This window comes from Paenibacillus oralis, from assembly GCF_003863965.1.
GTDB classification, from domain to species: Bacteria; Bacillota; Bacilli; order Paenibacillales; family Paenibacillaceae; genus Fontibacillus; species Fontibacillus oralis.
This window is the reverse complement of sequence record NZ_RRCN01000001.1, coordinates 3,515,348-3,628,968: the sequence shown is the minus strand read 5'-3', so window position 1 is coordinate 3,628,968 and position 113,621 is coordinate 3,515,348. Positions and strand designations below refer to the sequence as shown.

Below are 113,621 nucleotides of genomic sequence, written 5' to 3'. Positions count from 1 at the left end.
GATAAATCCAGTACCGTCCAGCGAAAATTCTTGCCTCCGGGTCGGCATACCAGCCCGGGAACAGCGGGTTTTCGGATGTTTTCGCCATACGCTGACACCATCCTTTCATAATTACGCCCAGTATAACATAAGCGAAAACGCAAAAAGAGATGTCCCGCAAGTTTGCACTTACGGGACATCTCCGTCATTTTTCATATGATGCGGTCGAGAGGACTCGAACCTCCACGGGCGTACGCCCACTACCCCCTCAAGATAGCGTGTCTGCCATTCCACCACGACCGCGAATGATTTAGAAACGAACATTACTATTATATCTTCGCGGCGCTTAAAAGTAAAGTGAGATTATTTCCCAGGTTGCTTTCCCCGTTGTTTCCTAAAGCGGACAAATTCGATATATTCCCGGACGAAAGCCCGTTCCGATTCCGACAGCGTTGCTGCAAAGGCTCCCCAGTCCCCGTCCCGAACCGTATATTTGACTGGGCCTTCGTTTACGGCGGAAGCCGGCTTTTCCCGTCCGGTCATGAGCCAATCCAAACTTACGTCAAAAAAATCCGCAATTTCGATCAGCTTATTCGAACTCGGCGTTGACTTCCCGCGTTTCCAGTCTCCCAAATTCCCCGTGCTGATGCCAAGCTTCAAGCAAAACGCCTTTTTGGTCAAACCCGCATTTTTAATCTGCAGTTCGATACGTTCGTAGATTGACAACTTCTTCTCCAACCTTCCTGTAACACCATAATCATCTCGCATTTAAATGGGATAAAATAAAAGCTGTTGTTCCTGCATGTGTCGTGTAAAGAAGGGGTTTTTGAAGCTCAAGGGGCTGCTTATATCTTAACACAGCGCCTTTAAGGACTTAATAGGTCTCGATGACTGCCCTCAATCTATCGCTCGAAGCATATTTGCAAAAGCATACCTGCCGAATTGATCCATGCCATTTGTCCCGATTTTGCATCTGGGTGCCCTATCCGCATACTCATATTTGGGACAGGCTGGATGAAACGCAGCGGCCCAATCGTACTTACATCATAACCCAAAGCGCGGTTACCACATTTGCTCCAGATGCAAAAGTGCAGGCGATTTTTGTCAAATTCTTCCGAAACAGTCCATCGAAATGCAAAAGTACATTTGAATCGAGGCTTTTCGATAAAAAAGCGTCTTTTGGCTAGAAATGAAGTGCACTTTTACATCTGGCGAAGCATTATCGGGGGATTTGGGCGAGAACGGACTGCACTTTTACATTTCGTGGAATTTGACGTAGATCCTAGCCGTTACCTCATTCCATTCTCCGGGCCAGTTGACCTGAAATGCATTTCATAAACTATACTTTTATACGGAGATCAAAAACAAGAACCAATAGACCCGAAAAAGGGATACACCTGGGGTTAGGAGGAAACCATTCATGAAACTAATCGCCGTAGATTTGGACGGTACGCTGTTGACATCCGAAAGCAAACCGAGCGCCGAGGGGCTGGACGCGATTCGCCAAGCGGCCGCCAAAGGCCACACCGTAACCCTGTGCACCGGCCGCGCCAGCTTTGATGCCAAAGGTTTGACAGGCGATCTGGCTATCCCGATCATCGGTTTTAACGGAGCCGCCGTTTATGACGAACGCGGGCTGCTGTTGCGGGAAACGCCGATCGCAGAAGCCACGGCCCTGGACGCGGTTCGATATTTGCTGGAGCAGCAGGTTTATTTTGAGATATTCTGCCCTGAGGCGATTTATTCCCCTTGCGGCGGGGAGCGGAAGCTGCAGGCGGAAATGGATGTGCTGGTAAGCGCCAATCCGGCGGCCAGCCGCGAGCGGTTGTGGAAAAGCGTCCAAATCCAATTTATCCAATTTGGTTTTCAACAGATCGAAGACCCATTGCAGCTGCTGGAGCGCGGGGCGACGGTCTATAAACTGTTGATATTTACCTTTGACGAAGCCAAGCTAAACCGTATCCGCAAGCACTTCGGCGAGCAGGACCATCTTCACACGACGTCTTCCGCCGACCACACGCTGGAAATCATCTCCACCGAAACCGATAAAGGGAGCGCCTTGCGTTTTATGGCCGAACACCTGGGAGTCCCTATGGCCGATACCGTCGTGCTCGGTGACAGCTATAACGATATTTCCATGTTTCACGTAGCCGGGACAAGCATTGCGATGGGCAACGCGGTCGATGAAATCAAGCAACTAAGCACCATGGTCACACGCGACAACAATCACCATGGCGTGGCTTACGCTTTAAATCATCTGCTGGAGCTGTAGTTGGCGGTTCCACTTGTGGAACGAGGTATAAAACTGCCAAAGTTAGCCTGTTGAAACTCAGGATGAGAACATAGGAGAACATAACGGAAAAAAATGTCGCTATTTCGGCGTTATCCCCCATGTTGAGTGAAATAGAGGAAATTTATGTCGTTAGTTTCTCGAATCTCAGGGAAACGGCGCGTTTTCGTATCGTTCATTGGAAAATAAGGACAAAAAATTCCGTTAATGGTCATCAACATGCTCACAGCCCGAAAATAAGACCATAAAGTTCCGCTATTTTCCCCCCCAGAGATGAGTCACGGTATTTCCAGCTCTATTCCGGAGCGTGCTGCTAGTCCTAACCAGAAGCCCGCCTTGCTAGAGACCCAGATCACCTCTGGTTATGCAGAAAGAACCTTGCGTTCAGCAAGGTTCTTTCTGCAATTCAGATGCGGTCGAGAGGACTCGAACCTCCACGGGCGTACGCCCACTACCCCCTCAAGATAGCGTGTCTGCCATTCCACCACGACCGCATATTCATATGTTAAGAAAATGGTGACCCGTAGGGGATTCGAACCCCTGTTACCTCCGTGAAAGGGAGGTGTCTTAACCCCTTGACCAACGGGCCACAGCCTCATGTCGCTCGGAAGCAGCGACAAAATTGAGTATAGCAAAAACACTAGAGCCTTGCAACCCCTAATTTTAAGTAATTTTAAGTTTCCATTCAAAATTCTTTTTGAGAGAAACTGCGGTAATTTGACAAGTGCAATAGCCTAAAAGAGCGCGAAAAAAATCTAACGGTTGTGAGCGACGCTATTTGGGAAAAAACGAGCGGATACAAAATGTAACGGTTGCCAGCGAGCCTATTTCCCACTTTTTCATCGGTAATGGGGCGATTTCGCCTAAATAAGCGCGGGTGGCAACCGTTAGCATCGGAGAGAGAGGGATACTCTCACTTCGTTCGTTGAGACTGCGAAGCAATCCTCCCGAAGCCTATGCTCCGACGAACTCTCCAAAGAGGTTTCCCACCCCTCTGCATGAAAAGAACCTCCCGAATTAACGGGAGGTTCTTTAAACGATGTATCTTGAAACGGAGAGAGAGGGATTCGAACCCTCGCACCGCTTACGCAGTCTAACCCCTTAGCAGAGGGTCCCCTTATAGCCACTTGGGTATCTCTCCAAGAATATGGCTCCCCGAACAGGACTCGAACCTGTGACAACTCGATTAACAGTCGAGTGCTCTACCAACTGAGCTATCAGGGAACATTATAAAATGCGAGAACATCAATAATTTATCACGAATAGGCGGCAAAGTCAAGATTTAGTGATCATTCCCCATAGGACAAGCAACGGAAAATAAATATTGCAATCCACTGGAAAATCAATAAAATAAACTTAACGTTAAAATTATTTTGACGATAAATTTATTTTTCAGGGGTGGGCGCCATGAGCGAGAAAGTCCTGGTCAAAAGAAAAGGGGGAGGTGGTTTAAAGGCCGATCTGACGGTAAGCAAACCGTTTACGTATCTCCTCCTTGCACGTGTCATTTCCCGGTTTGGAGACTCGATCGATTCCATTGCCTACAGCTGGATGGTTTATATGCTAACGGGGTCTAAGGTTTTAATGGGCACCCTATTCGCTTTGAATTATGTGCCCAACTTGCTATTCAGCTTTTTTGCGGGAACCCTGGTGGACCGGTGGCCCAAAAAGAATGTTATTGTTGCAACCTACTTGGGCCGGGGAATCCTCGTCAGCCTCACCGCTTTAATGTATTGGAAAGGGTTTCTGGCTCCGTGGCATCTGTACATTTTTACCTTGCTGATTTCAACGCTTGAATGCTTCACCTCTCCCGCCGAAATGGCCTTGGTCCCGCAGCTTCTTTCCAAGGAGAAACTGCTCCGCGGCAACTCCATCAGCACCTCCGCCTCAAGAATCGCCGAACTGGCGGGCATGGCGGCAGCCGGCGGCATCATCGCCTATTGGGGAATATCGAATGCGATTTTAATCGACGGACTTACCTTCACGGCCGCAGCGGCGCTTCTAGCATTCATTCGAGTCCCCACGGACCCCCTTCCTCCGACAAACCAAACAAGCAGCTCCTTTTTTCATGAAATCAAGCAAGGCCTGCACTACATTGGGGCGAACAAACTTATCCTAACCATTATTTTCACGGCTGCTTATGTGAACTTTTGCCTATCGCCGTACAATGTGCTGAATGCGGTATATGTTAATGAAATTTTACGGTCCGGTCCTGAGGGTCTCAGTCTGTTGGGCATTAGCTTGATCCTCGGGATGATCGCGAGCGGGTTATGGATCGGCAAACAGGGCGGCAACTTTAAAAAAAGCCGGCTCATCATCACCGGTTACTGCCTGCTTGGAATCAACTACGCTTTGTTGTATGTACCTGCTATTTTGCCTATACATCCGCTTTACCCGGCTGCTGCTTTCTGTTTTGGCATGGGCTTGGCCATCTCTTTAATCAATACCCCGGCCACGACATATTTCATGGAGTCGGTACCTAAAGAACTGCTTGGAAGAGTAAGTGCTCTTAACAATATGGTCTGTACCTGTGCGATTCCGGTGGGCAGCGCCTTGGCGGGCGTGATGGGTGAATGGATGCAGGTCCACCTGCTTTATCTCGTTTTTGGAATTTTCACGCTTCTGCCTGTTTTCTACCTGTTGAAACAACGAAAGTTTATGAACATTTGACGGTCCGATAGCGGCTTTGCTTGCGCATTCCCATGGATGAGCTATACTAAATTGAAAGGAAAAATATAGCTGGCTCTAGTCTTAACGTGGGGTGCGTGCACATGGAAATCAAGGAACTGAAAACGCTGGAGGAAATCCGGATTTATTCGGATCCTTATCGCATGCAGATCATGAACGAATTTCAGCGGTTGAATCGTCCGGCGACGATCAAGGAAGTGGCGGATGCGATGCGGGAGGTGCCCGCCAAAGTATACTATCACGCCAAAAAACTGGAAAGCATCGGTCTGCTGCAGCTGGTGGACACCAAATTGATCAACGGCATTACGGCCAAATATTACAAACCTTTTAAAGGACAAATCAATATTAAAAAAAGCGAACTGGATGAAACGATCGTGCAGGTTTTTCAATCCGAGACGGAAAAACTGCTAAGTCATCTTTATGATGAAAGCAAGCAGCATTTCTTGAAGGCCTCCAGGCTCGCCCCGCCTTCCGCGCATTTGACGAGTCCGAGCGTGTTTTTGACGAAGGAAAAAGCAGAGGAATTATTCCAATGGGTCAACGAATTCTGCGAACAGCACCAGGACGATAAGAAATCTCCGGAAGCGGAGCGTTATGAAATTTTTTTCACCATTGCCAAAAACAGCGATTCTTCGAAAAAATAATAAGAACCATCGTCTCCATAAGCGGAAGCGTGGTTCTTATATTTTTGCTTGTTCATTTGTTCCAGCTTCGTTTTCGTTTTGCGGGTTCTCATATCCGTGAAAGCAAACGGGCTTCGGCTGAGTTCAGGACTTCTTTTCCCTTCGCGGATTTGCTTGTTGCGCAACTTTTTGGCTTTAGACTCAGCCATCTTCGATCACTCCTCTTTCGCTTTATGATCAAAGTATACCACAGGTTCCGCTTATTTGCCTGGGAGCGTGATCAGGCGCAGCCGGCCGGCGCATTTTCCGCAGCGGTACCGGTCCGGATCCACGCGGCGTTTGCGGAGATACTCCATGCCGCACTGGGCGCAGACCAGCTTGAAGCGGTGGGGTAAAGTTTTTCTTTGTTTATTTCCGGGCAAAGCGTTGCAGAACCGGCTGCCTCCGACTTTTTTTAACAGGGCCTTAAATTCCGGGTCTCGGTGCTGGTAACCTTGTCCCGACAAATGCAAATGATAGTGGCAAAGCTCGTGCTTGATGATCTTCTCGACTTCCTCCTGCCCATGAACGGCGAGCTGCGACGGATTGATTTCGATGTCATGGGTTTTCGTAAAATAACGCCCTCCGGTCGTACGCAGCCGGCTGTTAAACCGGGCCTGGTGGCGAAAAGGAACGCCGAAATCACGGAGTGAGATTTGCTCTATCCAGGCTTGCAATTGGTCGTTGTTCATCGGGTTCTCCTTTCTTGTTGCTCGCGTCCCGGCGGGTTGCCGTCACCGGAAAACCGGCTTGGACTTCTACTTGAATTTTAACTTCCTATTACGCTACACTGTCAAGTAGGTTAATAGAAAAGGAGATCATGAGCGATGTCCATGATGAGATACGTGATTTTAAAGCAAGGCCAGGAACTGAAATTCGTGGAAATGCCGGCTGACTATGCTTATCAGCTCAGCGCATTGAATTTGCGGTTAAATAAGGAGATCGACAAATTAACGGCTGAGGAGGTTCCGGCGCTGCCGTGTGCGATTGCCGAATGCGACCGGTTGGATCTATTGCAGGAATCGCTGCGGATTACGAGCGGACTGGATTATATCAATGAACTGGAGGCTTCCTTTTCTTCCATCCGGGAAGAAAATTATCCGCTGATTTCACTGCTGACCGAAATCCGCGCCCTCCAGGCCCAACTCGAGCAATGGTACGAGGAAGAAGGCGCAAACTGAAATCGAGGTTTGATGCCGAGTACGCTTCCTTGCATTCCGCTTCGTGATCAAAAGCCGTGATTTTCGCTTCCTCTTCCGGAGGGACGTGCACATCTTGGGGATTCGCCCCATAGTCTAAACATACCAAGGTGATTGCCGGAGGAGGAGATACGCTTGCCTAACTGGCTCAGCAATCAGATCATGCGTGCCTTTAACAAAAGAGACCGCCGTCAAATTCGGCTGCTGAACGATTGTTGGTTTTTTTACTACAGCCGCCGGAACAGCCAAGGCGAAACGAGCAGTATGCAGTAATCGCTGGAAAAAAGCCGTCCCTCCGCTTATGACGGATTGGGGACGGCTGCTTCATTTAAGCGTTCACTTGCCATACGCCTGAGCTCCGACCTATCCGTCCTCCACCTCTCATTGGAAAAAATCCAATAGATTGGCAGACATCGAACGTAATTGGGAGCTCTCATTGCAATTATCCAACAGATTTCAATCAAATCACCTGTTTTGCCCCTGCCGAGACTAATCTATTGGAAAATATCCAATCAAGCTAATGAATTTTCCACTAAATTTCCAATTCTATTGGATATTTTCAATCAGAACGTTATTTCGGCCCATGGGTAATCTGCTACCTGCCTTGAACCTAGGCAACCCTTCCCGCTCACAACAACGGCACCAGCTTTCCATCGCTATACCGCGCCTGCCGAAGCGCCTCGCCCGGCTGCGCCCGCAGCACCAGCCCTTCCTCCTGCATCACGATTTGCCGCGGGTAAGCGGCGTAACTGGTGATAAGCCAGCCATCCCCATCCTCATCCCCGTCCCGCGTCAAACAGCCGTTCGCGCAGCGGAGCCGCCCCTGACCATCGCGGTACAAATAAGCGGTCGTACCGAATCCGAGCAGATACGCCACCAGCTCCTCGCCCATGTCCCAATCGTCGCCCGCGGCATTCGCAAACAGGCGCGCGAACAACGGGTCGCTTGCGCCCCGGAACACCGATTGGCCGAACCGGTTGCGCGACAAGGACGGCATGTTCAGATTGGGGGCGGCGACGCTGTAGGTCGACGCGGCTTCGCCCGGCTGCAGGCGGCGCGGCGTCGACACCACGTTCCAGTCGTAGCAGTTGAAGACGGCCATGCTGGCCCGGTATGCCGCTTCCAGATACTGCGGGCCGCCCAAATGCTCGTAAGCTGTCCGCGCCGAAGCCGCGACCAAACCGCCCCACAGGGAGTGAATCATATAAGACAACGCTTCCCACCAGCGGTCCGGATTTTGCGCCCGGTAATCGTTGCTGAAGCCGATATTGGCCAAAATCAGCCGTGCATACTGCTCCCCCTCGCCGGTCAAGCCGACGCGCAGCAGCGTTTCGCAGGTCGGACCGAACCCCGCATTGTCGTAAAAATGCTCGGTGACGGCCCCGGCAAACTGGCGGACATTCCGCTTTAAGCGGCTTCCGAACGCTTCCCACAGCTCCCGCAAACGGCGATGCTCCCCGGTCAGGCCGCAAGCCGCCAAATCCGCCAGCAGGTCTTGAACGTACATAATGAACACGCCGTTTAAGCCCGTCTCGTTTTTTTCCCGCTGCCCCTCATGGCAGTCCGGATCCAGCCGTACGCACAAAACTTCGGCGGCCCACCGCAGGTACGTTTGCGGCGGATGGAGCTTCAGCAGCGCCGCGTCCATTCGGGAGAGCAAATAAAACACATGGGCGATATAATCCAGATCGAAAATCCGGTAAAACGTCCCGTACAAAACGCGCGGCCGGGAGAAATCGCCGCCCTCGAACCAATGGTTTTTCATGTCCAACACCGCCGAGGCTTCCGCCATCGCCACCTGCTCCGGGACCGGCGCCGCCAGGCTGTTTTTCATCAGCAAAAAAGCCAGCTTGCCCAACGATTCGCCCTGGTTGGACAAAGGCAAAAAAGCATGCGGCCGGCCCGCTGTCCCCGCGGGATCATAATTGTTCCGGCACAGCCATTCGGCCCGCTTCTCCAAAATGCGGTCGATCGGCTCCAGCACGTTCCACACCAGCACATCCTTGCGCCCGTCATCCAGCGTCAGCTCCAGCTTATGTTCACCGGCCTCCTCCCGCCGTAAAGCTAAGCGCAGCACCTCCCCGTGTACGCCGTCCGCGGCAAACCGCTCTCTCACCGCTTCCTCTGCAGCTAACCGGTCCGTCATCGCTTCCTCTCCGCCCGTAGCTAACCGCTCCGCCTCCGCTTCCTCTGCACCTAACCGCTCTATCACCGCTTCCTCGCGACGACGGAAGCTTCCAGCCGCTTCGGGAACCGCAGAAACCACGCGAATTTCCCGCACGCCCTCCCCCGCCGGAAGCTCCAGCTCCGCTTCAAATGTTCCTCCCCGGACCAGCACCGGCGTATAGTTCCAGCGCGGGTGGCCGTACGCCATCGCCTGCCGGTAGAAATCATCCCTTCCCTCGCAGGAAGCGATGGCATACTCCCAACTCATATTCTGACCGGCCTCCAACACGACCGGATGATATGCTTCCCCATAAATCCAGTCCGCCGCCGCCGACTCCGGCATCGAGCCGCCGTCCTCCACCAGCGACAGGCGGTGAAACAGCACCCCGTCCAGCGAGGGCGAAACCTGCTCCAAGAACTTATTCTCGTAACGGCAAAACGAACCAAACGCCGCCGTGCGCCCTTTCATCCCGTACACCGCCAGATGAGGCGCTTCATCGCTGCGCCGGATCGCCGCAAACTTGGCGAAATCGCCGCCCAAATGGGCGAAAACCGCGCATGATTGCTGCATATTGCGCAGCACGTTTTCGTCCCGGAACATCACGTAGGCGAGCGAGAACCAAATATGCAGCCCCTCGATCCGAACGCTTTTGTCCCCCCTGTTTCTGCACTCCACGATCCAGCGAATGCGCTCCTCCTCCAGCACATAGGTCAGGCCGACCTCCAACTTCTCCGCCTTGAACCGGACCTGCATTCGGCTATCGCTTCCCCGCGTAATTTCCGGCGTCAATTCCGCACTGTCCAGCGTCTGACCGTCCACCACCGCTGTCCATTCCCCAAACAGTTTATCCAGCGTATCCTCATACCCCGCTTCGGCCAGATACTCCGGATCCACCACCCAGTTCATGGCAATAGGATCTTCTTTCATCAACAGCGCCGTTACCGCGCCGCGTCCGTTAAAAGCCAGTTTAAACTTTGCATTGCTCAGTATGGTCATGTTTCTCCACCCTCCGTCATGACGGCTTGTTATTTTTTAACACCGCTAAGCGAAATGCCCCCCAGAATCAAATTTTGCGTAAAATAGAACAGTGTGGCCGGAAACAGCACCGACAGGCAGGAAATCGCCATCAGCTTCTCGTATTCGATGTTGAACGCATTTTTGAACAGGTTGATCCCCAGCGGCAGCGTATACATGCTCTGGTCGTTGATAAAGATCAGCGGCGTCAAAAACTCGTTCCAGCACCATACGAAATGGAATACGCCGATAACGACGACGATCGGCCGGCATAACGGAAGGATAATTTTCCAGTAGATCTGCCAGCGGTTGCAGCCGTCGATTTCCGCCGCTTCGTCCAGATCGCGCGGCACGCCCATAATAAACTGCCGGGCCAGGAAAATGAAAAACGCGGAACCAAACGCTCCCGGCAAAATCATCGGCCACAGCGTATTGATCATCCCCAGCTTGTTGTATTCAATATAAAGCGGAATCGCCGTAACGTCCCAGGGAATCACCATCGTGCCGATGACGAGCAGAAACAGGGCGTTCCGGCCCCAGAAATTAATCCGCGCGAACCCGAAAGCGACCATCGTCGCGGACAGCATGGCAAACGGCGTCGAAACGCCCACCACGATCAGCGTATTGAGCAAAAACCGCCCAAACGGCTGGGCGTTCCAGGCATCGGCAAAATTGCGGAACTGCCACGTATCGGGAATCAGCTCCGGCTTCGGCGTAAAAATATCCTCCGGCGCTTTCAGCGCGGTAGACAACATCCAGGCGATCGGAAACAGGAACGCCGCGGCAAGCAGCAGGATCAAAATTTGGAACAGCAGCGTCTGAATTCGTTTTTTTCGCGTCAGTATGTGCATCAGTGTCCACCTCCATCGGCTTCATAGTACACCCAATATTTCGACGATTTGAGAATAAGTCCGGTCAGCAGCACGATCAGAACAAACATCACCCACGCCATCGCGGAAGCGTACCCCATTTTGAAATGCGTAAAAGCGTTGCGGTACACGTGCAGGGAATAGAAATAGGTCGAGTTGGCCGGGCCGCCGCCGGTTAGAACGAACGCGAGCACGATCGTCTGGAAAGCCGAGATCAGACTGGTGAGAATGTTGAACAGAATCGTCGGTGTGATCAGCGGAAGCGTAATGTTGAAAAATTTGCGGATCGGACCGGCGCCGTCGATATCGGCGGCCTCGTAATATTCCGACGAAACGGAACGCAGGGCCGACAGGTACAGCACCATCGGCGACCCAACGCCCCACAGCGCGATAAAGATCAGAGCGTATAAGGCGACATTCGGATCGGTCAGCCAATGCACCCGCGGCAGGCCGACAAGCTCCAGCATGTAATTGACCGGTCCGAAATCATCGTTCAGCATCCAGCTGAAAATCAGCGCCAGAGTAACCCCTTGAATCAAGGACGGCAAGTAAAAAACGGCCCTGAACAGCTTGATGCCATACGAAGCCCGGTTCAGCAGCACGGCGATAAGGATCGCAAAAATCACCTGGAGCGGAACCATGATAAACACATACTTGAACGTGACGGTCATGGCATTCCAATAAAAAGGGTCGGCCGTAAACATCTGCACATAGTTTTGAATCCCGATAAATTCAGGACTGCCGACCATATTCCACTCGGTAAAACTAATAACCAGCGAAAACATCATCGGGAAAAACATCAACAGGAGGAATCCGATCAGCCACGGAGAGATAAAAAACAGACCTGCGAAATTTTCGCGCCGTCTTTTCCGTCTGGCCGCACGGCGCAACATGGCGGCATCCGAGCCGGCTGCTTGCATTTTGTCATCACCTCGTTTGGGGAAACGCGGGAAACGCCGGAAGCGCTCCCCGCAATTCCGTTACTGTAAAACCGCTTGCGCTTGCTTTGATGCGTCATCCAGCGTTTTCTGAATATCGGCGTTGCCGTAGAAAATGGCCTGTACCCCGGCGCGGATCATATCTTCCGCCTGGCTCCATTTCTCGCTGCGCATGCTGGCGATCAGCTTATCGGTGCCTTCCAATTCCTTGGTAAAGGACTCCAAATAAGGATCTTTGGCGTAACCGTTCTGTTCATCCACGGAAATGACCGGCGAAAAAGCGAATTTGTCGGCCGTAATGATTTTGATGCCCTCCTCGCCTGACATGAATTTGATCAGTTCCCAGGCGGCTTCCTTGTTTTTGCCGGATTTCGGCATGGAGTAGCCCGACGTATGGATGATGCCTTTCAGGCTTCCGCCTTCGGGAAGCGGATGCGTTACGGTCCCGATATCCAGCTTGCCTTCCTTCAGCATATCCCCCAGCGGCCACATGCCGTTGTCAAACATGGCGATCTGCCCGGTTTGGAAAGACTCCAGCCCGTTGTTGGTGCTGAATTTGCCGGCTGAATTGATTTTGGAGGAGGCGTCGTACAATTGCTTCAGGAATGTCATCGTCTTCACATTTTCCGGGCTGTTCAGCACACCTTCGACCGTTTTGCCGTCATCGCTGACCATATCCCCGCCGTTGCTCCAGAAATAAGGCTGCATCGTCATTACGTCGTCCGGCGTCATAATAAAGCCGTATTGGCCCGGTTTGGTCAATTTTTGCACCGTATCAACGAACTCGTCCCAGGTCCAGCCGTCCTGCGGATAAGGAACGCCCGCTTCGTCAAACAGCTTTTTGTTGTAGTAAATAGCCCGCGTCGAGTAGGTCGTCGGGAGCCCCCACAGTTTTCCGTCATATTTCATGTAATCCATAATGATCGGATAATATTTGTTCAGATCGTAGTTGTCTTTGTCCACCCAGGTTTGCATATCCTCCAGCGCCCCTCCCGGAACATAAAGCGGATAGTTCCAAGCCATAAACACATCGGGCGCCGTCTCGGAAGCAAGGGAAGTCAGCAGCTTCTGGTCGTAGTTGTCCGGCACGGATTCCACCTTGACCTTGATGTTCGGATGCTTTTCCATAAAAGCGTTGATCGCGTTTTGATAAGGCTGCAGCGTTTGTCCGGAGTCCCAGGTCATAAACCGCAGCGTCACTTGCTCTGCCCCGTTTTCACCGCCGTCTGCCGCCCCACCTGTATTGGCACCGCTTTCATTTTTACCCCCGCAAGCGGACAACAGACCGAGACATAACGCGCTGACCAAGGCAAGGACAAACCATTTTTTGCTCTTTTTCACACGAACCCCTCCTTAAGATTTATGGTTGATGTTATATGTGAACTTGCGGGGCAAGCCCTTGGCTCCCCATTCGCAAGGTATCACCGCGTCGGAATCTAAACGTTTAGATTTTATTGGATAAAGAAACTTTCATAGCGAAAGTTTCCCGTTAAGCATGTGTTCAAAAAAATCAGCTTTAAAGTTTACATGTCAAAGCTTTCCGCCTTTCGGAGGCGCCACGGAATCCCGTTCAATCAGCCGGCACACCGGCATCTCCGGACGCTCCACCTGCTTTCCTCGGATCACGTCATGCAGCGTTTCCATTGCGCGGTAGCCCATTTCATGCAGCGGCAGATCCATAGTCGTAATCCGCGGGCTTAAATAATCGCTAAACTCCCGGTTGTCGAACCCGATGACGGACAAATCCGCCGGGATGTTCACCCCTGCTTCGTTCGCAGCCTGCAGCACGCCAACCGCCATCACGTCGTTCATTGCAAGGATTGCCGTGGGCGGCTCGGGCAAGGACAGCAGCTCCCGGGTCAAGCGATAGCCGGATTCCCGCTCCCAGTCCCCCATTTTAATCAGCAGCGGGTCAAAAGGAAGCTCGAATTCGGTCACCGCCTTGTAGTAACCGTTAAGGCGCAGCCGGGATGGAATGGAATCCATCAGTCCGCTGATGATGGCGATTCTCCGGTGGCCCCTGCCAACCAGGTAGGACATCGCTTCGTAAGAAGCCTGTTCGTCATTGTATTGGATAGCCATGTCGTTTTGAGTATAGGCGTACGTATAAACGATCGGTTTGCCTTCGCTGTCGATCAATCCGGTTAAATCCCGGGGATGCACGCCGATGTAAATGATCCCGTCAACCTGCTTGCTGAGCAGCTCGGAAACCGCGCTTGTCGCATATTTCCGGTATTGGTCCGTATGCTCGAAATCCCGGCCGATCCGTTTGTCGAGCCGCAGGTTCGTCAGCAGGATATGCAAATCGTGGCGGTCGCCGTAATCGTTGATTCCGTCGATAATCTCCGGCGTGTTGAACACGGTGACGTCCTCGGCGATCACGCCGATTGTGTCGGTGCGCCGCCGCTTTAAGCTTTTGGCGATGTCGTTCGGCTTATAGTTCAGCTCTTCGATCACGGCCAGCACCCGCTCGCGGGTTTTGGGACGGACGTTCCGCGTTCCGTTCAGCACGTAAGAGACGGTCGCCGTGGATACATTGGCTTTGGCGGCAATATCTTTGATGCTCGGATTGGACATGTTCCCCTCCCCCGGATTTGATCCGTTAAACATTAATTTAATCGTTTAGATTTATATTCCTTTTATATCACAACCCGTTTTGGGTTGCAAGCGTTTTCTTGTGTGGTATTTTCAAATTTGAAGGAAATTGTCGATCATTCGCGAATTATTTCTCATTAATGTGATAGGTGGCGGGACTAAAGCATTTTTTGCATAGGAGGCGTTGCGATGAACGAATTGGAGTTAATACGGAGCTTTCCTTTTTTCGAGCATCTTACTTACGCCGATTTGGCCAAAATCGCCCCGTTATTCATCACGCGGGAATACGATAAAGGAACGATCGTTTTTCACGAGGCCGATGAAGGGGACGAACTGTATTTGATTCAATCCGGCATCATCCATATTTATCGCAATGACGAAAACCGGGAAATCATTCTTTCCGTGCTGAGCGAAGGGGACTTTTTCGGAGAAATGGCTTTGCTGGAAAGTGTACGGGATCGTGCCGCTTCCGCCCGGGCAATTGAGAAGCCAGTGCTCTATGTTCTCAAACGGCGGGACTTCATATGCATGCTGATGCATAATCCGCTCATCTGCCTGAAAATTTTGGAGACCGCCCTAAGCCGGCTGAGCAAAGCAAACGAAGTGATTATGGATTTAACGCTGTTTGATGCCCGGACGCGGATCGTCAGAACCTTGCTGAGGCTGATCGAGCAGCATGGAACGCGCAAACCCGAAGGTTTCCTCATCGCCTTCAAGCTCACTCACCAGCAGCTCGCCGATATGTCCGGAACCGTCAGAGAGACCGTAACCAAAGTGATGCAGGATTTGCAGTGCAGCGAATTGATCCAGGTGAATAAGAAGATAATTCTTGTCCGCGACCCGGACAAACTGAAGCAGTCCGTTGGCCTGTAGCGGTTTAATAGGCGCAGGATAAGCGATCAACATACTCTCCTGAAAGCCAGAAATATCGGAGTCGCATTCACGCCCTCATTGGAAATATCCAATAGATTGTCGGAAGTCGAACACCATTTGGAATCCTCATTGGAAAAAATCCAATAGATTTTGCTCAAACCGCCTGTTTTGCCTCCCACTGAGCACCGTCTATTGGAAAATATCCAATCAAGCGACTGTATTTACCAGCGTTCTTCCAATTCTATTGGATATATCCAATGACAACATTTCACCTATTAGATTTAGTTGTTGGCTCTGGGCGATTAGTTGCAAAACGTACAATTAGATAGCAATAAAAAAGCGGGTTAACACGTTTTAATTGCATCTCCTACAACTACATTCAAACTTCCGCGCTAGTCCTGCGAATTATGCAGATTTAATTGCACGATTTGCAATTAAGCAAGGGCCCGGCTCCACTTTCCGGTCAATAGCTGTATCTTCTACAACTATTCAAAGGCATCCCCAGAGGCCGACGTGCTTTCAAATATGACAAGCCGCGTCGAGCGGTCATTTTTCCTTTCAAAAAAAAGCGCCGGGCCGCTGGGGATCAGCGTCCGGCACTTTTAAACATTTATACATACGGAGGCTTAAGATTAAGCCTCTATACCGGCCGGCTTGCGCATCGTTAATCCGACCCGGCCCTTTTTGACATCCACATTCAGCACCCACACGGTGACATTGTCCCCGACGGAGACGACATCCATCGGATGCTTGACGTACCCGTTGCTCATCTGGGAGATGTGCACGAGTCCGTCGTTTTTGATGCCGATGTCGACGAAAGCGCCGAAATCGATCACATTGCGGACGGTGCCCTGCAATTCCATACCCGGCGTCAAATCCTCGATCTTCAGCACGTCGGTGCGGAAAATCGGCAGCGGGAGCTCTTCGCGCGGGTCCCGCCCCGGGCGCTGCAGGCTGTCCAAAATATCGCGCAGCGTCGGCACGCCAACGTCCAGCCGGGCGGCCAGCTCCTGCGGATCAAGGGAGGACAGCCGCTCCGCCAGCTCCTTGGAGCCAAGCTGATCGAGGCTGACGCCAAGCTCCGCGAACAGCCGGTTTACCACCTCGTAAGACTCGGGGTGAATCGGCGTCTGGTCGAGCGGATTTTTGCCTTCATTGATCCGCATAAAGCCGACGCACTGCTCGAACGTTTTGGCGCCGAGCCGCGGCACCTTCTGCAGCTGCTTGCGGTTTTGGAAGCGCCCGTTTTCCTCGCGGAACTTCACGATGTTTTTCGCCGTCGTGGCATTGACCCCGGAAACGTAGGACAGCAGCGCCGGCGAGGCCGTGTTGACGTCCACCCCGACATGGTTAACCGCCGATTCCACGACATTTTTGAGGCTTTCGTCCAGCAGCTTCTGGGAGACGTCATGCTGATATTGCCCGACGCCGATCGCCCTCGGCTCGATTTTGACCAGTTCGGCAAGCGGGTCCTGCAGCCGCCGCGCGATCGATGCCGCGCTTCGCTCGGCGACGTCCAGATCGGGAAACTCCTCCTGGGCGAGCTTGGAGGCGGAATACACGCTGGCCCCCGCCTCGTTGACGATCAAATACGCCAGCTCCCGGTCGCGCCGCTCGGCGATCACCTCGGCCACAAACTGCTCCGTTTCACGGGAAGCCGTACCGTTGCCGATCACGATCAGCTCCACGCCGTATTTGCCGATCAGCTCGTTGAACTTGGCGGCCGCTTCCCGCTTCTTGTTGTTCGGCGGCGTCGGATAAGTCACCGCGACCTCCAGCAGCTTGCCGGTATCGTCCACCACGGCCAGCTTGCAGCCGGTCCGGTACGCCGGGTCAACGCCAAGCACGATTTTGCCGCGAACCGGCGGCTGCAGCAGCAGGCTGCGCAAATTGGCGGCAAAGATGGAAATCGCCTGGCGTTCCGCCTTCTCCGTCAATTCTCCGCGGACCTCCCGCTCGATCGACGGGGCGATCAGACGCTTGTACGCATCTTCGATCGCCGTCTTCAGCACTTCTTCCGTAACCGAACGGCCTTTGATCACTTTACCGGCAATATGGCGAAGAATAGGTTCCGTTTCCACCTCAAGCGTTACTTTAAGCAAGTTTTCCCGCTCACCGCGGTTCATGGCCAAAATACGGTGGGACGGCATTTTTTTTGCCGGCTCCCGATAGTCGTAATACATCTCGTACACGGATTCCTCGTCCGGCGTTTTGGCTTCGGACACCATCAGGCCGCGATCCATCGTATGCGCGCGAACCCAGGCCCGGATCGCGGCGTCGTCCGCGATAATCTCGGCGATGATATCCATCGCCCCCTGCAGCGCCTCCTCCGCCGACTCCACGGGGTGCTCCGCTTCGGGCTTCACGTATTTGGCCGCTTCCGCCAGCGGCTCTCCCTGTTTCGGCTGGGACAACAGCCATTCGGCCAGCGATTCCAGCCCTTTCTCCTTGGCAACGCTGGCCCGCGTCTTGCGTTTCTGCCGGTACGGCCGATACAAATCCTCCACTTCCTGCAGTTTCACCGCCCGGGCGATCGCCGCTGCCAGTTCGTCCGTCAGTTTTCCCTGCTCGTCAATGATTCGGACGACTTCCTTTTTCCGTTCCTCCAAGTTGCGGAGATACTGCGTGCGTTCCTCGATATTGCGAAGCTGATTTTCATCCAGTTCCCCCGTCATTTCCTTGCGGTAGCGGGCGATAAACGGGATCGTGTTGCCTTCGTCAAGCAGCCCGATCGTCGTGCGCACCTGCTTCAAGGACAAGCTTAGCTCCTTGGCGATTTGGGCGACAATCCGTTCCTGTTCTTCCGTATCAACGACTTGCTGTCCGGCGGTTCCGTTCGATTCCGATTGCGACAATGTGGATCCCTCTTTCATTGAAAAATAGCGATTGTTTCTATTATAAGAAAAACAACTACCGGCGTAAAATCTAAGAAGACAGACCGCGATTAGCGGTAGTTTTTCCCCACGATTATACCGCGGCCCATTGACTTGTCATGGAGAAGGAATGGGAATGGATGGGGCAGCCTCGTTGCCGGAAATAGCGGTAATTTGTGTCGCTATATTTGAGATTTTCCCCCAGGTATGCAAAATAGCGGAACTTTTTGCCCCTATTTGATCACCCAGCCAGGAAAAAGCGCCTTTTGACCTCATTTTTCTAAAATAGCGGTAAAAAATTCCTCTATCTTTGCTTAGCTTCTTTTTTGATGAAAATAGGGCCCTTTTTTACCGTTAATCCCCCAACCTCCTCCAAATGCAGGCAGCGTGCCTGTAATAACGAAAAAACACCGGGCCCTAAGGCACCGATGCTCTCTCCCTCTCTTACAATCATCCTAAAAGTTCGTGTACAAGTCCGGCGTTGCTGCGAACGCAATGACAAAGATGACAATGAACAGCAGGATAATTCCGTATAATGCCGTCCCGATAATGCCGCAGACGAGCCCCGCTACGGTTAAGCCTTTCCCTTGTTCATTCGTCTTTTTAAGTTCCTTGAAGGCCAACGTGGAAAACACGATAGCGACAATTCCCAAAATAAAGCCGATATAAGGTATGACAATCGACAATATGCCAAGCACCAGCGAAGCGATCGATTTGCCGTTCGTTTTGGCCGGCATTGGCGGCTGGCCTGGCGGGTAATTGCTGTTGAATGATTCGTACGGATAAGATGTGTTAGACGGATGTTGATCCATGTAAAGCGGTCCTCCCTAGATTTTTCCTTATAATTATTGTACTTGATTCTCCGGAATGACGCCATGAATATTTTCCCGTTTTTCTGTTTGTGGAAATTCTTTTCAGAAAACTTTAAGCTCCGATTCAGGTTTGCTTCATTTTTATATTTTAAAATAATGAACAAGCAGCGCCATCTGCCAAAATGTTCAGCTAAGGAGGCTCGCAATGGGTTCATTTATACATATTTTTAATCTGTTGGGTTGGGCTGAAAAAAGCAAGCGTTCTAAAATATCCGGGAAAGTTGGAGTGATTTGATGAGAAAAAAATGGATATGGATCGGGAGCGGAATCATCGTTTTAAGCGCCATCGTCATCGTTCTCGTAATGATGTTGCCCAATAAGCAGCAAACGACCCAGGCGGCGGTCCAAAATACGACCAAGGTGGCGAAAGGCGACATTACCGTCAGCGTATCCGGGTCGGGTTCGGTGGTTTCGACGGACAGCGAAACGGTGCGGACCAAAGATGAAGGCAAAGTCAAGGAAGTTCTGATCAAGGAAGGGGACGTCGTCAAGAAAGGACAGGTCCTGCTTACCTTTGAAGCGCAAGATGTCGAAGACCAGTTGAAATCGCAAGAAACCTCGTTAAAAAGCCAACAGTTGGATCTCGCCGATTTGCAGGATCAGTACAAGCGGAAGGTTCAAGAAGGAGCTTCCGATGAAGAGCTGAGCGCCGCGAAAAAATCGATTACAAAGCAGGAATGGAACATCAGCAACACGGAAAGCGAAATCGCTGCGCTGAAGGAAGACATGGTCCCGCCGGATCCCCTAACCTCCCCGATCGACGGAACCGTGACCTCCGTCAACATCACGGCCGGGGAAAATGCCAAGGATGGCGGTGAACTTTTCGTCATCAACAACTATCAAAACTTAAGTATCAAGATTCAAGTGGATGAACTGGATATTCCAAACGTTAAGCTCGGCATGAAATCCGAAGTTTCGATCGATGCGCTCGAAGGCCAAACGATTGAAGGGGAAGTGACGGACATTGCGGACGAAGGCGTTACTTCCAACGGCGTTTCTTTGTTTGATGTCACGATCGGGCTCAAAAATTCGGAAAACGTTCGCGTCGGCATGTCCGCCGAAGCGACGATCATCATTGATGAAAAAACCGGCATCCTTACTCTTCCGATCGAAGCCGTGCAGCAAAGAGGAGATAAGTACATGGTTATTCTTCCGGGAGCCGCTGCCGATGCCGCCGGCGGGGCCAGTACGGAACAATCCCCTGGGGCTGCAGACGGCAAAGCAAGCGGCGGCAGCGCGGGCGCCGAGGCGCGGGCGCAAAGCGGCACTACCGGGCAACGCGGCGCTGCCGGCTCCCGTTCCGGCGCGGATCAAAGCGGCCAAACATCCGGGCAAGCCGCAGCTAGCGGAGAGCGAGGCTCCAGAAATCAGAGCGGAATAAACGGGCGGACGCAGGAAGTCGAAGTCGGCGTTCATAACGAATCTTTGATCGAAATCGTCAGCGGGCTGAATGAGGGAGATGAGGTCGTCGTCCCGACGGTGGTCGGTTCTTCCTCCAGCTCCAACCAACAACAGCGGGAGCAGCAAATGATGCCCGGCGGCATGGGCGGAGGCTTCAGCGTAGGCGGGCCCGGCGGCGGCATGCCTGGCGGCGGAGGCTTCGGCGGAGGTGGAAGATAATGTCCACCTCTGCGCATCCCTTAATTAAAGTGAAAAATTTAGGACACGGCTACTTTATGGCCGGCGAAATGATGCCGGTGCTGAGGGATATCTCGTTCCAAATCGATCACGGCGAGTTCGTCGCCATTATCGGACCGTCCGGTTCCGGGAAATCGACGCTGATGAACATGCTCGGCTGCCTGGATATAGCGAATGAAGGCGAGTATTGGCTGGACGGTCAGGACGTAAGAAAACTGTCCGACAATAAGCTGGCGCAAATCCGCAATGAAAAAATCGGGTTTATCTTTCAGCAGTACAATCTGCTGCCGAAATTATCCGCCTTCGAAAATGTGGAGCTCCCGCTGATCTACCGCAATGTTCCGCATCGCGAGCGTAAAAACTCCGCCGAGGAGTCCCTCAAACTCGTTGGCCTGGAGAACCGGATGCACAATCGCCCATCCGCCTTGTCCGGCGGTCAGCAGCAGCGAGTGGCGATCGCCCGGGCGATTGCCGGCAAGCCGCCCGTGCTGCTGGCGGACGAACCGACAGGCGCGCTCGACAGCAAAACAGGCGTGGAAGTCATGGAAATGATGAAGGAACTAAATAAGCTGGGCCATACGATCATCATCATTACGCATGACCTGTCGATCGCCGAACAGGCTAAGCGGGTCATCCGCATCAAAGACGGCGAAATTGTCGAGGATCGGGGGAATGCGGATTGAACATCTATCAAAGCATCAAGATGGCCTGGAAAAGCATCATCGGCAATAAAGTGAGATCATTCCTTACGATGCTCGGCATTATTATCGGCGTATCCTCCGTTATCACCCTTGTATCGGTCGGCCAAGGAACCACTTCCTCCATTACCGAACAGCTTGAAGGCCTTGGCACCGATTTGCTCACCGTCAATATTATGGGGCGCGGTGCCACCACTTCGCTGACCTATGACGAGGTGAAAAGCCTAACCGAGATTGCGGGCGTCAAAGCCGTTTCCCCGATAATCAACGGGTCGGCGACGGTGAAAAAAGGCACGATAAACGACTCGTACACAATCGAGGGGATCTCCCCTTCCTACGAGGACGTTAAAGACTTTCACGTTCAATCCGGACGGTATATTTTGGACATCGACAATGAATACCGGATGAAGGTGGCGTTGATCGGAAGCCAGGTCGCCAGCGATTTTTTCGGCACGGATAATCCGGTTGGCGAAACGCTCCAACTCAACGGTTCGAGCTTCAAGATCGTCGGGCTGCTGGAAGAGAAAGGCGACAGCGCCACCGAGTCCAACGACGACAAAATATTGATTCCGATCACGACGGCGGAACGGTTTTTGCAAAGCCGCGGCATCCGTTCGATCACCGTTCAGGTGGAAGCGACGGATCTCGTCGCCAGCACGCAAACGCGCCTGGAAAATTGGCTGGACGAGAAATTTATGAACGCGGACAATTCCTACAATATTTTCAACGCGCAGGACATGATGGATACGCTCAACTCCACCACACAAATGCTGTCGCTCGCTCTGGGCGGCATCGCCGGAATTTCCCTGCTCGTCGGCGGCATCGGCATCATGAACATCATGCTTGTGTCCGTCAGCGAAAGAACGCGGGAAATCGGCGTGCGCAAAGCGATTGGCGCGAAGAAGCGGGATATTTTGCTGCAGTTCATGGTCGAATCGACCGCGCTCAGCGGTTTTGGCGGCCTGATCGGGGTAGCGCTGGGCTACGGGGCAAGCGCCCTGGTCGCAAGCATGTCGACGCTGAACACCGAGGTTTCTTTTTCCATCGTGCTGATTTCCTTTGGGTTCTCCTTGTTCATCGGGATCGTCTTCGGCATGATTCCGGCCAACAAGGCAGCCAAACTTCGTCCCATCTACGCGCTGCGGACGGATTAAGCATAAATTTGACTTGCCAGAAAAAAAGGAGGTATCTCGCGGGGCGCCTTGTTCGGGCCCGGAGATATCTCCTTTTACATATCAGAAATCGATTAAACCGAGACTAATCAGCAGCGAATCGTTAACTTTTTTCATCGTCTCTTCGTCCAAATGAGTTATTTTATCGGTAAGTCGTTGTTTGTCGATCGTACGTATCTGTTCCAGCAAAATCACGGAATCTCTGTCAAATCCGTGCGTAGCCGCATCGATTTCCACATGGGTCGGCAGCTTTGCTTTTTGGATTTGTGCCGTGATAGCGGCAACAATGGCCGTAGGGCTAAATCGATTGCCGATATCATTCTGGATGATAAGCACAGGTCTTACCCCGCCCTGCTCAGATCCAACGACAGGAGAGAGGTCTGCGAAAAAAACGTCGCCGCGCTTTACGATCAATGTTTACACCCCGCTTACTAGGCGGTCCAGAGTGATGTCTGCATCTTCCTCCGCATGGAATGCTTCCGAGGCCATGGACAAATTGATTTTAGCCATCTCCATATACCCGCGCTGCATCGATTCGCGAATGAACCGTTTCTTGCGTTCGTTCAGATACAGCTTCATGGCCTGTCTGATCAACTCGCTGCGGTTGGAATTTTCCATCGCAACGATCCCATCCACTTCCTGCAAAAGATGATCCGGCAAACTGATCATGATTCTTTTGGTGTTGTGCATATTGGCCATCCTTAACTTCCACCCCCAAAACCTTGTCGACCCTGATTCCCTGTCATCAGTATAGCATTATTCAAGGGAATTTATACAAAAATATATGCCATAGGTATATCAAGTATGCTGCATTTCATTATAAACAAAAATGACAATGCCGTACATACCTGAACAGCTTCCATCTATTTGCTATTTCGATGGACCTGGCACAAAATCCTTCATGCAGGGGAAAAGTTTTGTTGAATTTTGTCTGCCGAAACGAATGTTTACAGCAGCGGATTGATCAATACGTCGGGCTGCCCCATCCGTTTGTATACCCGGGGTATACGGTGGGCCAGCATGCACACCACTTCGTAATGAATGGTTCCAAGAGCGGAGGCCAGCTCGCCGGCGCTAATTTCCTCGCCGGACTGCTGGCCGATGAGCACAACCTCCTCGCCGGCTTGAATTTCTTCGGCTTCATCAGCCAAAGCTTGAAGCGAAACCATACATTGGTCCATGCAAATCGTTCCGACCACAGGGACGCGGCGCCCGCGTATCAGTACTTGCGCCTTGCCGCTCAGCATCCGGGAATATCCGTCCGCGTAACCGATCGGAAGGGTGCCGATCAGCTCCTCCCGCCGGGTTACGTATCTCGCCCCATAGCTGACCGCGGAATGGGGAGGCAGCGTTTTCACCCAAACCAGCCGCGTTTTGAGCGACAGCACCGGGGTAAGCTTCACCTCATCCTTCCGCACTTCGCCGGACGGATAAAGACCGTATAAAGCGATGCCGATTCTTACCATCCGGAGCGACAATTCCGGCAAGTCAATGGAGATCGCGCTATTACCCGTATGTATGATCGGGATTTCAATTTCATGCTCCCGCAGCGCGTTTACCACTCCCTGAAACCGGCGGAACTGTTCCAATGTATAGGTTTTGTCCGCATCATCCGCCGTGGAGAAATGGGTGAACAATCCTTCCACTTCCACCTGCGGAATCTGCATGGCCTTGCGTACGAAGGCAACCGCCCCATCTCCCGGCAACAGGCCCAAACGCCCCATCCCGGAGTCGATTTTGATATGGACTTTCAGCTTACGCGGGAACGCCGCCGGTGCAAGCGAAGCGATTGCCTCCAGCACCTCATCGCTGAACACGTTCAGCGTGATGTCATGCTCCCAAGCGGTTCGAACGCCATGCGGCGGCGTATATCCCAATACGAGAATCGGAAGCTTGATTCCGGCGCGCCTTAGCTCAAGCGCCTCATCCAAAAACGCGACGCTAAGATAGTCCGCACCGATCCTTTCCAATTCTTTCGCCACAAGCACGGCACCGTGTCCATAAGCATTAGCTTTTACACAAGCAAGCAATTTCATGTCTGCGGGCAGTCTTCTCCGCAGCGCCGAGAAATTCGCTTCAAGCGCATCCAAATCAATTTCTGCATGGGTAGATCGATACTTCACTTGCACTTCTAGGTCACCTTCTCTAAAGATTGAAAGTCCAAAAACATCCTGAGCAATACACTAATCGTAATGGTCAGGGGGACGGCTGTCAATTCTGCGGAAGAACCCATTTTAAGGAAGTGAAGGTCGCTAAACAAAAGCAGGCGAAAAGACGGGCCCGGCCAAATCGGATATGATTGCCGGAACAGCCGTAATCCGCCTGTTCTTCATTATTTACCCGTTTGATCCTGCATAGAAGCGGCGACTTTAACCATTTCATGGACAGGCAGGTTTTCGCTTGTGATCCGGAACTCCAGACCGTCCACGGTCCAGGTCAAGGTTTGCAGCTCCTCTCCGCTCAAGAGGCCCCAGGTAAAGCCCATGTCGACCAATTCGCCGGACACCAAGGAAGCGGTGCGGTCCGGGGAACGCGTCTCCGACAGCGTGAATTGATATGTACCGTCATAACGCAAAAGCACGGTGCTGCGCTCACTGCCTTCCACAACTTTGTCGTCCTTGTACTCTACCCCATCCGGCAAATACGTGGGAATAATGACGCCGAACGGTTCCGAAAGGGCCGGGCTGGATGTTTTGTCCGCGCTTGCCCCGCTTGCCGATGCGGATTCGGTTCCGTCCGCTTGTTCCGAGGCCGGCTTCTCAACGAGCATGCCGTTCTCATCGACTTCAAGCAGCGTGCCTTGGGCGTCCTGTGCCGCCGTATCCAGGTTGTGCTGCATGTCGAACGAATTGTTATCGAACTTCGCGTCAAAATCAAATTTGTCGAATTTCACTTCGACGACAACCTTAGCCTCCGCATCGGAGACCTGAACTTGTTTCGGCGCATAGTTGTCTTTGGCCAGCCAAATTTTTTGCCGCACGAGAGCATGGGTATTATAGTTGGCGGCCACTTCAAAAATATAGCTCTCCTTGTCGGATTCGAACTGCCTCGAGCCATCGGTCAAAATGCTGCGGGCCAGCGTCTGATACAGATAAACCTGGCCTTGATTTTCCGGCCAATCGCTTTGGAAGCGGAAGCTTTTGTTCAGGCTGGGCGTAAGCACATAAACCCCCTGCTCGTTGCGGAGCACGATTTGCGTGACATCCTTCTGCGCATTCGTCAGCGCGATCCGGTAGAACGACGGGTTCTGGTACCATACCTCCACCTTATACTCCTGCGGCTTGTCGCCGGTATAAAGCGTCATCGTGCCTGAACCTTGATAACTCTTTAATCCGGAGACCACTTTGTCCAAATCCTTGACGACGCCGTCAGCGTCCTTTTTCCCGCATGCAGCCAACACAACGCTTAAAGCCAGCACGATGGTCAGCATCCCTATCCATGAGAAACGGCGCATGAGATCATCCCCTCTGCAGTTTGATTTCCTAAACTGATACATGTCTATGAGGGAACTTGGCCGATTATGCAGACTAGCTCCGGCCTATGCATCTTACCCCTTCGAACAGGCAGCTTGCCGGTTGCGGCATTGCGTCCGCAAAAATCGCCGTGATATGGTTAACTCACCTATATAGAGGATAACGGGGAGTGAATCCTTTGAAACTGATTATCGACCAATCGCTTGAGCATGAGGACGTGGAAATCACCATAAAATGCAGGCTGATCGACGCCGATTTGGAGAAGCTGATCGCGCAAATTCGTCTCTACGGCTTTTCCATCACGGGAAAAAAAGACGGCGCTAGCTATCCCCTGCGGCCCGAGGACATCTACTACTTCGAGTCCATCGACGATAAAACATTCGCTTATTGCGAAAAGGATGTTTATGAGTGCAGCCTGAGGCTTTACGAGCTGGAGCAGCAATTCGCCCAGGCCGATTTTGTGCGGATCAGCAAAAGCTGTATTTTGAACATCATGAAGCTGTCCAGCGTCCGGGCCCTGATCAACGGGAGGTTTGAGGCCAAGCTCGATAACGGGGAGAAGCTGATCATCAACCGCCACTATGTACAAGGCTTCAAGCAAAAATTCGATTTTTAGGAGGTGCCGATAATGACTAGATTAAAAGCCTATCTCACAAGAGACTGCATATCCTTTACGTTTGTCGTCCTGGCCTATTCGATCCTTTCTTTGCTGGAGGTGCTGCCGCCTTTTGAGACTGTGTTCATGTTTCAACTGTTTGCCATCACCTCCTGCTGCATCGTCATACTGATGCTTGTGACCGAGCGGATCGCCTGGAAGCGTCTCTGGACGTCGATAGCCGCCGATATCCTGGCCGTTTTGCTGTCCGTGTTTACAGTTGGCCCGTTGCTGGGCGTATTCTCTATTGACCTGAACAGTGCCACCGTCATCGGCGGGATGTCGATCCTGGCATATTTTGCGGTGTATGGCGTGATGATCATGAAAGACCGCGCCGACGCGAGCCGGATCAACCGGAAGCTGCGGATCATACGGAAGCGCGAATTGAACCAGTCGGGGGAAGATGCCCATGAACAAGATAATTGAAGTGCACGGCTTGAAAAAATCGTTCGGATCGCTTGAGGCCGTGAAGAACATCGGCTTTTACGTAGAGGAGGGCAGCTTGTTTGCCTTTCTGGGGCCCAACGGAGCGGGCAAATCAACGACGATCGATATGCTCACGACAAGGCTCAAGCCGGACGGCGGCGAAGTGATCCTCGGCGGATACCGTTTGGGCCGGGATGATGACCGGATTCGCGGTTCCATCGGCATTGTGTTTCAGGACAGCCTGCTTGATCCGCTGTTGACCGTTAAAGAAAATTTACAGGTGCGGGGCAGCTTTTACGGCTTGCCGCGCGCCGCGCTGGAGGCGGCGATCGCGGCAGCGGCGGAAGCGGCCTGCGTTGGTGAATTCCTAACGCGGCCTTACGGCAAGCTGTCCGGCGGCCAGCGCAGGCGGGCGGATATCGCCCGGGCCTTGATCCATACGCCGAGGGTGCTGTTCCTGGATGAACCGACGACCGGGTTGGATCCGCAAACGCGCAAAAACGTGTGGGAAATGATCCTGAAGCTGCAGCGGGAGCAGGGCATGACCGTGTTTCTCACCACGCATTATATGGAAGAAGCCGCGCAGGCCGACTACATCACCATCATCGACCATGGGGAGGTGCTGGCCCGGGGGACTCCGCTGGAGCTGAAAAACCGCTATGCCGCGGATATACTGAAAATCAAGCCGGTACTTGACGCTGAGTTGGCCGGCGTGCTGACGGACCTCGGCGCCGCCTTCGACCGGGACGCCGCCGGCGTATACCGGATCGCGCTGAGCCGCACCGTGGAAGCGCTCGGAATTATCGATCGCTGCCGGGATAATGTCGAGAACATCGAAATCATCAACGGAACGATGGACGACGTTTTTATCAACCTGACGGGAATGGAGGTAAGAAGCTGATGATCAGCATCGCGCAGCGAAATTTGAAGATCTTCTTCCGCGACCGGGCCGCCGTGATGTTTTCTTTGTTGGCGGTCTTTATCATACTGGGGTTATACGTCGTGTTCCTCGGCGATATGATCGCAAGCGGCCTGCCGGATATCGAAGGCGTGAGCTTCCTTATCGACAGCTGGGTGCTGGCCGGCATTCTCGCCGTCACCTCCGTCACTTCAACGATGGGCGCATTCGGCATTATGGTCGAAGACCGGTCGCGGAAAATTCTCAAGGACTTCACGGCCTCTCCAATCCGCAGAAGCCGGCTGACCGGCGGATACATCCTAAGCGCCTGTTCTATCGGCGTTATCATGAGCGCAGTCACTTTTATGCTAGGAGAGCTGTACATCCTGCTGGTTGGCGGCGAACTGCTGCCCGCCCTTGGCATGCTGGAAGTGCTTGGCCTAATCGTATTGTCCGTGCTGGCAAGCAGCTCAATCATATTCTTCATCACTACATTTGTGCGCAGCCAAAACGCCTTCTCGGCGGCCAGCACGGTGATCGGAACGCTGATCGGCTTCCTGACCGGCGTTTACGTGCCGGTGGGCAGCCTGCCGGAAGCGGTGCAGTGGGTCATCAAGCTGTTTCCCGTATCGCACGCCGGCGTACTGATCCGCAGCGTGATGCTGGAACGTCCGCTGGAAATATCCTTCGCCGGGACGCCGGGCACGATGGAGGCGGAGTTCATGCGAAGCATGGGCGTGGTGTGCCAATTCGGCAGCTACACGGTGGAGAACTGGCTAAGCATCGTCATTCTGCTGGGGACCACTGTGCTGTTTTACGGCTTGTCCCTGCTGAATCTGTCGCGCAAAAACAAATAAGCCGGCAGGGCTTTAGCCGCGCCGGCTCCCGCCCGGTCCGCCTAGTTCTCGGCCGCATCCATCATCGAATTCAGGTGATACTCCAGGATTCGGCTGATCTTGCCTGCACCAAGCCGCTGCGAATCGAGCAATGCATGGAGCGCGATGCCGTCGATCAAGGCATACAACCGCTCCGCCTCCAGCTCTTGATCCGCGCCCGTTTCCAGCAGCCCTTGCTGCTCCAAATAAGCGATAAGGTATTGCATCAATTGGTATATCCCGTCATGCTGGGCATCAAATCCCGTTTGCTTGTGCCGGAAATACGTCGTAAACGCCATCCAAACCTCCATTTCCGCCCTGGTTTCCTCGCGGGTCGGCACAATCTCCAGCAAGGTTCTTAATACTTTTTCCTTTGGCGGCAACTCTAGCGTCAGAATCGCTTTGATTCGGGCCGCCGCCTTCTCCTTCACCAGATTCATGGCGTAGCGAAGCAGTTCCTCCTGCGAGGAAAAATCATGGCGCAATGCGCCGGCCGACAACCCGGCCTCTTTGGCGATGTTGCGCACCGACGCTCCTTCCATCCCCTGCTGCAAAATGACCCGCCACGTCGCCTCGGCGATCGTTTGTTTTCTTTGATCATGGTCTACTTGTTTTGGCATATCTCCAGTTTATCAGCCATAGGCCAACAACACAATCTATATGATACAGTTGTATTAAATAAACAAGGATGTTACAATACTTCAAGACTTCAGAAATTACAGGAGGGGGAGAACACGCATGAATGCGGTGGCTTGGACAATTGTCGCCTGCGAAATCGCCTTTTGGGTGGTTATTGCCGCAGGATTAATCGTACGTTATTTATGGAAACGGCCTAAGCTGGGGCTGGCCTTGCTGGCCCTGACTCCGGTCATCGACCTGATCCTGTTCGTCATTACCGGCGTCGACCTGTACAATGGGGCAACAGCCACGACGGCCCATGCGCTTGCGGCCGTATATATCGGGGTATCGATCGCCTACGGAAAAAGCATGGTGGACTGGGCCGACGCAAGGTTCCGCTACTACGTGGCTAAAGAGGAGGCGGCCAAACCGGTAAAGCGTTACGGCACGGAACATGCCAAACACGAATTGAAGGGATTTATCCGCCATATTCTCGCGTTTTTGATCGGGGGGCTGCTGCTGGCCGGGATGATCTATTTCATCAACGATTCCGGCCGGACCGAAGCTTTGCTTGGAGTACTCCGAGTGTGGGGCATTGTGCTGTGTGTGGATTTGGTCATTACCGTCACGTATTTTATTTGGCCGAAGCAAGCAAAAAAATAATCAGGTGCATAAAATCCATCATGCCAACGCACCCTACTGTTGACTTATCGGGAGTTGAAGGAGGGTAGCAGTATGAAGAAAGAGTCTCAAGGTCCTAGCAAATATGAAGTGCAAAGAGACGAGTTCAACAAAATGCCGGTTCCGAGCAAGGAAAGGGAAGAGTTTGCCAAAGAAATGGCGGAGGATGCCAAAGCGGCATTCGGCCAGCAGCAATCGGGGCGTTAAAATATGCGTTTTACTTAAATCGCGTTATGAAAAGAAAAGCCAACCGCACCTGGTATGAAGGCGGTTGGCTTTTCTGCTTGCGCAAGTCTCGCCCAGATGTTCTCCAGCGGGGCGGTGCTGCCGTAAACCGGCGTGGGGCCTTGAACCGGAGCAACCCAATCCACCGCGTTAGAAATTATTTTAAACACTTCGGGATTGTGGTAAATCAGGAACGCGGCTCTAACGGACACCAGCGACCTTATCCGCCCATTTCCCGGGTATTTCCCAGCCTAACGGACACACATGACCCTATTTCGCTCTAAACGAGTTCATTCGGGCCGATTCAAGGTAAATAAGGTCTTCTGTGTCCGTTACATTTTGCAAATCTCCGTTTTTTCGCAAATAACGGCTCTGGTGTCCCTTAGCCCCCAGATTCCTTATCTCCTTCCCTCTCTTCCGGCGCATCGCCCTCATTGCAACTGTACAGACGCAAATACTTCAACCGGGGTTCGCGCCGGCTTAGCTTTGCGCCGCAGCCTCCGCAGCTTCGGCCGTTTTGGCCGGTTTGCCGTCCGCCAGATGGCGGTTGGCCAGCAGCAGAAACGGCACGCCGCAGGCCGTCGTCAGGGCAAGTATCGCGAAAATGGGCAGCGCCGCCCCGGCCCCCATAGAATCCAGCAAAAATCCGCCAAGCAGCGGGGCCAGCGTATTCCCCAGGTTGTTGAACCCGAAAACGCCGAAATAAGTGCCGCGCAGCTCCGGTTTCGCGATCCGGTCAACCAGCACATCAGTCATCGTAAACATCAGCACTTCCCCGATCGTAAAGATAACGACCCCGAGAATAAACGCCCAAATCGTATGGAACGATCCAAACAGAAGCAAACTGCAAGAAACGAACAAATTGCCGGTAATGAGCGGGACGATCGGCGAAAAACGGCTGGCCAACCGGACGAGCGGAAACTGTACGACCAACACGACGATCGCGTTCAGCGACAGCATGTAGCTGAACCACTTGGCGCCGTTTTCGATATCCGGGCTCATTTCCATATACTGCGCCAACGTGGAGTCGAAATGGCCGTAACCCAGCACGCAAAAGATCATGCCGATCAGCACGTACACGAAGGTGCGGTCCCGGCCGGTCACTTGCAGGGCTCCTTGCAAGGTCAGGCGCTCGCCGGCGCCCCGATCGGCGGTGCCGACATTTTTATGGGCCATGAACTGGATCAGGAGCACGATGCCGTACAGGAAATAAACGAGGCCGGCAAAATAAAAAGCTACCCCCGATTCCGAAGCGCCGAGCTGCATGCCGAGAATCGGCCCGATGACCACGCCCAGATTGATCGCCGCGTAACGAAGGTTAAATACGAGCATCTTGCTCTCCTGCGTCGTAATGTCGGCCAGCAGCGCCCGCGAGGTCGGCTCGAACATCGCCCGGCACAACCCGTTGAGCGCGTTCATGACGAAAAATATCCATACCTTGTCCGCCAAGGCAAAACCGACGAACACCAGCGTCCAGCCGAAAATAGATATATACAGCACTCTTTTTCGTCCGATGACGTCCGAGATGTATCCTCCGTAAAAGCTGGCGAATACGCCGATCAGCGAACTGACAGCAACGACAATCCCGGTTTCCGAGGCGGTCGCCCCCATCGATTTGATCAAATAAATGGATAAAAACGGAATGCTCATGGATGTGGCCATCCGGCCAAAAATCGTTCCTACAATTATAGTCCAGGATAAGGGATGAATGTTTTTGAGATGCGTATTCATGGAGTCCGCCTTCTTTGTTCACATTTTGTTAAAAAACTATTTTCCTATTAAACAAGGCTAAAAAATATTTGTCAAGGCAAAAAGAAGAGGTTTGTCATTTCCTATCTCTGCCGATTTGCAGTAAGATTAGTAAATATCCATTTATGACCAACATCGCGTTCAGGGGGCACTATCCATATGAAATCCAACAACCAAACCACTTTGCAAAAAAAATTGCTGCCGCGCCATATCAGTTTTATGGCGATGGGCGGCGTGATCGGCACCGGCATTTTCAAAGGCAGCGCGGAAACGGTAAGCCTGGCCGGTCCCGGCGTGATTTTTTCTTACGTTTTCGCCGGCTTGCTGCTGCTGGTCGTCATGGGAGCGATCGCCGAAATGGCCACCGTCTATCCGGGCAAAAATATGAAGGATTTTATCCGCCATGCGTTCGGGGAACGGGTCTCTTTTATCATCGGCTGGCTGTATTGCTTTATGTGGCTGGCCGTCTGCGTCATCGAGGTCATCGCCGCCGGCAGCTTCCTGCAGTTTTGGCTTCCGGACGTGCCGCTATGGGTGCTAAGCCTGGCCAGCGCGGCCTTCATCCTGGCCGTTAATACGATGAGCGTCGGAGGTTACGGCGAATTCGAATTTTGGCTCGCCGGCATCAAAATCGCCATGATCGTGGTGTTCATCGTGCTGGGCGCAGCCATCCTGTTCGGCTGGATTCCCGGGGCCGGGGCTCCGTTCCCGTACAATTACACCGCTTACGGCGGCTTCTTTCCCCATGGCTGGACCGCCATTTTCTCGGCCCTGCTGGTCGTCATGTTCTCTTACGGCGGCTCCGAGCTGATCGGGCTGACTTTATCGGAAGCGCAAGACGCCGAAAAGGTGCTGCCCCGGGTCGTCAAAAGCTTTATTTTGCGCGTCGTCTTGTTTTATACGCTGCCGATTCTCGTCATTTGCGGACTGATCCCGTGGAACAGCCTGAACGAACAGACCAGCCCGTTCGTCCAGGTACTGGCGTCCGCCGGCCTGCAGGGCTCGGCGCACCTGATGAACTTCATCCTGATTACGGCCGTTCTGTCGGCGGCCAATTCCGGCATCTACGGCGCCACCCGCATGCTCCACTCCATGGCGGCGGGCGGCGAAGCCCCGTCCTTGCTTGCCCATATTTCGGCCAAAGGGGTTCCGGTCAACAGCCTGAAGCTCTGCGGCAGCGTGCTGATCCTCGGTTCGTTGGTCGCCTATTTGAATCAGGCTGGTTTGTTTCGCTTGCTGATGGCGGTGCCGGGTTTCGTCGTGGTGCTCGTTTGGATTACGATCTGCCTGTCTCAGCTTAAGCTGCGCAAAACTTATCCGCTGGCGCCGGGCTTTAAAGTCTGGGGATATCCGTATATCACGAGCTTAACGGTCGTTTGCTTATCGGTCATCGCCCTGTTGTTTCTGTTTGACGCGCAAAACCGGATCAGCATCTCGGTTTGTCTCTTCGTACTGATCCTGCTGACCGTCTGGTCCTTCCTTCGTTTTCGATCCGGCGCCGGCGGCGGCCGCTAGAACGTTGTTAACCTTCGAACGCAAGCAAACTGTTTCTCCTCCCGTACCCGGCATGTTACAATAACGGCGGAAGTCTAAAGCGGGTTGGGGGGAATTATGGAACTTCAGATACTGACCGAACTTGTTCTGCAGAAACCGGCGCTGCGTTTCCGGCTGATTCGCCGGATTCAGGGCGCTTACCGATACGATACCGCCTATTGGCGTTTTGCGGCAGCCGGTCCTTGGGGGGCCGGCATGTTCGCTTTTATGTTGCTGGCTTTGGGCATGCCTACGGGCCTCGGAGCCGGCTTCGACATGCTGCTGTTTGTGCTGACGGGGACGATGGGGATGTTCGCCGCGGCTCACGCGGCCGCGGTCCTGCTGGCGCTGATCGGAGTGCCGGTCCCCCGCCTGTTTGCGGGAATTTTGTTGTATGATCTGATCGTCATTTTTTTCATCTTCTATTTTAATGAAGTGCCCTTCGCCGCTTCCGCGGTGATATCCGGCGTGGTGACGCTGGCTGGAACCATCGCCGGCATAATCGCCGCATGGGTTGCCCGCCTGCGCCTTCCCCTTCGCACCAAAGCCGGCCTGATTGCACTGCTTGCGTTGTTCGGGCTTACCGCCGCCGTCTGGCCGGATGTTTCGCAGCAAACCGGTTCGGTGCCGGCTTCTCTCTCTGATTCGGGTGTTTTCGAGCCGGCCGATAATCCGGGGAACCCGGGGACATATCAAATTTTTACATTATATTATGGGAGCGGTAAAGACCGCTGGCAGCCGGAATTCGGGAAAGAGACGGATTTGCGCTCCGAATCGGTGGACGCCTCCGCTTACATTAAAAGCTGGACGCGGCTCCGCACCTGGTTTTGGGGTTATGACCAGCACGCGCTACCCGTCAACGGCCGGGTATGGATGCCGGATGCGGGCGAAGGAAGTTCCGGGGACGCCGGGCCATATCCGCTTGTTCTGATCGTTCACGGCAATCATTTGATGGAGGACTTTTCCGAGGGGGGATACGCTTATTTGGGCGAGCTTTTGGCCAGCCGGGGATATGTGGCCGTTTCGGTGGACGAAAACTTTTTAAACTACTCGGCATGGTCGGGAATTCCCGACAACGACATGAAGGTGCGCGCTTGGATGCTGCTGAAGCATTTGCAGCAAATCGGGAAGTTTGCCGCCGAGCCGGGCAATCCGTTTTACGGGAAAATCGATTTCGGGCAAATCGCCCTGATCGGCCACTCGCGCGGAGGGCAAGCGGTGGCCATGGCCGCCGATTACCGGAATTGGTTCGGTTCCGACGCGTCGCTGCAAAACCTGGATTCGTTCCGGATTCAAGCCGCGGTAGCCATTGCCCCGACCGATAAAAAGGTGGACAACAAATACACCAGGCTGCGGGATGTCAGCTACTTAACGCTGCAGGGCGCCCGGGACGGCGATGTCAACGACTTCGACGGCGACCGCCAGTATTTAAGAACAACCTATTCCCGCAGTTCGGATAAATTCAAAGCTTCGATCTACATCGCCGATGCTAACCACAGCCAGTTTAACAGCAGTTGGGGCGCAAGCGACGTCAGTTACCCGAAAGGCATCCTGCTTAGCCGAAGCGGCATGATGGCTCCCGACGAACAGCGGGAAATCGCGAAAGTGTATATTTCCGCATTTTTGGAGGAAGCGCTGCAACGGCAGAAGCAAGATCAAGGGTCATATCTTGCCCTGTTCCAAGACTATCGCACCGGAATGTCCTGGCTGCCGGATACGGACTATTATAACCGGTTTGAGAGCGGATCATTTATCGCCTGGGCCCGGTATGACGAGGACACAAGCAAAACATCGATTCCCGGAGGCGGAAAAGCGGAGGCCAGCGGCCTCATCTGGTTGGAGCAAAACGCCAAAAACCGGCATAACGTTAGCAAGCCTACCCGCGGCATCGTGCTGGAGCGCAGCGAAAGCATGGTAAGCGGCGGGATCAGCTCGGTTTACACACTGCAATGGGAGCAAGGCGCCCCCCTTTCCGGATCGGGCGAGTCCGCTCCCGAATGGTTATCCTTCTCATTGGCGGACCTAAGCCATGAGCTTGAATTAAACGATTCGGCTGCGGCTGCTTCGGAAATCAGCGTGGAACTGACCGACGGCCATGGCATAGCCGCCCGCCTGCCTTTGTCTGCGTTTATGGACAGAGCGCCGCTTCCCGAGACCACTTTTACGATTCATCCGTGGCTGGAGCGGAACTTGTCGGAAGGCAAATACAAGCATCCTACCGAAGCGGTATTCCAAACTTACCGCCTGCCGTTATCGGCCTTCGCCGCGGCGAAGCCGGGCTTTGACCCGCCGGCCGGAATCACCCGCCTGGCCTTTCGTCTGGACGGCGGCCCGGCCAAAATTATGCTGGACAACATCGGGGTATATTAAAAAACGCTTATTCCCTTCAGCCAACCTTCAGGCCGGATTCGGGAATAAGCGTTTTTTTTACAATAAGGTGTGTATTATTCAGGTTTAGGTACGAGCTGGTAGATATCCCCGCTTTCCATCGTGTCGATCAAACGGTCCAGCCACTCGTAATATTTTACCGCTTCCCTCATTTTGCGAGCATCTTCCTCCAGCACTTTGCGGAGCGGTCCTTCCGGCTCACTCGCCAGGCAACGGTTCAATTCTTCCAGGGAACGGCGCAACACCAAAATGTTGCCTTCCACGGCTTTTCTCCATTTAATAGCGAAAAAGTCGGTAAACGTCTGATACCAGTCGTATTCGACTTCATATAAGTCTTTGCGCGAGCCTTTCTCCCATACTTTATTCACCATTTTGAGATCAAGCAGCGTTCGCACGCCTGTGCTCATACTGGTCTTGCTCATACTCATTTCGACGCCCATCTCATCCAGGGTCATCGGCTTATCCGCAAAAAAAAGCAGCCCGTACAAATGGCCCGTTGATAGAGAAATGCCATATAAGTCCATATTTCTGCCAATCGCTTCTATAACACGCTTGCGTACCTTCATTAATGACGCATGCTGTTCTTCCGTGAGCTGGTCCAAGCTCATGCTTGCAACCTCCTATTCATTGCGAACCATGATTCTATGGTGTTGGCGCCATCTAACACTGCGTAGTCTAACGCTTATTCTATCTTAAGGAAAGCCTGCCTAAATGTAAAGAAGCGACTTCGGTAGGATATGGGAGCATACGGGAGTTATCTGTAGATTCGTTACGTTCAGTTTTTTCTGTACGTTCCTTACGTACGGATTTGAGCTTTGATATATGTTCCTTTTACCTGTTAGACTGTTATACATAGGTTGATGCGATGCTGCCCGCTTCGCCTTGCTTTTTGTTGCAGCGAAGTCAGGCATCGGAGGGCAAAGTTGTTAAGAAGAGGAGTGAATACATGAGTAAGGAAATATTGCGTGTCCATGAAGTAAGCAAATTGTTTGGTCCTCACGCGGAGCAGGGCATACCTTTGCTGAAGCAAGGTTATACGAAAGAACGCCTGCTCAAGGAGAAAGGCATTACAATTGGCGTCGGCCAGGTGAGCCTGGATATCCGCGAAGGGGAAATTTTCGTCATCATGGGCCTGTCCGGCAGCGGCAAATCGACGCTTGTGCGGATGCTGAACCGGCTCATCGAACCTACGGCAGGTGAAATTCTGCTGCACGGACAGGACTTGCTGAAAATGAATAAATCGCAGCTTCGCGAAGTGCGGAGAAAATCGATCGGCATGGTGTTCCAGAAATTCGCCTTGTTCCCGCACCGCACGGTGCTGCAAAACGTGGAATACGGGCTTGAAGTCCAAAAAGTAAACAAAAGCGATCGGAAGGAAAAAGCAATGCAGGCGCTGGAACTCGTCGGACTGAAGGGCTGGGAAAATCAATATCCCGAGCAGCTTAGCGGCGGCATGCAGCAGCGGGTCGGTCTGGCCCGGGCGCTGGCCAACGATCCGGAGATTTTGCTGATGGACGAAGCGTTCAGCGCGCTGGATCCGCTGATTCGCCGCGACATGCAGGACGAACTGCTCGAGCTGCAGGAAAGAATGAAAAAAACGATCGTCTTCATTACGCATGATTTGGACGAAGCGCTGCGGATCGGCGACCGGATCGCGCTGATGAAAGATGGCGCGCTAGTGCAAATCGGAACGCCGGAGGAAATGCTGACGAACCCGGCCAACCGCTATGTCGAGCGGTTCATCGAGGACGTCGATCTGTCCAAAGTACTGACCGCCGCACGCGTGATGCGGCGTCCGGAGACGATCTACCCGGACCGCGGACCGCGGGTTGCCCTGGAACTGATGCGCGAACGGGGAATCTCCAACTTGTTTGTGATCGACCGCAGCAAGCGCCTGCTCGGCGTCATTACCGCCGAAGACGCCGCGGCCGCGGCGAAAACCGGAGCATCGCTCAGCGACATTCTGATCACGGACGGTCCGCGGGTTATGCCCGATACCGTGCTGAGCGATCTGTTTGAGGTCACAAGCTCGTCGAAAGTGCCGCTGGCGGTTGTCGACGAACAGGAACGCCTGCTGGGCGTCATCGTCCGCGGCGCCGTGCTCGGCGCGCTTGCCGGTGAAACTCATCATGAGACGAAGGAGGTGACCGCTCATGAACTCGATTCCGAAATTGCCGCTAGCCGACTGGATTGAGTCGATCGTTGATTGGATGAGCACGTATTTGGGAGGATTTTTCGACGGCTTGTCCGTGGTCATCGAATCGATCGTGCATTTTTTTGCCGGATTGTTTTTGCTGCCTCACCCGCTTCTGTTTATCGCGATCATCGGAGTTCTCGCTTATCTGATCGGCAAATGGCAGCTTACGTTGTTTACGGTGATCGGTTTTCTGCTGATCGATAACCTGGGTTATTGGCAGGAAACGATGAATACGCTCGGTCTTGTCATTACGTCGGGGCTGATTTCGATCCTGCTGGGGATTCCGATCGGGATCTGGAGCGCCTACAGCAAAATTACCCACCGGATCGTCGCTCCGCTGCTTGATTTCATGCAGACGATGCCGGCGTTCGTTTATTTGCTGCCGGCCGTTACCTTTTTCAGTCTGGGCGTAGTTCCGGGCGTCATCGCTTCGGTCATTTTCGCGATCCCGCCGACGATTCGGCTCACTTATCTGGGTATCAAACAGGTGTCCGGCGAATTAACCGAAGCGGCCAACGCTTTCGGCTCCACGTCCTGGCAGAAGCTGTTTAAAGTCGAGCTGCCTTTGGCGATGCCGACGCTGATGGCCGGGGTGAACCAAACGATCATGCTGTCGCTGTCCATGGTCGTCATCGCGTCCATGATCGGCGCGCAAGGGATCGGGGCCACCGTATACCGGGCTGTGACCCAGCTTAAAATCGGTCAAGGCTTCGAGGCCGGTCTGGCCGTCGTCGTACTCGCGATCGTGCTGGACCGCTTTACGCAAAATTTGTTGAAATCCAAAAAAAGGGGAGACTAAGATGAAAAAAACGAGGAACCTGATGATGCTGGTAGGATTGGCCGGAGCGCTGCTGCTCTCCGCCTGCGGTCAAACGGGCGGTACCGGCGCCGGAAGCAATGCCGGCGGAAACGCGGGGGCCGACTCCATCGGCAAACAAGTGAACTACGAAATCATCGGCATCGATCCCGGCGCGGGCATCATGAAAGCGACGGCCAGCGCAATCGAACAATACGGCCTTAGCGACTGGAAGCTGATCGAAGGCTCCGGCGCGGCGATGACCGCGATGCTGGATAAAGCGGTCAAAGCGCAAAAACCGATTATCATTACGGGCTGGACGCCCCACTGGATGTTTGCCAAATACGATCTGAAATATTTGGATGATCCGAAAAAAGTGTACGGGGAAGCCGAGGAAATTCACACCCTGGCGCGCAAAGGCTTGAAAGAAGATCAGCCGACAGCCTATGAGTTCCTGGACCGCTTCGAATGGACTTCGGACGAAATGGGCGAAATGATGACCGCCATCCAGGATGGGCAGGACCCGGCCGAAGCGGCTAAAGCTTGGGCGGACAGCCACGAGGACCGCGTGAACAGCTGGACCAACGGCTTGACGCCGGTGAACGGCGACAAGCTCAAACTGAGTTATGTCGCTTGGGACTCGGAAATCGCCAGCACGAATTTGCTGCAGTACATTCTCGAGAACAAGCTCGGCTATAAGGTAGAAGCGTTGCAGGTGGAAGCCGGCCCGATGTGGACCGGGGTTGCCGAAGGCGACGCGGATGCGACCGCGGCCGCTTGGCTGCCGCTGACCCATGCGGACTACTGGGATAAGTACGGTGATAAATTGGAGGACCTTGGTCCGAACATGACCGGCGTAAAAACAGGGCTTGTCGTTCCAAACTACGTCGATATCAATTCGATTGAAGATTTGAAATAAACATTAAGAGAACAGAAGAAGCCGCCCCTATTCGGGACGGCTTCTTCATATATATCAATTAAGAAGAGGGAGTATTTAAAATATAGCAGCCCTTGCTTAAAGGAACCTTACAGAAAGCTGAAAATTACCTTAATTTCTAACAAAACTAATCGATTTGCTTGCGGATGCCGATACAACCGGTAGGAGGTGAGAAAATGGATATCGCAGCAGCATCAAGCGCTATGAGCCAAGCCAAACTTTCCCAAGCCGTCGGCATCCAAGTACTGAGCATGGCCAAAAACCAGGCTGAAGTCCAAGGTCAAAACCTGGTGAAAATGTTGGAACAAAGTCAGTTGGATCCCAACCGGGGCAAACATTTGGATATTAGAGTATAGGCGAAAAAACCGTCCGACTTCATCATCGGACGGTTTTTTGTTTTTGCTGCGGTTATTCCGCTTAGGAAATAACGCCGTTCGCGGGGATTTGTTGCCACGAATAAAATTTGCCTTTTTTGTTGATTTTGCCGACCAGCGTGGCAGCTCCTTTTTTGGTGAACGTATATTCATTAGCTTTGATCGATACCGAGTAGCCTTTCAGATTGATCGAAAAGATCGATTGAACCGCCGGCTTGGCCACGGACAAGGCTTTGCTCTTGCTCAGCTTCGGTTTGGCAAACGATTTGGCAAAATCCTTCTCATCGGTCCAATCCTCCCCCATCATATTATAAACTTCCCAGACTTTACCGGTCTTCGCCCCGATCAGCACATGGTTAAAATCGTTTTCGTCCTGATAATTCCATACGAAATTTTTATCCCCTTCCTTCTCGCGAGTGACGAAGTCGAAAGGTTTGGTGGAGCTGATCCCCAGCGCTTTCAGGGCGCGGGAAGCTTTGTTGTTCAACTGCGGTTTGGCGCTGTTTAAAGAATAGGAGATGCTTGCTGTAATACTGTTGTTATTGTTCAAGTCGATGTACAGGTTTTGGGCATTGCCGAAAAATACCCAGTAATTGCGCAGCTGTTTATCCTCCTGGTACGGGGAATAGACTCTCCAGAGCGCTTCCGGTTTGAATTTTTGGTCGGTATCAAAAGTTTTCAGGAAGGACGCTACACGGGAACGCAAAGTACTGTCCATCACCTTATCCATATCAGCGGCCTCATAAATGACCGAGGTAGATTCTACCCGGTTTTTCTCCGGGTTGTAGAGTTGGTTGAAGCTCGCCTCGGCTTTCCCGCTCAGCGTCCCCTCAAAGATCCAAAGATTCTCGTCTACGCTGGTAAACGTAATTTTCGAATTCGGAGCCAGCTTGTTTAGTGCATCCGTAAGTTTATCCGAGACGGCCTGATCGATGTTCGGCGCGGTTTGCCCATTTTGCTCCACCGATTGGGACAATTGCTCCTCGGCGTGAATCGGGACTGCTGTAAACATAAGCGAAAGTGCTGCAACGGTTGCTGCGATGGATCTCCATTTTTTCATATCTCTTAAATTCCCTCCTGTGTTAAATGTGAGTCATCATTTTATATAACGAACAAAGTGAGGGAAATGTTGCCAATATGCTAAAAAAGCCTTTTGTTAATTCGTTATTGGTAATGACCAGGGCAGCGTTTTCCGGCTGTACGTATACTATCTACATATTAAAACGATCGGAGGTTAGCTAGATTTATATAACTAAAAATCTAATTTCTAAGTTGAGGAGGGAATCAAGATGATATTGCTTTCCGATCCGTCACGTCAATTTGAATTCATCAAGGATAAGTTGTTGGGGCAATTCGAAGCTTTTATCAGCAGCGGAAATTACATTATGGGCGAGAAATTAAAATTGCTGGAACAAACATTCGCCGAAAAGTTGGGAGTATCCCATGCGATCGGAGTTGGAAACGGCACGGACGCTTTAACCCTGGCACTCGACGCATTCGGAATTGGCGAAGGGGATGAAGTGATTACAACCCCCTTTACTTTCTTTGCCACGGCCGAAGCCATATCGCGCAAAGGAGCCAAGCCGGTATTTGCGGATGTCGATCCCCTCACTTTCAATCTCGATCCCGCGAAGATCGAAGCAGCCATCACCCCGCGAACGAAAGCGATGATCCCCGTTCATCTGTTCGGTCATCCGGCAGATATGGAAAGCATCGGCATGCTGGCCCAAAAGTACGGACTCATCGTCATTGAAGATGCTTGCCAGGCATTCGGCGCCCGATTTAAAGGCAAATACGCCGGCAGTTTTGGTCATGCGGCATGTTTTTCCTTCTTCCCCACCAAAAATTTGAGCACGATGGGGGACGGGGGAATGGTCGTCACCTCCGATCCGGATGCGGCGGCCCAAATTGCCCGGCTCCGGCATCATGGGAGCCCGAGGAAATATTATCACGATACGATCGGCTATAATTCCAGGCTCGATGAACTGCACGCCCTGATTCTCCTGGAGGCCATAAATTATGCCGAGCAATGGAACAATCAACGAAGACTCAAAGCGGACCGGTATCGCCAATCCCTTGAACCCCTTCCTTATCTTCAGCTCCCTTATGAGGCGGACGGCGCCCACAGCGTATATCATCTGTATTGCATCAGTTCGAAGGCAAGGGAACCGCTTCTCACGGCGCTGCGGCAAGCCGGTGTGCAAGCGGGAGTGTATTACCCTTGTCCGCTCCATTTGCAAAAAGCTTATGCAGGGCTAGGGTATCGGCCCGGAGATTTGCCTGTATCCGAACAGCTTTCCAGACAATTGTTTGCGATTCCGCTGCATCCGTTTTTGTTGGAATCCGAGCAGGATTACATTGTATCGATACTGCGAAACTACAGAGGAGCGGACTAAATGAACGACTTAGCGATCGGGTTGATTGGATGCGGTTCGATTGCCGCCAAGCATGTTTCATCCATAGCGAAATGCAACAACGCAAAATTGGCCGCATTATGCGATGTAAATATCGAACGAATGAAAGGAATGTCGGCCTTATGGCGTTCGGTAAGCGGAGATAAACAGCAAAACGAGCCGGTGCTTTTCACTGATTATCGCCAGTTGCTTGCCGAACCTTCGATTGCGGTGGTGGTCATTGCGGCGATCTCGGGGCTGCACGCGCAAATCGCTATCGAAGCTCTAACGGCGAACAAGCATGTTATCCTTGAAAAGCCCATCGCCCTATCCTTGCGGGATGCGGACGAAATCATCCGCCTCGCCAACGAGCGGAAATTAATAGTCCAAGTGTGCCACCAGCTTCGCTATCGTCCGTTGATGCGGAAAATTCACGAGCTTGTTAAGGAAGGAGCGTTGGGCAAGATTTTGGCCGCCTCCGTAAAGCTGCGAATCTACCGGCCTTTAAGCTACTATCAAACCTCCGCTTGGAGAGGAACGTGGGAGCATGACGGGGGGATGCTTCTCAATCAAGGAATTCATGCCATCGATTTGCTGCAATGGTACCTAGGCATGCCGACTCAAGTTTACGGTGAATTAGGCTACCGTTTTTCCTCCAAAGAAACCGAAGATGTTGCGTTCGGAATTTTATCGTTCCCCGGCGGAGCCAAGGCGATGATCGAGGCTAATTCGGTCACAATGCCGGAAAATCTGGAACAATCCCTGTTTGTCCTTGGGGAAAAAGGAGTGATTAGTATCGGCGGTCCAAAGATGGATCAAATACACCGCTGGTATATGGAAGATCAGCCTTTTTCCATAGAGGAAGCTATGCGCCTGCTGCCCGATCAAAATGAACATGTTGAAATGTACCGCACCCTTATCCAAGCTTGTCTGGAGAAAAAAGAAGCAGGACTGGTTGATTTGATGGAAGGAAGGCGCTCTCTTGAGCTTATTTTTGCCATATACCTGTCGGCCCAAATTGCACAAGTTGCACATCTCCCTATCCCCGAGTTTACGACGCTCCAAATGAAACCGGAATGAACAAGAAAAAGGCGCACCCTCGGGCAGCCTTAGGCACGCCAACCTCAGCATCCGGATGAATGCCGCTACTTGCTTTTATATTTAATGAGAAGTTTCGGAGTTCTGGTTAATTTTTTACTCGTATAGATCCCGAAATTTTTATCCGGTCTGCGATGCCATCTTCTAACCCATTTTGTACATTTCCAATGGGATTTTGGGCCTGACAGAAGGAAAAGACGTTTGGAATAAACGGACGGAATTGCTAAATTAGCGTTCCAATTTCCTATGATTCGCTGGATGGATACTCGCTCTTTCCTTTGCAGGCGAACGGGCAGCTTCATGATTGCTTTTTTAATCATCGCGGATTTCGGAAGTCCGGAAAGATCAAAATAAACATAAGAAGCCGATTTCGTGCCGGTTCTGTTCACCGACTTAAATTGTTTCGGATAGATGGTGCGTGTTTTCATTGTCCCGGACAACCGTTTAACTTTGCGAGCGGATTTCGGCAAACCTCGAGCCGAATCCTGGGACGTTCCGGGGTTTTTATTGCTGTTCATGTTCCCCTGATTCACAGCGGTCTCTTGTTGTTGCTGTTTCCCGCTAGGGTCATTCGAAATTGGCGGCTCGGGTACGTGAATCAAAGGGGCGGGATTCGAAGGGGGTATTGCCTCAGCAGCTTGCCTCAGCGGAATGGCATGTACTGGAGCAGCGTTCACTGGAGCGGCGATTCTCGGGACACTGGTTGGTCGTACATTGATAGGCGAAGGAGCCTTCTGTCTCCCGCCGGGATCAGCTGCTGCAGGAATCGGATCAGCCGCGATGGGCCGGACTTGCCTTTGTCCCAATTGCAGCTCCTGGCGATACACATCCAATATTTTCGGGATGACAGCATCTAAGTAATGATTTTTTGCGGCATAATCTTTCCCTGCTTGACCCAGTTTATTTCTTAGCTCCTGGCTTTCGATCAACGGAATTAATTTGCGGTATAGGGTGGCGGGGTTGGCCGAAACAACGGGAAGCTCCGGATCCATCGCCGGAATGAGATCTTCTCTAAGATGGGATAAAACCGGCTTTCGCAAAGCCATTGCCTCAACGGACGCCATGCCATACGAGCCGTGCAGCAGCTGGTCGATCACAATATCCGCCTCGCTCATGAGCCGGGCGGCATCGGAGCGGCTAAGATTTTGCGCATTTTCATAACGAATGCTGTAGCCTTGTTGATGCAAAAGCGACACTGCCTTCTCGACAAATTCGCCCCCCGAAGAAACATCCGCTCCAAGATGAACAATCAGCACGGGATCACTTGAAGATTCCTTGGAGGTGCCCGGCGCTCCGCTGAATTCCTCCGGATCTATGGCATAGGGGACAATATATACTCTTTCATGATATTTAGAGGCGTATTGGAATGCTTCTTCGTTTTCTACAATGCAGGCCGGAAAAAGTACGGACCATTGTTCGAGACGGTCTACAGCACCTTCGTCATAGGACTCATCCAAATGAGCGTAAAAGTTGGTGCGAACGGCTTCGTCCCGGGTACGAATCTCCTTGGTTTCATAGTGAATAAGGGGGACCACCTGGCTATTTTCCAGATACGTTGATAATTCCGGCAACGCGGCATATGCAGCTAAAGAACCATGAATATGAAGAATATCACTAGGGTTAAATTGTTGAAGAGATTGTTGGCCCCAATTATAGACATCCACCTGCAGCTCCCTGTCCCGAAGCCCGTTCGTTATCCATTCAGCTTGTCCCTGGCCCGTCTCATAGGCTCTTAAGACCTTCATTGCTTCATCTCCCCAAAGTCGATTATTTCCTTTCGTACACCAATATATGTGGGAGTTTCCCCATTGTAATTCAGCTATTACCTATTTGTGGTGTAGGATAGCGTACAGCCAACCGTCCTGCCGGATTCATACAATGAAAAATCGAAAGGAGTGATAAACAAATGGCATTCGGTCGCGTACTGATTACAGGTGGGGCCGGCTTTGTGGGCTCCCAATTATTAAAAAGGATCGAGCCGTTAGCCGATCACGTTTATGTTATTGATGATCTTTCCTCCGGAAGCCGCGATGCTGTTATTTCCTCCGACAAGGTCACTTTCATCCAAGGAAGCTACTACCAGGAAGACCTATTGGAAGAAGTCTTGCCGCGTGTGGAATGGGTATTTCATTTGGCTTGCAGCAGCTTGAGCGTGTCCGTCATCGACATGCGAAAAGATTTTGACACGAATTTGTACGGCGCTTTCGTTTTACTTGAGAAAACCCGGGCTCTATGCTCCTCGCTACGCAGAATCGTATATACTTCAACGGCTTCCGTTTATGGAAATGCCCCGGTTCGCCCTACACCCGAAACCTATTACCAAATCACGGCGCCCTATGCTGCGAGCAAATTTGCCGCCGAACATTATTTTGAAATGTACTTCCGGAATTTCCGGTTGCCCGTGACCACCGTAAGATTATCCAATGTGTTTGGTCCAGGACAGGTAACCTCAAACCCTTACTGCGGCGTCGTTGCCAAATTTTTCGAATGCCTTCACCATGGCGAACCTTTCCCGATTATCGGCGATGGGTTGCAAACCCGGGATTTCACTTACGTTGAGGACGCGATCGATGCCATCCTGCTGGCTGCCGTTTCCGGAAATAGCATCGGGAAACTTTACAACATTGGTACCGGTATCGAAACGAATATACGGCAGCTTGCCGAAACCATTGCTTCCATTAACGGATATCGCGATTATCCTCTCTCTTTTTTGCCCAAGCGTCCGATCGATCACATCGCAAACCGTTCGGTCGATTGCCGGTTGATTCGGCAGGATTTACATTGGGGGCCCAAGTATACGCTTGAACAAGGCTTAAGAGAAACGAATAGCTGGTTAAAACAACAACAATCTGAATAGGAGAATGTGTTCCATGAAAATACTTGCTTTGATGAAAGCCGAACACCATCGAATGAATGTAGGATGGGTCTTGGAGGAAATCGGCCATGAAGTGTTCCATATCAGCGAATTGGACGAGAAGCTGATCGATGAAGCTGTTCAATATTTCAAGCCCGATATCACCTTCGGAATGGGATGGGATGCGCTGCAAAATGAAACGGATCTGCTGCCTCAAATCCTACAAAAGTATAATTTGTTCCATTTATATTTTGCCGAGGAGGATTGGCTGCACTACGACGGTTGGTCTCGATTTTATGTCGAGACGGTTCCTACGCATTTTGTATTGACACGCAGCCAACATTGTGTGCCAAAATATGGAGAAAAGGGAATCCCCGCCACATATCTCGACGTGGGAAGCAACCCCTCCTTCCAACGGCCGTTACAAATCGTTCCCGAATATGTTTGCGATGTCTCGGTCGTAGCCAACGGACAATTCTTAAGAGATATTTTCCGCCGAAAAAGTCTGGCTGACCTGGTTTACCCGCTGTTTGACGCCCCTTTCGATACACGTATCCGCGGAAACGACTGGCATGACGAGCTTCCCAGGATGATTGGCATTACGGCCAATCCGCAAATGCTGTATGGAACTCTTCCCTATTACGAAACTCCAAAAGTTCACAGCTCCTCTAAGATCAATATCAGCATACAGACGGTAGAAGATCAACTGAGCAGCCGAACTTACGACATTTTGGCGTGTGGAGGATTTCTGCTTACGTCGGATTCTCCGGGGGTTCGCGAACGTTTGCAGCCGGGGATCAACTGTGAAGTATCCAGTTCGCCCGAGGAGACGATTGCGAAAATTCACTATTATTTGCAGCATGAGGACCAACGCTTGGAAATCGCCAGAAACGGCCTGGAATTCGCGCGGACGGAAGGCGCCTATCAGACGACCATTCCGCGGGTTTGGCCGCTTGTCGAACAAGAAGTGAAGCGTTACTATGGAAGCTAATGCAACGCTGAATATTTTGATTCCGTCCGCAGGGGGGTTGTCCGGCACCTTTTTGATTCGGCATTTAAGTCATCAAACCATAGAGAATTACCATTACCGCATTGTGGCGGCCGATAGCAATCGGCATACCGCCGCAAGGCACCTGGCTTCCGCTTTCTATCAAGTCCCTGCTTGCCATGATCCCGATTACGAGCAAGCCATCTACGAGATTGTCTTGAAGGAGAACATCGATATTATTTTCCCTGTCGCCTCTTATGACACGCCTTTTTTTGCCCAACGGAAAGCGCAGCTTGAACAGATGGGCGTTCAATTGCTCGTCTGTGATATGGGGACCCATGAGCGGCTCCATAACAAGAAGACATTATATGAGACGATGAGAACCATCGGCATTCCCGTTCCACGGTATTATGGAACCCATCCTCCCCTTTCTTATCCTGCGATTATTAAACCTGCCGCGAGCAGCGGAAGCAGAAATGTCTGCAAGCTGGAAAACGATGCTGATTACAGATATTGGTCGTCAAAGCTGGAAGAATACGTGGTCACCGATTTTATCGAGGGAACGGAATTTACGGTGGATTGTTTGTTCGATAAATCCAACCGGCTTGTCCTGTCCAATGCGCGCGAGCGCGTTAAAATGAACGGGGGCGCCGTCGTCATCACAAGGCAAGCGGAATCGGCGGCGGTGCTTACTTCGATCCTGCATAAAATAGAAGCCCATCTAAAAATCGAAGGGCCTGTTAATTTTCAATACATTGCGGACCGGGAGAATCGTCTGTTCCTGACCGATTTCAACACGCGATTTGCCTCCGGCGGTTTGCCTTTAACGGTTGCCGCAGGCTACGACATCCCCAATCTGATGATCCGGATCATGTTGAACCAGCCTGTCGACGTATCCAACATTGTCCCCCCCAAAGGGCTGACGATGTACCGGTATTATCAAGAGTGGTTCACCGGGGAGCCCTAAAATGCCCGTCATTTATATCGATCTTGACGGAACCTTGCTTGACGTTTGGCTCAGGTATTATACGGTCATGGATTCATTTTTCGAGCGCCAAAGCCTCCCCTTCCCAAGCTTTCAGAAATACAAAAAGCAAAAACGGGAGCTGGTTCGGGACGATGCGATCATACGCCACGCGGTTCGGGATAATCCGGCTGCTGCGGAAGAACTCATTTCCAATTACATGTTGTGGAAGAAAGACAAGCTGGAAAGCGAGTCCCTGCTGAAACTGGATCAACCTATCGGGCGGATTCGTGTTTTTGCCGCTCAGTTGAAGCCAAATTATCGGCTTCACTTAATCTCGGTCAGAAGGAATCATGAGCACGCTGTCCGGCAGTTGCAGCGGCTGAATATGGTTGCTCCTTTTGAACGAATCGACCTGGTACCGCCATCCTTGAGCATCAATCCGAAATGGGATTCGCTTCGACGCCTGGCCACCCCCGCCGACCTTCTCATCGGTGACAGCGAAATCGATTTGCAGTGCGGCTTCATGCTTGGATTGCGAACGTTTCACGTTGACACGGGACTAAGAAGCTTCGAATATGCGAACCGTAATGCGAACCTTAATTCGAACCGTCATAACAAAGCCGTTCCATTGCACCAATACAATGACGTATTGTCTTACTTGTAACTCCGTTACGAGCCGCCAGGGAATTTACTCTGGCGGTCGTTTGTTCTCAACCAGCGACGTTTGCACATCATACAGCAAAATGCCTTGCGAATTGACGTTGCTGCTTTGTTTAGCGAAGGAGTTGCCCGAGACCAGCACATCTGTAACCCCCATAATCATAGCCCCGGTGACATTATGTTCGCCCCGATTTCCCACGATTTTCGTTCCATCGATATACATGCAATGAATCCCGTAGCGTGATCCAAAAATCTGGTTGCCCGTAATATCCAAGTTTTTGCTGTCCTCCAGATATATGCCGTCCCTCATACTCCGCCAGTTCTTCCCCGCCTTGTTTCTGAAAAATGCGCAGTCCCTCAACCGTTACCCCGTCAGCTTGTATCGTCATCGCCGATTCGGGTTCTTCATTTAATAATGACGCCTTGCCCAAACCCTAAATGATTAATGGCTTATTAATAAGGACCGGCCCGGAATAATTGCCTTCCGGCAACACAATGCGGTCCCCCGGTTTTGCTTGATCCACTATATCCTGTAGAGAAGGGGCGACATTTAAGTGGGGCGATTGACGATCCGAACAGAAGTATCTATTCGTTCTGTTATCGGGTATAATTGATGTAAAGAAAACTGAGGTTCACTGAGATCAAACGATTCAGTCCTCATATTCTGATAAAGGAGAGATTCTCCATGTCAATGGTACGTAAACTCCACCCTCATATAGCAAAAGACTTAAGAGACTTTTTAGCCGAAAACAATATTTCCACCAAAAAACTTGTCATTGATCTTGAAACAGAAACCATTGAGGATTTCGATGATTACTCCGTCGATGATATTCTGAGCGTGGCTGGGATTCTGAAACCCGGAGAAGCACAAGAATTGTTAGATCACATTCAAGAGTCCCGGGAGGGCTGGGGAAAATGACCCACAACAACTCCGGGTACTTATTCGATTCCAACATTGTCATCGCCATTCTGGATAACGATCATTCGGCTGTAGATTTGGTACGGCAAGCCCAAAATGAAAAACGGCGAATATTCTTTTCGACGATTACGGAATGCGAAGTATTGAGCGGAATCAAACACAATCAGTTTTTAGTAGCGGAACGAATGTTTTCCTCCAAGCATATGATCCATGTTGATTCCGCTATTGCAAGAAAAGCTGCCTCTATACAAAGCGAGCAAAGAAGCAATGGGCGGAAAATAAAAACTCCTGATGCCCTCATCATCGCGACTGCCTTTACAGCAAATTTGATACTGGTCTCTCGAGATGCGGATATGAACTTTGTTACGAATGAATACGGAATGACACTATTGAAAATCTAAGAGACTGATGTTATGAGCACGCATTGCTCACCTATCTGAATAAACAAATTAACCCAATGGTAGTTCACCAATGAAAAACTGATCCATGATGACTGCAAAAAAGCTTCTCACGGGCATATGCCCGGAGAAGCTTTTTTAATAGTTTATGTGGTTATACGGCGTTTCCGCTCACGGAAACTTTGATGCATAAGGGCGGGTGGCCCTTATTACATCATGCCCATGCCGCCCATTCCGCCCATGTCCGGAGCGGCTGGTTTTTCCGGTTCCGGTTTGTCGGCGATCACCGCTTCGGTCGTCAGGAACAGACCGGCAACGGAAGCTGCGTGCTGCAGCGCGGAACGAGTTACTTTTGCAGGGTCCACGATACCGGCTTCGATCATGTTCACCCATTCGCCGGTAGCGGCGTTGTATCCGATGCCCACTTTTTCTTTCTTCAGACGGTCCACGATTACGGAGCCTTCTTCGCCGGCATTAGCGGCAATCGTACGAACCGGTTCTTCCAGAGCGCGAAGCACGATGTTTACACCGGTTTTTTCGTCGCCCTCAGCATTAACGGCTGCCACCGCGCCATATACGTTCACGAGCGCCACGCCGCCGCCGGATACGATACCTTCTTCAACGGCTGCGCGAGTTGCGTTCAGAGCGTCTTCGATGCGCAGTTTGCGTTCTTTCAGCTCGGTTTCCGTAGCCGCGCCGACCTTAACGACCGCTACGCCGCCAGCCAGTTTAGCCAGACGTTCTTGCAGTTTTTCCTTGTCGAACTCGGAAGTCGTTTCTTCCAGTTGCGCACGGATTTGGTTCACGCGAGCTTGGATGTCGGCTTTGTCGCCGCTGCCGTCCACGATCGTCGTGTTTTCTTTCGTAACGATAACTTGACGTGCGTTACCGAGTTGATCCACAGCCGTGCTCTTCAGGTCAAGGCCGAGTTTTTCGGTGATCACTTGACCGCCCGTCAGAGCGGCGATGTCTTGTAGCATCGCTTCGCGGCGATCGCCGAAGCCAGGAGCTTTAACGGCTACCGCGTTGAACGTGCCGCGCAGTTTGTTCACGATCAGCATCGCTTGCGCTTCGCCTTCGATATCTTCAGCGATGATCAGCAGCGGTCTGGATTGTTGAACGATCTTTTCCAGCAGCGGCAGGATTTCTTGCGTGCTGCTGATTTTCTTGTCGGTGATCAGGATGTACGGATTGTCGAGTACGGCTTCCATTTTGTCCGTATCGGTGATCATGTAAGGAGATACGTAACCGCGGTCGAATTGCATACCTTCCACCACTTCAAGTTCGGTGGCAAAACCGCGGGATTCTTCCACGGTGATAACGCCGTCTTTGCCCACTTTTTCCATCGCTTCGGCGATCAATTCGCCAACTTCTTCATCAGCGGCGGAGATAGCGGCAACTTGCGCGATCGATTGTTTGCCTTCGATCGTTTTGGAGATGTTCTTCAATTCTTCAACGGCTGCGCGAACCGCTTTGTCGATCCCTTTGCGGAGGCCGATTGGGCTGGCGCCTGCCGTAACGTTTTTCAAACCTTCACGGATCAGCGCTTGCGCCAGAACCGTAGCGGTCGTCGTACCGTCACCGGCAACGTCGTTCGTTTTGGTAGCTACTTCTTTAACGAGCTGGGCGCCCATGTTTTCAAAAGCGTTTTCCAGTTCGATTTCTTTAGCGATCGTAACACCGTCATTCGTGATCAGCGGGCTGCCGAATTTTTTCTCGAGCACCACGTTGCGGCCTTTCGGTCCAAGCGTTACTTTTACTGCATTCGCCAAAGCGTCAACCCCACGAAGCATTGCGTGGCGGGCGTCTTCACTGAATCTGATCTCTTTTGCCATGATTAGATTACCTCCCTGAAAATGTTGGATGAAAATTCAATGGTCGTTATATTTCGCCTACCGGCTGTTCTTAGCCGATGATCGCGTGAATGTCGCTTTCTTTCATAATCAAATACTCTTTGCCTTCGTATTTCACTTCGGTTCCGGCGTATTTGGAGAACAGCACGCGGTCGCCTTCTTTAACTTCAAGCGGAACGCGCACCCCGTCCTTCAAAGTTCCGCTGCCTACGGCGATTACTTTGCCTTCCTGCGGTTTTTCCTTGGCCGTATCCGGAAGCACAATGCCAAATGCCGTTGTCTCCTCTTGCTCGATCGGTTGTACCAGAACGCGTTCACCTAATGGTTTGATCATGAAAAAACAGCCTCCTTTGAATATGTTGGGTTTAAGGGTTTGTAAGATCATATGTATTAGCACTCGATCTGCTCAAGTGCTAACAACCACTTTTATATTACTCAACTTGCGGACAGATTTCAAGTTCCTTTGTGCAATTTTTTTCTATATTTTATAGGCGCGAAGACGCCCTTCCCATTGTATCCTCTAGGTTGGAAAAATATTCCGAGCTGCCCCGCCAAGAGCCTCAACCTGCCGCAACACCAACCGCATGCACAAAAAAACACGCCCATCCCAAAGGCGCGTTCCTTATTTATATTTCTCCGCCCGCTCCGCATCCGCCGCCACGATCTTGTTATGCACCCGCTGCGACAAAAGCACGCTCAGTTCATACAAAATAACGAGCGGAATCAGCACCAAAAAAGCGGAGAATAAATCGGCAGGAGTGATCATCACCGAAATAACGACGAGCGCGAAATAAGCGACCCGGCGCATTTTCCGCAGCAGTTTCGGTGTCACAATCCTAAGCTGCGTCAAAAACAAAATGATAAGCGGCAGCTCGAACAACAGCGAAATCGGCAAAACGAGGTTCATCATAAACTTAAAATAGTCCGCCATGCCGTACGTTTCGACCAAACCAAGCTGCTTGTTGAGCGACCCCGTAAACGACATCGCTAACGGAAATACGACATAATAGCCGAAGGCGAGCCCTACCAAAAAACAGATAAATACGAACGGAATATATTTCACGGTCGCCCTGCGTTCCGCCGGCTTCAGCCCCGGACTGACAAACGCCCAGACCTGGTACAGCGTAAACGGGAGCGTAATCCCCAGCGACACCAGCATGGCGATTTTCATGTAGACGCCGACGCCGTCCCAAAACGAAAAGGCGTTCAGTTCGATTTTCGCGCCGGAAAAGGCATTTGTCGTCAAATAATGATAAATCGGATCGACCACAAAAAAAGCGCCGACCAGCACGATGACAAAAACGATGCAGACCAGCATCAACCGCCGCCGCAGCTCCGACAGATGGTCGACGATACTCTGCAGCTCCTGCTCTTCAGCCATCAACCGTCCTCCTTTTCCCGCCATGAGCTCATTCCGGCAGCCGGCGGTCCTCCGGTTTAGGGCTTTCGGCGCGGGCAGGGGCTGCTTCCGTCCGCTTCACTTCCGGCACATCGTCCACAATGTCCCGCGTCGCCTCTTTGAATTCCCGGAACGTCCGGCCTACGGCCCGTCCCAAATCCGGCAATTTATTCGGTCCAAACAGCAGCAACGCCGCGATCACAATCAACAAAAATCCGCCTGCGCTCATCGCACCAGTCTCCTTTCGCTACGTCCATTAAATAGGCAGGGATATGACACGTTTCTAATCACACGCCCACATCATACCATAACGAATGTCACAGTTACAGTCTATTTATTTTACATTCCGGCAAAAAAAGACGGTAAAAGTGCGGGCGATTACAAGCGGAATTGACCGGTTACCATCAGCAGCGCTTCCGGCAGTTGTTCCATAATGGCCGCCAAATTCTCATGCACGCCTTTCGGCGTACCCGGCAAATTGACGATCAGCGTGCGGCCGCGGATGCCGACAATCCCGCGGAACAGCATCGCCGCCGGATTTTTTTGCATCGCCGCATATCGCATCGCTTCCGCCATGCCCGGAACCTCGCGTTCGATGACCCGTCTCGTCGCTTCCGGGGTGACGTCACGGATCGCCAGCTCCGTCCCTCCGGTGGTGAATACCAAATCCGCATGAAAATAATCGGTCATTTCAATCAAAGCCGCAATAATTTCATCCGGCTCATCGGGAACGATCCGGTATTCCACGATTTCGCCGCCCAACTCCTCTTCCACCAGTTCGCGGATAACCTGGGCGCTCGTATCTTCACGTTCGCCTCGTGCCCCTTTGTCGCTCGCTGTAAGGATCGCTGTTTTCCAAACCATGAAGTCACCCTCCTTATCCATATGTAGGAACTCCAAATCAGTACGTTCATGCTGGGATCATCCATGCCGAGTTCCGTATTCTTAAGCCCTGCCCAGCCCTACGGCCGGACGTAATCTCCGCTTTTTCCGCCCGTTTTCGAGCGAAGCAGCGTCGGGCCGATCACCATGTCTTTTTGCAGCGCTTTGCACATGTCGTACACGGTAAGCGCCGCGGCGGAAACCGCTGTGAGCGCCTCCATTTCGACGCCGGTTTTCCCTTCCGTTTTCACCGTGGCCGCCACAAACAGCTCGTCCCGCCCATTATCGGTGAACGTGATATCCACGCCCGTCAGCGGCAGGGGATGGCACATCGGAATCCAATCGGACGTCCGCTTCGCGCCTTGAATCCCGGCCACCTGGGCGACGGCGAGAACGTCCCCTTTGCCAACCCGGCCTTCTTTTATCGCCTCAAGCGTGGAGGGAAGCATCGAAATCTTCGTTTCGGCCACGGCGACGCGGACGGTCGGCGTTTTGCCGGAAATGTCCACCATACGCGCTCTGCCTTGCTCGTTAAAGTGAGTCATCCCTTGTCCCGATTCCGAGTTCATCAAGCTTATCACTACTTTCCTTCATATATATCGTTCCGGCTGCCGCAAACAGCAGGTCCAGCCTAAAATCATGCCGCTCCATCGGAACCTTGCCGGGAACGATCAGCTCCTGCAGGGCCAGCGCGGCCAGAACCACCCGGCCCGTTCCTCCGCTGCGCTCCGCCAATTCCCCGATCAGCCGGTCGTAATATCCGGCCCCGAAGCCGATCCGTCCGCCGCTGCGATCAAAGGCCAGACCCGGCACAAGGATAAGGTCGATCTCCGGATACCGGGCAGGCGGCCAAACCGGCGTTTCGTCCCCCGGTTCGGGAATCCCCCAGGTGCCCGGAACCAAACCTTCCTCCGCGCTTATTTCGTGCAGAGAGAGCATGCGATTTTCGCGGATTTTCGGGACGAGCATCCGGTCTCCCTGCGCAAGGCAGCTGCGGATCAGCGGACGCGTGTCGGGTTCGTCCCGGAAGGACACGTAACTCATCACGTTAAGCCGGCCGCCCCGTTTTTGGCGCAGCGGATTCAGCACGTCCCGCTCGGCCCAGGCTGCCGCAGCCGCCGACTGCTCTGCTCTCGCGGCTTCAGGGATATTTGCCCGAATTCCGGTCATCCGCCGGCGCAGCTCTTGTTTCGCTTCCGCAAGCTCCATCCCCCGTCCCCTTCCCGTACGCGGCAAAAATGCGCAATTCTTCATCAATTATGCAAAAAAAGTCGAGTTATCTCTATGAACTAGTTTATCATTGTTATATGAAAATGAAAACTAAACCGATAACGATAAAACGGCCGTGCGTTCCCGTCAATGAGCGGTGCATTTAACGTACGTTTCATGTACACTAAATATACAAGTATGGATCATAATCTAATGATAAATATTTATGTTTTTGGAGGATAGGATCAGATATGCTGCTTCAAGCTACGAACATTACAAAATTATACGGAGTTACCGCCGTACTGGAGGGTATCAACCTGCAAGTGCTTGAACGGGACCGCATCGGTCTCGTGGGCGTCAACGGTGCCGGCAAATCGACATTTCTGCAAATTTTAGCTGGTGAATTATCCTATGATGGCGGTCAAATCTTCAAAGCGAAGGAAACGACAATCGGCTACCTGGCGCAAAACAGCGGACTGCAGTCGGACCGGACCATATGGGAGGAAATGCTCGCCGTATTTGCCCCGCTGACCGAAACAGAGCGCGAGCTGCGGCGGATGGAAGAGCAGATCGCCGATCCCGAGCTGGCCCGGGACGAGAAAGCGCATCAGGATTTGCTCGACCGCTATGCGCTCAAATCGGACTGGTTTAAGGATCATGGCGGCTACGAGATCGAGACCCGCATCCGCAGCGTTCTGCACGGCATGGGCTTCGGCGATTTCCCGCCGGACACCGTCATCTCTACGTTAAGCGGCGGACAACGGACCCGGCTGGCGCTGGCGCGCATTTTGCTCCAGGCGCCCGATCTGCTGATGCTTGACGAGCCCACCAACCACTTGGACATCGAAACGCTGACTTGGTTGGAGGATTATTTGCGGAATTATTCCGGGGCCCTGCTGGTTGTGTCCCATGACCGCTATTTCTTGGACCGGCTGGTCACCTCCATCGTCGAAATCGAACGCCATCAATCGCGCAAATACACCGGGAACTACAGCCGGTTTATCGAACTCAAGGCGGCGGAATACGAAAGCCAAATGAAGCAATATGAAAAACAGCAGGACGAAATCGCCCGGACGGAAGCTTTTATTCAGCGGAACATCGTCCGAGCCTCGACGACCAAACGGGCCCAAAGCCGGCGCAAGATGCTGGAAAAGATGGACATCATCGACCGTCCGCAGGGCGATCTGAAAAGAGCCAGCTTCTCCTTTGAAGCCGAGGTCATGAGCGGCAAGGACGTGCTGCAGGCCGATCAGCTTGCCTATTCGTTCGAGAACAAGCAGAAACCGCTGTTCCAAAATGTCTCCTTTTCGCTGCAGCGCGGAGAGACGGTCGCTCTGATCGGACCCAACGGCATCGGCAAATCGACGCTGCTTAAAATGTTGACCGGAGATCTGAAGCCTGCCGCCGGAAAAATCACTTGGGGCGCCAAGGTGAAAATCGGCTTTTACGATCAGGAGCAGACCAACCTGAATCCGGTCAATACGGTGCTCGAAGAATTGTGGAGCGCCTTTCCCCATATGGAAGAGGCGCGCATTCGCACCGTGCTCGGCAATTTCCTGTTCAGCGGCGAAGACGTGCTGAAGAAGGTAGCGGCGTTAAGCGGCGGGGAAAAAGCCCGCGTCGCGCTCGCCAAGCTGATGCTGCAAAAAGCGAACGTCCTGATTCTCGACGAGCCGACCAACCATCTGGATTTGTTCAGCAAAGAGGTGTTGGAGTCCGCTTTGCTCGAGTATGACGGCACGCTGCTGTTCATATCCCATGACCGTTATTTCCTGAACAAAATCGCGGAGCGCATCGTGGAGCTGCATCCGAACGGAGCGGAGCATTTCCTGGGCAATTACGACGATTATTTGGCGAAAAAACAGGAACTTGCGGAGCTTGCCGCGGAAAAAGCTGGAGCCGGCGAGGTTAAAGCGGGCGCGGCCAACCGGGCTGTTCCTGCGCCGGAGCAGGCCTCCGCCGCTCAGAAATCGGGAGCCGCTTCTTACGAAGCCGACAAGCAGGCCAAACGCGAAGAACGCAACCGGCAGCGGAGGCTGGAGCAGCTCGAGGAAACGATCGCCAGGCTGGAAGGCGACATCGCCGCCTTGGAGAGCGAACTTGCGCTGCCCGAGGTTTATCAGGACTACATGGCGGTTCAGGAACGACAAGCCGCGATCGAACAGCATAAGAAGCAGTTATCCTCCGCTTATGAGGAATGGGAAACGTTAGCCGAAGCGTAGGATGGATTTTACAACACCTTCACAAAAATTTTTTATTTTACAAAACGAAAACATTTAGGCGAATTATGCACAAATTTATCCACATTATCCTGAATCATTTTCACATTAAAACGGCCTTCAGGGCCGTTTTTTTGCGGGTAAACTAGGTTTTTTCACAAAAACGCCTAATTATCCACCAACTTATTCACATTATCCACAGTTTTCAGAAAACAAACGAGAGTTATTTTCGCAAACGTAATCATAAGCTGACAGGCAAGCTTTCATTATTTTTTCATAAATTTAGCCAACAAGTTGTGGATAACCTTGTCCACATCTTGACAAAATCAGACTTTTTCCTGCCCTTCCATTATCCCATTCCCAAATGCCGGTTTTCTTCGCAGGAGATCTCCCAGGTTCGAAGCTCATAGTTCTCGGCTCCCGATTCTACGAACGGATCGCGCTCGGCGATTTGCCGCGCTTGTTCAATTGTGTCCGCTTCGATGATGATCATCCCGCCTTTGTAGTCGGTAAACGGGCCGCACATGACCAAATGTCCCAGCCTGTCCAGTTCCCTTAAATGGGCCACATGTCCGCGGATCAGCCCCTCGTCAAGGCTTTTCCCGGGATTCAACATAAGCAAAATGACATACTTTGTGAATTTCGATGTCTCGGATTTCGTCTTCATGCTATTTCCTCCTGTTAAGTTACTGATACTTTTTTCCCGTATTTGTGTTATACCGTTTCAATCGCCCGCTTCCCGCAGTAAACCATCCGAAATGCCTATTCCCTCCCGGTTTTAAACTCTTTATGATCGAATAAGAGCGAAAAATAGAAAATGCTGTAAAAGAATGCCGAAAAGGAGAGAAATGAATGAAATTTGTCAAAGCCGCTTCACTGGCCGCACTGGGAGCCGGCCTCGCTTTTTTGGGAGGCTGCCAAGTGCTTGGCGCGACACAAGACGCTTCATCCACAGCTCCAGCCTTTACGGAATCCAAACTCCCGGGCGGAGGACTCGCTTTGCCTCTAAACGAGCGGATTCATTTGTCGACGGATCAAAAATGGGTTAAAGACGAAGGCCATCTGTCCGATTTGATCCGGCTGCAATGGACGGCGGAGCGGGCCAAACCGGCCATCGCTTGGGCCAATGAAGAAGGGAAGGACAAAACCGCTATCATCTCGCACGACAAGGCCAATAACCCGGAGCAGCACGATCATAAACATATATCGATCGAAACGACGATGTCCCCTGACGGGGAGTATAAGGACCAGTTGTTCACCCGTTTCGAAATTCCTTATGATACCGACGTCGCGGAGATTCGCACCCATTCTTCGAATTTCAACGTGATGGATGGGATTTTGCGGGTTGCCGGGGAAGGAAACCGGGTTCTGGAGTTTGCCAAAAACGGGAAGGATAACGCAACGACTCCGCTTTGGAGCATTAAGGCGGACAGTGCGGAGCAAAAAGGCAACAACTCTGGGGCCGACTTGAATATCGTTCGCTATTCCGATCAGGGAGAGGCCATCGACAGCGCCCTGACGATCAAACGCGACGACGCCCATGTCGGGATCGGGACCAATGATCCGCAAGCCGCGCTCGACGTAAATGGAGACAGCATCCGGGTCCAGCAATCCCAGACTCCCGCCTCCGCCAATGCGCCGGGCAACCCGGGGGAGATCGCCTGGGATGAAAATTATGTTTACGTTTGCGTCGCCAAAGATACGTGGAAACGCTCCGCCTTATCCAGCTGGTAATCCAGGATATGCCGGAAAATTAGCGGGCGGGCAGAGGCAGCGTTACGCAAAGTGCCATGCCTTATGCCCGCTCCATCTCCTCATTTGCCGTCTTCCCGCCTTCATTTTGCAGCTTCATAAAACCTCCAAACGGAAGGCAGCAGGGACACGATTTGAATCGCCAGACCAAGTCCCGTATACAGCAAATGGACGACGGATGAACCGCCGATGATGTAAATTTGCACGGAAATCCAGATCAGCAAAGCGAAAGCGATATACAGCGAAAAAGTCCATGACCAATGCATCGATTTAATCGCGTTCAGCCTCTCCCCCCACTTCCAATTCCATTTCCTTAAAAGCGCGTCAACGAGGATCAAGGGAGCTATCCCCAATACGGCCAATAAGATGATGCCGGGAATCCGGTAATCCGGAAAAAGCTCTATTTTCATCACGTCCTCCGACATGCCCAGCCATCCCCCGGAAGGGTTCAGCGTTAATGCCCCTCCCCCGATTACGGCACCGAGCCCCAGTAAACCATGCAAGGAAATAAGCAGATAACAACCGGCAGGCCTATTTGAAATCCTCGCCAACTTAAGCCCCCCCTTTTTTCGTCCACGAGTATAAAAAAAAGAAGAGTTCCCGTCGAACCCTTCTACGCTGTGCGTGTACATTAACACAGAGAAACTATTTGTGCAGTGACTTTTATTACTTCGAGTTGCTCAATCGCCCTGAAACCCGATAAAATAAACAAAGAGAACACAGATAAAAATGGATTAAAAATAACGGGTATCGGAAAGCAGGTGCCACCACGACATGGCCAGCAAAGCAGTAAATCATATTACCGAGCTGATCGGGGACACCCCGGCCGTTAAACTGGGGCGGCTGACGGGGGAACAGGATGCCGAGGTTTTTGTGAAGCTTGAATATTTCAATCCGAGCCGCAGCGTCAAAGACCGCGCCGCCTTCCTTATGATCGAGGCCGCGGAACAGGCCGGTCTGCTGGGGCCGGGGGCCGCGATCATCGAGCCGACCAGCGGCAATACCGGAATCGGCCTGGCGATGAACGCGGCCGCCAAAGGTTATAAAGCGATTTTGGTCATGCCGGACAACATGACCAAGGAGCGGATCGCCATTTTGCAAGCCTATGGCGCCGAAGTCGTGCTGACGCCGGCAGCAAAGCGCATGCCCGGGGCGATCGAAAAAGCCCGCGAGCTCCACGCTCAAATCCCGGGCAGCTTTATGCCGCAGCAGTTCCAAAACGAGGCCAACCCCGAAATCCACCGGCTGACGACCGGCCCGGAGATCGTACAGCAAATGGACGGCCGATTGGACCTGTTCGTCGCCACCGCGGGAACTGGCGGGACGATCACGGGCACCGGGGAATATTTGCGCGAGCATATTCCCGGCATCTCCATCGTCGTCGCCGAACCCAAAGGCTCTCCCGTGCTGTCCGGAGGCCGGCCGGGGCCGCATAAACTGGTGGGAACAAGCCCAGGCTTCATCCCGCCGATCCTGAACACCGAAGTATATGACGAAATCGTCCAGGTCAGCGATGAAGACGCGCTGGACACCGTCCGGCGCCTGGCGGCCCTGGAAGGCATTCTCGCCGGCCCCTCCAGCGGGGCTTCGGTGTGGACGGCGCTGCAGTTTGCCAAAAAGCTCGGGGCCGGCAAACGCATTTTGTGCATCGCCCCCGATAACGGCGAACGTTATCTGAGCATGGACGTTTTCCACTAGTTCCGGACCAGGCATGAACATTTTACAAGAAAAGAGGCGCTACCCATGAGTGAAATCATCGACGGCATTTCCCATATCAACACGGATGAACTGAAAGCTCTGCTGCAAAACCCGGATGACCAAACGGTCATCATCGATGTCCGGGAGCCTTTCGAATACGAAGCCGGCCACATTCCCGGCGTCCCCTTGATCCCGATGGGCGAAATCCCGTACCAACTGGAGGAATTTGATCCCGCCAAGGACTATGTATTGATTTGCCGCAGCGGCAGCCGCAGTTTTGAGGTAGCGCGTTTCCTCCGGCATAACGGGTTTGAGCGAGTCCACAACTACAGCGGAGGCATGCTTGGTTGGGACGGCGAAGTGGAATCCGGGCTCCCGGCTAAATAATCTCACCGGTAGCCAAACATTTTTAGCTTTGCACTCCCGGCTCCGTTCGATGGCGCGCAAGCCAGTGGACGGCATAGTCGACCAAATCGCGCTGGGGCATGAGCATCGCTTCGGCCCCGGCGATTTTCCCCTTTTTCACCAATCCCGTATCCTGTGCAAAATCCGCCCCCAGCCGTTCAAAATCGTCGGAATCGTAGGCGACGTCCGGGAACTCGGCCCAGCGTCTTACGCCGTTAACCTTCATCGGGGCTTTGTTGATGAGCTTCGTTTTGCCCGGGTAGTCAGACCGGCATTCCGCCAAATGAATGGAGGTGTTGTTGCCATGCCCGACGCCGAGCAGCAGCACGTCTCCGTGCAGATCATAAACTCGGGCCAGCGGCGACTCGTCTCCAAGCCCGTAGGCGAGGGAATGCGCCCCGGTGATGCGATCCGCTTGAGGGCCCCGCGCGGCAAAGGAATAAAGCGGATGCCCGCTGCGCCGTGTTCCGTCCTGCTTGCGGAACGTTTCCGGAATGACGCCCATCTTGAGCGGAAGAGTCAGCGAGTGATCGTACGCGGGCATTTGCTCGCGGATCGTCTCCCACCACGCCTCGGGCACCGGCGGATTCCCCCAGCCGGACGGATCGGTCAAATCGCCGCTGTGCGTCGGCATCACGATCGTGCCCGTTTCCCCTACCGCTTCCTCCAGGGCAAGGACGACGGCGGAAGGCCCCCCGCATACCCATTCCCCTAACGATTTAAAGGAAGAATGAACGAGCAGCGTCGCTCCCTCCCGTACACCCAGACGAACCAAGTCCGAACGCAGCGTTTCCACCGTAATTAATGTGCCTTTGATCTCTTCCATGTTTCGTTTCTCCTTCTCCACTTGGTGCGAATATTTAATGATAAGCCGGCAACCGGTCGGTCGGCCGCAGCTAACGGACCTGAGAGCCCTTATCGGCCGCAAAAAACGGAGTTTCATTTTCTAACGGACCGGTGCGCTCTTATTTGCCCCGCATAGACCGAAAACACACGCTCAAATACCAAAAAAGGCCCGTGGTGTCCGTTACATCCTGAAAACTCCGAATTTCGCCGAAATAACGGCGCTGTGGTCCGTTAGGTTTGCGAAGCAGGGTCATCGGCCGGTCAAGCTGCTTGTTGCTTATTTCTGATTCTGCTTGCTCCTGATTACTTCCGGCTGCTGCGCATCCCGTCAATTAGTTTGACCTGGCCGTCCTGCGGTTTGCAGAACTCACGGTACTCGGGAGAATCCACGCCATAGATGGCGATTTTTCCGTGCGCATCGTAATGAACGCCCCACCCGTACTTTTTCGGAAGCGCCGAAGCCCGCATGCAGGCATGAGGTTTGCTGAACAATTCGTCCCAAAGCTCCTGCCTGCGTTCGCGCAGCACTTCCTCGGAAATGCCCTTGTGGCGGACATGCACCTCAAAAATCAGCTCCTCATGATTGTATCGGTAAGGCGCCTCCAACAGCAGCTCATACTGGATCATATGAATCGGCTTTCCCCTTTTTCCCGCTTCAGGAACAATGGCCTTGTCTGCAGGACAATCCGGAGAAACCCGAATAAACGTGTTTTTGTAGCTCATTTGACCAGACTCCTTCCGTTTTCTAATCCATTTCCGGACTCCAGCAGCGGCTCATACATCATTAGCGCGTGGTGCGGAAAAAGCGCAGCTTCCCGCTGTTTCGCCGGCCTGTCCGGACCGAACCACCAATCCAAGTAACGCCGTGTCCGATAGTAGCAAGTCCTAACCAGATTCGCAATTTCGACCTTTTTAACGGTTTCATAATGCTCTCCCATCCCGGCAGGATACCCAAAAGACTGCTCGTATTTCCATCATTATACACCAGCCTCACGAGTGTTTTACAGGCAAACCGGCGTTTTCCGCGGCAAAAAAATGGCTCAAAACCAGAACGGAAAAACCGGCAAATACCAAGCTGCTTGCGAAACTCCAACGACCACTAACGATGCATAAACCCTTGCGCAATTTGTAGCCCTGTTCCGCTATTTTGAATTGAAGGCCCAGGCCCAACCGACGGTTCGTCGTTCCAGTGGCCTGCTGTCAACCGCCGATTAGCAAAAAAATACCGGCAGAATTCATCTGCCGGATGGGAGTATTTTGTCAGGATGAGACAATGCCGCGGTTTAGGCCGGGTTCGGTTCGGGTTGTTGCCCGGCTTTGTTTTGGGCCAGCTTCAGGTAGCCCTGCACATTCAAAATTTCGCTGTTGTCTTCAAAGCGCAGCCGCATCGAACCCGCGGCATCCATCAGGTAAGATTTCAGCGCCGCGGCGCCGCCGCCCAGAACATAAAAGCATTCGATGTCAGGGTATTTTTTCCAGCGCTTGCGGATCAAGTCAACCAACTTTTGGGCCGCGCGGTTAAAATACATGTCCACGATCGGCCGAATATCCGCTTGACCTTCGCCAACACGCTGAATAACGAATTCGCGGTTGCGAATCCGTCCGATCAGTTTCGTCCGGCTCGGGAAACGGTAGCCGTATTGATCTTCGATATCGCGAATGATCGAATCCAGGTAGGTCGCAAGTCCAAACTGCTCGCCGGTGCTGAACTGGTTATCGATGTTCATCCGTTTGACCACCGGGAAATCCGTCGTCAAAGCGCCGATTTCGCAAACGCCGATTACCCCTTTGTGCAGTTCTTCGTTTTTGACCTGGAGCGATTCGTTGGTCGCCAAATGGAACAATGCCGCCGCGCCCTCCACCGACACGATCGTGCGGCGGATTTTAATGCGAACCGTCCGTCCGCGAAGCTCCGGCGTTGAAAGAAATGTTACCTCATGCTCGCCCGTCAGCCGTTCTTCAAACGCCTGATGAAAAGCCACATATGTACGCACCGGCAACCCGGTTCCAATTATGTATTCCGCCTCCTCGATGCCGGTTCCCGCCGCCGGGTAGGTTTTCCCCGAAAGGGCCGCATAAGCCAGCGCCGTCAGAGCCACAACGAGAGACTGATCGCTGGTTGCCTTGTTGTCCGTCTCCTCAAGTTCGGAATTGTCCTGATCCTCCATAGCCAAAAGACCCACAAAATAACGCTGATTGTTTCTCTTCAACTTAGGACTATAAACCCGGACATCCAGGGCTTTTAGAGGGGAATCCTCCTCCTGCAGCACATGTCTATCGTACCCCGGAGAAACGATGCTCGGGATAATAACCGGCCGCTCTGAACCGTCAACCACTACTTTAACGCTGTCGTTGCCAACGTCAATTCCGGCAATTTTTACCATAACAAACCTCCTTACGTCTTGAAAATAAAGCTCTCTTATGTTTATTCACTCATTCGCCTCCCTACGACAAATTCCTGCTTAAATGGTGAAAAAACGAACAATTTTTTTAACCGTAGAGGGATTTGGAACATTTTGCCGAAATAATTGTAGGGGCAAGTTGAAATAATGACTTTTGTCCTATTATATACATCGGCGCTAGAATAACAGGAGGATGACATGAGGGGAAGATTTAAAAAAAGCTTAACCCGGCGATATACTATGCTGGTCGTACCCGAAGGGACAAATCCCGTATTTCGCTTTAAATTTCATTTTACTCATTTACTGGCCGTTCTGATCGCCGCAGCCGTGCTGCTCTGCTCAGTTTTGGTCTTATTTGTCGTCAACCGCAGCCACACAAGCCGCATCGGTTCGCTGGAAGCCGAGCTTTCCGATTCGTCGGACCAATTCCAAAGCACGGTCGTCGATAAAGAGAAGGAGATTGACCGGCTGCTGTCCGAGCTCATGGAGCTTTCCGAAAAATCCAAAACGATCGAATCGAAAATGAGCGAATTGGAGCAATTGGAGGCCGAGCTGAAGTCGATCACCGATGATGGCATCATCCAGAAAAACAAGGTCAATTCCGCCTCTTTAAACCAAAGCCTCGATACGGAAGCTCTGGCGGCGGGCGGCGTTGGCGGCGATGCGGTTCCTTTATCTGAACAGGACATCGCCTCCCTGGTGGAGGAAACGAAGGAAAGCATCACCACCTCGTTGAATGAAATGCCAAAATTGCAGCAACGCCTGGAGCAGACCAAATCATCGATCCAGCGGTACAAAAAAATGATGATCATCTTGCCGACTTTTTGGCCGACGGAATCGGTCCGCGTCACATCCAGATTCGGCGAACGGGACAACCCTTTTGACGGCAGCGGCCATGAGCTGCACAAAGGCCTCGATATCGGCGGCGGGGTCGGGGACCCGGTATATGCTGCCGCGGACGGCAAAGTGACGGATACGGGATATAACAGCGGGCGCGGTAATTACATAACGGTCTCCCACCCCTCAGGGCTCACTACGATTTATATGCACCTTAGCAAAATTGAAGTGGAAAAAGGAGATTCCGTCAAACAAAGCGAAAAGATCGCGGAAATGGGATCGACCGGCAGAAGTACGGGACCGCATTTGCATTTTCAAGTTGAGAAAAACGGATCTACGGTCGATCCTGAGCTGTATTTAAGAAAACCTGGAGAGGAAGATCAAAAATGAAGTTAAGAGGCAACAGGCAGCCCGAGAGGCTCGACCCGAACACGACCGATACGTTAATTGGCGAAGGCAGCGTTTTTGAAGGAAAAATCAAATCGGAAGCGGGCGTCCGCGTCGAGGGGCAAATTACCGGAGACATCGAATGCGAAGGGGACGTTACGGTTGGGGAAAAAGGAATGGTCCACTCCAACATTCTGGCCAGAAACATCATTATCGCCGGAGAGGTCCACGGCAACGTGCAGGCCAAAAGCAAGCTGTCGATTACCTCCAAAGGCAAGCTCTATGGAAATATCGTAGCGGCGGCGCTTTCCATTGAAGAAGGCAGCATTTTTGAAGGAACGAGCAAAATGAGCGGCGGCGCCTCCGGGTCTAAAACCATTGCCCCCGGCATGAAAGAAACCGCGGCCACTTCCGAAGCGGCGGATGCGGGGAAAAAGCGCCCGGACCAAGACGGCGACAACGTTTATAAGACGTGGTAGGATGTTTCCAAGTGTACGCACAAAAAAAGCTGTACCATAGAAAATCCGGGAACGGTCTATGGTGCAGCTTTTTTTCATAGTGACTAGTTATCCGATTGAACGGACCAGCCCTCCAGCGACAATGAAGGCTCGGCTTTCAGCCCAAGGCTGGAAAATTCCCCGCTTTTCCATTTCAGGTAAGCGGCGGCGCCGATCATCGCCGCGTTGTCCGTGCAATAGGCCAGCGGCGGTATGAGCAGGGAAATCCCCTCGCTCACGCAGCGCTCGCTTAGCGCGGCACGAAGGCCGCGGTTCGCGGCGACCCCGCCGCAAAGCAGGAGCTGGCGCGAACCGGTCGCCCGTACTGCGCGTACCGCCTTCTCCACCAGCACTTCGATCACCGATTCCTGGAAGCCGCGGGCAATGGCCGGTTGATAGCCGTCTTTCCCGCGCATCCGGTGCTGGTTCACGGCGTTCAGTACGGCGGATTTTAAGCCGCTTAGGCTGAAATCGTAGGAATCCGGCTCCAGCCACGCCCGCGGAAGCTCCTCGGCCTCCGCCGCTTCCCCGGCCAGCTTGTCCACATAAGGCCCGCCCGGATACGGAAAACCAAGCGCCCGAGCCACTTTGTCATACGCTTCCCCCACGGCGTCATCGCGAGTATGGCCCAGCAGCTTAAAGCAGCCCTCGCGTTCCATCAGCACCAGCTCGGTATGTCCGCCGGAAACGACAAGCGCCATGGACGGATACAAAATGTCCTCCATCAAGTGGTTGGCGTAGATATGCCCGGCGATATGATGCACGCCGATCAGCGGTTTATCAAGGGCAAAAGCCAAACTTTTCGCCGCCATAATGCCTACGAGCAGCGCGCCCACAAGTCCCGGTCCCTCCGTGACGGCAATCGCGGACAGCGACTCCGGCGGGATTCCCGCCTCCCGAACCGCTTCTTCCAGCATGCGCGTAATGCTCTCCACGTGCTTGCGCGAGGCCACCTCCGGCACCACGCCGCCAAAGGCGCGATGCGTTTCGATCTGGCTCGCGATCAGATTGGACAGCACCTCGGTCCCGTTTTTGACGACGGCGGCGGAGGTTTCGTCGCAGCTCGTTTCCACCGCCAAAATAAAGCAATCCTGTTCGTGAATCAATACCATCCGCTTCCTTCCGTGCCTGCTCGGTGCGGCCGCTTCGGCAGCTCGCACCACATGATGAGCGCATCCTCATGATTATCGGAATAATATCCTCTTCTAACTCCTGCGGGGGAAAAGCCCATTTTGCCGTAAAGCGACCGCGCTACCTCGTTGGATACGCGAACCTCCAGCGTCATCCGGACCATGCCGAGCTCGGCCGCCCATTTCATCATCCGGCGGAGCAGCTTTTCCCCCAAATGAAAACCGCGATAAACGGTTCTCACCGCAATATTCGTCACATGCGCTTCATCCACGATCGTCCACATGCCGGCATAGCCGATCGGCTTGCCGTTATGTTCCATCACCAAATAGCGGGCAAAATGATTATGAGTCAATTCGTTGCGAAACGCTTCTTCGCTCCACGGCAACGTAAACGATTCATGTTCAATGACCATAATATCCGGGATGTCCTCCAGCGTCATGGTGCGGAAGCCGACGTTTTCGGGCTGGAAATGCTCCGCTTTCCTTGAGATCATGTCCGCTTCCCCCTTTACCCGTTGCGCAGCCGCTTGGCTTCCGCTTCGGCCAACTGGGTATAATTCGGCTCAAGCGAATGAACTTCGTCTTCCGGATACGTCCGCACCCGCTTCACGCCAGCCATTCCCATCCATACGCCTTCCAGCTCGTAAGGGACCAGATGGACAGGCGGCATGGCGCCGGAACGCAGCTGGCCGAGCGCCGCCTCGTGCTTTGCGGTTTCGCCCACGAACCAAACGGCGGCCGGACGCTCGTGCGGCTCCAGCGCGGTTAGGCGCTTTGATAGCTCGCCGGCCCAGCCGTCCGTGAGCCGGATGGCGTCGGGCGCGAGCCGCTGCGGCCACCCGCCGGCCGCCGGCACGGCGAACAGCGCCGTATAGGCTTGGCCGCGCCGCGCGTCCACCAGCGGCACGATCCAGTGGCCGCCGGCGTAGCGGCGGTCCGCGGCGGCGAGAGCGGCGGCTTCCGCCGGGGCGCCGGCTATGCCGTTAGCGGCGTCGCTGGCGCCGTTGGCGGCGGCCGCCCCTGTGATGGCGGCAGCGCTCGCGCCATGGCCGGCTGCGCCGCCTGCCGCGGGCGCGGCCCAAGCGCCCAGCTTGGCCGCGTCCTGCCCGCTGGCGCCAGCCCAGCCGCCCAGCGCCAGCGCCTCCAGGCTCGAAACGCCATAAACCGGCAGCCGGAGCGCCCAGGCCAAAGTTTTGGCCGTCGTGACGGCGATCCGGATTCCGGTGTACGAGCCTGGCCCAGCCCCGACGGCGATCCCGGTCAAATCCCGTTTGGACAGCCCCGCAGCATCCAAACATTCCCCGATCGCCGTCACCAAAAGCGACGAATGATCCCGTTCGGCGTGCATACTCCGCTCCGCCAGCAGCCGGCCATCCTCCATGACCGCTACCGCAAGCGACGACGTCGAGGTGTCAAACGCCAAAAGCCGCTGCTGCGGCCGCTGTTCGTAATTGTTGTTGTTCATGTTCAGGAAACCCCATTCTCTTGCAGGACGGATACCCACGCTTCATAAGGTTCGCCCCGCCCTTTGATATGCATTTTCCGCGCCGTGGCCGACACGGTTTCGATATAGATTTGCAGCAAATTCGCCGGAAGCAGCTCCTCAATCAGGCTGGCCCACTCCACCAGAGAAACGCCCGCCCCATAGAAATATTCGTCCAGCCCCAGTTCCTCGGCCTCTTCCAGCGACAACCGATACACGTCCATATGATAAAACGGCAGCCGGCCCTCGTACTCTTTGATCAACGTAAACGTCGGACTGTTGACCGTATCCGAAACGCCAAGGTGTCTCGCAAACAATTGGGAAAACGCCGTCTTCCCCGCTCCCAAATCCCCGTCCAGCGCGATCACCGTCCCCGGCAGCGCTTGCCGGGCCAAGTAGGCAGCCAGTTTTTCCGTTCCGTGCAGATCTTCGGCTTCATAAACATACGAAGCAAAAGGTTTGTCAAATTCCACCATGTCAACCACCTTTAAGCGAGTTAGCAAGCCGCGCGGCCTTTGAAGGACCTGCTTCTTACACCCCGCCGGATGAAACGATCGCAAAAAAACGTATGTCCCCATTATATCGGTCCGCCGCAGCCCCCGCAACCACGAAGCCTGCTGTCCAATAAAGTTGTTATGCTTGGAAATCTCCAATTAGACAAGATACATTTCTAACCGCACAACTATTCTAACGGATGCCACAGAGGCTATTTGTTCCAAAAACGTTGATTTTAAATTCTAACGGTTGCCGTGGCGCTTATTTCACTTAAACCCGGCTATTTTGGCCCAGATTCAGGCAAATAACGGCGCTCACAACCGTTAGAATTTAGAAAAGGGCTTTTTTCGTAAAATAGCAGCTGCTACAACCGTTAGACCTCCGGCGGACGATAGTTTCGATGCGAAATCCTGAGCCATTGCGGAAATCTGGAAAGTATCAGTATCAGGGCTACAAATTGTGCAAGAGTTTATGTAACGCTAGTGGTCAGATGAGCGGCGAGCCACAAGCCCAATACCATTCGGATGTGATTAGCTGCAAAAGCTGCAGTTATCTCGTCCGATTCCTTTGGCAAATGCCTTAATAGCTGCAAAAAGTACAGTTAATATTTGCGAGTTTGATGATATACGGCTTAAGCCGTAAGTAGCTGTACCTTTTGCAGTTATTTCGAAAAAAAGGAACTCAGCTAGGGAAAGTACTTGCATCTTTTGCAATTATTCCTCCGCAACGGACTGACGGATCGCCTCATGAGGGCACATTGTTCCAAAAACCTGCTCCTGAAGACCAAGTTCCAAAAGCATGCCTCCTGACACTCAAGTTCCCGGCATCATGCTTTATTCCATGAAATGCGCGGTCGCCCTTGCCGCCAACCCCCGCTAATAGAAAAATATTTAAAAACCATACTAAGACCTACGAGCGTTTCATGCGCAAACCAACGATCCAATTGGGCCGTATTAACCGCATTCACCGCATTCACCACATTCATCGCATTAACCGCATTAACGTGCATAAGTTGTCTAACGCCAAATAGAAAGGAGCAATCTCCTCATGCATACCGTTTGGAAAGGGGCGATCAGCTTCGGGCTGGTCCATGTTCCCGTCAAAATGTTTTCCGCCACGGAGGACAAGGACATCTCCATGAAATATATCCACAAAGTTTGCGGCAGTCCAATCTCTTACGTCCGGCGCTGCCCGGCGTGCGATGTCGATGTCAACTGGGAGGAAATTTCCCGCGGTTATGAATATGAAAAAGGAAAATTCGTCCTGTTTGAAAAAGAGGAGCTCGAGCAGTTGAACGATCACGTTGAAAAAACGATCACCATTCTCGATTTCGTCGATTTGGAGGAGATCGATCCGATCTATTTTCAAAAAACGTATTACCTCTCGCCCGATCAGGCGGGCTCAAACGCCTACCAGCTGCTGCTCGAAGCGATGAAGCAGTCGGGAAAAATCGGCATCGCCAAATTCGCCATCCGCTCCAAAAGCAGCCTGGCGGCGATCCGGGTGCTGGAGGGCTGCCTTGCCGTGGAGACGATTTTTTATCCCGATGAAATCCGGCCGATCGCCCAAGTCCCCAACCTCCCGGAAACGTTTCAAGTCAACGATAAAGAGCTGACGATGGCCAAAATGCTGATCGAGCAGTTGTCCACCCCGTTTGAGCCGGAAAAATATACAGACGACTACCGGGAGGCGTTGCTTAAGCTAATCGAGCATAAGGTGTCCGGCGAGGAGATCAGCCTGGCTCCGGCGAAACCGGAGACCAACGTCATCGACCTGATGGCCGCGCTGCAGGCCAGCATCGAGGCGGTCAAACCGGTCGCCACCGACCCCGGTCCCGCCCCGGCCAAACGAACGCGCAAGCCAGCCGCCAAAAAAGCCAAAGCCCAGCCGGAGGAAGGCGCGGTAGCGGGAGGGGGCGGAGGCACTGCTGCGAGAGGCACAGCAACGGAAGGCGCAACAGCGGAAGGCGCAGCAACGGGAAAAGCGGAAACGGGAGGAAGGCCAACCGTCGCGGTCAAACCGAAGCCGAAGCGCAAAAGCCCCGCCAAACCGAAAGCCGAATAACCGGCCTAATTTACATGCTCTGCGAAACGCTGCAGTCCTCCGCCAGGACGCCCCCCCATCCCTGTATGATCGGATGGCGCATCGTGCCGCCGGGCGTCCACTCCAGAAATTGTACTTTTACGGTCAGGGCCGGCTGAATCCAGACGGCCCCTTTGAGGCGTTCCGGAACGTTGTAAAACGGCCGTTCCGGCACGGCGAGCCCCGGAATCTTGGCGGTTAACTCCCGCCACGTCTCAACTTTCCATTTTCCCGTTCCCGCATGTCCGATGTACAGAAACCGCCCCTCGGCGTCATACAAGCCGAGCAATATCGCGTTAACGATGCCGTCCCGGTACGTGACGCCTCCGATCGCCGCATACAGGTCCCGGGCCAGCTTCCGCTTGACCCATCTGCCGTCTTTGCCGCCGATCTGGTACGGGCTGTCGAGTTTTTTGCAGACGATGCCTTCCCAGCCCCGCTCTTTCATCAGGTTGAACAGAAGCTGCCCGTCCTGGGTATTGGGAACGAGCTGAACCCGGTCGCCGGGAATGACGATTTCCTGCAGCAGCCGCTGGCGTTCGGCCAGCGTACGCCCGGTCACCCAGTCGCCGTCGAAGTGCAAAATATCAAAAATCATGTAAATGGCCTGAATCCGTCCGCTCGCAAAGCGGATTTCCCGTTCCCGCCGCAGGCTGTCGCGCCGCATGATTTCATGAAAAGAGGGCTTGCCCCCGGATAAAGCGATCATCTCCCCGTCAAGGATGACCGAGTTCGCCCGGCAATATGAAGAGACGTCGGCGAATTCCGGATATTGCGCGGTCCGGTCGTTGCCTTTGCGGTTGATGAGCCGCGTTTCCCGCCCGTCACGGTAAGTCAGCATCCGTACGCCATCCCATTTTACCTGGGCCACCCAGTTTTCCCCCTGCGGGATCGTCTCGCTGCGAATCGGCTCAAACGGCGCGACCGGTTTTAAATCCATGAATGTTTGCCTCCATCCGTCACAAAGATGTGTGCAGCGTTACGTTTCCAAGTTTGCCCTTGGCCGCCAAGCTCCATTCTCCTGCCGGCTCATAGTTTCCGCGCCCCCAGGCAAGCCTAGAGGTAACAACCCGCGGGGGAACCCGGCCTGTGGCCTATGTGCCTGTATGATGCATCCCCAGCCGCCCCGATGAAAGGAGCTGTCCGCAAGCGTATGCCGAAAACAATCAAAGGAACGATCCGCGTTGATGGCGTAGAGGTGTCCGTTTCCAATCCCGACAAGCTGCTCTGGCCGGAAGCCGGCATCACCAAACGGATTTATTTGGAGAAGCTCGCCGAGCTGTCGCCTTACCTGCTGAAATACTGCAAAAACCGGCTGCTGACGACGATCCGTTATCCCGGAGGTATCCACGGCAAATTTTTTTACCAGAAAAACGCCCCCGAACCGCTCCCGCCATTTGTGCGCACAGAGCTGCATGAAAACATCCGGTACGTTGTCATGGACAGCCTGCCCGTCCTGCTCTGGCTCGGCAATTTGGCCTGCATTGAATTTCATCCTTCGCTGCATTACGTCGGGGAAAGCTTGCCCTGCGAATGGATGATCGACCTCGATCCGTCCCGGGAGGAGGAGCCGCGGATTATGGAGGCGGCCGCCATCGTCGGCGATGTTTTGGCTTCCCTGGGACTTACTTCTGTGCCCAAAACATCGGGCGCCACCGGCGTGCAGATCATCGTCCCTGTCGAATACGGCGTCACCTTCGATGAACTGCGCTCCATCGGCCATTTTGTGGCCCGTTACGCCACCGAAAAACATCCGGGCCTGTTCACCATCGAACGGTTAAAAAAGGACCGGGGCGACAAAATCTATTTCGACTACCTGCAGCATTACGGCGGCAAAACCCTGGCTGCGCCCTACACGCCGAGAGCCCGCGCCGCGGCCAGCGTTTCGACGCCGCTGACATGGGAGGAGGTGCGCAAGGATCCCAAACCGTCCGACTTCAACCTGCTGAACATCGGCGGGCGCCTGAAGGAGCGCGGGGATTTGCTGGCGGCCGTCCCGCCTCAGTCGGTCAAGCTGATTTTGCAGCATTTGCGTAGTCCGGTGAAGGCGTAACCGCTACAGCAAAGGCGACAGCAAACGCGCCAGGAGCTCCATCCCTTTTTGCCACCGGGAACGCCGGGCAAATTCCGCAAGACGGATGGGGACCGAGTCGGCGATATCCCGTTCGAAATCGTTCACCAGTCTTGCGATCGTTCCCTGATCGAACAGCAGCGCGGTCATTTCAAAGTTGTAGAAAAAACTGCGCATATCCATATTCGCCGTTCCGACGGAAGCCAGCAGGTCATCGACCAGCAGGACCTTGGCATGGATAAAACCTTTCGTATATTGATAGAACTTTACCCCGGCGGCCAGCAGCTCCTCAACGTACGACAGCGAAGCCAGCTTGACCAGCCGATGATCGGGGTGATACGGCAAAATCACGATCACTTCCACTCCGCTGAGCGCTGCCGTTTTTAACGCAGTGTAAACCGCCTCGTCAGGAATGAAATAAGGCGATGCGATCCAGATTCTCCGGGTTGCCACCGACATCGCGCCAAAGCACATTTCCCGGATGTTGTTCCTCGGCTGGCCCGGGCCGCTCGTTAAAATTTGCACCTGCTCGCTGCCCTCGCAGCGGTGGTCGGGAAACAAGCCCTGCTCATCGATCCGCTTGCCGGAAGCAAGCCGCCAGTCGTGCAAAAACGTCATTTGCAAAAAATAAACAGCATCGCCGCGCAGCTGCAAATGCGTATCCCTCCAGTAACCGTTTTTTTCGTACAGTCCCAAATAATCGTCCCCGACATTCAGACCGCCCACAAAACCAACGGTTCCGTCCACAACGATAATTTTGCGATGATTGCGGTAATTCAACCGGCGGCTCTGCAAAGCGATCAGCGGCGGCAAGAAGAAATGAACCTCCACCCCCTCCGCGCGCAGCCTTCGGACAAAAGAAGCCCGCAGCAGGTAACTGCCCAAACCGTCGCAAAGCAGCCGTACTTTTACCCCTTCCTTCGCCTTCCGGATCATGACCTCTTGAAATTTGGCGCCAATGCCGTCGGCCCGAAAAATGTAAAATTGCACATGAATGTGATCCTTCGCCTTCTCCATTTCCTTCAACATGGCGGAAAAAGCGGTCTCGCCTTCCGAATACACCTGCGTCAGATTGCGCCCCGTGATGGGATTTTTCGGCCAATGGGTCAGCAGTCCAAACAATCTTTTTTGGTGTTGGAAAGCCGGATTCTGCGCCTCTTCGGCCGTTCTCACGATGGAGATCCGCTTCCGCAGCTTCGCTTGGGCATCGGGAAACCGCGGCCTACCGCGGAGCCGCAGCCATTGGCGTTTGGTGTAATCCTTCGCCACGAAATAATAAGTAATAAAGCCGACAAACGGAAAGAGGAGCAAAATAAACATCCACGCCACGGCCTTGCTAGGGTTCCTGAACTCCAAAATGAGAATCATAGCGATTTGAGCGATGTACGCGAGTAAAACTACAAGCAACCAGATCATAGGTTCAGCCTCCCCTAGACATCAGCTTTAACCATCCGGCCGCCCGTTTATTCATCGCGTACCAAGAGAACAGCTTGTACGGAGGAAATGATTTATATCAGACAGGGATTACATTTTTGACATGATTTAAGAGTCATAGGAATAGATAAGATATAGAACCAACTCGAGAAGTAGGGGAGGAGATGCCATGAGGAGTGTAAGCTTGCCGAACCCTAACCGGATGACGCTGCTTGTCCTTCGGGACGCCAACCAGCCCGTTAAGCAGGTTCAAGTGTCCAAGCCGCTCGTTGTTGCCGTCCCGCTGCTGGCGCTGCTGTCGATTTCCGGCCTGATCGTCAGCCTGCAAATTCAATCGGATCACACCGTTTCCAGGCTGGAAAAACAATTAAAATCGCAAACCATCGCTTTTGAAGCGGTCGTTACCGACAAAAACGAAGCGATACAGCGCCTGCAAAATGAAGTGATCGCGCTTTCCGGACAGTCCAAGGAGATGATGGACCGCATGGAACGCGTGGCGGAGCTGGAGGCCCAGCTTCAGAAATTCATCGATAAATACGGCGATTCGAAGGAACTGGGCCAATTGTCTTCCCTGTCCCGGGACGATTTGCCGGATTCGCTTGCAGCCAGCGGGATCGGCGGCGAATTTATCGCGGTTCACGACAATGAAATCGAAGCCCTTGCCCGGGAGACGAGCGATGATTTTGCGATGATGAGCGACATGCTTGATGAAATGGAGAAAAACGTTCCGGTTACGCTCAAAAAAGCAAGGCAAACGCAATACACCATTTCCGGCACGCCTTCGGAATGGCCCACGTTGTCCACGCGGCTGACTTCGAATTTCGGGTACCGGACGGATCCTTTCGCCGGCCGGGCCGCTTTTCATGCCGGCATCGATATCGGCGGCAAGCTAGGGGACCCCGTTTACGCCGCCGGGGCCGGTAAAGTCATTACCACCGACAAAGACAGCTCACACGGGAGATATATCGTGATCGAACATCCCGGGGGGCTGCAAAGCTGGTATTTGCATTTGAACGAGATCGGCATTTCCGAAGGTGATACGGTGGACAAAGGACAGCAAATCGGCAAGCTGGGCAGCAGCGGACGCAGCACCGGGCCACATCTTCATTTTGAAATCGTGAAGGCCGGCAAACCCGTCGATCCCCTGCCCTATTTGAAGTAAATATCCTAAGTAATGGAGGGCTGAAGTGATGATGTTAAAAGACAGGAAAAATCCAGCAGGACTTACCGATACGTTAATCGGCCAGGGCAGCAGCATCGAAGGCAAGCTGGAGTGCAAATCCAATCTGCGCCTGGAAGGAAAATTCCGCGGTGAAATCGAGTGCCTCGGGCAGATCGTGATCGGCGAGACCGGCGAAGCCCACTCGAATATTCAAGGCGGCGAAGTGATCGTGGCCGGCAAGGTGATCGGTGACATTTTAACCGGGGGGAAGCTGACGATTACGAGCAACGGCCAGGTTGACGGAAATGTCGACGTCGCCAAGCTGATCATTCTCGAAGGCGGGCAGCTCAACGGCACGAGCAAAATGGAACCCGCCGCCCCCGCCCCTGCTCCCGCACCCATGAGCGCTAAAGAAAAGCGTAAAAAATCGGCGCAGCCGGAAGCGGGATAATCCCTAGGCGAGCCCAAGGCTGGGAACCCCCTAGCATTGTGAAAAAGTTCCCACCTGCATGAAGAAGCCAACGGGAACTTTCTGTTTTAGGGGTTAAGCCGCAACATCCCTTTTTTTGAACACAAACCAGGAAATAAGGAGAAACAGCATGACATACGCGGCCAGAACCGCCGCCGAAAAGCCCAGCGTCATCCCGGCAGGACCTGTCCGCCCGCCGTAATATTGGCTTAAATTCATGTTCGTGAACAGGATGTATTTGGCCCACGGAAAGCGCACCGGATTAAACAGCATCGCGAAAAGGTCTCCGGCAAACAAAATAAAAATCGATAAACCGATGGCCAGGCCGCCGGAGCGAAAAACGGTGGACAGCATAAAAGAAAAAATCGTGATCACGAGAAATTTTATGTAGTCGTACAGCCAATTTTCCAGGATGGACAGGGCCGGACTTTTCCCTTCCGGAAACAAGGCCGAAGGCATGTTCGGATAGATAAGAAAAGATACCGCCAGCGCCGCGGCAAAAAACACCGCCGACATGGCCAGCGTAAACAACAACACGGCCAGCAGCTTGGAAGCGAGCACCTTCGTGCGGGTCCAAGGACGGATCAGCAGCAACTTGATCGTTCCCCACGTAAATTCTCCGGCCACCACATCGGCAGCGGCGATGGCGGCGAAAATACCGACGAGATAATACAGGAAGGTCAGCTGATCCACGACGTCCCAGGCGCTGAGGGTGGAAGTTCCCCCATCCAGCGCATACAAAATCCCAAACAGGAACGTCAGCAGGACGAGCAGCCCGGCCATAATCCAGGTGCGCAAACGGCGGTATATTTTCATATTCTCGTTTTGGACGAGCCTCCAAAAATTACTCAATGCGCCCACCTCCCGTAAGCTCCAGAAATTGATCCTCCAGCGAACGCGTCAACACCTGGATTTCATAAACGGAGATGCCCGCCATGACCAGCTTGGCATTGATTTCCGCGGCCTTGGTGCGGTCCGCCGTGACGATAAAGCGGCCGCCTTGGGCGCGACCGGCTCCGATAATCTCGGCGGCCCGCTCCGCGTCGCTGACCTCGAAGGCCATTTCCCGTCCTTGCTCCGCTTCCCCTTCCGTCCGCAGCGATTTGACATCGACGAGCCGCCCCTGCTGAATCACGGCCACCGTATCGCACATCAGCTCCATTTCCGCAAGCAAATGGCTGGATACGAACACGGTCGTGCCTTCTTCGCGGGCCAGCGTCCGCAAATAATCGCGGAGCTCGCGAATCCCCTGCGGGTCAAGACCGTTGGTCGGCTCGTCCAGCACCAGCAGCTTGGGCCGGTGCAGTATCGCTTGAGCGACGCCAAGCCGCTGGCGCATCCCCAGCGAATAGGTTTTCACCTTGTCGTGGATGCGGCGCTCCAGGCCCACCAGTTCAACCGCTTCCCATATCCGCTGCTTCGTCACTCCCGGCGACATCCGGGCATAGTGCAGCAAATTTTGGTACCCGGTCAGGAACTTGTACATCTCCGGATTTTCCACAATCGCCCCCACGTGCGAAATCGCCTGCTCAAAACGATGTTTGATGCTGGTCCTTTGAATGAAAATATCGCCTTTCGAGATCGACATCAGCCCGACCATCATGCGAATCGTCGTCGTTTTCCCGGCCCCGTTTGGCCCCAGAAACCCGTAAACCTGCCCCGCCGGAATGTCCAACGTCAAAGCATCGATCAACGTCTTGGAGCCGATCGTTTTGCTCACGCCCTGAATCCGTACAACGGGCTCCTCCGTCACCGTCATGTTGCTCCCCCTCGCTTTTTGTTTATCGGTAGTTTCTTGCTTCGAAACTTCTTATTATACTTCAAAATGTGCAGCAAAAATAATGCCTGGCTAAAACAACACCTAGTATGCGTGGCGCATTGATTGCACGATATCACCGAACTTCACCATCATAATCAGGTAATATTTCTATATTCTACCACAAAAGGATATTCCCCTAAACCACTTGTTTCCAGGTCAAACCTATATAGAAAATAGACGATTATAGTCAAACATAAGTTACGAACTTACTCCTAAGTATCTTGCACGGCCATACAACTCAGCTTCTTCTGCCGCTTTGCAAGGACAAACAAGCTTACCTTCCTGCCGCCTTGCAGGGACAAACAAGCTTGCTCCTCCTGCACGCTTTGCATAGCAATCCAGCTTACTCCTCCTGCACGCCTTGCATGGCAATCCAACCCGCTCCTTCTGCTCCCCAGATCCTTTTTGCTGGTCTTTTAAGCCTAGTGAAGATAGTTTAATGCCAGTTCCCGGAGCTCGTATGCGCGAACCCCACGTCCCGTTTCGATAGGGGCCAGCAATCCTTTGGCCGTAAGGGAACGCAGCCGATTGCGGGCGGTTCTGAAATCGATATCAAACGCATCGGTCACGTCCTTGGGGCGAACATGCCGTCCCAGTCTCCAGGCTAAGAGGAGAATCTCCTTTTCCGTGACGGGTAATGGCCGATCAATGCCTTTCCGTAGAAGACGAGGGCTAATCACCATTTGCAGCAGCATTTGGCACACCTCGGGGCGCCTTTGAATATCATCAAAGGAAAAATGAATCATCTTCCAGCCAATCCCGGTTAAAAACGTGTCCCTGTTCAGCGCATAGCTGAACTTCTCGCGATCCATGTCCTTGACATGGCTTTGATAACCGTCGCATTCCAGCCCAAACCGACCGAAGGCCGGCAAAAAGGCAAAATCGAGAAACTGTGACTTTCGGTTCCAATCATACACTTCATACTCCGGGTGCAGGTTATCAAGAGTTCCGAACAGCGGCCACCACACATTTTGCAATAGAAGTTTCTCGGCATATTGATGCCCGCGAAGCAGCCTGCCTTTCCTTTCCCCCGTCCTGCGGGACAAGTGGTATTCCATAAACGCCTGATGCGCTTCCTCAAACTCCATAGGTTTATCCCCCCATCGTCACAAAAAATAAAAGAACGCCCCAGCGCCGCACCATGCAAATACAGATGCGTAAAGGGACGTTCTTCGTCTGAGACTAGTATAGCACGTGATCAATCTGATAGGCAAAGCCGGATGAGAGAGCACGACCGAGTGGAGAGCATCGTTACGTGAAGAAGTAAGCCGGACTAAATCAAACCCCGACGAAAGGCCAAGTCCGATGCAAGCCAGACTAGAACACAGTTGGACCAAAGTACACCTGAAAAAGCTTAGTCACGCTATAGGTTGCTCAGCTCACATTGGAAAATATCCAATAGATATGGAAAATCACTTCCAATATAACAAGTGTGATTGGATTTTTTCCAATAGATTCACCCCAACACCGATAAAAGAGCCTGATTGAAGCAAATCTATTGGATTTTTTCCAATCAAGCCGCCAAAATTGCCGCTACTCGGGCCAATCTATTGGATATTTCCAATCACCATCAGATCTGAAGCAGGTTATGAAGTGGATTCGACGTCAAACTTGTATTCAGCAGGAGGGTGGGCTTACGTTTCGGTGCTAAAACCCGACTTGATTAAACACGCACCTATGAAAAAAACCGGAGGCCTGAGATCAACTCAGGTCCTCCGGCTTTTCCGGTTTATAACTCGTATATTCGCTCCCGATATGCCTCGTTATCCGTCAGCCCTTGCCGGTTCTGGCCAGTTCGCGCGTGTTGGCTTCGAAGGCGGCGAGCAGCGCGGCTTCGCCTTTGAGGCCTTCGTTCTCCACTTTGCGGATTTGCTCCAGCATCCGTTTGTAGTCTTTCGGGATGACGCGAACGAACTTCGGCAGGTATTCGTTCCAATTATCGAGCACCCGGCGCCCCACCGCGCTGTCCGTGTACAGGACATGCCGGCTGATCATCGTGCGGAGCTGATCCGCTTCGGCCGCATCCTCGACCGCTTCGAGCAGCACCATCTCCAGGTTGCAGCGGCCGGCGAAGTCGCCGCTCTCGTCGAGCACGTATGCGATCCCGCCGGACATCCCGGCCGCAAAGTTGCGGCCCGTTCCGCCCAGGACGACGACGCGCCCGCCGGTCATGTACTCGCAGCCGTGGTCGCCCACGCCTTCGACGACGACATTCGCGCCGGAGTTGCGGACCGCGAACCGTTCGCCGGCGATGCCGCGAATGTACGCTTCGCCGCTCGTGGCGCCATAGAACGAAGTGTTGCCGATGATGATGTTCTCCTCAGGCACGAACGTCGCCCGCGGCGAAGGCTTCACGATCACTTTGCCGCCGGACAATCCTTTGCCGGTGTAGTCGTTGGCGTCGCCTTCCACGGTTAGCGTCATGCCTTTCGGAGTGAAAGCGCCGAGGCTTTGGCCCGCCGAACCTTCAAAGTGCAGCGTGATCGTGTCCTCCGGCAGCCCTTCGGCTCCGTAGCGGCGGGTTACCTCGCTGCCCAGCACCGTCCCGGTCGCCCGGTTGACGTTGCAGATCGGCAGGTGCGCGCTGACCGCTTCCCCGCGTTCGAGCGCCGGCGCGGCGATTTCAAGCAGCTTCGTCACATCCAGCGTCTCTTCGATCCCGTGGTTCTGCCGCTTCGTGCAGTAACGGCTGCCGCCTTCAGGCAACTCCGGCATATGCAGCAGCGCGTTCAGGTCTACGCCTTTCTTCTTCCAATGCCCCACCGCCTTGACGGTGTCCAGGCAATCGGTGCGGCCGATCATTTCGTCCAGCGTGCGGAAGCCAAGCTCGGCCATCCATTCGCGCAGATCTTCGGCGACAAACTTCATCAGGTTCACCACGTGCTGCGGATCGCCGGTGAAGTTCTTCCGCAGCTCCGGATTTTGCGTCGCCACCCCAACCGGGCAGGTGTCGAGCTGGCAGACGCGCATCATAATGCAGCCGACCGCCACAAGCGGCGCCGTCGAGAAGCCGTACTCCTCGGCACCCAGCAGGGCGGCGACGGCCAGGTCGCGTCCGGTCAGCATCTTGCCGTCGGTTTCCAGCACGACGCGGTCGCGCAGATTGTTCAGCATCAGCGTTTGATGGGTTTCGGCGAGGCCCAGTTCCCAAGGCAGACCCGCATGGCGGATCGAGCTTTGCGGCGAAGCCCCTGTTCCTCCGTCATAGCCGCTGACCAGGATCACGTCCGCCCGGCCTTTGGCCACCCCGGCCGCGATCGTGCCGACGCCGGCTTCGGACACCAGTTTGACGTTGATGCGGGCCTGCGGGTTGGCGTTCTTCAGGTCGTAAATCAGCTCCGCCAAATCCTCGATCGAATAGATGTCATGGTGCGGCGGCGGCGAGATCAGGCCTACGCCAGGCGTTGATCCGCGCACCTCCGCAACCCACGGATACACCTTGCGGCCCGGCAGCTGTCCGCCTTCGCCCGGTTTTGCCCCCTGGGCCATCTTGATTTGGATTTCGTCCGCATTAACCAAATAATGCGAAGTGACGCCAAACCGGCCCGAGGCCACCTGCTTGATCGCGCTGCGGCGCAAATCGCCGTTGGCGTCCGGCACGTAACGCGCCGGGTCCTCGCCGCCTTCGCCGGTGTTGCTCTTGCCGCCGATGCGGTTCATCGCGATCGCGATCGTCTCGTGCGCCTCTTTGCTGATCGAACCGAAGGACATCGCGCCCGTCTTGAACCGGCGCATGATCGATGCCGCGGATTCGACTTCCTCCAGCGGCACCTTCGGTCCTACCGGCTTCAGCTCCAGCAGGGAACGCAGCGTGAGATACTTTTCATTCTCCCCTTGAACCAGTTCGGCAAACTTCTTATATACCTTATAGTCGCCCGTACGCACCGACTGTTGAAGCAGATGCACCGTCTGCGGGTTGAACAAGTGTTCTTCCCCGCCGTCGCGCCACTGGTATTCCCCGATGGAATCCAGCACCTTGTCTTTGCCGTCCTTGTCGGTAAACGCCCGGAAGTGATGGTGGAGCGTTTCCTTGGCCACCTCGCTCAGCCCGATCCCGCCGATCCGGGAAGGCGTCCACGTAAAGTACCGGTCGACAAACGACGCCTCCAAACCGACCGCTTCGAAAATTTGCGCCCCGCGGTAGGATTGAATCGTCGAGATGCCCATTTTGGACAACGTTTTGACCACGCCTTTGGTCGCGGCCTTAATGAAGTTGTATACCGCTTTTTCGTACGACACGTCTTTCAGCATGCCTTGGCCGATCATATCCTTCAGCGTTTCAAACGCGAGATAAGGGTTCACGGCGCTGACCCCGTAGCCGAGCAGCAGCGCAAAATGATGAACCTCGCGCGGCTCCCCGGACTCCAGCAGGATGCTCACCTTCGTCCGCGTCTCCTCGCGGATCAAGTGGTGATGCAGGCAGGAGACGGCCAGCAGCGCGGGAATCGCCGCATTCTCCGCGTCCACGTCGCGGTCGGACAAAATCAGGATGTTATGCCCTTTGGCAATAACGCGGTCCGCCGCCTCGCACAGCGTATCAAGCGCCTTGCGCAGCCCTTCGGCCCCTTCAGCGGCCGGGAACAGGATCGGAATCGTAATCGCCTTGAATCCCGGACGATGCACATGGCGCAGCTTGGCAAAGTCCTCGTTGGACAAAATCGGCGAATCGAGGCGGATTTGCCGGCAGCTTTCCGGCTCCGGCTTCAGCAAATTGCGCTCCGGCCCAATCGTTGTTACCGTCGACGTAACCAATTCTTCGCGGATCGCGTCGATCGGCGGGTTGGTTACCTGCGCAAACATCTGCTTGAAGTAGTTGTACAACCGCTGCGGCTGATCCGACAGCACGGCCAGCGGCGCATCGTATCCCATCGAAGCGACGTTTTCCGCCCCGGTCAAAGCCATCGGCTCGAATACTTTCCGCAAATCTTCGTACGAATAGCCGAACGCCATTTGACGCAGGGCGATATCCTCATGGCTTTCCGCGGGAAGCTCCAGCGCCTCCGGCAGGTCCTCAAGCGTGATCAAATGCTCGCTCAGCCATTCGCGGTACGGGTGCTCTTTCGCGATCGCCGATTTCACTTCCTCGTCGGAAATGATCCGCCCTTCCCGCGTGTCCACCAGCAGCATCCGCCCCGGACGCAGCCGGTCTTTATAAAGCACGTCCTCTGCCGGAATATCGAGCACCCCGACCTCCGACGACAACACGATCAAATCGTTTTTCGTCACATAGTAACGCGACGGGCGCAGACCGTTCCGGTCAAGAATCGCGCCGATCTGGATGCCGTCGGTAAAGCCCATCGCCGCCGGTCCGTCCCAAGGCTCCATCAGCGAGCTGTGATACTCATAAAACGCTTTTTTATCGTCATCCATATCGCCCAGCCCAACCCACGGTTCAGGAACCATCATCATCGCCACATGCGGCAGGGAACGGCCGCTCAGACACAGAAATTCAAACGTGTTGTCGAACATCGCCGTATCGGAGCCGTCCGGATTGATGATCGGTTTGACCTTCTCCAGATCATCGCCGAAGGCATCGGTTTCGAGCATCGACTGGCGGGCATGCATCCAGTTCACGTTGCCGCGCAGGGTGTTGATCTCGCCGTTGTGGATCATGAAGCGGTACGGATGCGCCCGCTCCCAGCTCGGAAACGTATTCGTGCTGAACCGGGAGTGGATCATCGCGATCGCCGATTCCAGGCGCTCGTCGCGCAAATCCAGGTAAAACTGGCCGACCTGTTCCGTCGTCAGCATCCCTTTGTAGACCACTTTACGGCAGGAAAGGCTGGATACGTAAAAAGCGTCCCCGCCTTCCGCCCCGCTGTACCGGATCGCCAATTCGGCCCGGCGGCGGATCACGTAAAGCTTGCGTTCGAAGGCCAGCTCATCCCGCACCCCTTCGGCGCGCCCGATAAAGATCTGGCGAACGAACGGCTTAGCCGCTTTGGCCGATTTGCCGAGCATGTCGTCCCGGGTAGGCACGGTGCGGAAGCCGATCAGCTTCTGGCCTTCCTCCTCAACGATTTGCGTCAGCAGCGCCTCCTGCTTGCTGCGGAGGTCCTCGTCATGCGGCAAAAACAGCATGCCGACGCCATAATGACCCGGCTCAGGCAAAGCGAATCCGAGGCTTTGCGCTTCCGCGGCAAAAAAACGATGCGGGATTTGCAGTAAAATACCTGCGCCGTCCCCCGAATTCGGTTCGCTGCCCTGACCACCCCGGTGCTCCATATTCGCCAGCATCGTCAAAGCCTTGCTGACGATATCATGGGAGGCCTGGCCTTTGATATGAGCGACAAACCCCATGCCGCAAGCGTCTTTTTCAAAAGCGGGATCATACAGTCCCTGCTTGACTGGTGTAACGGTGTGTTTCATCATCTGACGCAACCTTTCTATAGTTAAAATAAGCGATAATTAACGAAACATTTTATGAGCATGATAACCTTCCCTTGGCCGGATAAGCCCGGAACAATCTTTCTTTTATTCTAACGGAAAATGTCACGTCTGTTTTTGCACTATATTCTATTTCTTTTGCACTATTGATTATATTTTTCAGGGAATTCATCCGCTGCTTTCCGCGAAAGCGTTCTTACGTATGCAGGATATTCTTCCGGTGTGAAAATCAGCCAAAAAAAAACCGCCCCCGGTGATGTCCCAGGAACGGATGGCGATCGGCGGTATAGCGGGTTTGCCTGTCTTACTTTACCGGCGATAGCCCGCTTGCCAAAAAGTCGCGGATGAAATTTTTGATCTGGTCTTTGCTGAGCGGTTTATGCGCTTTGTTCCAATCCGACGTAAGGGTGATATACAACTTGAACACCACGAACGAAACGAGCTTGGGATCGAAATCGCGGATCTCTTTCCGCTCCACCGAGCGGGCGATCTGCCGCTCCAGATAATCCAAAATGTTGTTTTCGACCTGTTCCAGACCTTCGCGGGCCTTGGGCGTGCCGATTTCCCGCACTTCCTGCGACAGCTTGATGAGCAGTTCGTGTTCGCTCCGGTACTCCAATATCGCATCCATCACCCGGTGCAAATTATCGAAAAAACCCTTGTTCTCGTCCACCTCATGCTCGACGATCCGGCGCATATCGACAATCACGGAGCGCAGGATTTCGTCAAACAGTTCTTCCTTGTTCTTAAAAAAGGTATAAATCGTTCCCTTAGCCACATTCGCGATTTTGGCCACATGGTCCATCGTCGTCGCTTTATACCCGAACAGCGAAAACGATTTTTCCGCGGCTTCGACGACCTGCTTGCGGCGGTCCACCAGCGCCATGAGGGACACCTCCTTGTACAAAGTACATGTTATACTTAAGAAATAAATCCTTAAAAATCAGACTAAAAATCATTTTTGGTCATTAAGTCAATTTTCACTCTATCACTATTAAGCACCGACCGCAAGGCATTTTATCATCTTTTTTGGGGCATCCCCGGATCCCCCGCCCGCGAAAGCCCCCCGTCCAAGGTCCAGCTCCGTACCCGTCCCGAGCCTCTTTAAACCGATGCGAAAAAGAAATAAAATAGCCATGAGGAAAAGAGAATCCGGATTAAACTTTGGAGCAGGTGAACGACATGCGTAAAAAAAGAGTGCTGATCTTATCGGAAGGATTCGGAAGCGGCCACACCCAGGCCGGACACGCTCTGGCCGCCGGGCTTAGAAAGCTCGCTCCGGATATCCAGACGAAGGTGATGGAGCTCGGGTCGTTTTTGCATCCGACGGTAGCTCCGTGGATTATATCCGCTTACCGGATGACCGTAAGCACGAGTCCGGCTCTGGTCGGCAAGCTTTACCGCAAAAATTATGAAAAACCCGTGAGCAAGCTGACGCGCCTGGCGCTTCATAAAATGTTTTACCAGCATGCCGCGGATGTGATCGATCAATTGGATCCCGATCTTATCGTTTGTACGCATCCGATTCCGGCCGCCATCGTTTCGCGGCTGAAGGCGTCCGGGATCGATATCCCGTTATGTACGATCATTACCGATTACGACGCTCACGGTTCCTGGATCAGCCCCGGCGTGGACCGGTTTCTCGTCTCCGCGCACGAGGTGAAGGAGCTGCTGCAGAGCCGCGGCGTATGCCCGGCCAAAATCCAGGCGACCGGCATCCCCGTCCATCCGGATTTCTGGGCTAAGCAGAACCCCGTGCAGGCCAGAGCCGAGCTGGGGCTGAAAAATATGCCTACCGTGCTTGTGATGGGCGGCGGATGGGGGCTGTTGTTTGACGAGGATCTGATCGCCGGAATAGCGGGCTGGCTGGATAAAGTTCAGTTCGTGTGCTGCATGGGGAGCAACGACAAGCTGGCCCAAAAGCTGCGCAGCCACCCGGCCCTTCAGCATCCCCACATGAAAGTTCTCGGCTTCACCCGCGAGGTGAGCAAATGGATGGACGCCGCCGATCTTTTGATCACAAAGGCCGGCGGCATGACCTGCACCGAAGGCCTGGCCAAAGGCATTCCGATGCTGTTTTTCGATTCGATTCCGGGGCAGGAGGAGAAAAACCGCGAGTTTTTCGTCAGCCGCGGCTATGGCTCCGAATTGACTTCACTGGACATTTTGGACGATTGGCTGGCCTTTATCCGCGGCAGCAAGGGAATCTCCACCCCCGTTCCAACGCAGCACAAGCGGACCGCCCTCTCCTCGCCTTACCAGCCGGACCAATGCGCCGCAAGCGTGCTGGATCTGCTGGAAGCGGCGGACAGTTTGTCCGCCAGGGCCCATCTCCCCGCCGAAAGCCTTGCCGAGCAGCGGGCCAACTAGCAGAGCGAGGGAAAAAATGCCGCAGTCCAAAGTTAACCGGCAAAACCGCCAGGCCCGTCAGGGCCTTTTTTATTGGCTGAAGCTGACGGTCGCCACCGTCTCGTACATGGGCCGCTCATGCATATGCGTTCGGTAGACCACCAGACGGTCCGCCGTCCAGGAACCGAATGCGGCATCCTCCTTCAGCACCTCCGCATTGATCGCCGCCGCGTCTTCACGGTATTTGCGGGCCAGCGTAATATGCGGACTGTAGTGCCGCTCTTCGGGAACAAAACCCAGCTCCCGGTTGGCCTCGGTCACCTGGCGGTGCAGCCGGTCCAGCGCCGGCAGGTCCCCTTTTACCCCCGCCCACAGCACGCTTGGGCTGGCCGGGCGGCCAAAGGTGCCGCAGCCGCCGGCTTCCAGCGAAAAGGGGGCCACGCCAAGGACCGCTTTCCTGAGGGAGGCTTCCAGCTCCCCCAGCCGCTCGGGCGGCATGTCTCCCAAAAATTGCACCGTAATATGATAATCCTCCGCGTGCACCCATTTGCGGAACGGCAGCCGGTCCCGCCGCTGGCGGCACCAGTCGTCCAGCTTCCGCTTCACCTCGGCCGGAATGGGGACCGCCACGAACAAACGCCATTTCTCCCCGGTTTCTGTCATGTCATGTCACCCCTTGTGATTTTTTTCCCAATTATTTATTTTTAGTGATGTTGTTTATTTGTCGTAAATATTTTCTCATTATAATGTGTCTTAGACCATTCTACATATTCAGACATCATTCCGCAAAAAAGAAAGGGGAGAAACCATGGGATTCGCACAAAAAATAACATCCGTCTTAATCGGACTGCTCGTCATCGTCGGGCTTTTACTCGGTTTTTTCGGTTATCGGATGACGTACGCCCAGGTCGAACAGTCCGTTGGCATCGAAACCGTCGGCTGCGCCAACATTACGACCGGCCTCGTCGACCCGAAGGATATCGAAGCTCTGGCCCAAGGGGACCGGGCCGGCCTGGCGGAGCTGGAGGAGCGCCTGAACTGGACGGTGGCTCATAAGCCGCTGTTCAAAGAAGTGTTCCTCATGTCCCTGGACGGCCAAATCCTCGCCGCTGACGAAAATTTGCAAAAACGCGGGTACCGGGCAGGGGATTCGTTCTACTTCAGTCCGCAGGACCGGGATATGATTATGACGATGAAACATTCCGTTTACACGAAGGTTTATGACTACGATGGGGCCAAGCTGCTCAGCGGTTACGGACCGATATACAGAAACCACGATCCGAACCAGGAGATCATCGGCTTGATGGTCATTAACTTCGATGCCTCCATTATCGGGGAGCGCACCTGGGATATCATCGCACTGCCGTTCGCCGTCGGCGGGGCCGTATTTTTGGCCGCCGTGGCGTTCATTTACTTTTTCATCCACCGCATGATCCGTCCGCTGGAAACTTTGTCAGGGCAAGTTGACCGCGTGGCGCAAGGCGATTTGACCGTGGAGCCGCTGCGGCTGAGCAGCCGGGATGAAGTAGGAAAGCTGACGAGAGGTTTCGGGGAAATGATCGTCAGCTTGCGGCGGCTGATTAGCGAGGTGAACGATACGTCCATGCAGGTGGCCTCCTCATCGCAGCAGCTTTCGGCCAGCGCCGAACAGACAGGACGGGCGGGGGAGCAAACCGTGCATATTACGCAAAAGCTGGCGGAAGGCGCGGAGACGCAGCTCCGCAATTTAGAGGCAAATTCCGAGGCGCTGCGCGAGATGTCCGGTACGATCGCTAGAATCGCAAGCCGGGCCGAAAACGTAACGCAGGCGGCGCTGCAGTCGTCCGAGGCATCGCGGCAAGGCGGGGAATCGATCCGCCTCGGCAGCGAGCAAATGGCAACGATGGAGCTCAAAATCGTGCAGCTCTCCGCGCTGATTCAGGGGCTTGGGGATGATTCCAAAGAGGTTCGAAGCATTCTGGACATCATCGCCGAAATTGCCGCCGAAACCAACCTGCTCGCGTTAAACGCTTCGATCGAAGCGGCCCGGGCCGGGGAACACGGCAGCGGTTTTGCCGTCGTGGCCGCCTCCGTCCGCAAGCTTGCGGAGCGGTCGGCGGACTCCGCCCGGCAAATCGCCGCGCTGATCGAACATATCGTGAAGCAAATCGAAGCAACCGGCCGGACGATGGACGAGACCGTCCTGGAAGTTAAGCGCGGCGCGGAGCTGGTCCGCAGTGCCGGGCGTTCGCTTGCCGATATCGGCAATTCGGCGGAATTTACCGCCCAGGCTATAGCCGATGTCAGCGGAAACGTGCAGACGCTCTCCGACAGTTCGCAAAGGCTGGTTCATTCGCTTGAGGACATTGTCAAATTCGCAAGCGAAACCGCGGAGAACGCACAAAGCATGTCCGCCGCTTCTGAGGAACAGCTAGCCGCGATGCAAGAAATCGATGCTTTGGCCAGCCTCCTGTCTTCCTTGTCGGAGAAGCTTCACGGGCTCATCGACCGCTTCAAAGTCGTTTAAGCAAAGCAAAAAGACCTGCCTGGCAGCAGCTCGGCTGCCAAGGCAGGTCTTTCGTTTGCGGCGGTGTTTAATCCATCAGCTTATTTGCCCAGGTAAGCGTTCAGCATCCAACGATGTTTGTCCAGGGCGGAAAGCACGCCGAGCAGCAAATCGCCGGTCGCTTCGTCTTCGACTTGAGCGGCCGTTTCCATAGCATCTTTCAGATCGCTGGACAGCGTCTCGAAGTCAGCGATGATGGCGGCTACCATTTCGTCGGCCGTCTCTTTGCCGCTCGCTTCCTTCAAAGTGGCGATCGACAGCGATTCGCGCAGCGTGGCGACCGGAGTTCCGCCGATGGCGAGCAGGCGCTCCGCGATATCGTCGATGTATCCGGCGGCTTCATCGTACAAGGATTCGAATTTTTCATGGAGCGTAAAGAAATTCGAGCCTTTTACAAACCAGTGGAAATTGTGCAGCTTCGTGTACATCAGAGTCCAGTTTGCGATTTGCAGGTTCAATTGTTTTTGCAGCTGTTGGTCAACTTGAGTCATCGTTTGATTTGCCATTTTAATTTCCTCCTATGTTCAAAAATTTTAATGCCCTTTTCGCTTTGCCTTGTGCCTTTTTAAAATCTTAAATTTAGACTAAATCTAAATCTTGTTTATATATTACCACTTGACGTCCAAAGATGCAAGTCTTGGAAACATGAATATCCCGTGAAGATTGAACAGGACTGTTTATTTTCGGGACTGACGACTATTCTTCGCCTAAACGGATGCCAATATGCAAAAAAACCGGCGCCTTCCGCGTCGGTCCTTCGAATGTTCACACACTTTTCCCTGTTTCCTATTTATTTATCCTTGCGAACCTGTAATTTTAATTGTTCCAGACTGCGCTCCAACTGGCGGATTCCGTCTTCGACGAGGCGGCGGTCCACGGCGTTTTCCAGCTCAAGCTGCGGCTTGCGGGCGGCAAACGCCTTTTTCTCTTCTTCCCAATAGGCCTGGCGGCGCTGAATTTCCTTATATTTGTCCAGTAAATCGGTGATAATATCGTAAAAGCGCTCATAGTCGACGATGATCTCGTCAAGGAAACGATCCACGTCCTCCTTTTCGTAACCGCGCATTTTGACGTCAAATTCCTTTTCGTGAATGGAGAGCGCATCCAGCTTGATGCCAAGCTGTTTGAACAGACCTTTCTGGTCTTCAAGTTTACGCGAGTAATCGTCTTGCATTGTTATTATCCCTCCGTACGGTTCTTGCCTTTTTCTATAATGTACCACAGATCCAGGCCTCAGTTCATCTTTCGCTTGTGTACTGTATGCTGCTATTGTAGCATGTATTCGACAAGTTTTAAGATTCTTTTTATAATATGGGGAGTAAATGCAAATCAGTCTATTCATCTGGTGGTGAGCAAGATTTTATACGTACTTTCCTTTTTGCTATCGTTTTTGATCGTTTATTTTCTCATTCCGCCGCTGGGCAAGCTGGCCTTTCGTCTCGATTTTGTGGACAAGCCCCGCGCCGACAACGAGCGGAAAATCCACCGGCAGCCGATCCCGCTGACGGCGAGCTACGCGATCTTTACCGGTTTTTTTGTTTCGTACCTGCTGTTCACGCGGGATTTCTCCTGGGAAACCGGGGCGTTATTTGGCGGAGGCCTGCTGCTGCTCGCGATCGGCACCGTCGATGACTGGTACAAAACGAAAGGCCGTGATTTTCCGGCGCTGCCAAAGCTGATCGTGCAAGTATCGGCTGCCGTGCTGGTCTATTTTGCGGGCATTCAATTCAACGGGTTCGTGAATCCGCTGAGCGGCCATTATGTTTTTCTTCCCGAATGGCTGCAGTTTATCCTGACGATTTTGTGGATTTTCGGCGTAACGACGGTGATCAATTTCTCGGACGGGCTCGATGGGCTGGCCGGGGGGTTGTCGGCCATATCGGCCGTTACATTGTTTGTGGTGGCCGTGACGAAAGGACAAACGAATTCCGCCATGCTGTCGATCACGTTGATCGGGGTTACGCTCGCTTATTTGCGCTATAACAAACCTCCGGCCAAAGTGTTTATGGGCGACGCCGGAGCGACTTTTCTCGGCTTTATGCTGGCCGTGATCGCGCTGGACGGCGCATTTAAGCAAGCGACGGTGCTGTCTCTGTTTATCCCGGTTCTGGCGCTCGGCGTACCGATCTTCGACAATCTGTTCGTCGTCATCAAACGGATGCTGCAGGGCAAATCACCGTATCAGGCCGACGCCAGCCAGGTCCATTACCGGCTGCTCCGCGCCGGCCTCAGTCAGAAGCAGGCGGTCATGGTGCTTTATTTGGTCAGCACCTGCCTTGGACTGTCCTCGATTATATTGCTGCTGCTTCAAATCTAATGGCGCGCGGACAAAAACAGGCGGCCGGTCTCCGAAATTTGCGTTCGGAAGCCGGCCGCCTGTTTATTTTCACTTCAAGGCGTCGTTCAATATAAATTGCCCCTCTGTCTGAATTTGTTTGATCGCCTCGTCCAAAGAAACTTGCTTTTCCATAACCCTTTGCAGTTCTCTTTGCAACAGTTCTTCGAACAATGAATAAAATTCCCGCGGAATATTCTCTTCCAAACTATGGTTTGCAATATTGGGTCTTAGTGAATAAAAACTGTTAAGGTCAATTCCAAGCTCCCCATAATGGCCCATTCTGGACAAAATATTGCCATCCAGAGACATGCCCTTGACTCTCGCGTAATCGTCGCTGTTCACGTATTGATAAACTCCCATGCCGTTTCCGCATTAGCCGATCCGTTTCTAATGGACCATATCTCTTTAAGCTGTATATCATTGGATAGATCGCGTGAAAGCGAATCTACCGGCCCGGCTGCTGTTCCTAATGAAAATGCGGCATGGTCCCGATTTCTGCCCTGCGCCTTTTCAATATCCTGGAGCAAAAGTAAATCATCCACCGTCATCGCCATAGAACCGTTTATAAACGGATCGTTCATTAAATAATCACGATAGCCGCGATCTGTCTGCTCATCCGGCGGTATATAAACGTTTTCAGAGGTGCAAGCGTCCAGGGCAAGCTGAAAAACTTCCCGCCAAGCGGGCGAATTTATCGTTACTTTCATATTTTTAGGGTCAACAACGCGGAGTCCTTGTGTTAAAGCGATACGATCAGCCAAAATGTCGACGGACAGGCCATCCTTCAAGCCAAATCCGTATAATCTTCCCCCATGGCTATCGTACCGCGGAAACCGCTTCGCCAGCTCAATCAGTTCCGCCCAAGTCATTTTATCCTGTGGGGGCGTTATTCCGTATTTTTCAAACAAGGTTTTATTGTAAAAAACGGCCGTTTCGTAAAATCGGGGGCTTAGTCCATAAATGGTTCCCTTCCCTTTCTCTTGCAGCAATTCGATGATCGCGGGATAGATACTTTGCAAATTATAATTGTCTTTATGAATAAACGAGTCCAATTCCATGAGCAGTCCTTCTTCGATATACCGCTCATATTGCTCCGCCTCCAACAATAGAACATCCGGCTGCTCCCGCTTTATAAATTCGATTTCCGCTTTGTCCATATCATCTTCGGAAGCGTAATCTATATGGCTATAATCCAAAACTTCAATTTCGATATCAGGATATTTCGTTCTAAACACGTCGCCATATTGTTGATTAAAATATTCCTCGCTATAGTACATCACTTTCAACGATTTCGGTTTATCGGGAGCCGCTTGCGGACTGCCCGCGCATCCTTCAAGAAGCAGCGCAAAGATGATCAATATGCCCCATGCGTATTTCCCCTTGAACAATTTTACCGCCTCCGGCAAGATCTTAATTTTTATTTGCCTTATCGTATTTTTCCCGGCTGACAGGCGATAGGCCGATCAGTTCATTGTCGGCATTTCGCTCAGCCTCTAAATCGATAGCACCGTTGGGAAAGGTGAAAAAACGGTAAGTCCCGTTCCCGTCCAGTTCATCCGCAAAAGAACGGACTAATTTGCCGTCGTAGTAAAAACGGTTCATTTTTTCATCATAAGTTAAACCGTACTTTTCATATACGGCATAACTCTGCGCGGTCTCTTCGCTGTCCAACCAGTTCGCCGTGTCCGCTTGCTCCCGGGCCGATGTAACAGCTTCTTCAGCATACGCGCCGGCGGCCGCTTCTTGATTAGCCGGAAAGGCTATACCCGAGCCTATTGTTCCTAAGAGGATAAGACTAAGGATGGCGATACCGTTCTTTTTCTTGGCAATATCCATGATGACGAATATTCGCTGTTTCATCTCTTCTAATCCTCCGTAAAAATTGGTGGAAAACATCGTTTGCAGCTTGGATTGATTCCTGATTACCCGAAGGATCGTCTCACTGTATTGCTGCCTTGCGGCATAACCCGCCCCTTTCACCACCTCCGCATCGCAGGAAATCTCGCATTGCTTGGCAATCGACTTGGCCATCAGATACACCGCGGGGTTAAACCAGTGCATCGCCGCCGCAATAAATACCAGGCTTTTATACCAAATATCTTTTCGTTTAAAATGGATGAGCTCATGCTTGAGGATATACGGCAATTCATCGGCGGAGAAATGCTGTGCGGGCAGTAATAAAGTCGGGTTTACGAAACCGATGATCATCGGACTGGCAACACAGGGGACTATTTGCAATCCGACCTGTCTGGTGATGCCGATATCGCTTTTAATGTTCAACAATATTTCATACATTTGCGGATCTGCGGGTTGCCTCCACCGTTTGACCAGCTTGAGAAAACGATAATGTTTCAGGCCATGATAAGCGGCGAATATAGCGGCTCCAGCCAGCCATAAGCCACCCGCTGCTTGCTCCCAGGAACTCACCGTCGTTAATCCCGAGCTCTCTTTGCCGGCCGGGATAAAAGCTGAGGTGCCCGCCGTATCTCCATATTCCGGCATGACTTGGCGAATCTCGGCGGGGGGAATGATATTCAGCGGAATTAAAGCCGCATCGGTGTGGAGCCTGAGCGGAAAAATAAGCCCGGCCACAATGACCGCCCAAGCATAATAAATCCATTTTGCGGCATATCTTCTCGACAGCCACGGGGTGACGGCCGTAAAGCCAAATATAAGGACGGTCATGGAAATGGAGCATTCGATCAATGCACTTAGAAATTCCCGCATCTTACTTCCCCCGTTTTCTTGCCCAGTTTAGCAATTCTTCAATATCGCGGGCACTGAGCCGTTTTCCGTCATACAGCGCATTTACAAAGCTAAGAACGGAATTTTCGTGATAAAGCTTCATAAACTTTCCCGTTTCAAATTTCAGATAATCCTCCTTGGCTATAAGCGGAAAATAGGTGCGTTCCTTGCCGTTTTTCTCCGTTCTTAGGAACCCTTTTTCCACCAGTCGCATCATCAGGGAAATGACGGTAGGCGCTTTCCACTCGCGTTCGTTGCCCAGTTGTTCCATAACCATGCTTGTCGTGATCGGCGGTTCATTGGCCCAAGCGACCTTCATGATTTCAAACTCGGTGTCAGGCAGTTTTTTGAAGCGACTCATTCGCTATCCAGCTCCTTTTTAGACAATTGCCTATAATCATGTTATACACTTGCCTAAAATGAAAGTCAATATTTCCCACACCTTCTTTAGCAACAAAAAAAGGCACCGGAAGGTGCCTTGCCCATTTATCGCTATTATGAAGTTTTGTTCGTCTCCCCCGAGGTGGCCTGAATCTCTTGAGCTTGGGGCTTCTCTTCCTCCACCACATCTCCGCGCGCGCCCCGCTTAAACTCCTTCAACATCGTGCCAAAGCTGCGCCCAAGTTCCGGTAGTTTGCTGGGACCAAACAACAGAAGCGCCGCAATCACCAAAAGCAGCAGATGAGACGGACGCAACAAATTTTCAAGCACATTTATCACTCCTAAGGGTTATCTTTGTGGTAATTATACTACTTTCTGACACCCAAAGGAAACCGTTTTATTCGCGATCAAGAAGATGACTTTTTTTGAACTACCTCTATAAGAAACCAAAAACCGCTTCTGGGCATATGCTGTGTCATCACGTAACGCAAAGGAGCGAACATCATGAGTTTAAACGGTCTGCTCGCTGTCATCGCCATCGGTATTGCCTCCAACCTGGATAATGCGGGTGTCGGCATCGCTTATGGAGTCCGGAAAATCCGCATACCTTGGTATTCCAATTTGACTATTGCTCTTATCTCTTTTTTGGCCACTCTGGTGTCGGGGTTGTTCGGAAGCTGGATTTCCTCGTGGATTCACCCTTGGGTGGGGCAATTGATCGGCACGGTCGTCATCGTTGGGGTCGGAGTATGGGTGCTGCTGCAACCGTACATAGAAAAAAAACCGTTGCCGCCGTCCGGCGAAGCGAACCCGCTGACCCGGCTGCTGCGTTATCCTGAAGAAGCCGACAAGGATAGCTCGAAATCGCTCAGCCTGGGGGAATCGGTCCTGCTGGGCATCGCCTTGGCCATGAATGCGCTGGCGGGCGGATTTAACGCCGGAATTACCCAACTCAACATATGGTACACCTCGCTGTCCGTCGGCGTTTTCAGTTTCGTGCTGCTCTCTTTATGTGCCGGATTAAGCCAAAAGTACGCAGCGGAGAAATTCGGCACCCGTGCCACCGTTATTTCCGGATTGCTGCTGATTTTAATCGGAATTCATCAAATGTTATAATAGAAAAAGGACATGTAAAATTCTCAGCTTAAATCGAACCGGAGGTCATAGTTATGATAAAAAAAATGATGCAGCGTCCGCTGCTGCTGAGCTTGTTTGCTCTGCTTCTAATCGCGGCGGCCGGATGCGGTCAGACCGCCACCGGCGCCGAACAGGATTCTTCGCCGGCTTCCGGCACCGGAAATGTGGATACGAGCGGAGCCGCCTCGCATCCCGTCGTAACCATCGAAATGGACAGCGGCAAGAAGATCAAGCTTGAGCTGTACCCGGAGGTGGCTCCGAATACCGTGAACAACTTTATTTCGCTAGTGAAAAGCGGATTTTATGACGGAACCACCTTCCATCGCGTCATTCCGGACTTCATGATCCAGGGCGGCGACCCGGACGGCATTGGTACCGGCGGTCCAGGCTACAGCATTAAGGGCGAATTCAAAACAAACGGCGTAGAGAACAATCTTAAGCATACAACCGGTGTGCTATCTATGGCGCGTCTAGGAGATAATCCTGATTCAGCCGGCTCCCAGTTTTTCATCATGGTTGCGGATGCCCCACACCTTGACGGCGACTATGCCGCCTTCGGCAAAGTCACCGAGGGAATGGACGTTGTGAATGAAATCGTGAGCCTGCCGCGCGATACGCCGGACAAGCCGAGCAATCCTCCAGTGATGAAAAAAGTCACGGTGGACACACTTGGGAAGGAATATCCCGAACCGGAAAAAATTCAATGAAGTTTGAAGACCGCATGCGCAGGCATACGGTCTCTTTTTTTGGTTCCGCTGGGGACAGACGCTGTCTCTGGCGAATTGGAACAAACACGGCCTGCCATTATATAATGTTTATATATTTCCTATTTATGGGGAGGTCGTATCCTTGATCTGGTTTACTAGTTTTGAAAAAGAGCTGGAGATGGCTTTCAGCGACGCGGAAGAGATTTTGTCGGGAATGCCTGAAGCCTTCCGGGGACAAGCTGTTGCCTACCTTGACAGGTTTCACGCAATAAAAAGGGGCGGTTCCCAAAATTACATATGCTACCTGCTGCCGTTTTGGCTGCAGGAGGCCGCCGGCACCAAACCGGAGGACAGCCGGCGCTTTACCGTGGCGATGATTTTCGTCATGATGTATTACCATTTGATCGACGAAGTGATGGACGATCCGGAGGACAAGGATAAACGCAAGCTGCCGCTGGCAAATTTGTTTCAATTCGAATTTTTGCAACTTTACGGCGGCTATTTTCCGGCCGCTTCTCCATTCTGGGGTTATTACCGCAAATACGCGGCGGAGTGGGCGGAAGCGGTCGCGTTTGAGAACGGGAGCGATTTTTTTCAGGAGGATCCAGTACGGGTGGCTCACAAGGCCGCCCCGGTCAAACTGTCCGTAGCGGGGGCGCTGCTGCTGGGCGGACGGGAAACGCGGATTCCCGCTTATGAAACGGCGGTGGACACGGTGTTGGTCACGCTGCAAATGCTGGACGATTGGGAGGATTGGGAAAAGGATTTAAGGGAAGGCAGCTACAATTGCCTGATTTCTTCCGTTCAGCAGGAGCTGCAAATCCCGCAAGACCGCCGGCCAACACCGGAAGAGATCAGAGAGGCGCTGTACGTGCGGGACATTCTGTTCACCTATGCGGAACGGACGGATCGTAACGCCTCCGCCCTGGCCGCCTCCGCTCGCGATCTTGCGCATTTGCGGGAGTTTCACGAACATCTCCGGCAAAGCCTTAAGCAAGGAGCGCAAGATCTCCGGGAGCAGCGAAATTTGTTGATTCGTGGCGGATTGGAGTATTGGCTGTCGAAAAACAAGACACTTACCTAGCACTTTGTCGAGTTCCATGGTATAGTAATGAGGAAATATTAACCTATTTTTTTAGGAAAGGGTGATCTTATGACAACAGGAGCTCTCCTTCAATCGCAAGTTATTGAGAAAGCATGGCAAGACCCCAGCTTTAAGGCGAAGCTGCTCGCCGACCCGAAATCCGCTATTCAGGAAGCGCTCGGCGTTATTCTCCCGGATCATATCAAGATTAAAACCGTCGAAGAAAGCTCTGACGAATTTTACATGGTGCTGCCGCCCAATCCGGCGAATGTGGTGAAAGGCGAGATTAAACCGCTTGGAATTTGGGACTAATAACTCCAATAATAAGCTAGCTTCAACACCGGCAGTCGGTTAATGGTGACGGAGCCGAACGGGTAGGGACCGAAAATGCTTATCCTGTAAAGTGTTCCTCCTGATTTACGGAAGGAAACCGGATAACGACTTCCGTCCCTGCCCCTTTTTCGCTGGTAAAATGAATTTCACCGTTCATTATTTCTATAATCCGGAATGTAACCATCAGCCCCAACCCGGTGCCTTTGGTTTTATTGGAGAAATAAGGTTCTCCTAGCCGGGCCAGCACCTCTTTGTCCATCCCTTCCCCATTGTCCTTAATATGAATCATGATGCTATCCTCTTCTTCATAACCCCAAATCAAAATCTCGCCTTCGCCATTAAGCGCTTCTATACTATTTTTTATAATATTGATGAACGCCTGTTTGAATTTTGATGAGTTTCCCTGGACATAGAGGTTTTTGGGAATATGAACGGAGATTTTGCCTCCCTGAAGATTGGCGAGCGGAATTAATATTCCTTCGATATGAATAAATTCATCAAGCACATTAAGGGCTGTTACCTTTCCGGCTTCAGGCTTGGCAAAGGTCAAGAAGTCCGTAATAATCCCCGACGCCCGGTCCAATTCCTCCAAAGCCATGTTTAAGTAAACTTTATCGGAGTTTTGCTGCTTCTCGGCCAGCAACTGTAGAAAACCGCGAGTAACTTGCAGCGGGTTGCGAACCTCATGGGCTACGGAAGCTGCCAGTTCGCTAATGATCTCCATTTTCTCCGAACGCTGCAGTTCATTGTTGAACATCTCCAACTGCTTCGAGTACTCCACCACCTGCTCATGATTTTCGGCAAATCTTCTGCCCAAAATAATAATCAACGACATCAGGAAGCAGACGACTCCCAACTTCCATAAAAATAATTTATAATACCCGGCATTATAGTAATACCATAGCAGTTCACTGGCACAGAGCGAGGCGAAAATTAAAAACCCTGTCAATAAAATGACCGCATCTTTATTCCCCTTGACGACATTGATCGTCAAGTTGCTGGCCAAAATAAGAAACTGGGCAATTATGATATACCCCATGATTTTAACGGTAATCACCGAGTAGAACATGTAAAAATGATTGGCCGACAGCTCATTGATAATCAGCACTAGTAAGCAAACCATAGAGTAAGCAACCAGGAATTTTCGCGACCGCCGAATCAGAGCATAGTACCCGGGGCCGAATATTTTTTCAAAGAAAAAGGTAAGCGAAGGAAGCAGGATAAACAACGACAGATCAAATAACGCCACAAGCAACCTGCCTGCTATATCATAGTCGAACAACCAATATACAAACGATGAGTACGTGAGTACGAGCAATCCGCTAGAAAAAATAATAGCACATAGGGAAAACCACATCGGCATGTTTACATATTTCAAAAAAACAGAACAAAAGAGCATAATTGCGGCGATAAATATCAGCGTGCTGCCCAGTATTAAATCCATCATGTTGCTTCTGACAAAGTCTTTTATTAATACCTGATGATGGCCGAGTTTAATAGAATCGAAAATACCAATTTTGTTGTTCACAGACGAGACTCCAATATAAACCGTTTGATAGGAATTTTCCGGAGTGATCGGGACCATGACGCTGTTGATGCTATAGTTGAATTTTCGCTGCGATTCGTAAACTGGGACTCCATCTATATTAACTACAATGTGCTTAGCGTATATTTTATCAATTAAAATAACCTGGGAATTACCGGTCAGCTCAGGAAGTTGGATTTTGGTCCACTGAGACATCCCCGCGTTTGGCTTTATTGGGATCTCTTCACCCGCCTTCACATCGATCCAGCCATCCAACGCCTCAAGCTGTGCCTTGCTCGGCTGCGGATCTAAACGGTCCGTCCAGGTGATTTGCCAGTGATCGATTTGGGTAACGTCCGATCCCAGGCCATTTGAACCTTTAAATAGAAAACCACTAAAAACCACCACAAGCAGCACGAAAAAAACAGCTACACCCTTAATCCAAAACTTCATTACAGCACCTCTGCACTTAATATAAAACAAGCTACCTTGTACATTTCGCTACAATCCCTATCAAAACCTCCAATAATATGGAAATGTAGAGAAAATTTTTTAAGTTTTTTGCACCACAGATATTTTAACGTTTATATGAAGTTTTAGCTATGAATAGTTACAAAAAAACTGAAAGAAAAATTTTGGGCTCAAGACCAAAATCAGTGCTTAACAAAATAAATGATGACGGAGATGGGAGGTTTGTCTCTCCAAACCACTTTGCACGATTATCCCTTTGGTTCAGAAAGCCAAGTCACATGAGCAAACGGGATAATCGTGCAAAGCCTCCGGATAGCGAGTCTCGCTCCAGTCGGCGTTTAATGGATACCTTGGAACAAGGAATAAATGCCGTGAACTATAGGAGTTGTCGCTGCAACGCGAAAAACCGCAGGCGATGCCTGCGGTAAGGCTCTAACCGAATATTCATAACGGATAGGGCATGAAAATTATTGATCAAGCAATTTTACAAGTTCATTTACTGGCAACCCTGTTACAGTCGCTATTTGATCAATCGGAAGACCTATCTTCAGCAAATTCTTTCCTCAGGAATATCTCCTTACAAAAATAATAGCACCTATAAACTTCGCTGACTTAAAACGGAAAAGAAAGCTGCTCCACCTCCGGGGTAGTCTCCCGCTCGGATACGGCGCAGGTAGGCTGCGGGACGGCCCCCGGCCGCCAGGCCGGAGCTTCCGTGCCGTTGCCGGCTGAAGCCTGAGCCCCGGGCATTTCCGTACCGGTTAGACCGTGTTTGGCCAAAAGGGCGCGTGCTATCTTCTTAAAGCGGTCCGTGTACCATTGCTCCGCATAAGCTCCGGCATAAAGCGCCCGGTAGCGGGGCAACAGCTGGGGATCATGCTGCTGCAGCGTCCGGAAATACCAGGCTTTCACGTCCGGCGATAGCCTAAGCAATGAAATCATGGCAAAGCCGGCGCCGTGCTCCTTAGCCGACCGGAGCAAGTTGTCCAAACCTTCCTCCGAATCGGTCAAAAACGGAAGAACCGGGGCGGCGAATATGCCGACGGGAATACCGTGCTCCGCCAAGTACTTCACGGTGGCGAGACGCTTGCCAGGATGGGGCGAAGCCGGCTCCAGCTTGCGGATCAGCTCGGCATCGAGCGTATTGACGCTGATGTTCACCGAAACACCGGGGATTTTGCGCAAAATGTCGAGGTCCCGCATCACCAGCGGAGATCGCGTCGTCACACTGGTATGAATCCGGTATTTGGCCAACACTTTCAGGCATTCCCGGGTGATCTGCCCCTTGGCTTCGACGGGCTGATACGGGTCGGTGGCCGTGCCGATCGCCACCTGCCCGACATGCCGGCTAACGGCCTCAATGTCGTATGCGAACTTTCGAGCCAAAGCCGACAACTGCCGCTCCAGCGCCTCCGCCGCATTTTCCTTGACCGAGATATGATATTGGAATTCGTCCTCCGCGCTTCTCCCGAGAAACGTCTGGAACGCCCTGGCATAACAGAAGCTGCATCCATGGCCGCAGCCGCGGTACGGATTGATCGACCATGCGAAGGGCATCGCTTCCTCCTTGACGCGGTTTAACGTTGTTTTCGTCTGGATATGTTCATAATGGGTTTCGGGCATACCCTTCCCTCCTTGATTAATCTCCTGCAAAAAACATAAGGGCAACTATCAAGCACCGATTTCTAGGTTGATCCTCATTTTTGCCATTCATTTTTTCCATTTTGTTAATCCTAGTATACCAAACATATGTTCTTATTCAAAGCGTAAAGGGACTCCAGATTTTTCAAGTGAAAGTTGCTGTGAAAACGAGAGGAACACCGGATTTTGGGGCAAACTTCAAAATAATCGCGAATTAAAAAGGAGGGACTTGTTCATGAATCCAACCGACGACAAAACGGCGGCGGATTTTGTATATGAAAGATATGGACTGTTAGCTGAGGACCGCCCGGAAAACGATATTCCCGACGATGATCTGCTGCACCACGACACGCGTGTGGCTCAGGGCATCAGCGAAAACGCGGACGAGGACGAGGACGAGCAAAGTGATATCGACAGCATTCCCGATCTGCTGTTCGGGGAGCTGCCCGACGTGCCTGACGCCGACGCCATCCAGAAGGACAGCCCGGCCGATCAGGTCGGGCCCGATCCGGATGCCATGCACGGCACCGATCTGTTAAACGGGTACGACGGGGATGAGGACTAGCGGTAAATTGGGGAATACCCCATGACTATGCCGATAATGGCGCCGTATGATTAGGAAACCGCCCGGCACAGCCGGTTGCGGCCCGTTTTTTTCGCCTCGTACAGCGCCTGGTCCGCTTTGCTGATCAGTTCTTCCTGGTGAACGTCCGGGTACGTTGCGCTGCCGGCGGAAATCGTTAGCTTGAGTTCCCCGCCTCCCGGCAGGCGAAATAGATGCGACGCCACGTTTTGGCGCAGCCGTTCGCCGATCTTTTCGATCTGCTCCGCATCGCACTGGTCGACGAGGATAACGAACTCTTCGCCGCCCTTGCGAAAAATATGATCGCCCGGCCGGAACGTATCCCGAAGCACATCGGCAAATTGCAATAAAATGGCGTCACCCGCCGGATGGCCATAGCTGTCGTTGACCTGTTTGAAAAAATCAATGTCGACAAACAACAGGGTGAAGGGAGTCCCATTACGGTTGGAGGAGGTGATTTTTTGCGCCATCATGGCCTCAAACGCCCGCGAATTGTGCAGGCTGGTCAAATAATCGCGGGTAGCGGCCTCCCTCATCATTTTCAGGGACTCGTTCGCTTCACGCAAATGCTGGAGCATGGAATATGTAAATAACCCTGCGACAATAAATAAAAGCGTATATGTTACTATTTCAACCCATGAATTTATGTTTAACACCAGCAAAAAAATAACCATGGTATTCGCGGCGGATAACAGCAAGGCTGGCATCCACCTTTTTAGCGAAAGCTTTCGGACGCGGAGAAAAAGCAAAGCTATCAGCAGCGTAATCAGCACATTAACGGCGCCGACGATAGAATGGAAACTAAACCCATGCAAAAAAAACAGGCGGTACACCGCAATAATCAGGGCGGAAATGCCGCCGCTGATCCCTCCTCCCGCGTAAACGGCGATCAGGATAGGCAGCTGCCGGAAATCGGCAACCGTTTGCGTTCCTATCGGAAAGTTATAATACATCAGAACGACGCCGAACAACCCTAGCATCAATCCGAGCAACATGCGGGTCCACGGCGTGTTTTGTTGTTTGGACAAAAACCTGCTTCGAATCATATATCCGAAATAAATAAAAGCCGTAAGCAAAGCAAAGTTGGCAAGTAAAGTGTGCAGCATCATGAACGTACCTCTCTGAAGGAAGTGCGGGCAAAACGATGGTTCATAATGCTAGCATAGCACAGAAATAGATGAAAAAGATCATCTCTCCTCCTATATTTCGTCAAAATTCGACATTGGCACTCCGAGTTCCGGCTTGGTGGCCTGCGTGTTATAATGGCTCTGAGATCAATGAAAGGGTGAAAAGCATGAATGGGGCCGCGGATATGAAGGAGGGTGCGGATCTGAACGAGGCTGCGGATTTACCGCAGGAGCCCGTCCAGGTATGCCTCTTGGCAGGAAAAATCATGCTGCAAAGCGGCGCGGAAACCTACCGCGTGGAAGATACCATGAACCGGATGGCCAATGCACTGGGATTGCCCGGATCGCATAGCTATGTAACACCGACGGGAATCGTTTTTCAATCCGGTGAAACGGAATCGGCCAAGTTGATCCGGATCGTCGAGCGCACGACCGATTTGCAAAAGGTCGCCGATGTCAACGATGTATCGCGAAAGCTGGCCGGCGGATCGCTGACCTGTGCCGAGGCCCGCGCCCGGCTCCTGGAAATCGAGGTTAGCACAAACGCCTACCCGGTGGCGCTGCAAATCGCGGCTGCCGCGCTGTCCAGCGGCTGCTTCACCTTGATGTTCCGGGGAGGGCTGCCCGATTTCATTCCTGGGGTACTGTGCGGAGGCGCCGGATTTGCGGCTTTCCTCCTTTTTCACCGCCTGGTCAAAGTTAAATTTTTTGCCGAATTCACGGCTTCATTGCTGATCGGATTGCTGGCGGCGCTCCTCGTGACGCTTGGCTTGGGCCGCGAGCTCGACAAAATCATCATCGGCTCCGTCATGCCGCTTGTCCCCGGTCTGCTGATCACAAACGCGGTCCGGGATTTAATGGCCGGCCATCTCGTGTCCGGCTTGTCCCGCGGGGCCGAGGCATTTCTTACCGCCTTCGCCATCGGTGCGGGCATCGCGGTGATGTTTACGTTGTTTTAATGACTTAAAGGAGATCTGTGGACGTTATGAACTCTGTCATCGGCCTTATCGTTCAGCTGCTTACCAGCTTTATCGCCTCCGCGGCCTTCGGCATTTTGTTTAATACCCCTAAGCGTACGCTGCTTCAATGCGGCTTTTCCGGCATGATCGGCTGGGTCGCCTATGTGCTGCTCGAGCAGAGGACGGACGCCATTTTCGCCACCGTCGCGGCCACGTTTATCGTCGGCGTGATCAGCCTCCTGTTTGCCAAATATTATAAAAAGCCTGTCATCATCTTCAGCGTCGCGGGTATTATCCCGCTCGTCCCCGGCGGACTGGCCTACGACGCCATGCGCAAATTCGTGGAGAACGAATACAACCTCGCCGTCCAGTTGGCCGCCCAGGCTTTTCTGATCTCGGGCTCGATCGCCATCGGGCTGGTGCTGTCCGAAGTGCTCGGTCAGCTGCTGATCAGGTATCCGCATCGCATGAGAAGCAAATAGGCCCTACTTACAACGTCCGGCATTCATCCGGAAGCGTAAACAGGGCCTGTCCAACGTTTCTATGATGTTTTAGAGATTACTGGGCATCCGCTTTGACGAATTGGCCTTTCGCTTCGCATTTAGGGCATTTTTGCGGTTTGCAGCGTCCTTCCTTCGTTTCCCCGCAAGCTTCGCATTTCCATACCGCCATCCAAGCTCACCTCCCCGCCATCTTTTAATCCGAATTGTAGCAAGGATTTTCGCGAGAGGATGAGACAAACATCACACCCAGGCCATTACTCCTCAATCACCGACTTCATCCAAAACGTGTTCATATACACCTGTTCAAAACCGGCTTTCAGCATATTTTGATGGCTGGCCGTACCGAATTCCACGTCGGTATAGACCGTTTTTAAGCGGAGCGCTTCGGCAACCTGAAGGCGATGCCGGATCAGCGCCGTTTGCAAGCCTTGCCCCCTGAAATCCGGAAACGTAAAATCATTGGCCACATATCCTTCCTCGCCACGAATAAACAAGGAGCCCATCGCGGCCGGTTCCTCATCCATATAGGCCACAAAATTTTGAAAATCGTCCCGGCAAAAGTAACGGCATTTCCGCTCAATCCCGTGTTCGTCCAGTTCGATCCCGCCCCCTTTCGAGCGGCCGATCAGCGCGATAAACCGTTTTGCCTCCTCCGGTGTGGCGACCCGGCGAATGGATACCCGGGGAAGGGCGAAGTCCGCTCCGGATTCCAGCTCCTGTTTGAGAAAGACAAGCTGCAGCCTCGGAACAAACCGCTGCGACGCTAAAGCCCCCGCGACTGCGCTGCTTTGCTTGTCCGGGGTCATATCAAAGCAGGGCACGATATTTTCCGCGCCGTAATACCGCAAGATGTCCGGCAGCTGCTCCACTTCGGCCGGTCCGAACCCGATAACGCGGTTATAATAACTCGACTGGGGCGACTGGCGGTCCATCAGCAAGGTTGCGCCGCCCATTCGGGCCGCCGTCAATTTCGTTTCAAGATGCGATAATGACCGCTCGTTATTGAACACCGTCAACTTCAATTCCAAAGCGGCAATCCGTTCCACATCCCTTAAAATCCGGCTCTTCCGCTCGTGAGAGTTATGCATGTGAGCATCATCCTTTCCGCTTGCCTACTCCTGGTACTCTTGCAAATCCGATCGTCCCGAAACCAAGGGACATGATATAATAACAATCGGTTGTCTTTTTGCTAGAATACCATCTCTTACTGAAAGAAGTGAAGAACACCACGATGATCGGCGATATCATATTGGAGGTCGTCCTCCCCATTTTTGTGTTGATCGGGCTGGGCTGCCTGATGCAGCGCGCGTTCCGGCTCGATTTGTACACATTGTCCAAAATCAATTTTTATTTCATCACCCCGGCGGTGGTGTTTCTAAGCATGTACCAATCCCAAATGTCCGCGGAGCTGCTCGGCAGCGTCACCGGCTTCTACGTTTTGTATGTGCTGCTGTTGTGGGGCATAAGCATGCTGACAAGCCGCACCCTGAAGTTCAGCCGCGGGATGCGGGCCGCGTTTACGAACAGCCTCATCCTCGACAATTCCGGGAACTACGGGCTGCCGATCAATCAACTGGCGTTCAAGGGCGATCCGCTCGCCGCTTCGCTGCAGGCGTTGGTAATGACGTTTCAAAGCCTTGTCACCTTTACGTACGGCGTGATGTCCGTACAGCGGGCCAAATCCGGCGGCACGCTGAAAGCCGCTCTGATTGGATTTTTGAAAATGCCTGTCCCTTACGCCCTCGTGCTGGGCATGGTTTTGCATATTCTGGATCTTCCTTTGCCGGACTTTGTTTCGAAGCCGATGGGTTATATCGCCGACTCCATGGTAGCCATCGCGCTGCTGACGCTTGGAGCGCAAATCGTCAAATACCCGCTGCGGCTCGACCGCTTCGATGTCTATATCAGCGTGGCCCTTCGCCTTCTGGTTGGCCCGGCGGTCGGCTTCGGTTTAATTCTGCTGCTGGGGCTGAAGGGCATCCCCGCCCAGGCGCTGCTGCTCGCCTCCGGCATGCCGACCGGCGTGAACAGCACGATTCTGGCCGAGGAATACGACAACGAGCCCGACTTCGCCTCGCAAACCGTGCTTATCTCCACCTTGTTGAACATCGTGACGATGACGGCGCTGATTTCGCTCGCCAAATACGTGGGCTGACAGCGGCAGCAGCGGGCGGTTGCAGCGCCCGACCGGGGGAGATCGGCGAGGCGCTTACTGCTCCCGACAGGGGCGATCGGCGCGCTGCCTGCATGATTCAATTGCGACGCTCGGCTGCACCATTGGAAACGGCACAGGTAGCTCCGAGTTGTACTCGTTCGCCAGCCCTTATTTGTGTGACCAGGACATGCCGCTCTGCATAACGGTAATTTTTTCCGCTATTTTGACGCTTTCCCCCTTCTTCCGGACAATAGCGGTAATTTTTGCATCTATTCTTCCTTCTCCCCTTGGAAAGTCGCCATTAAGCCGCTCTCGCCGAACAATAGCGCCATAAAAATCCCCTATTTTGACCATCATCCTTTGAATCGAAGAAATAACTCCCTTTTTTGCCGCTATTTCCTAAGATTAGGACTGGAAAGCGGTGTCTGACAGAGGAGGTCGTTCTAAAGAGCCCTTTTTCCAGTTGATCCATTTCCAAGAATGGGTAAAACAAAACGCCAACGAATCCGCGAAACGTTAAGGGGAGCAAACGGCTTAACTCTCTTGTTCAGCATCCCCATTAAATCTCGTCGGTTCGTTAGCGTCTTTAAACAATGCACAACCAATGCGTAATACAGCCAAAACCGCGCCCCTATAAACGAAACAGCTTGCGGTGAATTTTGATCACGATTTTGCGGACCGGGCTTTCTCCGTGGACATGACCGCAAGGTCGGTGCAAATCGGAAGGAAAAAACACCGCGAACGGCAGCCGGATACACGTGCTTTTCCCGCTCAAAAAACCTGATGTCGCCCGCCATCACCGGCGTTCGTTTCCTTTGGCGCGGCCGCCGCCTTGCTCGGGCATCTCGGGATCGCGCTGTCCTCCTGCGGCTGCGGCCTCCCGCTGCAGCCGCTTCAGCCGCGCCATCGCCTCCCTGCCTCCACGCCCGAACAGATCGTGCAGTTCGGTATACTCCCTGTAAAGCAGGTCATACACCGCCCTGTACGCCGGATTCGGACGGTAGGTCTCCTCCTGCACGCGGACCATTCGTTCCGCCGCTTCCTCGATGCGGTCATAGCCGCCGCAGTGCGAGCCCGCGGCTACCGCGCCGAGCATCGCCGCGCCAAGCGCGGGCGTCTGCGTGGAGGCGGCGATTTTGATCTCCCGGCCGGTGACATCGGCGAAAATCTGCATCAGCAGCCGGTTTTTCCCGGGCAAACCGCCGCAGGCAAACAATTCGCGCACCTCCACGCCCGCCGTTTCAAAAGCCTCGATCACTTTGCGGGTACCAAATGCGGTCGCCTCCAGCAGCGCGCGGTATATTTCTTCCGGCTTCGATTGCAGCGTCAATCCGATGATCAATCCGCTCAAATTGGCATTGACCAGCACAGAGCGGTTGCCGTTCCACCAATCGAGCGCCATCAGCCCGTGTTCCCCCGGCCGCAGCCGGCTTGCCCGCCGCTCCAGCCACTTGTGAACCGTCACGCCCTCGTTGTCAGCCACCCGTTCAACATACGCCGGCACAGCCTGTTGTACGTACCAGCCAAACAGGTCGCCGACCGCCGCTTGCCCCGCTTCATAAGCGTACAGTCCGGGGATGATGCCGTCCCTGGCCACGCCGCAAATCCCTTCGACCGCCAGCTCCTTGTCGCTGAGCAGAAGGTGGCAGAGCGACGTTCCCATAGACAGGACCATCTGTCCCGGCTTGGTGGCGCCAACGCCGGGAACGGCCGCATGGGCATCGATCATCCCCGGAGCGACGGGGATACCGGGGTGCAGCCCCATTACGGCGGCCGCCTCGCCCGTCAACCGGCCCGCGGCCCGGCCCAGCGGAGCGATCTCCCCGCGCAGCTTGGTCTCCGCGAAACGTTCAAACCGCGGATCGAGCGCCCTGTAAAACGCGGCGGAAGGGTATCCCTCCTTGGAGTGCCACAGCGCTTTGTAACCGGCGCAGCCGCTGCTGCGCTTCATCTCTCCGGTCATCCAAAACACGATCCAGTCCGCCGCTTCAACGAAGCGATCCGCCGCGGCGTACACCTCGGGAGCTTCACGCAGCACCTGCAGTCCCTTGGGCACCATCCACTCGGAGGAGATTTTTCCGCCATAGCGGCTGAGAAAAGCTTCACCGCGCTCAGCCGCCACGGCGTTGATTAAGTCCGCTTCCCCTTGGGCGGCGTGATGCTTCCACAGCTTGACGAATGCGTGCGGTTCGCGGCGGTACTCTTCCTTTAAGAGCAGCGGGGTTCCCGCTTCATCCACCGGCAGCATCGTGCAGGAGGTGAAATCGACGCCGATGCCGATCACTTGCCCGGATGAAACGCCCGCTTCGCGCACCACCGCCGGCACGGATTGCCGCAGCACCTCCACGTAATCGCCGGGATGCTGGAGCGCCCACTCCGGGCCAAGCCGGATACCGCAGCCGATAAGCTCATCCTCCATCACACCGTGCGGATAAGGAGTCACATGCCAGGCCAGCTCGCGCCCGTCCCTTACATCGACAAGCACCGCCCGCCCCGATGCTGTGCCGAAATCGATCCCGATCACATAACGCGGTCCCGCCTCTTTGTCCATGTTCATCTCCATCCTTTCCGCCTCTCTATTTGTACAGCGGACCAAACGCCGCGCAGGCCCGGTAATCGGCGCCGACCGGATCGCCCGCGCCGAAGGCGTCCCAGGCGCTCGGGCGGAAAATCCGCTCCTCGGGCACGTTGTGCATGGTGACCGGGATGCGCAGCATGGCGGCGAGCGTCAGCCACTCCGACCCGATATGCCCATAGCTGGCTGCGCAATGGTTGGAACCCCAATGGCTCATCACCGCGTATACATCGCGAAACGGACCGGAGCCGGTCAAATTGGGGACAAACCAGGTCGTCGGCCAGGTCGGGTCGGAGCGGCGGTCCAGCTTCTCGTGCACCTCCGGCGGCAGCTCCACCGAATAACCTTCGGCGATTTGCAGCACCGGCCCCAGCCCGCGGATCAGATTGATGCGGGCGATCGTCAGTGGCATGCCGCCGCGCGTGGTGAAATCGGTGGAGAATCCGCCCGACGGGAAGAAATCCTTCGCCGGACACCAGGCTACCGCATCAAGACAACGCTGGACCTCCTGCCCGCCGATCTCCCAAAAAGGTTTCATCGCCGGCTGTCCGTTTAAGGTCTGTTCCCCGGTACCGTCCAACGCGGCCGGGCCGGAATTAATCAGGTGAATCACGCCGCCCGCCGCCCGGCCCGTCAGCCGCTGTCCGGTCACGCGCTCCACCGCCTCCGGACTCCAGTAGGTCCGCACATCGGCGAAGATTTGCGCGCTTTGGCTGAGCTGGTGTCCAAGCAGCATCGTGACCGCGTTCAGGTTGTCGTTTTCGGTCGCCAGCACAAACGGTTCGCGTATGCCGTTCCAGTCGAAGGAGCTGCACAGCACCGCTTCCATGAAATCGCCGGTCGGCAGATGGTCGGTCCAGGCCCGCTGCCCCTGAAATCCGGCGGCGATCGCGTTATGGCCTATTGCTTCCTCACCATAACCTATCTTCGCCAGCTGCGGATTTCCGATCATCAGATCGCGGGCGATCAGGGCCATTTTGACGACGGTTTCCCAATCCTTCTCCTTCTGCTCCGCCGATCTTTGCCGTTCAGGGGGATTGACATCCTCTCCCTCGCGGCAGTTGGCTTTCGTCCAAGCCAAAGCCCTCGCATACTCCTCATGATCGAAAATTCCCCGCTCCATCCGGCGGATGAACTCGGTCATGTCGATATATTCGTTACGCATGCCAAGGTAGTTCTGAAAAAAGCCCTCGTCGACGATACAGCCGGCAATCCCCATCGAAACGCTCCCCATCGACAAATACGATTTGCCGCGAATCGCCGCGACCGCCAGTCCCGCTTTGGCGAACTGCAGCAGCTTGTCCTGGACGTCACCCGGAATGGTATCGTCACCGATATCCTGCACATCACGCCCATAAATGCTGAACGCGGGCAAGCCCTTCTGATTGTGCGCGGCCAGCGCGGCGGCCAGATACACCGCTCCGGGGCGCTCCGTGCCGTTGAAGCCCCAGATCGCTTTCGGCATCCACGGATCTTCATCGATCGTCTCCAGCGGATAACACCAGGAAGGCGTTACCGTGATCGTCAGGCCGACCCCTTCGCGCCGAAACTTCTCGCCCGTTTTGGCCGCTTCGCCCACACCGCCGATCGTCGTATCGGCGATGACGCATTCCACCGGCAGCCCGTTTGCGTGGCGCAGCTTCCCGGAGAGCAGGCGGGCGCAGGCCTCGGCCAGCTTCATCGTCGGCTCCTCCAGGGACTCGCGGATGCCGCCCCGGCGTCCGTCAATAACCGGGCGGATGCCGATTTTGGGCATCTCGCCCGCCAGGCGATTTTCTATGATCGGTACGCTCATTTGTTTCTCCTCCTTATAATAAAAGTTGTGCGGACATCCTTTGGGACAAATCACGAAGCTGGCGGACTTCCAAACGGTTCGTTTCCGTGAAGCTTCGGTGGTCCTTGACCCGGCATACGTAATTGTCGAAAATAGTCTCCAGCATGAGATAATACTTGGCATTCACCGGGTACAGCTGCTTTTCGATCAGGGAAGTCATACTGAGAAAACCGATCAGTTCCTCCGCTTTCTCCGGCTGTTCCCGCCAGTTTTGCAGCAGCCACACGTACAGGTCCGGTTGAAAATTGGCCATGACTCCGCTGTAGCCGTGCACGCCGAGCCTCAGTGTTTCCAGCAAGGTGGCCGTGTTGGCATTGTATATTTTCAAGTCGCTGTCCTGGGTGGCTTCCAGCTTGCGGCGGATATTGTCCGTATCGCAGCTCGTGTCCTTCAGAAAGCAAAAACGGCCGGTATCGGCGCTCCACCGGAGCAACTCGGGCGAAATGAGCCGTTTGTAAGGGTAAGGGCATTCGTAAAAGCCGAGCGGTATTCCTTCCGGCAGCTCCTTCAGAAGCCGCTCCAGATTGTGCTGCCACACGTCGTCCCCTTCCTCTTCCCGGGCCAGCCGGTTGGTAATAAGCACGAGCGCGTCGATGCCCGTCTCGGCCATCGCGTTCAGCTCGCGGACCTGGTCGGCAAAATCGCCGGATATATGTCCCGAAGCGATGACCGGTACACGCCCCGCCGCCTTTTGCTTGATAAACGCGGCCATCTTCACCCGCTCTTCCAGACGCAAATGGAACATCTCGCTGGACTGGCATACGGCAAACAGCCCGTCCACGCCATGGGCGCTATACCATTCCACGGCCCGCGCCTGCGCCTCGTAGTCGATTTCTCCGTCCGCCGTAAATGGCGTGACCATCGTCGGCCAAACACCACCGGCCATCGGCGATTTACTCTGCGTATTCATGTGCTTCCCTCCACGTCGTCAATGTGTTTGCCCTATCCAAACTATTCGGTCTGCTCGTCCCTATTCAAAGCAATTAAGCGTTTCCACAAATGTAATCGCTTTCTTATTTGCCGTTGCGGATGTACCGTCACCTCCTGAGCTGAATATAAATAGGCTTGCAACTTTTATTTAT

General features: G+C 53.2%; 112 protein-coding genes and 5 tRNA genes (1 of these 117 cut by a window edge). 50 read left to right on the top strand and 67 right to left on the bottom strand.

The window, feature by feature from the left end; all coding sequences use genetic code 11:
• From EHV15_RS37350 to EHV15_RS16255, 3 genes are all read right to left on the bottom strand, one after another.
• Positions 1–88, bottom strand: partial view of a hypothetical protein gene (locus EHV15_RS37350; RefSeq protein ID WP_246061636.1) — the 5' portion only. 224 nt of this gene lie to the left of the window's left edge; only the first 88 of its 312 coding nucleotides appear in the window; the start codon lies at positions 86–88; the stop codon falls past the left edge of the window.
• A 111-nt stretch (positions 89–199) separates the two neighbouring features.
• A tRNA-Leu gene (locus EHV15_RS16260) sits at positions 200–282 on the bottom strand.
• A gap of 60 nt (positions 283–342) precedes the next feature.
• Complete coding sequence (locus tag EHV15_RS16255; protein ID WP_128632119.1) at positions 343–747, bottom strand: helix-turn-helix domain-containing protein; 405 nt, start codon at positions 745–747, stop codon at positions 343–345.
• 652 nt (positions 748–1,399) lie between these two features.
• Between EHV15_RS16255 and EHV15_RS16250 the strand changes: the two genes are divergently transcribed.
• Entirely contained in the window at positions 1,400–2,251 is an 852-nt protein-coding gene (locus EHV15_RS16250) for a Cof-type HAD-IIB family hydrolase (RefSeq protein WP_128632118.1), read from the top strand.
• Between the two features lie 429 nt (positions 2,252–2,680).
• Here the strand turns inward: EHV15_RS16250 and EHV15_RS16245 are convergent.
• The 4 genes from EHV15_RS16245 to EHV15_RS16230 form a co-directional block, all read right to left on the bottom strand.
• Positions 2,681–2,763: transfer RNA gene (locus EHV15_RS16245), tRNA-Leu, on the bottom strand.
• A 20-nt stretch (positions 2,764–2,783) separates the two neighbouring features.
• A tRNA-Glu gene (locus EHV15_RS16240) sits at positions 2,784–2,858 on the bottom strand.
• Positions 2,859–3,321: 463 nt separating this feature from the next.
• A tRNA-Ser gene (locus EHV15_RS16235) sits at positions 3,322–3,410 on the bottom strand.
• 7 nt (positions 3,411–3,417) lie between these two features.
• Positions 3,418–3,493 (bottom strand) — tRNA-Asn (locus EHV15_RS16230).
• 183 nt (positions 3,494–3,676) lie between these two features.
• Between EHV15_RS16230 and EHV15_RS16225 the strand changes: the two genes are divergently transcribed.
• Entirely contained in the window at positions 3,677–4,939 is a 1,263-nt protein-coding gene (locus EHV15_RS16225; protein WP_128632117.1) for an MFS transporter, read from the top strand.
• A 101-nt stretch (positions 4,940–5,040) separates the two neighbouring features.
• A complete protein-coding gene (locus EHV15_RS16220; protein ID WP_246061632.1) occupies positions 5,041–5,601 on the top strand; it encodes a winged helix-turn-helix domain-containing protein in 561 nt (186 codons plus the stop codon).
• On the opposite strand, the gene EHV15_RS16215 is transcribed toward EHV15_RS16220, so the two are convergent.
• On the bottom strand, positions 5,550–5,789 hold the full coding sequence (locus EHV15_RS16215; protein WP_128632115.1) for a hypothetical protein: 240 nt from the start codon (positions 5,787–5,789) through the stop codon (positions 5,550–5,552). The genes EHV15_RS16220 and EHV15_RS16215 overlap by 52 nt on opposite strands.
• 51 nt (positions 5,790–5,840) lie before the next feature.
• Complete coding sequence (locus EHV15_RS16210) at positions 5,841–6,311, bottom strand: SprT family protein (RefSeq protein ID WP_128632114.1); 471 nt, start codon at positions 6,309–6,311, stop codon at positions 5,841–5,843.
• Between the two features lie 135 nt (positions 6,312–6,446).
• Here EHV15_RS16210 and EHV15_RS16205 point away from each other — a divergent pair, with 135 nt between their 5' ends.
• Positions 6,447–6,800, top strand: a complete 354-nt coding sequence (locus EHV15_RS16205; protein WP_128632113.1) for a hydrolase/acyltransferase — start codon at positions 6,447–6,449, stop codon at positions 6,798–6,800.
• Positions 6,801–6,953: 153 nt separating this feature from the next.
• A complete protein-coding gene (gene cmpA, locus EHV15_RS16200; protein ID WP_115311231.1) occupies positions 6,954–7,091 on the top strand; it encodes a cortex morphogenetic protein CmpA in 138 nt (45 codons plus the stop codon).
• A gap of 355 nt (positions 7,092–7,446) precedes the next feature.
• Here the strand turns inward: cmpA and EHV15_RS16195 are convergent, their stop codons facing one another.
• The 5 genes from EHV15_RS16195 to EHV15_RS16175 form a co-directional block, all read right to left on the bottom strand.
• Positions 7,447–9,981: a hypothetical protein gene (locus EHV15_RS16195; protein WP_128632112.1), complete on the bottom strand. Its 2,535-nt coding sequence runs from the start codon at positions 9,979–9,981 to the stop codon at positions 7,447–7,449.
• Positions 9,982–10,010: 29 nt separating this feature from the next.
• On the bottom strand, positions 10,011–10,850 hold the full coding sequence (locus tag EHV15_RS16190; protein ID WP_128632111.1) for a carbohydrate ABC transporter permease: 840 nt from the start codon (positions 10,848–10,850) through the stop codon (positions 10,011–10,013).
• The gene (locus EHV15_RS16185; protein WP_128632110.1) at positions 10,850–11,788 is read right to left on the bottom strand and encodes a carbohydrate ABC transporter permease; all 939 of its coding nucleotides are present in this window, start codon (positions 11,786–11,788) and stop codon (positions 10,850–10,852) included. The genes EHV15_RS16190 and EHV15_RS16185 overlap by 1 nt, the downstream gene beginning before the upstream one ends.
• Positions 11,789–11,848: 60 nt before the next feature.
• On the bottom strand, positions 11,849–13,147 hold the full coding sequence (locus EHV15_RS16180) for an ABC transporter substrate-binding protein (RefSeq protein ID WP_128632109.1): 1,299 nt from the start codon (positions 13,145–13,147) through the stop codon (positions 11,849–11,851).
• 189 nt (positions 13,148–13,336) lie between these two features.
• A complete protein-coding gene (locus tag EHV15_RS16175) occupies positions 13,337–14,383 on the bottom strand; it encodes a LacI family DNA-binding transcriptional regulator (RefSeq protein WP_128632108.1) in 1,047 nt (348 codons plus the stop codon).
• Between the two features lie 207 nt (positions 14,384–14,590).
• Here EHV15_RS16175 and EHV15_RS16170 point away from each other — a divergent pair, with 207 nt between their 5' ends.
• On the top strand, positions 14,591–15,274 hold the full coding sequence (locus EHV15_RS16170; RefSeq protein WP_128632107.1) for a Crp/Fnr family transcriptional regulator: 684 nt from the start codon (positions 14,591–14,593) through the stop codon (positions 15,272–15,274).
• Positions 15,275–15,906: 632 nt separating this feature from the next.
• On the opposite strand, the gene EHV15_RS16165 is transcribed toward EHV15_RS16170, so the two are convergent.
• Positions 15,907–18,147: a Tex family protein gene (locus EHV15_RS16165; RefSeq protein ID WP_128632106.1), complete on the bottom strand. Its 2,241-nt coding sequence runs from the start codon at positions 18,145–18,147 to the stop codon at positions 15,907–15,909.
• 455 nt (positions 18,148–18,602) lie between these two features.
• Entirely contained in the window at positions 18,603–18,959 is a 357-nt protein-coding gene (locus tag EHV15_RS16160; RefSeq protein ID WP_128632105.1) for a DUF4190 domain-containing protein, read from the bottom strand.
• Between the two features lie 294 nt (positions 18,960–19,253).
• On the opposite strand from EHV15_RS16160, the gene EHV15_RS16155 reads away from it, so the two are divergent.
• The 3 genes from EHV15_RS16155 to EHV15_RS16145 are packed head-to-tail and all read left to right on the top strand — an operon-like array spanning position 19,254 to position 22,509.
• A complete protein-coding gene (locus tag EHV15_RS16155; RefSeq protein ID WP_128632104.1) occupies positions 19,254–20,639 on the top strand; it encodes an efflux RND transporter periplasmic adaptor subunit in 1,386 nt (461 codons plus the stop codon).
• Positions 20,639–21,340, top strand: a complete 702-nt coding sequence (locus EHV15_RS16150; protein WP_128632103.1) for an ABC transporter ATP-binding protein — start codon at positions 20,639–20,641, stop codon at positions 21,338–21,340. Before EHV15_RS16155 ends, EHV15_RS16150 begins: the two co-directional genes overlap by 1 nt.
• On the top strand, positions 21,337–22,509 hold the full coding sequence (locus EHV15_RS16145) for an ABC transporter permease (protein WP_128632102.1): 1,173 nt from the start codon (positions 21,337–21,339) through the stop codon (positions 22,507–22,509). The genes EHV15_RS16150 and EHV15_RS16145 overlap by 4 nt, the downstream gene beginning before the upstream one ends.
• 81 nt (positions 22,510–22,590) lie before the next feature.
• Here the strand turns inward: EHV15_RS16145 and EHV15_RS16140 are convergent, their stop codons facing one another.
• The 4 genes from EHV15_RS16140 to EHV15_RS16125 all read right to left on the bottom strand — a co-directional run bounded on the left by EHV15_RS16140 (position 22,591) and on the right by EHV15_RS16125 (position 25,981).
• Positions 22,591–22,941 carry a type II toxin-antitoxin system PemK/MazF family toxin gene (locus EHV15_RS16140; RefSeq protein ID WP_009226461.1) on the bottom strand — a complete coding sequence of 117 codons (351 nt, stop codon included), beginning with the start codon at positions 22,939–22,941 and terminating at the stop codon, positions 22,591–22,593.
• 3 nt (positions 22,942–22,944) lie between these two features.
• Complete coding sequence (locus EHV15_RS16135; RefSeq protein ID WP_018750966.1) at positions 22,945–23,226, bottom strand: CopG family ribbon-helix-helix protein; 282 nt, start codon at positions 23,224–23,226, stop codon at positions 22,945–22,947.
• A gap of 248 nt (positions 23,227–23,474) precedes the next feature.
• Entirely contained in the window at positions 23,475–24,656 is a 1,182-nt protein-coding gene (gene alr / locus EHV15_RS16130) for an alanine racemase (protein WP_128632101.1), read from the bottom strand.
• A 203-nt stretch (positions 24,657–24,859) separates the two neighbouring features.
• Positions 24,860–25,981 carry an outer membrane lipoprotein-sorting protein gene (locus EHV15_RS16125; protein ID WP_128632100.1) on the bottom strand — a complete coding sequence of 374 codons (1,122 nt, stop codon included), beginning with the start codon at positions 25,979–25,981 and terminating at the stop codon, positions 24,860–24,862.
• A gap of 197 nt (positions 25,982–26,178) precedes the next feature.
• Between EHV15_RS16125 and EHV15_RS16120 the strand changes: the two genes are divergently transcribed.
• The 4 genes from EHV15_RS16120 to EHV15_RS16105 are packed head-to-tail and all read left to right on the top strand — an operon-like array spanning position 26,179 to position 28,836.
• On the top strand, positions 26,179–26,616 hold the full coding sequence (locus EHV15_RS16120) for a LytTR family DNA-binding domain-containing protein (RefSeq protein ID WP_128632099.1): 438 nt from the start codon (positions 26,179–26,181) through the stop codon (positions 26,614–26,616).
• A 12-nt stretch (positions 26,617–26,628) separates the two neighbouring features.
• Positions 26,629–27,081 (top strand): DUF3021 family protein, encoded by a 453-nt coding sequence (locus EHV15_RS16115; protein ID WP_128632098.1) that lies wholly within the window; start codon positions 26,629–26,631, stop codon positions 27,079–27,081.
• The gene (locus tag EHV15_RS16110) at positions 27,065–27,982 is read left to right on the top strand and encodes an ATP-binding cassette domain-containing protein (protein ID WP_128632097.1); all 918 of its coding nucleotides are present in this window, start codon (positions 27,065–27,067) and stop codon (positions 27,980–27,982) included. Before EHV15_RS16115 ends, EHV15_RS16110 begins: the two co-directional genes overlap by 17 nt.
• Positions 27,982–28,836 carry an ABC transporter permease gene (locus EHV15_RS16105; protein ID WP_128632096.1) on the top strand — a complete coding sequence of 285 codons (855 nt, stop codon included), beginning with the start codon at positions 27,982–27,984 and terminating at the stop codon, positions 28,834–28,836. The genes EHV15_RS16110 and EHV15_RS16105 overlap by 1 nt, the downstream gene beginning before the upstream one ends.
• A 41-nt stretch (positions 28,837–28,877) precedes the next feature.
• On the opposite strand, the gene EHV15_RS16100 is transcribed toward EHV15_RS16105, so the two are convergent.
• Entirely contained in the window at positions 28,878–29,474 is a 597-nt protein-coding gene (locus tag EHV15_RS16100; RefSeq protein ID WP_128632095.1) for a TetR/AcrR family transcriptional regulator, read from the bottom strand.
• Positions 29,475–29,592: 118 nt separating this feature from the next.
• Here EHV15_RS16100 and EHV15_RS16095 point away from each other — a divergent pair, with 118 nt between their 5' ends.
• Both EHV15_RS16095 and EHV15_RS36545 read left to right on the top strand, forming a co-directional pair.
• Positions 29,593–30,135, top strand: a complete 543-nt coding sequence (locus tag EHV15_RS16095; RefSeq protein WP_128632094.1) for a hypothetical protein — start codon at positions 29,593–29,595, stop codon at positions 30,133–30,135.
• A gap of 72 nt (positions 30,136–30,207) precedes the next feature.
• Positions 30,208–30,360, top strand: coding sequence for a hypothetical protein (locus EHV15_RS36545; protein WP_178075872.1), 153 nt, complete (start codon positions 30,208–30,210; stop codon positions 30,358–30,360).
• Positions 30,361–30,374: 14 nt separating this feature from the next.
• Here EHV15_RS36545 and EHV15_RS16090 read toward each other — a convergent pair whose 3' ends face one another.
• Together EHV15_RS16090 and EHV15_RS16085 are read right to left on the bottom strand one after the other, a co-directional pair.
• Entirely contained in the window at positions 30,375–30,590 is a 216-nt protein-coding gene (locus EHV15_RS16090; protein ID WP_128632093.1) for a hypothetical protein, read from the bottom strand.
• Positions 30,591–30,858: 268 nt separating this feature from the next.
• Positions 30,859–32,109 carry an MDR family MFS transporter gene (locus EHV15_RS16085; RefSeq protein WP_128632092.1) on the bottom strand — a complete coding sequence of 417 codons (1,251 nt, stop codon included), beginning with the start codon at positions 32,107–32,109 and terminating at the stop codon, positions 30,859–30,861.
• A 177-nt stretch (positions 32,110–32,286) separates the two neighbouring features.
• Here EHV15_RS16085 and EHV15_RS16080 point away from each other — a divergent pair, with 177 nt between their 5' ends.
• Together EHV15_RS16080 and EHV15_RS16075 are read left to right on the top strand one after the other, a co-directional pair.
• A complete protein-coding gene (locus tag EHV15_RS16080; RefSeq protein ID WP_128632091.1) occupies positions 32,287–33,642 on the top strand; it encodes an amino acid permease in 1,356 nt (451 codons plus the stop codon).
• Between the two features lie 96 nt (positions 33,643–33,738).
• Positions 33,739–36,030, top strand: a complete 2,292-nt coding sequence (locus EHV15_RS16075; protein WP_128632090.1) for an alpha/beta hydrolase family protein — start codon at positions 33,739–33,741, stop codon at positions 36,028–36,030.
• A 74-nt stretch (positions 36,031–36,104) separates the two neighbouring features.
• Here EHV15_RS16075 and EHV15_RS16070 read toward each other — a convergent pair whose 3' ends face one another.
• On the bottom strand, positions 36,105–36,656 hold the full coding sequence (locus EHV15_RS16070) for a GbsR/MarR family transcriptional regulator (RefSeq protein WP_128632089.1): 552 nt from the start codon (positions 36,654–36,656) through the stop codon (positions 36,105–36,107).
• A gap of 338 nt (positions 36,657–36,994) precedes the next feature.
• Between EHV15_RS16070 and EHV15_RS16065 the strand changes: the two genes are divergently transcribed.
• From EHV15_RS16065 to EHV15_RS16050, 4 genes are all read left to right on the top strand, one after another.
• Positions 36,995–38,242 (top strand): quaternary amine ABC transporter ATP-binding protein, encoded by a 1,248-nt coding sequence (locus tag EHV15_RS16065; RefSeq protein WP_128632088.1) that lies wholly within the window; start codon positions 36,995–36,997, stop codon positions 38,240–38,242.
• Positions 38,202–39,044, top strand: a complete 843-nt coding sequence (locus tag EHV15_RS16060) for an ABC transporter permease (protein ID WP_178075871.1) — start codon at positions 38,202–38,204, stop codon at positions 39,042–39,044. The genes EHV15_RS16065 and EHV15_RS16060 overlap by 41 nt, the downstream gene beginning before the upstream one ends.
• Before the next feature lies 1 nt (position 39,045).
• On the top strand, positions 39,046–39,960 hold the full coding sequence (locus EHV15_RS16055; protein ID WP_128632087.1) for a glycine betaine ABC transporter substrate-binding protein: 915 nt from the start codon (positions 39,046–39,048) through the stop codon (positions 39,958–39,960).
• Between the two features lie 194 nt (positions 39,961–40,154).
• Positions 40,155–40,334, top strand: coding sequence for a YjfB family protein (locus tag EHV15_RS16050; protein ID WP_128632086.1), 180 nt, complete (start codon positions 40,155–40,157; stop codon positions 40,332–40,334).
• A 61-nt stretch (positions 40,335–40,395) separates the two neighbouring features.
• Here EHV15_RS16050 and EHV15_RS16045 read toward each other — a convergent pair whose 3' ends face one another.
• On the bottom strand, positions 40,396–41,412 hold the full coding sequence (locus tag EHV15_RS16045) for a hypothetical protein (protein ID WP_128632085.1): 1,017 nt from the start codon (positions 41,410–41,412) through the stop codon (positions 40,396–40,398).
• 229 nt (positions 41,413–41,641) lie between these two features.
• Here EHV15_RS16045 and EHV15_RS16040 point away from each other — a divergent pair, with 229 nt between their 5' ends.
• Positions 41,642–42,748 (top strand): DegT/DnrJ/EryC1/StrS family aminotransferase, encoded by a 1,107-nt coding sequence (locus EHV15_RS16040; RefSeq protein ID WP_128632084.1) that lies wholly within the window; start codon positions 41,642–41,644, stop codon positions 42,746–42,748.
• On the top strand, positions 42,749–43,825 hold the full coding sequence (locus EHV15_RS16035) for a Gfo/Idh/MocA family protein (RefSeq protein ID WP_128632083.1): 1,077 nt from the start codon (positions 42,749–42,751) through the stop codon (positions 43,823–43,825).
• Between the two features lie 65 nt (positions 43,826–43,890).
• Here EHV15_RS16035 and EHV15_RS16030 read toward each other — a convergent pair whose 3' ends face one another.
• Complete coding sequence (locus tag EHV15_RS16030; RefSeq protein ID WP_128632082.1) at positions 43,891–45,588, bottom strand: glycosyltransferase; 1,698 nt, start codon at positions 45,586–45,588, stop codon at positions 43,891–43,893.
• 161 nt (positions 45,589–45,749) lie between these two features.
• Here EHV15_RS16030 and EHV15_RS16025 point away from each other — a divergent pair, with 161 nt between their 5' ends.
• Genes EHV15_RS16025 through EHV15_RS16010 form a run of 4 tightly spaced genes read left to right on the top strand, consistent with a single transcriptional unit; the run spans position 45,750 to position 49,316 of the window.
• The gene (locus EHV15_RS16025) at positions 45,750–46,700 is read left to right on the top strand and encodes an NAD-dependent epimerase/dehydratase family protein (protein WP_128632081.1); all 951 of its coding nucleotides are present in this window, start codon (positions 45,750–45,752) and stop codon (positions 46,698–46,700) included.
• Positions 46,701–46,713: 13 nt separating this feature from the next.
• Entirely contained in the window at positions 46,714–47,688 is a 975-nt protein-coding gene (locus EHV15_RS16020) for a CgeB family protein (RefSeq protein ID WP_128632080.1), read from the top strand.
• Entirely contained in the window at positions 47,678–48,652 is a 975-nt protein-coding gene (locus tag EHV15_RS16015) for an ATP-grasp domain-containing protein (RefSeq protein ID WP_128632079.1), read from the top strand. Before EHV15_RS16020 ends, EHV15_RS16015 begins: the two co-directional genes overlap by 11 nt.
• Before the next feature lies 1 nt (position 48,653).
• A complete protein-coding gene (locus EHV15_RS16010; RefSeq protein WP_128632078.1) occupies positions 48,654–49,316 on the top strand; it encodes an HAD family hydrolase in 663 nt (220 codons plus the stop codon).
• Between the two features lie 24 nt (positions 49,317–49,340).
• On the opposite strand, the gene EHV15_RS16005 is transcribed toward EHV15_RS16010, so the two are convergent.
• Positions 49,341–49,622, bottom strand: a complete 282-nt coding sequence (locus tag EHV15_RS16005; protein ID WP_128632077.1) for a NosD domain-containing protein — start codon at positions 49,620–49,622, stop codon at positions 49,341–49,343.
• Between the two features lie 375 nt (positions 49,623–49,997).
• On the opposite strand from EHV15_RS16005, the gene EHV15_RS16000 reads away from it, so the two are divergent.
• Both EHV15_RS16000 and EHV15_RS15995 read left to right on the top strand, forming a co-directional pair.
• Positions 49,998–50,231, top strand: coding sequence for a hypothetical protein (locus EHV15_RS16000; RefSeq protein ID WP_246061628.1), 234 nt, complete (start codon positions 49,998–50,000; stop codon positions 50,229–50,231).
• Positions 50,228–50,632: a type II toxin-antitoxin system VapC family toxin gene (locus EHV15_RS15995; protein WP_128632076.1), complete on the top strand. Its 405-nt coding sequence runs from the start codon at positions 50,228–50,230 to the stop codon at positions 50,630–50,632. The genes EHV15_RS16000 and EHV15_RS15995 overlap by 4 nt, the downstream gene beginning before the upstream one ends.
• 206 nt (positions 50,633–50,838) lie before the next feature.
• Here EHV15_RS15995 and groL read toward each other — a convergent pair whose 3' ends face one another.
• The 7 genes from groL to EHV15_RS15960 form a co-directional block, all read right to left on the bottom strand.
• The gene (gene groL, locus EHV15_RS15990) at positions 50,839–52,464 is read right to left on the bottom strand and encodes a chaperonin GroEL (protein WP_128632075.1); all 1,626 of its coding nucleotides are present in this window, start codon (positions 52,462–52,464) and stop codon (positions 50,839–50,841) included.
• A 70-nt stretch (positions 52,465–52,534) separates the two neighbouring features.
• Positions 52,535–52,816, bottom strand: a complete 282-nt coding sequence (gene groES / locus EHV15_RS15985; protein WP_036625239.1) for a co-chaperone GroES — start codon at positions 52,814–52,816, stop codon at positions 52,535–52,537.
• Positions 52,817–53,104: 288 nt separating this feature from the next.
• On the bottom strand, positions 53,105–53,863 hold the full coding sequence (gene tatC, locus EHV15_RS15980; RefSeq protein WP_128632074.1) for a twin-arginine translocase subunit TatC: 759 nt from the start codon (positions 53,861–53,863) through the stop codon (positions 53,105–53,107).
• A gap of 28 nt (positions 53,864–53,891) precedes the next feature.
• Positions 53,892–54,110 (bottom strand): twin-arginine translocase TatA/TatE family subunit, encoded by a 219-nt coding sequence (locus EHV15_RS15975; RefSeq protein ID WP_128632073.1) that lies wholly within the window; start codon positions 54,108–54,110, stop codon positions 53,892–53,894.
• A gap of 149 nt (positions 54,111–54,259) precedes the next feature.
• Positions 54,260–54,745, bottom strand: coding sequence for a MogA/MoaB family molybdenum cofactor biosynthesis protein (locus tag EHV15_RS15970; protein WP_036625245.1), 486 nt, complete (start codon positions 54,743–54,745; stop codon positions 54,260–54,262).
• Between the two features lie 98 nt (positions 54,746–54,843).
• On the bottom strand, positions 54,844–55,332 hold the full coding sequence (gene moaC / locus EHV15_RS15965) for a cyclic pyranopterin monophosphate synthase MoaC (RefSeq protein WP_246061626.1): 489 nt from the start codon (positions 55,330–55,332) through the stop codon (positions 54,844–54,846).
• On the bottom strand, positions 55,295–55,972 hold the full coding sequence (locus EHV15_RS15960) for a 5-formyltetrahydrofolate cyclo-ligase (protein WP_128632072.1): 678 nt from the start codon (positions 55,970–55,972) through the stop codon (positions 55,295–55,297). The genes moaC and EHV15_RS15960 overlap by 38 nt, the downstream gene beginning before the upstream one ends.
• A 251-nt stretch (positions 55,973–56,223) precedes the next feature.
• Here EHV15_RS15960 and EHV15_RS15955 point away from each other — a divergent pair, with 251 nt between their 5' ends.
• Complete coding sequence (locus tag EHV15_RS15955; protein WP_128632071.1) at positions 56,224–58,194, top strand: ABC-F family ATP-binding cassette domain-containing protein; 1,971 nt, start codon at positions 56,224–56,226, stop codon at positions 58,192–58,194.
• Between the two features lie 346 nt (positions 58,195–58,540).
• Here EHV15_RS15955 and EHV15_RS15950 read toward each other — a convergent pair whose 3' ends face one another.
• The gene (locus EHV15_RS15950) at positions 58,541–58,858 is read right to left on the bottom strand and encodes a YciI family protein (RefSeq protein ID WP_128632070.1); all 318 of its coding nucleotides are present in this window, start codon (positions 58,856–58,858) and stop codon (positions 58,541–58,543) included.
• Between the two features lie 185 nt (positions 58,859–59,043).
• Here EHV15_RS15950 and EHV15_RS15945 point away from each other — a divergent pair, with 185 nt between their 5' ends.
• Entirely contained in the window at positions 59,044–59,925 is an 882-nt protein-coding gene (locus tag EHV15_RS15945; protein WP_128632069.1) for a hypothetical protein, read from the top strand.
• A 101-nt stretch (positions 59,926–60,026) separates the two neighbouring features.
• Here EHV15_RS15945 and EHV15_RS15940 read toward each other — a convergent pair whose 3' ends face one another.
• Positions 60,027–60,494, bottom strand: a complete 468-nt coding sequence (locus tag EHV15_RS15940) for a hypothetical protein (RefSeq protein WP_246061617.1) — start codon at positions 60,492–60,494, stop codon at positions 60,027–60,029.
• A gap of 223 nt (positions 60,495–60,717) precedes the next feature.
• Between EHV15_RS15940 and cysK the strand changes: the two genes are divergently transcribed.
• Both cysK and EHV15_RS15930 read left to right on the top strand, forming a co-directional pair.
• Positions 60,718–61,641 carry a cysteine synthase A gene (gene cysK, locus EHV15_RS15935; protein ID WP_128632068.1) on the top strand — a complete coding sequence of 308 codons (924 nt, stop codon included), beginning with the start codon at positions 60,718–60,720 and terminating at the stop codon, positions 61,639–61,641.
• 45 nt (positions 61,642–61,686) lie between these two features.
• On the top strand, positions 61,687–62,028 hold the full coding sequence (locus tag EHV15_RS15930; RefSeq protein ID WP_128632067.1) for a rhodanese-like domain-containing protein: 342 nt from the start codon (positions 61,687–61,689) through the stop codon (positions 62,026–62,028).
• A 22-nt stretch (positions 62,029–62,050) separates the two neighbouring features.
• On the opposite strand, the gene EHV15_RS15925 is transcribed toward EHV15_RS15930, so the two are convergent.
• The 3 genes from EHV15_RS15925 to EHV15_RS15915 form a co-directional block, all read right to left on the bottom strand.
• The gene (locus tag EHV15_RS15925; RefSeq protein WP_128632066.1) at positions 62,051–62,872 is read right to left on the bottom strand and encodes an AAC(3) family N-acetyltransferase; all 822 of its coding nucleotides are present in this window, start codon (positions 62,870–62,872) and stop codon (positions 62,051–62,053) included.
• 323 nt (positions 62,873–63,195) lie between these two features.
• Positions 63,196–63,615 (bottom strand): DUF6157 family protein, encoded by a 420-nt coding sequence (locus EHV15_RS15920; protein ID WP_128632065.1) that lies wholly within the window; start codon positions 63,613–63,615, stop codon positions 63,196–63,198.
• 560 nt (positions 63,616–64,175) lie between these two features.
• The gene (locus EHV15_RS15915; RefSeq protein WP_128632064.1) at positions 64,176–65,276 is read right to left on the bottom strand and encodes a ParM/StbA family protein; all 1,101 of its coding nucleotides are present in this window, start codon (positions 65,274–65,276) and stop codon (positions 64,176–64,178) included.
• A 216-nt stretch (positions 65,277–65,492) separates the two neighbouring features.
• Between EHV15_RS15915 and EHV15_RS15910 the strand changes: the two genes are divergently transcribed.
• Entirely contained in the window at positions 65,493–66,521 is a 1,029-nt protein-coding gene (locus EHV15_RS15910; RefSeq protein WP_128632063.1) for a M23 family metallopeptidase, read from the top strand.
• Positions 66,518–66,997: a bactofilin family protein gene (locus tag EHV15_RS15905; protein ID WP_128632062.1), complete on the top strand. Its 480-nt coding sequence runs from the start codon at positions 66,518–66,520 to the stop codon at positions 66,995–66,997. Before EHV15_RS15910 ends, EHV15_RS15905 begins: the two co-directional genes overlap by 4 nt.
• A gap of 83 nt (positions 66,998–67,080) precedes the next feature.
• On the opposite strand, the gene tsaD is transcribed toward EHV15_RS15905, so the two are convergent.
• From tsaD to tsaE, 4 genes are read right to left on the bottom strand one after another with little or no spacing between them, the layout of a single operon-like run.
• Complete coding sequence (gene tsaD / locus EHV15_RS15900; protein WP_128632061.1) at positions 67,081–68,127, bottom strand: tRNA (adenosine(37)-N6)-threonylcarbamoyltransferase complex transferase subunit TsaD; 1,047 nt, start codon at positions 68,125–68,127, stop codon at positions 67,081–67,083.
• Positions 68,118–68,639 carry a ribosomal protein S18-alanine N-acetyltransferase gene (rimI, locus tag EHV15_RS15895; RefSeq protein WP_246061615.1) on the bottom strand — a complete coding sequence of 174 codons (522 nt, stop codon included), beginning with the start codon at positions 68,637–68,639 and terminating at the stop codon, positions 68,118–68,120. Before rimI ends, tsaD begins: the two co-directional genes overlap by 10 nt.
• Positions 68,640–68,653: 14 nt before the next feature.
• The gene (gene tsaB, locus EHV15_RS15890) at positions 68,654–69,610 is read right to left on the bottom strand and encodes a tRNA (adenosine(37)-N6)-threonylcarbamoyltransferase complex dimerization subunit type 1 TsaB (RefSeq protein ID WP_128632060.1); all 957 of its coding nucleotides are present in this window, start codon (positions 69,608–69,610) and stop codon (positions 68,654–68,656) included.
• A 2-nt stretch (positions 69,611–69,612) separates the two neighbouring features.
• A complete protein-coding gene (gene tsaE, locus EHV15_RS15885; protein WP_128632059.1) occupies positions 69,613–70,104 on the bottom strand; it encodes a tRNA (adenosine(37)-N6)-threonylcarbamoyltransferase complex ATPase subunit type 1 TsaE in 492 nt (163 codons plus the stop codon).
• 1,066 nt (positions 70,105–71,170) lie between these two features.
• On the opposite strand from tsaE, the gene ku reads away from it, so the two are divergent.
• Entirely contained in the window at positions 71,171–72,187 is a 1,017-nt protein-coding gene (ku, locus tag EHV15_RS15880; RefSeq protein WP_128632058.1) for a non-homologous end joining protein Ku, read from the top strand.
• A 10-nt stretch (positions 72,188–72,197) separates the two neighbouring features.
• Here ku and EHV15_RS15875 read toward each other — a convergent pair whose 3' ends face one another.
• Entirely contained in the window at positions 72,198–73,145 is a 948-nt protein-coding gene (locus EHV15_RS15875) for an ATP-dependent DNA ligase (protein WP_128632057.1), read from the bottom strand.
• Between the two features lie 213 nt (positions 73,146–73,358).
• Here EHV15_RS15875 and ligD point away from each other — a divergent pair, with 213 nt between their 5' ends.
• Positions 73,359–74,258 (top strand): non-homologous end-joining DNA ligase, encoded by a 900-nt coding sequence (gene ligD / locus EHV15_RS15870; RefSeq protein WP_128632056.1) that lies wholly within the window; start codon positions 73,359–73,361, stop codon positions 74,256–74,258.
• A gap of 3 nt (positions 74,259–74,261) precedes the next feature.
• Here the strand turns inward: ligD and cls are convergent, their stop codons facing one another.
• Positions 74,262–75,692: a cardiolipin synthase gene (gene cls, locus EHV15_RS15865; RefSeq protein WP_128632055.1), complete on the bottom strand. Its 1,431-nt coding sequence runs from the start codon at positions 75,690–75,692 to the stop codon at positions 74,262–74,264.
• A gap of 187 nt (positions 75,693–75,879) precedes the next feature.
• Between cls and EHV15_RS15860 the strand changes: the two genes are divergently transcribed.
• On the top strand, positions 75,880–76,872 hold the full coding sequence (locus tag EHV15_RS15860) for a M23 family metallopeptidase (protein ID WP_128632054.1): 993 nt from the start codon (positions 75,880–75,882) through the stop codon (positions 76,870–76,872).
• 28 nt (positions 76,873–76,900) lie between these two features.
• On the top strand, positions 76,901–77,323 hold the full coding sequence (locus tag EHV15_RS15855) for a bactofilin family protein (protein ID WP_246061941.1): 423 nt from the start codon (positions 76,901–76,903) through the stop codon (positions 77,321–77,323).
• Between the two features lie 93 nt (positions 77,324–77,416).
• Here the strand turns inward: EHV15_RS15855 and EHV15_RS15850 are convergent, their stop codons facing one another.
• The 5 genes from EHV15_RS15850 to EHV15_RS15830 all read right to left on the bottom strand — a co-directional run bounded on the left by EHV15_RS15850 (position 77,417) and on the right by EHV15_RS15830 (position 86,433).
• Positions 77,417–78,202 carry an ABC transporter permease gene (locus EHV15_RS15850; RefSeq protein WP_246061613.1) on the bottom strand — a complete coding sequence of 262 codons (786 nt, stop codon included), beginning with the start codon at positions 78,200–78,202 and terminating at the stop codon, positions 77,417–77,419.
• Positions 78,186–79,100 carry an ABC transporter ATP-binding protein gene (locus EHV15_RS15845; RefSeq protein ID WP_128632052.1) on the bottom strand — a complete coding sequence of 305 codons (915 nt, stop codon included), beginning with the start codon at positions 79,098–79,100 and terminating at the stop codon, positions 78,186–78,188. The genes EHV15_RS15850 and EHV15_RS15845 overlap by 17 nt, the downstream gene beginning before the upstream one ends.
• 482 nt (positions 79,101–79,582) lie before the next feature.
• Positions 79,583–80,248 carry a PDDEXK family nuclease gene (locus tag EHV15_RS15840; RefSeq protein ID WP_128632051.1) on the bottom strand — a complete coding sequence of 222 codons (666 nt, stop codon included), beginning with the start codon at positions 80,246–80,248 and terminating at the stop codon, positions 79,583–79,585.
• A 682-nt stretch (positions 80,249–80,930) separates the two neighbouring features.
• Positions 80,931–85,529 carry a glutamate synthase large subunit gene (gene gltB, locus EHV15_RS15835; RefSeq protein WP_128635377.1) on the bottom strand — a complete coding sequence of 1,533 codons (4,599 nt, stop codon included), beginning with the start codon at positions 85,527–85,529 and terminating at the stop codon, positions 80,931–80,933.
• Between the two features lie 322 nt (positions 85,530–85,851).
• Positions 85,852–86,433: a TetR/AcrR family transcriptional regulator gene (locus tag EHV15_RS15830; RefSeq protein ID WP_128632050.1), complete on the bottom strand. Its 582-nt coding sequence runs from the start codon at positions 86,431–86,433 to the stop codon at positions 85,852–85,854.
• A gap of 296 nt (positions 86,434–86,729) precedes the next feature.
• On the opposite strand from EHV15_RS15830, the gene EHV15_RS15825 reads away from it, so the two are divergent.
• Positions 86,730–87,917 carry an MGDG synthase family glycosyltransferase gene (locus tag EHV15_RS15825; RefSeq protein WP_128632049.1) on the top strand — a complete coding sequence of 396 codons (1,188 nt, stop codon included), beginning with the start codon at positions 86,730–86,732 and terminating at the stop codon, positions 87,915–87,917.
• Positions 87,918–87,986: 69 nt separating this feature from the next.
• Here EHV15_RS15825 and thpR read toward each other — a convergent pair whose 3' ends face one another.
• Complete coding sequence (gene thpR / locus EHV15_RS15820) at positions 87,987–88,559, bottom strand: RNA 2',3'-cyclic phosphodiesterase (protein WP_128632048.1); 573 nt, start codon at positions 88,557–88,559, stop codon at positions 87,987–87,989.
• Positions 88,560–88,704: 145 nt separating this feature from the next.
• Here thpR and EHV15_RS15815 point away from each other — a divergent pair, with 145 nt between their 5' ends.
• Positions 88,705–90,402 (top strand): methyl-accepting chemotaxis protein, encoded by a 1,698-nt coding sequence (locus tag EHV15_RS15815; RefSeq protein WP_128632047.1) that lies wholly within the window; start codon positions 88,705–88,707, stop codon positions 90,400–90,402.
• An 80-nt stretch (positions 90,403–90,482) separates the two neighbouring features.
• Here the strand turns inward: EHV15_RS15815 and EHV15_RS15810 are convergent, their stop codons facing one another.
• Positions 90,483–90,947, bottom strand: coding sequence for a Dps family protein (locus EHV15_RS15810; RefSeq protein WP_128632046.1), 465 nt, complete (start codon positions 90,945–90,947; stop codon positions 90,483–90,485).
• A gap of 284 nt (positions 90,948–91,231) precedes the next feature.
• On the bottom strand, positions 91,232–91,615 hold the full coding sequence (locus EHV15_RS15805; RefSeq protein ID WP_128632045.1) for a DivIVA domain-containing protein: 384 nt from the start codon (positions 91,613–91,615) through the stop codon (positions 91,232–91,234).
• 183 nt (positions 91,616–91,798) lie between these two features.
• Between EHV15_RS15805 and EHV15_RS15800 the strand changes: the two genes are divergently transcribed.
• Complete coding sequence (locus EHV15_RS15800; RefSeq protein ID WP_425464475.1) at positions 91,799–92,758, top strand: MraY family glycosyltransferase; 960 nt, start codon at positions 91,799–91,801, stop codon at positions 92,756–92,758.
• A 69-nt stretch (positions 92,759–92,827) separates the two neighbouring features.
• Here the strand turns inward: EHV15_RS15800 and EHV15_RS15795 are convergent, their stop codons facing one another.
• The 5 genes from EHV15_RS15795 to EHV15_RS15775 form a co-directional block, all read right to left on the bottom strand.
• A complete protein-coding gene (locus tag EHV15_RS15795) occupies positions 92,828–93,121 on the bottom strand; it encodes a hypothetical protein (protein ID WP_128632043.1) in 294 nt (97 codons plus the stop codon).
• Positions 93,118–94,167, bottom strand: coding sequence for an ABC transporter substrate-binding protein (locus EHV15_RS15790; RefSeq protein WP_128632042.1), 1,050 nt, complete (start codon positions 94,165–94,167; stop codon positions 93,118–93,120). The genes EHV15_RS15795 and EHV15_RS15790 overlap by 4 nt, the downstream gene beginning before the upstream one ends.
• Positions 94,168–94,189: 22 nt before the next feature.
• Positions 94,190–95,506, bottom strand: a complete 1,317-nt coding sequence (locus tag EHV15_RS15785) for a M56 family metallopeptidase (RefSeq protein WP_128632041.1) — start codon at positions 95,504–95,506, stop codon at positions 94,190–94,192.
• Between the two features lies 1 nt (position 95,507).
• Positions 95,508–95,885, bottom strand: a complete 378-nt coding sequence (locus EHV15_RS15780) for a BlaI/MecI/CopY family transcriptional regulator (RefSeq protein ID WP_128632040.1) — start codon at positions 95,883–95,885, stop codon at positions 95,508–95,510.
• 134 nt (positions 95,886–96,019) lie between these two features.
• On the bottom strand, positions 96,020–96,235 hold the full coding sequence (locus EHV15_RS15775; RefSeq protein WP_128632039.1) for a twin-arginine translocase TatA/TatE family subunit: 216 nt from the start codon (positions 96,233–96,235) through the stop codon (positions 96,020–96,022).
• Between the two features lie 174 nt (positions 96,236–96,409).
• On the opposite strand from EHV15_RS15775, the gene ytaF reads away from it, so the two are divergent.
• The 4 genes from ytaF (at position 96,410) to EHV15_RS15755 (ending at position 99,145) form a co-directional block, all read left to right on the top strand.
• On the top strand, positions 96,410–97,021 hold the full coding sequence (ytaF, locus tag EHV15_RS15770) for a sporulation membrane protein YtaF (protein WP_128632038.1): 612 nt from the start codon (positions 96,410–96,412) through the stop codon (positions 97,019–97,021).
• Between the two features lie 53 nt (positions 97,022–97,074).
• Positions 97,075–97,749 carry a peptidylprolyl isomerase gene (locus EHV15_RS15765; RefSeq protein WP_128632037.1) on the top strand — a complete coding sequence of 225 codons (675 nt, stop codon included), beginning with the start codon at positions 97,075–97,077 and terminating at the stop codon, positions 97,747–97,749.
• Between the two features lie 142 nt (positions 97,750–97,891).
• Positions 97,892–98,833: a hypothetical protein gene (locus EHV15_RS15760; protein WP_128632036.1), complete on the top strand. Its 942-nt coding sequence runs from the start codon at positions 97,892–97,894 to the stop codon at positions 98,831–98,833.
• Positions 98,834–98,902: 69 nt separating this feature from the next.
• A complete protein-coding gene (locus EHV15_RS15755; RefSeq protein ID WP_128632035.1) occupies positions 98,903–99,145 on the top strand; it encodes an NHLP leader peptide family RiPP precursor in 243 nt (80 codons plus the stop codon).
• A gap of 79 nt (positions 99,146–99,224) precedes the next feature.
• Here the strand turns inward: EHV15_RS15755 and EHV15_RS15750 are convergent, their stop codons facing one another.
• Together EHV15_RS15750 and EHV15_RS15745 are read right to left on the bottom strand one after the other, a co-directional pair.
• On the bottom strand, positions 99,225–101,174 hold the full coding sequence (locus tag EHV15_RS15750) for a sensor histidine kinase (protein ID WP_246061611.1): 1,950 nt from the start codon (positions 101,172–101,174) through the stop codon (positions 99,225–99,227).
• 600 nt (positions 101,175–101,774) lie between these two features.
• A complete protein-coding gene (locus tag EHV15_RS15745; protein WP_128632034.1) occupies positions 101,775–102,785 on the bottom strand; it encodes an SPL family radical SAM protein in 1,011 nt (336 codons plus the stop codon).
• 253 nt (positions 102,786–103,038) lie between these two features.
• Here EHV15_RS15745 and EHV15_RS15740 point away from each other — a divergent pair, with 253 nt between their 5' ends.
• On the top strand, positions 103,039–103,368 hold the full coding sequence (locus EHV15_RS15740; RefSeq protein WP_128632033.1) for a hypothetical protein: 330 nt from the start codon (positions 103,039–103,041) through the stop codon (positions 103,366–103,368).
• A gap of 50 nt (positions 103,369–103,418) precedes the next feature.
• Here the strand turns inward: EHV15_RS15740 and EHV15_RS15735 are convergent, their stop codons facing one another.
• Positions 103,419–104,495, bottom strand: coding sequence for a GGDEF domain-containing protein (locus EHV15_RS15735; protein WP_128632032.1), 1,077 nt, complete (start codon positions 104,493–104,495; stop codon positions 103,419–103,421).
• Positions 104,496–104,698: 203 nt separating this feature from the next.
• Between EHV15_RS15735 and EHV15_RS15730 the strand changes: the two genes are divergently transcribed.
• Both EHV15_RS15730 and EHV15_RS15725 read left to right on the top strand, forming a co-directional pair.
• Positions 104,699–105,472 carry a threonine/serine exporter family protein gene (locus EHV15_RS15730; protein WP_128635375.1) on the top strand — a complete coding sequence of 258 codons (774 nt, stop codon included), beginning with the start codon at positions 104,699–104,701 and terminating at the stop codon, positions 105,470–105,472.
• Positions 105,473–105,498: 26 nt separating this feature from the next.
• A complete protein-coding gene (locus EHV15_RS15725) occupies positions 105,499–105,954 on the top strand; it encodes a threonine/serine exporter family protein (protein ID WP_128632031.1) in 456 nt (151 codons plus the stop codon).
• A gap of 76 nt (positions 105,955–106,030) precedes the next feature.
• Here EHV15_RS15725 and EHV15_RS38055 read toward each other — a convergent pair whose 3' ends face one another.
• A complete protein-coding gene (locus EHV15_RS38055) occupies positions 106,031–106,144 on the bottom strand; it encodes an RCKP-type rubredoxin-like domain-containing protein (protein WP_128632030.1) in 114 nt (37 codons plus the stop codon).
• Between the two features lie 85 nt (positions 106,145–106,229).
• Positions 106,230–107,063 carry a GNAT family N-acetyltransferase gene (locus EHV15_RS15715; RefSeq protein ID WP_128632029.1) on the bottom strand — a complete coding sequence of 278 codons (834 nt, stop codon included), beginning with the start codon at positions 107,061–107,063 and terminating at the stop codon, positions 106,230–106,232.
• A gap of 143 nt (positions 107,064–107,206) precedes the next feature.
• On the opposite strand from EHV15_RS15715, the gene EHV15_RS15710 reads away from it, so the two are divergent.
• Complete coding sequence (locus EHV15_RS15710) at positions 107,207–108,130, top strand: AEC family transporter (protein ID WP_128632028.1); 924 nt, start codon at positions 107,207–107,209, stop codon at positions 108,128–108,130.
• A 631-nt stretch (positions 108,131–108,761) separates the two neighbouring features.
• Here EHV15_RS15710 and EHV15_RS15705 read toward each other — a convergent pair.
• From EHV15_RS15705 to EHV15_RS15690, 4 genes are read right to left on the bottom strand one after another with little or no spacing between them, the layout of a single operon-like run.
• Positions 108,762–108,866, bottom strand: a complete 105-nt coding sequence (locus tag EHV15_RS15705; protein WP_246061940.1) for a YhcH/YjgK/YiaL family protein — start codon at positions 108,864–108,866, stop codon at positions 108,762–108,764.
• Between the two features lie 60 nt (positions 108,867–108,926).
• Positions 108,927–110,687, bottom strand: coding sequence for a ribulokinase (locus EHV15_RS15700; protein WP_128635374.1), 1,761 nt, complete (start codon positions 110,685–110,687; stop codon positions 108,927–108,929).
• 19 nt (positions 110,688–110,706) lie between these two features.
• Positions 110,707–112,500, bottom strand: a complete 1,794-nt coding sequence (locus EHV15_RS15695; protein WP_128632026.1) for an L-fucose isomerase — start codon at positions 112,498–112,500, stop codon at positions 110,707–110,709.
• Between the two features lie 13 nt (positions 112,501–112,513).
• Entirely contained in the window at positions 112,514–113,449 is a 936-nt protein-coding gene (locus tag EHV15_RS15690) for a dihydrodipicolinate synthase family protein (protein WP_128632025.1), read from the bottom strand.
• Positions 113,450–113,621 lie beyond the last annotated feature (172 nt).

Excerpts from the sequence above, each read along its gene's own strand:
- EHV15_RS16255 (WP_128632119.1), bottom strand. The coding sequence starts at position 747 with ATGCGAGATGATTATGGTGTTACAGGAAGGTTGGAGAAGAAGTTGTCA.
- EHV15_RS16250 (WP_128632118.1), top strand. The coding sequence starts at position 1,400 with ATGAAACTAATCGCCGTAGATTTGGACGGTACGCTGTTGACATCCGAA.
- EHV15_RS16225 (WP_128632117.1), top strand. The coding sequence starts at position 3,677 with ATGAGCGAGAAAGTCCTGGTCAAAAGAAAAGGGGGAGGTGGTTTAAAG.
- EHV15_RS16220 (WP_246061632.1), top strand. The coding sequence starts at position 5,041 with ATGGAAATCAAGGAACTGAAAACGCTGGAGGAAATCCGGATTTATTCG.
- EHV15_RS16215 (WP_128632115.1), bottom strand. The coding sequence starts at position 5,789 with ATGGCTGAGTCTAAAGCCAAAAAGTTGCGCAACAAGCAAATCCGCGAA.
- EHV15_RS16210 (WP_128632114.1), bottom strand. The coding sequence starts at position 6,311 with ATGAACAACGACCAATTGCAAGCCTGGATAGAGCAAATCTCACTCCGT.
- EHV15_RS16205 (WP_128632113.1), top strand. The coding sequence starts at position 6,447 with ATGTCCATGATGAGATACGTGATTTTAAAGCAAGGCCAGGAACTGAAA.
- EHV15_RS16195 (WP_128632112.1), bottom strand. The coding sequence starts at position 9,981 with ATGACCATACTGAGCAATGCAAAGTTTAAACTGGCTTTTAACGGACGC.
- EHV15_RS16190 (WP_128632111.1), bottom strand. The coding sequence starts at position 10,850 with ATGCACATACTGACGCGAAAAAAACGAATTCAGACGCTGCTGTTCCAA.
- EHV15_RS16185 (WP_128632110.1), bottom strand. The coding sequence starts at position 11,788 with ATGCAAGCAGCCGGCTCGGATGCCGCCATGTTGCGCCGTGCGGCCAGA.
- EHV15_RS16175 (WP_128632108.1), bottom strand. The coding sequence starts at position 14,383 with ATGTCCAATCCGAGCATCAAAGATATTGCCGCCAAAGCCAATGTATCC.
- EHV15_RS16170 (WP_128632107.1), top strand. The coding sequence starts at position 14,591 with ATGAACGAATTGGAGTTAATACGGAGCTTTCCTTTTTTCGAGCATCTT.
- EHV15_RS16165 (WP_128632106.1), bottom strand. The coding sequence starts at position 18,147 with ATGAAAGAGGGATCCACATTGTCGCAATCGGAATCGAACGGAACCGCC.
- EHV15_RS16160 (WP_128632105.1), bottom strand. The coding sequence starts at position 18,959 with ATGGATCAACATCCGTCTAACACATCTTATCCGTACGAATCATTCAAC.
- EHV15_RS16155 (WP_128632104.1), top strand. The coding sequence starts at position 19,254 with ATGAGAAAAAAATGGATATGGATCGGGAGCGGAATCATCGTTTTAAGC.
- EHV15_RS16150 (WP_128632103.1), top strand. The coding sequence starts at position 20,639 with ATGTCCACCTCTGCGCATCCCTTAATTAAAGTGAAAAATTTAGGACAC.
- EHV15_RS16135 (WP_018750966.1), bottom strand. The coding sequence starts at position 23,226 with ATGGCCAATATGCACAACACCAAAAGAATCATGATCAGTTTGCCGGAT.
- EHV15_RS16125 (WP_128632100.1), bottom strand. The coding sequence starts at position 25,981 with ATGCGCCGTTTCTCATGGATAGGGATGCTGACCATCGTGCTGGCTTTA.
- EHV15_RS16115 (WP_128632098.1), top strand. The coding sequence starts at position 26,629 with ATGACTAGATTAAAAGCCTATCTCACAAGAGACTGCATATCCTTTACG.
- EHV15_RS16110 (WP_128632097.1), top strand. The coding sequence starts at position 27,065 with ATGAACAAGATAATTGAAGTGCACGGCTTGAAAAAATCGTTCGGATCG.
- EHV15_RS16105 (WP_128632096.1), top strand. The coding sequence starts at position 27,982 with ATGATCAGCATCGCGCAGCGAAATTTGAAGATCTTCTTCCGCGACCGG.
- EHV15_RS16100 (WP_128632095.1), bottom strand. The coding sequence starts at position 29,474 with ATGCCAAAACAAGTAGACCATGATCAAAGAAAACAAACGATCGCCGAG.
- EHV15_RS16095 (WP_128632094.1), top strand. The coding sequence starts at position 29,593 with ATGAATGCGGTGGCTTGGACAATTGTCGCCTGCGAAATCGCCTTTTGG.
- EHV15_RS36545 (WP_178075872.1), top strand. The coding sequence starts at position 30,208 with ATGAAGAAAGAGTCTCAAGGTCCTAGCAAATATGAAGTGCAAAGAGAC.
- EHV15_RS16085 (WP_128632092.1), bottom strand. The coding sequence starts at position 32,109 with ATGAATACGCATCTCAAAAACATTCATCCCTTATCCTGGACTATAATT.
- EHV15_RS16080 (WP_128632091.1), top strand. The coding sequence starts at position 32,287 with ATGAAATCCAACAACCAAACCACTTTGCAAAAAAAATTGCTGCCGCGC.
- EHV15_RS16075 (WP_128632090.1), top strand. The coding sequence starts at position 33,739 with ATGGAACTTCAGATACTGACCGAACTTGTTCTGCAGAAACCGGCGCTG.
- EHV15_RS16070 (WP_128632089.1), bottom strand. The coding sequence starts at position 36,656 with ATGAGCTTGGACCAGCTCACGGAAGAACAGCATGCGTCATTAATGAAG.
- EHV15_RS16065 (WP_128632088.1), top strand. The coding sequence starts at position 36,995 with ATGAGTAAGGAAATATTGCGTGTCCATGAAGTAAGCAAATTGTTTGGT.
- EHV15_RS16060 (WP_178075871.1), top strand. The coding sequence starts at position 38,202 with ATGAACTCGATTCCGAAATTGCCGCTAGCCGACTGGATTGAGTCGATC.
- EHV15_RS16055 (WP_128632087.1), top strand. The coding sequence starts at position 39,046 with ATGAAAAAAACGAGGAACCTGATGATGCTGGTAGGATTGGCCGGAGCG.
- EHV15_RS16050 (WP_128632086.1), top strand. The coding sequence starts at position 40,155 with ATGGATATCGCAGCAGCATCAAGCGCTATGAGCCAAGCCAAACTTTCC.
- EHV15_RS16045 (WP_128632085.1), bottom strand. The coding sequence starts at position 41,412 with ATGAAAAAATGGAGATCCATCGCAGCAACCGTTGCAGCACTTTCGCTT.
- EHV15_RS16040 (WP_128632084.1), top strand. The coding sequence starts at position 41,642 with ATGATATTGCTTTCCGATCCGTCACGTCAATTTGAATTCATCAAGGAT.
- EHV15_RS16035 (WP_128632083.1), top strand. The coding sequence starts at position 42,749 with ATGAACGACTTAGCGATCGGGTTGATTGGATGCGGTTCGATTGCCGCC.
- EHV15_RS16030 (WP_128632082.1), bottom strand. The coding sequence starts at position 45,588 with ATGAAGGTCTTAAGAGCCTATGAGACGGGCCAGGGACAAGCTGAATGG.
- EHV15_RS16025 (WP_128632081.1), top strand. The coding sequence starts at position 45,750 with ATGGCATTCGGTCGCGTACTGATTACAGGTGGGGCCGGCTTTGTGGGC.
- EHV15_RS16020 (WP_128632080.1), top strand. The coding sequence starts at position 46,714 with ATGAAAATACTTGCTTTGATGAAAGCCGAACACCATCGAATGAATGTA.
- EHV15_RS16015 (WP_128632079.1), top strand. The coding sequence starts at position 47,678 with ATGGAAGCTAATGCAACGCTGAATATTTTGATTCCGTCCGCAGGGGGG.
- EHV15_RS16010 (WP_128632078.1), top strand. The coding sequence starts at position 48,654 with ATGCCCGTCATTTATATCGATCTTGACGGAACCTTGCTTGACGTTTGG.
- EHV15_RS16005 (WP_128632077.1), bottom strand. The coding sequence starts at position 49,622 with ATGAGGGACGGCATATATCTGGAGGACAGCAAAAACTTGGATATTACG.
- EHV15_RS16000 (WP_246061628.1), top strand. The coding sequence starts at position 49,998 with ATGTCAATGGTACGTAAACTCCACCCTCATATAGCAAAAGACTTAAGA.
- EHV15_RS15995 (WP_128632076.1), top strand. The coding sequence starts at position 50,228 with ATGACCCACAACAACTCCGGGTACTTATTCGATTCCAACATTGTCATC.
- groL (WP_128632075.1), bottom strand. The coding sequence starts at position 52,464 with ATGGCAAAAGAGATCAGATTCAGTGAAGACGCCCGCCACGCAATGCTT.
- groES (WP_036625239.1), bottom strand. The coding sequence starts at position 52,816 with ATGATCAAACCATTAGGTGAACGCGTTCTGGTACAACCGATCGAGCAA.
- tatC (WP_128632074.1), bottom strand. The coding sequence starts at position 53,863 with ATGGCTGAAGAGCAGGAGCTGCAGAGTATCGTCGACCATCTGTCGGAG.
- EHV15_RS15975 (WP_128632073.1), bottom strand. The coding sequence starts at position 54,110 with ATGAGCGCAGGCGGATTTTTGTTGATTGTGATCGCGGCGTTGCTGCTG.
- EHV15_RS15970 (WP_036625245.1), bottom strand. The coding sequence starts at position 54,745 with ATGGTTTGGAAAACAGCGATCCTTACAGCGAGCGACAAAGGGGCACGA.
- moaC (WP_246061626.1), bottom strand. The coding sequence starts at position 55,332 with ATGAACTCGGAATCGGGACAAGGGATGACTCACTTTAACGAGCAAGGC.
- EHV15_RS15960 (WP_128632072.1), bottom strand. The coding sequence starts at position 55,972 with ATGGAGCTTGCGGAAGCGAAACAAGAGCTGCGCCGGCGGATGACCGGA.
- EHV15_RS15955 (WP_128632071.1), top strand. The coding sequence starts at position 56,224 with ATGCTGCTTCAAGCTACGAACATTACAAAATTATACGGAGTTACCGCC.
- EHV15_RS15950 (WP_128632070.1), bottom strand. The coding sequence starts at position 58,858 with ATGAAGACGAAATCCGAGACATCGAAATTCACAAAGTATGTCATTTTG.
- EHV15_RS15945 (WP_128632069.1), top strand. The coding sequence starts at position 59,044 with ATGAAATTTGTCAAAGCCGCTTCACTGGCCGCACTGGGAGCCGGCCTC.
- cysK (WP_128632068.1), top strand. The coding sequence starts at position 60,718 with ATGGCCAGCAAAGCAGTAAATCATATTACCGAGCTGATCGGGGACACC.
- EHV15_RS15930 (WP_128632067.1), top strand. The coding sequence starts at position 61,687 with ATGAGTGAAATCATCGACGGCATTTCCCATATCAACACGGATGAACTG.
- EHV15_RS15925 (WP_128632066.1), bottom strand. The coding sequence starts at position 62,872 with ATGGAAGAGATCAAAGGCACATTAATTACGGTGGAAACGCTGCGTTCG.
- EHV15_RS15920 (WP_128632065.1), bottom strand. The coding sequence starts at position 63,615 with ATGAGCTACAAAAACACGTTTATTCGGGTTTCTCCGGATTGTCCTGCA.
- EHV15_RS15915 (WP_128632064.1), bottom strand. The coding sequence starts at position 65,276 with ATGGTAAAAATTGCCGGAATTGACGTTGGCAACGACAGCGTTAAAGTA.
- EHV15_RS15910 (WP_128632063.1), top strand. The coding sequence starts at position 65,493 with ATGAGGGGAAGATTTAAAAAAAGCTTAACCCGGCGATATACTATGCTG.
- EHV15_RS15905 (WP_128632062.1), top strand. The coding sequence starts at position 66,518 with ATGAAGTTAAGAGGCAACAGGCAGCCCGAGAGGCTCGACCCGAACACG.
- tsaD (WP_128632061.1), bottom strand. The coding sequence starts at position 68,127 with ATGGTATTGATTCACGAACAGGATTGCTTTATTTTGGCGGTGGAAACG.
- rimI (WP_246061615.1), bottom strand. The coding sequence starts at position 68,639 with ATGATCTCAAGGAAAGCGGAGCATTTCCAGCCCGAAAACGTCGGCTTC.
- tsaB (WP_128632060.1), bottom strand. The coding sequence starts at position 69,610 with ATGAACAACAACAATTACGAACAGCGGCCGCAGCAGCGGCTTTTGGCG.
- tsaE (WP_128632059.1), bottom strand. The coding sequence starts at position 70,104 with ATGGTGGAATTTGACAAACCTTTTGCTTCGTATGTTTATGAAGCCGAA.
- ku (WP_128632058.1), top strand. The coding sequence starts at position 71,171 with ATGCATACCGTTTGGAAAGGGGCGATCAGCTTCGGGCTGGTCCATGTT.
- EHV15_RS15875 (WP_128632057.1), bottom strand. The coding sequence starts at position 73,145 with ATGGATTTAAAACCGGTCGCGCCGTTTGAGCCGATTCGCAGCGAGACG.
- ligD (WP_128632056.1), top strand. The coding sequence starts at position 73,359 with ATGCCGAAAACAATCAAAGGAACGATCCGCGTTGATGGCGTAGAGGTG.
- cls (WP_128632055.1), bottom strand. The coding sequence starts at position 75,692 with ATGATCTGGTTGCTTGTAGTTTTACTCGCGTACATCGCTCAAATCGCT.
- EHV15_RS15860 (WP_128632054.1), top strand. The coding sequence starts at position 75,880 with ATGAGGAGTGTAAGCTTGCCGAACCCTAACCGGATGACGCTGCTTGTC.
- EHV15_RS15855 (WP_246061941.1), top strand. The coding sequence starts at position 76,901 with ATGATGTTAAAAGACAGGAAAAATCCAGCAGGACTTACCGATACGTTA.
- EHV15_RS15845 (WP_128632052.1), bottom strand. The coding sequence starts at position 79,100 with ATGACGGTGACGGAGGAGCCCGTTGTACGGATTCAGGGCGTGAGCAAA.
- EHV15_RS15840 (WP_128632051.1), bottom strand. The coding sequence starts at position 80,248 with ATGGAGTTTGAGGAAGCGCATCAGGCGTTTATGGAATACCACTTGTCC.
- gltB (WP_128635377.1), bottom strand. The coding sequence starts at position 85,529 with ATGAAACACACCGTTACACCAGTCAAGCAGGGACTGTATGATCCCGCT.
- EHV15_RS15830 (WP_128632050.1), bottom strand. The coding sequence starts at position 86,433 with ATGGCGCTGGTGGACCGCCGCAAGCAGGTCGTCGAAGCCGCGGAAAAA.
- EHV15_RS15825 (WP_128632049.1), top strand. The coding sequence starts at position 86,730 with ATGCGTAAAAAAAGAGTGCTGATCTTATCGGAAGGATTCGGAAGCGGC.
- thpR (WP_128632048.1), bottom strand. The coding sequence starts at position 88,559 with ATGACAGAAACCGGGGAGAAATGGCGTTTGTTCGTGGCGGTCCCCATT.
- EHV15_RS15815 (WP_128632047.1), top strand. The coding sequence starts at position 88,705 with ATGGGATTCGCACAAAAAATAACATCCGTCTTAATCGGACTGCTCGTC.
- EHV15_RS15810 (WP_128632046.1), bottom strand. The coding sequence starts at position 90,947 with ATGGCAAATCAAACGATGACTCAAGTTGACCAACAGCTGCAAAAACAA.
- EHV15_RS15805 (WP_128632045.1), bottom strand. The coding sequence starts at position 91,615 with ATGCAAGACGATTACTCGCGTAAACTTGAAGACCAGAAAGGTCTGTTC.
- EHV15_RS15785 (WP_128632041.1), bottom strand. The coding sequence starts at position 95,506 with ATGCGGGAATTTCTAAGTGCATTGATCGAATGCTCCATTTCCATGACC.
- EHV15_RS15780 (WP_128632040.1), bottom strand. The coding sequence starts at position 95,885 with ATGAGTCGCTTCAAAAAACTGCCTGACACCGAGTTTGAAATCATGAAG.
- ytaF (WP_128632038.1), top strand. The coding sequence starts at position 96,410 with ATGAGTTTAAACGGTCTGCTCGCTGTCATCGCCATCGGTATTGCCTCC.
- EHV15_RS15765 (WP_128632037.1), top strand. The coding sequence starts at position 97,075 with ATGATAAAAAAAATGATGCAGCGTCCGCTGCTGCTGAGCTTGTTTGCT.
- EHV15_RS15755 (WP_128632035.1), top strand. The coding sequence starts at position 98,903 with ATGACAACAGGAGCTCTCCTTCAATCGCAAGTTATTGAGAAAGCATGG.
- EHV15_RS15745 (WP_128632034.1), bottom strand. The coding sequence starts at position 102,785 with ATGCCCGAAACCCATTATGAACATATCCAGACGAAAACAACGTTAAAC.
- EHV15_RS15740 (WP_128632033.1), top strand. The coding sequence starts at position 103,039 with ATGAATCCAACCGACGACAAAACGGCGGCGGATTTTGTATATGAAAGA.
- EHV15_RS15735 (WP_128632032.1), bottom strand. The coding sequence starts at position 104,495 with ATGATGCTGCACACTTTACTTGCCAACTTTGCTTTGCTTACGGCTTTT.
- EHV15_RS15730 (WP_128635375.1), top strand. The coding sequence starts at position 104,699 with ATGAAGGAGGGTGCGGATCTGAACGAGGCTGCGGATTTACCGCAGGAG.
- EHV15_RS15725 (WP_128632031.1), top strand. The coding sequence starts at position 105,499 with ATGAACTCTGTCATCGGCCTTATCGTTCAGCTGCTTACCAGCTTTATC.
- EHV15_RS38055 (WP_128632030.1), bottom strand. The coding sequence starts at position 106,144 with ATGGCGGTATGGAAATGCGAAGCTTGCGGGGAAACGAAGGAAGGACGC.
- EHV15_RS15715 (WP_128632029.1), bottom strand. The coding sequence starts at position 107,063 with ATGCATAACTCTCACGAGCGGAAGAGCCGGATTTTAAGGGATGTGGAA.
- EHV15_RS15710 (WP_128632028.1), top strand. The coding sequence starts at position 107,207 with ATGATCGGCGATATCATATTGGAGGTCGTCCTCCCCATTTTTGTGTTG.
- EHV15_RS15700 (WP_128635374.1), bottom strand. The coding sequence starts at position 110,687 with ATGAACATGGACAAAGAGGCGGGACCGCGTTATGTGATCGGGATCGAT.
- EHV15_RS15695 (WP_128632026.1), bottom strand. The coding sequence starts at position 112,500 with ATGAGCGTACCGATCATAGAAAATCGCCTGGCGGGCGAGATGCCCAAA.
- EHV15_RS15690 (WP_128632025.1), bottom strand. The coding sequence starts at position 113,449 with ATGAATACGCAGAGTAAATCGCCGATGGCCGGTGGTGTTTGGCCGACG.